Source organism: Celerinatantimonas diazotrophica, assembly GCF_004339545.1.
GTDB classification, from domain to species: Bacteria; Pseudomonadota; Gammaproteobacteria; order Enterobacterales; family Celerinatantimonadaceae; genus Celerinatantimonas; species Celerinatantimonas diazotrophica.
The window spans coordinates 1-92,400 of record NZ_SMGD01000004.1 but is presented as its reverse complement, the minus strand read 5'-3'; the positions used below and the strand labels follow the sequence as shown (position 1 = coordinate 92,400).

General features: G+C 43.7%; 85 protein-coding genes, 5 tRNA genes, 5 pseudogenes and 1 riboswitch. Of the genes and pseudogenes, 41 read left to right on the top strand and 54 right to left on the bottom strand.

The annotated features are described in order from the left end of the window. On the top strand, positions 1–132 hold a 132-nt coding region (locus EV690_RS02245), incomplete at its 5' end, for a transposase (RefSeq protein WP_165872632.1). 31 nt (positions 133–163) lie between these two features. Here EV690_RS02245 and EV690_RS02240 read toward each other — a convergent pair. Further along, complete coding sequence (locus tag EV690_RS02240; protein ID WP_131911318.1) at positions 164–1,495, bottom strand: glutamine synthetase family protein; 1,332 nt, start codon at positions 1,493–1,495, stop codon at positions 164–166. Positions 1,496–1,696: 201 nt separating this feature from the next. On the opposite strand from EV690_RS02240, the gene EV690_RS02235 reads away from it, so the two are divergent. The 9 genes and pseudogenes from EV690_RS02235 (at position 1,697) to EV690_RS02195 (ending at position 6,912) form a co-directional block, all read left to right on the top strand. After that, positions 1,697–2,977, top strand: a complete 1,281-nt coding sequence (locus EV690_RS02235) for an NAD(P)/FAD-dependent oxidoreductase (RefSeq protein ID WP_131911317.1) — start codon at positions 1,697–1,699, stop codon at positions 2,975–2,977. Positions 2,978–3,082: 105 nt separating this feature from the next. Then, positions 3,083–3,961: a DMT family transporter gene (locus EV690_RS02230; protein ID WP_131911316.1), complete on the top strand. Its 879-nt coding sequence runs from the start codon at positions 3,083–3,085 to the stop codon at positions 3,959–3,961. A 129-nt stretch (positions 3,962–4,090) separates the two neighbouring features. Next, positions 4,091–5,053 (top strand): aldo/keto reductase, encoded by a 963-nt coding sequence (locus EV690_RS02225; protein ID WP_131911315.1) that lies wholly within the window; start codon positions 4,091–4,093, stop codon positions 5,051–5,053. A gap of 144 nt (positions 5,054–5,197) precedes the next feature. Beyond that, positions 5,198–5,274, top strand: a tRNA-Arg gene (locus tag EV690_RS02220). Positions 5,275–5,314: 40 nt separating this feature from the next. After that, positions 5,315–5,390 (top strand) — tRNA-His (locus EV690_RS02215). Positions 5,391–5,392: 2 nt separating this feature from the next. Next, a tRNA-Leu gene (locus EV690_RS02210) sits at positions 5,393–5,479 on the top strand. 42 nt (positions 5,480–5,521) lie between these two features. Continuing rightward, a tRNA-Pro gene (locus EV690_RS02205) sits at positions 5,522–5,598 on the top strand. Between the two features lie 158 nt (positions 5,599–5,756). Beyond that, a tRNA-Pro gene (locus tag EV690_RS02200) sits at positions 5,757–5,833 on the top strand. Between the two features lie 593 nt (positions 5,834–6,426). Then, positions 6,427–6,912: pseudogene (locus EV690_RS02195) on the top strand (GNAT family N-acetyltransferase). 22 nt (positions 6,913–6,934) lie between these two features. Here the strand turns inward: EV690_RS02195 and EV690_RS18355 are convergent. Then, positions 6,935–7,081 (bottom strand): annotated as a pseudogene (locus tag EV690_RS18355) (IS110 family transposase); the annotation flags it as partial. A 318-nt stretch (positions 7,082–7,399) separates the two neighbouring features. Between EV690_RS18355 and EV690_RS02185 the strand changes: the two are divergent. Together EV690_RS02185 and EV690_RS02180 are read left to right on the top strand one after the other, a co-directional pair. Then, positions 7,400–7,786 (top strand): hypothetical protein, encoded by a 387-nt coding sequence (locus EV690_RS02185; RefSeq protein ID WP_131911314.1) that lies wholly within the window; start codon positions 7,400–7,402, stop codon positions 7,784–7,786. A gap of 116 nt (positions 7,787–7,902) precedes the next feature. Then, positions 7,903–9,117 carry a hypothetical protein gene (locus EV690_RS02180; protein ID WP_131911313.1) on the top strand — a complete coding sequence of 405 codons (1,215 nt, stop codon included), beginning with the start codon at positions 7,903–7,905 and terminating at the stop codon, positions 9,115–9,117. A 22-nt stretch (positions 9,118–9,139) separates the two neighbouring features. On the opposite strand, the pseudogene EV690_RS02175 reads toward EV690_RS02180, so the two are convergent. Then, positions 9,140–10,061 (bottom strand): annotated as a pseudogene (locus EV690_RS02175) (IS110 family RNA-guided transposase). A gap of 340 nt (positions 10,062–10,401) precedes the next feature. On the opposite strand from EV690_RS02175, the gene EV690_RS02165 reads away from it, so the two are divergent. The 3 genes from EV690_RS02165 (at position 10,402) to EV690_RS02155 (ending at position 11,837) form a co-directional block, all read left to right on the top strand. Continuing rightward, positions 10,402–10,896 carry a gamma-glutamylcyclotransferase family protein gene (locus EV690_RS02165; protein WP_131911312.1) on the top strand — a complete coding sequence of 165 codons (495 nt, stop codon included), beginning with the start codon at positions 10,402–10,404 and terminating at the stop codon, positions 10,894–10,896. A gap of 111 nt (positions 10,897–11,007) precedes the next feature. Beyond that, positions 11,008–11,496 carry a hypothetical protein gene (locus EV690_RS02160; protein ID WP_224054947.1) on the top strand — a complete coding sequence of 163 codons (489 nt, stop codon included), beginning with the start codon at positions 11,008–11,010 and terminating at the stop codon, positions 11,494–11,496. Then, positions 11,496–11,837 (top strand): TIR domain-containing protein, encoded by a 342-nt coding sequence (locus tag EV690_RS02155; RefSeq protein WP_131911311.1) that lies wholly within the window; start codon positions 11,496–11,498, stop codon positions 11,835–11,837. Before EV690_RS02160 ends, EV690_RS02155 begins: the two co-directional genes overlap by 1 nt. A 22-nt stretch (positions 11,838–11,859) precedes the next feature. On the opposite strand, the pseudogene EV690_RS02150 reads toward EV690_RS02155, so the two are convergent. Continuing rightward, positions 11,860–12,064: pseudogene (locus EV690_RS02150) on the bottom strand (IS110 family transposase); the annotation flags it as partial. A gap of 183 nt (positions 12,065–12,247) precedes the next feature. Here EV690_RS02150 and EV690_RS02145 point away from each other — a divergent pair. Together EV690_RS02145 and EV690_RS02140 are read left to right on the top strand one after the other, a co-directional pair. Then, entirely contained in the window at positions 12,248–13,018 is a 771-nt protein-coding gene (locus EV690_RS02145; RefSeq protein WP_131911310.1) for a GNAT family N-acetyltransferase, read from the top strand. 465 nt (positions 13,019–13,483) lie between these two features. Then, on the top strand, positions 13,484–14,212 hold the full coding sequence (locus EV690_RS02140; RefSeq protein WP_131911309.1) for an SDR family oxidoreductase: 729 nt from the start codon (positions 13,484–13,486) through the stop codon (positions 14,210–14,212). Between the two features lie 261 nt (positions 14,213–14,473). On the opposite strand, the gene EV690_RS02135 is transcribed toward EV690_RS02140, so the two are convergent. The 8 genes from EV690_RS02135 to fruB all read right to left on the bottom strand — a co-directional run bounded on the left by EV690_RS02135 (position 14,474) and on the right by fruB (position 24,609). After that, positions 14,474–15,325, bottom strand: coding sequence for a PRD domain-containing protein (locus tag EV690_RS02135; protein WP_131911308.1), 852 nt, complete (start codon positions 15,323–15,325; stop codon positions 14,474–14,476). A 21-nt stretch (positions 15,326–15,346) separates the two neighbouring features. Next, entirely contained in the window at positions 15,347–16,807 is a 1,461-nt protein-coding gene (locus EV690_RS02130) for a glycoside hydrolase family 1 protein (RefSeq protein ID WP_131911307.1), read from the bottom strand. Continuing rightward, complete coding sequence (locus EV690_RS02125) at positions 16,807–18,657, bottom strand: beta-glucoside-specific PTS transporter subunit IIABC (protein WP_131911306.1); 1,851 nt, start codon at positions 18,655–18,657, stop codon at positions 16,807–16,809. Before EV690_RS02125 ends, EV690_RS02130 begins: the two co-directional genes overlap by 1 nt. A 583-nt stretch (positions 18,658–19,240) precedes the next feature. Continuing rightward, positions 19,241–19,669, bottom strand: a complete 429-nt coding sequence (locus EV690_RS02120) for an organic hydroperoxide resistance protein (RefSeq protein ID WP_131911305.1) — start codon at positions 19,667–19,669, stop codon at positions 19,241–19,243. 450 nt (positions 19,670–20,119) lie between these two features. Next, the gene (locus EV690_RS02115) at positions 20,120–20,638 is read right to left on the bottom strand and encodes a heme NO-binding domain-containing protein (RefSeq protein WP_131911304.1); all 519 of its coding nucleotides are present in this window, start codon (positions 20,636–20,638) and stop codon (positions 20,120–20,122) included. 118 nt (positions 20,639–20,756) lie between these two features. Continuing rightward, entirely contained in the window at positions 20,757–22,505 is a 1,749-nt protein-coding gene (locus EV690_RS02110) for a PTS fructose-like transporter subunit IIB (protein ID WP_131911303.1), read from the bottom strand. 11 nt (positions 22,506–22,516) lie between these two features. Beyond that, positions 22,517–23,455, bottom strand: coding sequence for a 1-phosphofructokinase (gene pfkB, locus EV690_RS02105; RefSeq protein WP_131911302.1), 939 nt, complete (start codon positions 23,453–23,455; stop codon positions 22,517–22,519). Beyond that, a complete protein-coding gene (gene fruB, locus EV690_RS02100; RefSeq protein ID WP_131911301.1) occupies positions 23,452–24,609 on the bottom strand; it encodes a fused PTS fructose transporter subunit IIA/HPr protein in 1,158 nt (385 codons plus the stop codon). The genes pfkB and fruB overlap by 4 nt, the downstream gene beginning before the upstream one ends. Before the next feature lie 252 nt (positions 24,610–24,861). Here fruB and cra point away from each other — a divergent pair, with 252 nt between their 5' ends. Together cra and EV690_RS02090 are read left to right on the top strand one after the other, a co-directional pair. Continuing rightward, the gene (cra, locus tag EV690_RS02095; protein ID WP_131911300.1) at positions 24,862–25,881 is read left to right on the top strand and encodes a catabolite repressor/activator; all 1,020 of its coding nucleotides are present in this window, start codon (positions 24,862–24,864) and stop codon (positions 25,879–25,881) included. Then, positions 25,865–26,776, top strand: a complete 912-nt coding sequence (locus EV690_RS02090; RefSeq protein ID WP_131911299.1) for an exo-alpha-sialidase — start codon at positions 25,865–25,867, stop codon at positions 26,774–26,776. The genes cra and EV690_RS02090 overlap by 17 nt, the downstream gene beginning before the upstream one ends. A gap of 19 nt (positions 26,777–26,795) precedes the next feature. On the opposite strand, the gene pyrI is transcribed toward EV690_RS02090, so the two are convergent. Together pyrI and pyrB are read right to left on the bottom strand one after the other, a co-directional pair. After that, complete coding sequence (pyrI, locus tag EV690_RS02085; protein ID WP_131911298.1) at positions 26,796–27,263, bottom strand: aspartate carbamoyltransferase regulatory subunit; 468 nt, start codon at positions 27,261–27,263, stop codon at positions 26,796–26,798. A 2-nt stretch (positions 27,264–27,265) separates the two neighbouring features. After that, positions 27,266–28,195, bottom strand: a complete 930-nt coding sequence (gene pyrB, locus EV690_RS02080; RefSeq protein ID WP_131911297.1) for an aspartate carbamoyltransferase — start codon at positions 28,193–28,195, stop codon at positions 27,266–27,268. Between the two features lie 508 nt (positions 28,196–28,703). On the opposite strand from pyrB, the gene EV690_RS02075 reads away from it, so the two are divergent. After that, complete coding sequence (locus tag EV690_RS02075) at positions 28,704–30,161, top strand: alanine/glycine:cation symporter family protein (protein WP_131911296.1); 1,458 nt, start codon at positions 28,704–28,706, stop codon at positions 30,159–30,161. A gap of 52 nt (positions 30,162–30,213) precedes the next feature. Here EV690_RS02075 and pckA read toward each other — a convergent pair whose 3' ends face one another. The 3 genes from pckA to hslR all read right to left on the bottom strand — a co-directional run bounded on the left by pckA (position 30,214) and on the right by hslR (position 33,302). Continuing rightward, positions 30,214–31,836: a phosphoenolpyruvate carboxykinase (ATP) gene (gene pckA / locus EV690_RS02070; RefSeq protein ID WP_131911295.1), complete on the bottom strand. Its 1,623-nt coding sequence runs from the start codon at positions 31,834–31,836 to the stop codon at positions 30,214–30,216. Between the two features lie 182 nt (positions 31,837–32,018). Next, positions 32,019–32,903, bottom strand: a complete 885-nt coding sequence (gene hslO / locus EV690_RS02065; RefSeq protein WP_131911294.1) for an Hsp33 family molecular chaperone HslO — start codon at positions 32,901–32,903, stop codon at positions 32,019–32,021. A 3-nt stretch (positions 32,904–32,906) separates the two neighbouring features. Then, positions 32,907–33,302, bottom strand: a complete 396-nt coding sequence (gene hslR, locus EV690_RS02060) for a ribosome-associated heat shock protein Hsp15 (RefSeq protein WP_131911293.1) — start codon at positions 33,300–33,302, stop codon at positions 32,907–32,909. Positions 33,303–33,649: 347 nt separating this feature from the next. Between hslR and gspC the strand changes: the two genes are divergently transcribed. From gspC to cysQ, 14 genes are all read left to right on the top strand, one after another. Continuing rightward, on the top strand, positions 33,650–34,501 hold the full coding sequence (gene gspC, locus EV690_RS02055; protein WP_131911292.1) for a type II secretion system protein GspC: 852 nt from the start codon (positions 33,650–33,652) through the stop codon (positions 34,499–34,501). A 25-nt stretch (positions 34,502–34,526) separates the two neighbouring features. Further along, positions 34,527–36,590, top strand: coding sequence for a type II secretion system secretin GspD (gspD, locus tag EV690_RS02050; protein ID WP_131911291.1), 2,064 nt, complete (start codon positions 34,527–34,529; stop codon positions 36,588–36,590). Further along, positions 36,583–38,076 carry a type II secretion system ATPase GspE gene (gspE, locus tag EV690_RS02045; protein ID WP_131911290.1) on the top strand — a complete coding sequence of 498 codons (1,494 nt, stop codon included), beginning with the start codon at positions 36,583–36,585 and terminating at the stop codon, positions 38,074–38,076. Before gspD ends, gspE begins: the two co-directional genes overlap by 8 nt. Then, on the top strand, positions 38,076–39,293 hold the full coding sequence (gene gspF / locus EV690_RS02040; RefSeq protein WP_131911289.1) for a type II secretion system inner membrane protein GspF: 1,218 nt from the start codon (positions 38,076–38,078) through the stop codon (positions 39,291–39,293). The genes gspE and gspF overlap by 1 nt, the downstream gene beginning before the upstream one ends. 19 nt (positions 39,294–39,312) lie before the next feature. Beyond that, entirely contained in the window at positions 39,313–39,750 is a 438-nt protein-coding gene (gene gspG, locus EV690_RS02035; protein WP_131911320.1) for a type II secretion system major pseudopilin GspG, read from the top strand. Next, on the top strand, positions 39,750–40,310 hold the full coding sequence (locus EV690_RS02030) for a GspH/FimT family pseudopilin (protein ID WP_131911288.1): 561 nt from the start codon (positions 39,750–39,752) through the stop codon (positions 40,308–40,310). The genes gspG and EV690_RS02030 overlap by 1 nt, the downstream gene beginning before the upstream one ends. Further along, positions 40,307–40,672, top strand: coding sequence for a type II secretion system minor pseudopilin GspI (gspI, locus tag EV690_RS02025; RefSeq protein WP_131911287.1), 366 nt, complete (start codon positions 40,307–40,309; stop codon positions 40,670–40,672). The genes EV690_RS02030 and gspI overlap by 4 nt, the downstream gene beginning before the upstream one ends. Then, the gene (gene gspJ / locus EV690_RS02020) at positions 40,672–41,313 is read left to right on the top strand and encodes a type II secretion system minor pseudopilin GspJ (RefSeq protein ID WP_131911286.1); all 642 of its coding nucleotides are present in this window, start codon (positions 40,672–40,674) and stop codon (positions 41,311–41,313) included. Before gspI ends, gspJ begins: the two co-directional genes overlap by 1 nt. Next, positions 41,306–42,271: a type II secretion system minor pseudopilin GspK gene (gene gspK / locus EV690_RS02015; protein WP_165872630.1), complete on the top strand. Its 966-nt coding sequence runs from the start codon at positions 41,306–41,308 to the stop codon at positions 42,269–42,271. Before gspJ ends, gspK begins: the two co-directional genes overlap by 8 nt. After that, a complete protein-coding gene (gene gspL / locus EV690_RS02010) occupies positions 42,268–43,455 on the top strand; it encodes a type II secretion system protein GspL (RefSeq protein ID WP_165872629.1) in 1,188 nt (395 codons plus the stop codon). Before gspK ends, gspL begins: the two co-directional genes overlap by 4 nt. Beyond that, positions 43,452–43,916 (top strand): type II secretion system protein GspM, encoded by a 465-nt coding sequence (gene gspM, locus EV690_RS02005; protein WP_131911283.1) that lies wholly within the window; start codon positions 43,452–43,454, stop codon positions 43,914–43,916. Before gspL ends, gspM begins: the two co-directional genes overlap by 4 nt. Before the next feature lie 5 nt (positions 43,917–43,921). After that, positions 43,922–44,662, top strand: coding sequence for a type II secretion system protein N (locus EV690_RS02000; protein ID WP_131911282.1), 741 nt, complete (start codon positions 43,922–43,924; stop codon positions 44,660–44,662). A 94-nt stretch (positions 44,663–44,756) separates the two neighbouring features. Further along, entirely contained in the window at positions 44,757–45,311 is a 555-nt protein-coding gene (gene nudE, locus EV690_RS01995) for an ADP compounds hydrolase NudE (protein ID WP_131911281.1), read from the top strand. 198 nt (positions 45,312–45,509) lie between these two features. Continuing rightward, on the top strand, positions 45,510–46,367 hold the full coding sequence (gene cysQ, locus EV690_RS01990; protein ID WP_131911280.1) for a 3'(2'),5'-bisphosphate nucleotidase CysQ: 858 nt from the start codon (positions 45,510–45,512) through the stop codon (positions 46,365–46,367). Between the two features lie 203 nt (positions 46,368–46,570). Here the strand turns inward: cysQ and crcB are convergent, their stop codons facing one another. The 8 genes from crcB to EV690_RS01950 form a co-directional block, all read right to left on the bottom strand. Further along, a complete protein-coding gene (gene crcB / locus EV690_RS01985; protein ID WP_131911279.1) occupies positions 46,571–46,954 on the bottom strand; it encodes a fluoride efflux transporter CrcB in 384 nt (127 codons plus the stop codon). A gap of 68 nt (positions 46,955–47,022) precedes the next feature. After that, a riboswitch (Fluoride riboswitch) is annotated at positions 47,023–47,085 on the bottom strand. A 44-nt stretch (positions 47,086–47,129) separates the two neighbouring features. Continuing rightward, positions 47,130–49,145 carry a DNA helicase Rep gene (rep, locus tag EV690_RS01980; protein ID WP_131911278.1) on the bottom strand — a complete coding sequence of 672 codons (2,016 nt, stop codon included), beginning with the start codon at positions 49,143–49,145 and terminating at the stop codon, positions 47,130–47,132. Positions 49,146–49,287: 142 nt separating this feature from the next. Then, on the bottom strand, positions 49,288–51,135 hold the full coding sequence (locus tag EV690_RS01975; protein ID WP_131911277.1) for a methyl-accepting chemotaxis protein: 1,848 nt from the start codon (positions 51,133–51,135) through the stop codon (positions 49,288–49,290). Positions 51,136–51,397: 262 nt separating this feature from the next. Then, positions 51,398–52,333: a ribosome biogenesis GTPase YlqF gene (ylqF, locus tag EV690_RS01970; RefSeq protein ID WP_131911276.1), complete on the bottom strand. Its 936-nt coding sequence runs from the start codon at positions 52,331–52,333 to the stop codon at positions 51,398–51,400. A gap of 18 nt (positions 52,334–52,351) precedes the next feature. Continuing rightward, positions 52,352–52,717 carry a DUF2750 domain-containing protein gene (locus EV690_RS01965; RefSeq protein WP_131911275.1) on the bottom strand — a complete coding sequence of 122 codons (366 nt, stop codon included), beginning with the start codon at positions 52,715–52,717 and terminating at the stop codon, positions 52,352–52,354. 127 nt (positions 52,718–52,844) lie between these two features. Then, entirely contained in the window at positions 52,845–53,816 is a 972-nt protein-coding gene (locus EV690_RS01960; RefSeq protein ID WP_131911274.1) for a nickel/cobalt transporter, read from the bottom strand. Further along, positions 53,813–54,439 carry a DUF1007 family protein gene (locus EV690_RS01955; RefSeq protein ID WP_224054946.1) on the bottom strand — a complete coding sequence of 209 codons (627 nt, stop codon included), beginning with the start codon at positions 54,437–54,439 and terminating at the stop codon, positions 53,813–53,815. Before EV690_RS01955 ends, EV690_RS01960 begins: the two co-directional genes overlap by 4 nt. A 63-nt stretch (positions 54,440–54,502) precedes the next feature. Further along, positions 54,503–55,129, bottom strand: a complete 627-nt coding sequence (locus tag EV690_RS01950; RefSeq protein ID WP_131911273.1) for a LysE/ArgO family amino acid transporter — start codon at positions 55,127–55,129, stop codon at positions 54,503–54,505. A gap of 98 nt (positions 55,130–55,227) precedes the next feature. Here EV690_RS01950 and EV690_RS01945 point away from each other — a divergent pair, with 98 nt between their 5' ends. Together EV690_RS01945 and EV690_RS01940 are read left to right on the top strand one after the other, a co-directional pair. Further along, positions 55,228–56,118, top strand: coding sequence for a LysR family transcriptional regulator ArgP (locus EV690_RS01945; RefSeq protein ID WP_224054945.1), 891 nt, complete (start codon positions 55,228–55,230; stop codon positions 56,116–56,118). A 510-nt stretch (positions 56,119–56,628) separates the two neighbouring features. Continuing rightward, positions 56,629–57,765, top strand: coding sequence for a glycerate kinase (locus EV690_RS01940; RefSeq protein ID WP_131911271.1), 1,137 nt, complete (start codon positions 56,629–56,631; stop codon positions 57,763–57,765). A 13-nt stretch (positions 57,766–57,778) separates the two neighbouring features. Here EV690_RS01940 and EV690_RS01935 read toward each other — a convergent pair whose 3' ends face one another. Further along, positions 57,779–58,348, bottom strand: coding sequence for a GNAT family N-acetyltransferase (locus tag EV690_RS01935; protein ID WP_131911270.1), 570 nt, complete (start codon positions 58,346–58,348; stop codon positions 57,779–57,781). A gap of 116 nt (positions 58,349–58,464) precedes the next feature. Beyond that, positions 58,465–58,989: a hypothetical protein gene (locus EV690_RS01930; protein WP_131911269.1), complete on the bottom strand. Its 525-nt coding sequence runs from the start codon at positions 58,987–58,989 to the stop codon at positions 58,465–58,467. Positions 58,990–59,229: 240 nt separating this feature from the next. Here EV690_RS01930 and EV690_RS01925 point away from each other — a divergent pair, with 240 nt between their 5' ends. Further along, the gene (locus EV690_RS01925) at positions 59,230–59,496 is read left to right on the top strand and encodes a hypothetical protein (RefSeq protein ID WP_131911268.1); all 267 of its coding nucleotides are present in this window, start codon (positions 59,230–59,232) and stop codon (positions 59,494–59,496) included. 76 nt (positions 59,497–59,572) lie between these two features. Here the strand turns inward: EV690_RS01925 and EV690_RS01920 are convergent, their stop codons facing one another. Then, entirely contained in the window at positions 59,573–60,541 is a 969-nt protein-coding gene (locus EV690_RS01920) for a DMT family transporter (protein WP_131911267.1), read from the bottom strand. 375 nt (positions 60,542–60,916) lie between these two features. Between EV690_RS01920 and EV690_RS01915 the strand changes: the two genes are divergently transcribed. After that, entirely contained in the window at positions 60,917–61,195 is a 279-nt protein-coding gene (locus EV690_RS01915) for a hypothetical protein (RefSeq protein ID WP_131911266.1), read from the top strand. Here EV690_RS01915 and EV690_RS01910 read toward each other — a convergent pair. From EV690_RS01910 to ilvG, 6 genes are all read right to left on the bottom strand, one after another. Then, positions 61,192–61,509 (bottom strand): hypothetical protein, encoded by a 318-nt coding sequence (locus EV690_RS01910; RefSeq protein WP_131911265.1) that lies wholly within the window; start codon positions 61,507–61,509, stop codon positions 61,192–61,194. The genes EV690_RS01915 and EV690_RS01910 overlap by 4 nt on opposite strands. Before the next feature lie 77 nt (positions 61,510–61,586). Continuing rightward, positions 61,587–63,113 carry a threonine ammonia-lyase, biosynthetic gene (gene ilvA / locus EV690_RS01905; protein ID WP_131911264.1) on the bottom strand — a complete coding sequence of 509 codons (1,527 nt, stop codon included), beginning with the start codon at positions 63,111–63,113 and terminating at the stop codon, positions 61,587–61,589. Positions 63,114–63,162: 49 nt separating this feature from the next. Beyond that, a complete protein-coding gene (gene ilvD / locus EV690_RS01900) occupies positions 63,163–65,001 on the bottom strand; it encodes a dihydroxy-acid dehydratase (protein ID WP_131911263.1) in 1,839 nt (612 codons plus the stop codon). A gap of 67 nt (positions 65,002–65,068) precedes the next feature. After that, complete coding sequence (locus tag EV690_RS01895; RefSeq protein ID WP_131911262.1) at positions 65,069–65,995, bottom strand: branched-chain amino acid transaminase; 927 nt, start codon at positions 65,993–65,995, stop codon at positions 65,069–65,071. An 11-nt stretch (positions 65,996–66,006) separates the two neighbouring features. Next, positions 66,007–66,264 carry an acetolactate synthase 2 small subunit gene (ilvM, locus tag EV690_RS01890; RefSeq protein ID WP_131911261.1) on the bottom strand — a complete coding sequence of 86 codons (258 nt, stop codon included), beginning with the start codon at positions 66,262–66,264 and terminating at the stop codon, positions 66,007–66,009. Next, a complete protein-coding gene (gene ilvG / locus EV690_RS01885) occupies positions 66,261–67,913 on the bottom strand; it encodes an acetolactate synthase 2 catalytic subunit (protein WP_131911260.1) in 1,653 nt (550 codons plus the stop codon). The genes ilvM and ilvG overlap by 4 nt, the downstream gene beginning before the upstream one ends. Positions 67,914–68,753: 840 nt before the next feature. Between ilvG and EV690_RS01880 the strand changes: the two genes are divergently transcribed. Then, the gene (locus tag EV690_RS01880; protein ID WP_131911259.1) at positions 68,754–69,446 is read left to right on the top strand and encodes a GntR family transcriptional regulator; all 693 of its coding nucleotides are present in this window, start codon (positions 68,754–68,756) and stop codon (positions 69,444–69,446) included. Here the strand turns inward: EV690_RS01880 and EV690_RS01875 are convergent, their stop codons facing one another. Then, positions 69,447–70,970, bottom strand: a complete 1,524-nt coding sequence (locus EV690_RS01875; protein ID WP_131911258.1) for a YifB family Mg chelatase-like AAA ATPase — start codon at positions 70,968–70,970, stop codon at positions 69,447–69,449. Between the two features lie 418 nt (positions 70,971–71,388). Then, the gene (locus EV690_RS01870) at positions 71,389–72,372 is read right to left on the bottom strand and encodes an SEL1-like repeat protein (RefSeq protein WP_131911257.1); all 984 of its coding nucleotides are present in this window, start codon (positions 72,370–72,372) and stop codon (positions 71,389–71,391) included. A gap of 304 nt (positions 72,373–72,676) precedes the next feature. Here EV690_RS01870 and EV690_RS01865 point away from each other — a divergent pair, with 304 nt between their 5' ends. Beyond that, entirely contained in the window at positions 72,677–73,708 is a 1,032-nt protein-coding gene (locus EV690_RS01865; RefSeq protein ID WP_131911256.1) for a formylglycine-generating enzyme family protein, read from the top strand. Between the two features lie 216 nt (positions 73,709–73,924). On the opposite strand, the gene EV690_RS01860 is transcribed toward EV690_RS01865, so the two are convergent. From EV690_RS01860 to EV690_RS01825, 8 genes are all read right to left on the bottom strand, one after another. After that, positions 73,925–74,854 carry a sel1 repeat family protein gene (locus EV690_RS01860; protein WP_207907500.1) on the bottom strand — a complete coding sequence of 310 codons (930 nt, stop codon included), beginning with the start codon at positions 74,852–74,854 and terminating at the stop codon, positions 73,925–73,927. 96 nt (positions 74,855–74,950) lie between these two features. Then, complete coding sequence (locus EV690_RS01855; protein ID WP_131911254.1) at positions 74,951–75,259, bottom strand: hypothetical protein; 309 nt, start codon at positions 75,257–75,259, stop codon at positions 74,951–74,953. Between the two features lie 17 nt (positions 75,260–75,276). After that, entirely contained in the window at positions 75,277–75,882 is a 606-nt protein-coding gene (locus EV690_RS01850) for an SEL1-like repeat protein (RefSeq protein ID WP_131911253.1), read from the bottom strand. A 91-nt stretch (positions 75,883–75,973) separates the two neighbouring features. Further along, positions 75,974–76,891, bottom strand: coding sequence for an SEL1-like repeat protein (locus EV690_RS01845; RefSeq protein WP_131911252.1), 918 nt, complete (start codon positions 76,889–76,891; stop codon positions 75,974–75,976). 91 nt (positions 76,892–76,982) lie between these two features. Next, positions 76,983–77,915, bottom strand: coding sequence for an SEL1-like repeat protein (locus EV690_RS01840; protein ID WP_131911251.1), 933 nt, complete (start codon positions 77,913–77,915; stop codon positions 76,983–76,985). A 157-nt stretch (positions 77,916–78,072) separates the two neighbouring features. Continuing rightward, positions 78,073–79,005 (bottom strand): SEL1-like repeat protein, encoded by a 933-nt coding sequence (locus tag EV690_RS01835; RefSeq protein WP_131911250.1) that lies wholly within the window; start codon positions 79,003–79,005, stop codon positions 78,073–78,075. Between the two features lie 566 nt (positions 79,006–79,571). Continuing rightward, positions 79,572–80,084, bottom strand: a complete 513-nt coding sequence (locus EV690_RS01830) for an SEL1-like repeat protein (protein ID WP_207907499.1) — start codon at positions 80,082–80,084, stop codon at positions 79,572–79,574. A 96-nt stretch (positions 80,085–80,180) separates the two neighbouring features. Continuing rightward, positions 80,181–80,990 carry an SEL1-like repeat protein gene (locus EV690_RS01825; RefSeq protein ID WP_165872627.1) on the bottom strand — a complete coding sequence of 270 codons (810 nt, stop codon included), beginning with the start codon at positions 80,988–80,990 and terminating at the stop codon, positions 80,181–80,183. Between the two features lie 3 nt (positions 80,991–80,993). On the opposite strand from EV690_RS01825, the gene EV690_RS18525 reads away from it, so the two are divergent. Then, entirely contained in the window at positions 80,994–81,125 is a 132-nt protein-coding gene (locus tag EV690_RS18525) for a hypothetical protein (protein ID WP_263433839.1), read from the top strand. A gap of 90 nt (positions 81,126–81,215) precedes the next feature. On the opposite strand, the gene EV690_RS01820 is transcribed toward EV690_RS18525, so the two are convergent. The 10 genes and pseudogenes from EV690_RS01820 to EV690_RS18680 all read right to left on the bottom strand — a co-directional run. Continuing rightward, positions 81,216–82,148: an SEL1-like repeat protein gene (locus EV690_RS01820; RefSeq protein ID WP_131911247.1), complete on the bottom strand. Its 933-nt coding sequence runs from the start codon at positions 82,146–82,148 to the stop codon at positions 81,216–81,218. A gap of 104 nt (positions 82,149–82,252) precedes the next feature. Next, on the bottom strand, positions 82,253–83,227 hold the full coding sequence (locus tag EV690_RS01815; RefSeq protein ID WP_131911246.1) for an SEL1-like repeat protein: 975 nt from the start codon (positions 83,225–83,227) through the stop codon (positions 82,253–82,255). Positions 83,228–83,278: 51 nt separating this feature from the next. Further along, positions 83,279–84,256: an SEL1-like repeat protein gene (locus tag EV690_RS01810; protein WP_131911245.1), complete on the bottom strand. Its 978-nt coding sequence runs from the start codon at positions 84,254–84,256 to the stop codon at positions 83,279–83,281. Between the two features lie 52 nt (positions 84,257–84,308). Beyond that, a complete protein-coding gene (locus tag EV690_RS01805) occupies positions 84,309–85,286 on the bottom strand; it encodes a tetratricopeptide repeat protein (RefSeq protein WP_131911244.1) in 978 nt (325 codons plus the stop codon). Between the two features lie 51 nt (positions 85,287–85,337). Then, positions 85,338–86,267 (bottom strand): SEL1-like repeat protein, encoded by a 930-nt coding sequence (locus EV690_RS01800; RefSeq protein WP_131911243.1) that lies wholly within the window; start codon positions 86,265–86,267, stop codon positions 85,338–85,340. A 102-nt stretch (positions 86,268–86,369) separates the two neighbouring features. Next, a complete protein-coding gene (locus EV690_RS01795; RefSeq protein ID WP_131911242.1) occupies positions 86,370–87,338 on the bottom strand; it encodes an SEL1-like repeat protein in 969 nt (322 codons plus the stop codon). Continuing rightward, complete coding sequence (locus EV690_RS01790; protein ID WP_131911241.1) at positions 87,328–91,224, bottom strand: LysM peptidoglycan-binding domain-containing protein; 3,897 nt, start codon at positions 91,222–91,224, stop codon at positions 87,328–87,330. Before EV690_RS01790 ends, EV690_RS01795 begins: the two co-directional genes overlap by 11 nt. Beyond that, a complete protein-coding gene (locus tag EV690_RS01785) occupies positions 91,221–91,733 on the bottom strand; it encodes a DUF4123 domain-containing protein (protein WP_131911240.1) in 513 nt (170 codons plus the stop codon). The genes EV690_RS01790 and EV690_RS01785 overlap by 4 nt, the downstream gene beginning before the upstream one ends. A 7-nt stretch (positions 91,734–91,740) precedes the next feature. After that, complete coding sequence (locus EV690_RS01780; RefSeq protein ID WP_131911239.1) at positions 91,741–92,139, bottom strand: type VI secretion protein VgrG; 399 nt, start codon at positions 92,137–92,139, stop codon at positions 91,741–91,743. Positions 92,140–92,154: 15 nt separating this feature from the next. After that, positions 92,155–92,337, bottom strand: a pseudogene (locus tag EV690_RS18680) (bacteriophage T4 gp5 trimerisation domain-containing protein); the annotation flags it as partial. Between the last annotated feature and the right edge of the window lie 63 nt (positions 92,338–92,400).

Below are 92,400 nucleotides of genomic sequence, written 5' to 3'. Positions count from 1 at the left end.
CTGGTTGAGAATGCTTTCGCAAGGATTAAGCACTTTCGTTCTATATCAACGAGATATGACAAGTTAGCAAGGAATTACGCCAGTATGGTATCACTGGCATTTACGATAATGTGGCTACCGATGTATTGCTGAATGAAATATGTACAGCAAAGATCAACACGCCCTAGACATTAAGGAGCAAAAACTCCCTTTCCCATGAGCTGATAACCTGAAAGAAAGTTTGATACTCTTTGCGCTTTAAGGCTACATAAGCACTCACAAATCGATCCCCTAAAATGTTGCGCATGTCATCGCTTTGCTCGAGTAGCTCTAATGAATCTTCAACGGTGCGTGGCAGTGAATAAGGCGCTTGAGTTGCATCCCCGACATACATGGGCGTTGGGGTCAGTTTTTGGGTCATGCCTAGATAGCCACATGCTAGCGATACCGCCATGGCCAGATATGGATTCGCATCAGAGCCTGCATAGCGGTTTTCAACGCGTCGTGCGGCGGGTTCCGAGTAGGGAACCCGCAGCCCTACCGTGCGGTTATCGACTCCCCATTCGACATTGGTGGGGGCGGCATCACCGAGCATTAAGCGGCGGTAAGAGTTCACGTTAGGCGCAAAAAAGGCCAGCCCGGCCGGTGTGTATTTCTGCATGCCAGCAATGTAGTTGAGAAACAGTGGGCTATTGGTCCCATCTTCTAGGCTAAATAAATTACGCCCATGTTCATCGGTCAGGCTTTGATGAATATGCATGGCACTGCCTGGTTCTTGCTCCATGGGTTTCGCCATAAAGGTGGCATAGACATCGTGGCGGTGAGCTGTTTCGCGCATGGTTCGTTTAAATAAGAAGACCTGATCGGCTCGCGAGAGTGGGTCACCGTGTAAGAAATTGATCTCCATTTGAGACGCCCCAGACTCATGGATTAAGGTCTCCACATCTAACTGCTGAGCCTCACAATAGTCGTACATATCTTCGAATATCGGGTCGAACTCATTGACGGCATCGATGCTAAATGACTGCCGGGCCGTTTCGGGACGGCCGTTGCGCCCAACTGGTGGCTCAAGTGGATAATCCCAGTCGAGATTGCGTTGGACTAAAAAGAATTCGACTTCGGGTGCTACGTGTGCGAACCAACCTTGTTCAGCATAGAGTTTGAGCACTCGTTTAAGTACCGAGCGCGGGGCAATATCGACCAACTGATTATGGTGGTTATAGCAGTCGTGAATGACTTGAGCGGTGGGTTCTTTGGTCCATGGCACCAGCCGAATAGTTGCTGGGTCGGGTTCTAGCTGCATATCCCGCTCGGTGGGGTCGACCATGCTGTCATCATCGGGCCACTCACCAGTTACTGTTTGGAAAAATATTGATTCGGGCAGCCGTAGACCTTGTTCATGTAAATATTTACGGGCCGGAATGATTTTACCGCGGGCATTACCAGTCATATCTGGAATAAGACATTCCACCTCAGTGATTTTGTGATCGGTAATCCACTTTCTTATGTGATCCATAGTTCCTCGATAAGATGAACGTTGATGAATGCGCTAATTTATCTATCAAACTTGCTCTTAATATCTACACTGCTTATGACAAATGGTCGGTAAGTTAAAAAATTTTCACAATCATTTGTTTATCATCAGTTTAGATAAGTAGCTGTGAACTGGTGAATATTTTTAAGGCGTTTAAAACACATCAACACGCAAGGAGAGCTTATGCAATCGCTTCATGATTTGCCATCTTATTATCAGGCTAGCGCTCATAAAGCCCCTGAGAGTGCGCCATTGCAAACAACGACGCGTGTGGATGTCTGTGTGATCGGCGCCGGGATAACCGGCCTGGTGAGTGCGCTGAAGTTAGCCGAGAAGGGATATCGGGTTGCAGTTGTCGAAGCCAATGAGATTGGTCATGGAGCTTCGGGGCGAAGCGGTGGACAAGCTATTTTTGGCTGGGCGGTTGAACAGCGTAAATTAGAGCAATGGGTTGGTTACGATGATGCGCATCATTTTTGGCAGATTGCACTGGAAGGTCTCGAGAAAACAAAGCAGCGCATTCGTGATTATGGCATTGATTGCGATTGGCGCGATGGCATGGTGCATTTAGCGACGAAACCTGCTCAAGATCGCGCACTACAAAATGAATATCATCAGCTGGTTGAGCACTACGGATATACCAGTTTAGAATTTTGGGACCGGGACCGAGTTCGTGAGCAAATCGCCAGCTCTCGTTATACCAGCGGTATGTACGACAGCAATAGTGGTCACTTACATCCGTTAAACTATACCTTGGGACTCGCCCGGGCCGCTGTAAGCGCTGGCGCTGCTATTTATACTCATTCCCCCGTCATTCAGCTGAGCCCTGGAGCGCTCAATCGTGTCACCACTTTGCAGGGGGCTGTCGATGCGAACCATGTGATCATTGCGGGCAATGGCTATCTAGATGGCGTTTCAGAACAGCTCAATCGCTATATTATGCCGGTTGGTACCTTTATTGGCGCAACTGAGCCACTCACTGCAGCGCGTTGTGAATCGTTAATCAAACAGCAAATCGCGGCTTGTGATATTAATCTGGCGCTTGATTACTATCGGTTCAGTCGCGATCACCGGTTATTGTTCGGCGGACGGGTCAGTTATAGCCGCCGTGTGCCGCGGAATCTAAAAGAGTCGATGCGGTTAAAAATGCTGAGAGTTTTCCCACAGCTTAGTGATGTTGCTATGGAATATGCATGGGGCGGATGGCTTGGGGTGACCTTAAACAGAGCCCCCCATTTTGGTCGATTATACCCGTCCGTCTATTTTGCGCAGGGCTATAGTGGTCATGGGATGGTGGTGGGGGCGATGGCCGGAGAATTGATGGCCGAGGCCGTAGCTACCAATGCCGAGCGCTTTGATATTTTTAGCAAAATACCGCATCGACCATTCCCTGGTGGGCGAATGCTTCGTACGCCCGCATTAGTGTTAGCAATGACTTACTATCGTATTCGTGACGCTCTCTAAGCATTTTTATGGCTGCTTGATTGTTGGTCGGTGATTTCTCCAAATTAGCAAATTGGGTTGGGTGACAGCGCCAATAGCGCTAGACTTCCGCACAAAGGAGAAATTATGAAGAAATATCTGTATTTGACCTTGATTGGTCTTTTGTGGGGGGCTCAGTTCGTTTTTATGCGTCAGGCCGTCGCGGAAATCAGCGATGTTTGGGTGGCCGCTGGGCGTGCAATTACCGGAGCTTTGACGCTCTGGATCTTATGCGCTGTGTTTCGTTTTAAGAGTAAAGCGCGATTCTGGCCAATTTATCTGCTTATTGCCCTTGTTGATGCGACACTCCCTTTTTTGCTGCTTGCTTGGGCGCAAAAGCAGGTTGATAGCTCTGTATCAGCGGTCATTATGGGGATGATCCCTCTTTTAACACTCCTTTTTGCTCCTATTGTTATTGCGGAACGATTGCGGCCTATTGCACTGGTTAGCGTATTACTTGGGTTTGCTGGGATTTGGGTTTTATTTGCGCCCCAACTGCAAGGCGCGGGGAATAGCTTGACCCGTTTTTGGCCGTTGTTAGCGATCTTAGCCAGTGCCGGTTGTTATGCTCTCGGTATGTTACTAGTGAAACGATTTGCGCGTGAATCGCCGCTATTGGTGGCACGCAATATTTTAAGCTGCGCGGCAATTGAACTGGTTGTTGTTGCGCTCATTAAAGCCCCTGCTATAGCGTCTCCCTCGACCCATTCGCTGGTATCGCTTTTGATGTTAGGTGTGTTATCAACGGGATTTGGTTATTTTGTCTTCATGGCTTTGATTGCGCTCAGCGGCCCCACTTTTGCATCGATGAGCAATTATCTGGTGCCGGTGATCGGCTTTTTACTGGGCGGCTGGCTACTCAATGAACGTCCGCCGCATACAACGGCTTGGGCATTGCTATTAATTTTACTAGCGATCGCATTGAATCAGTGGGGACGACGGGTTAAGCGACCTATATCTGTTTAGTTCAAAGCAGTAATTTCGAAGATCGTGAAGTGAGTATAAATTCGCGTAAATATTGTTCGCAATAAGTGATCATTTGATGCTATCTCGTTAAGCTAGAAACGAAAATCTATAACAGTGAGGAAGATATCAATGCGAAACTTAGCATTAACAACGACGCTTGCTGATGTCAGCCCTATTGCTTTTGGCTGTATGGGACTAGGTGGCGATAAAAATTCTGCAACTTTCAGCAATAGTGATCGTTCTCTTGCCCGGCAATGCATTGAGGTTGCGCTGGAGGAGGGGATTAATTTTTTTGATCATGCTGATATCTATTGTAATGGGCGTGCTGAACAAATTTTTGGTGACGTTTTAAAAGAACAGCCAGATTTGCGCGAGCAGATTTATATACAATCTAAATGTGGTATCTATCTGCGCGATGATATTGGGCCGCAGCGTTATGATCTAAGTTATGAACATATTATAGAAAGTGTTGAAGGCTCTTTAGCAAGATTGCAATGCGATTATCTGGATATATTACTCCTGCACCGTCCTGACCCGTTGATGGAACCAGAAGAAATTGCTCGGGCGTTTAGGTTATTAAAAGAACAAGGCAAAGTTAAACACTTCGGTGTCTCTAACATGCATGCCGGACAGATCAGTTTATTGCAAGAGTTCATTGACGAGCCATTGGTGGTCAATCAGCTCGAACTGAATTTAGCCCATCGCGATTTTATTGAAACCGCGGTGACAGTGAATGACTGTCAAGGCAAGAACAGCTACTTTAATGAAGGATTGTTAGAGTATTGTCAGCGTAATAAGATTCAGGTGCAAGCGTGGAGTCCGTTGGCACAGGGACTGTTTGCCAGAGAACCACGAAATGCTGAGATTGCCGCCGCTCAAGAGCGCCTCGATGCGTATGCTTTAGAATATAATGGTACCCGGGAAAGCATCTTGTTAGCTTGGTTGATGCGCCATCCAGCCGGTATTCAGCCTGTGATTGGAACGACCCATGCGAAGCGTATTCGCGCTTGTGCCAAAGCAGCTGATATTGAGTTAACTCGACTTCAGTGGTATTTATTACTCACAGATGTTCGCGGGCATCCAATTCCATAAAAAGTAGAATAAAATTCTGGTGGGGCACATTTGACAATAAAAATTGGCCAAATGGTGTAAAAATCGCACAATTGATAAATTTTTTTGAAAAAGGTCTAGACATAGCCCCTTCAAGTGCATAATATACGCCTCCGCCAGCGTTGAGCACCCGTAGCTCAGCTGGATAGAGCGTTGGCCTCCGGAGCCAAAGGTCAGAGGTTCGAATCCTCTCGGGTGCGCCAGGCAACGCTAGCTACTTTAAGTAGCAAAAGAAAGACAATGGTGGGTGTAGCTCAGTTGGTAGAGTCCCGGATTGTGATTCCGGTTGTCGTGGGTTCGAACCCCATCACTCACCCCATTGCGAAGGTGGTGAAATTGGTAGACACGCTAGCTTCAGGTGCTAGTGGCCTTACGGCTGTGGGGGTTCAAGTCCCCCCCTTCGCACCATTTTATGAGCAATCATAAAATGAGTTTAAGAAGTCTATATGTCGGTGAATAGCGCAGTTTGGTAGCGCATCTGGTTTGGGACCAGAGGGTCGGGGGTTCGAATCCCTCTTCACCGACCACTTCTTCTGTATTGATGTAAGAATTTCTAAGCTTAAATATACGTTTAAGTTCCATCTTAAGGGTGGTGAAATTGGTAGACACGTTAACCACAGTTATGGCGATTTAAGTCTCCTTTCTCGCACCATGTTTATGGATGGATAGCAAGTTATCTATATGTCGGTGAATAGCGCAGTTTGGTAGCGCATCTGGTTTGGGACCAGAGGGTCGGGGGTTCGAATCCCTCTTCACCGACCACTTCGAATTTTCTTCTTATCACTATTTCCTATCATTCCTATTTTATTCGATTGATCTGTTTCTCTTTGTCGCACTTATCCCTTATTTCGCTTTAGCATTCACTAGGCAATGACATCTAACGTTATTCAGCATGACCGTCTGCAATGGCTTCATCTTCCGCAAATGATCGCAATGATTGGCTGTTATTCTATGTTATTGAAATAACTTACCAAAAACCTCGTTACTTTCTAGAGTGATCGATGATTACTGTGATGATGGAGCGAATGAAAGCCCTAAGCCAATAGAGACTGCTATTTTCAGTACAAATGCTGTATCAATCATCCGTATGATCCTTGGGGACCAAGAATATCGGGCACATTCTGTCTTTTTTGCCGCATACTTTGTTTTATAAATATGATTGAAATAACGATAAATCATCATGCTATGAAATATTGTAGAGGAGTTATTGTGCACGCACACTTTGTGACAGAGGTGTATCTGAGCAACAGCATGTATTTATCTAATAATGATCACTATAGGGATCTAGAATAAAAGTGTGCAGGCAGTTTTTGAGTGTGCACAATATAAAAATGTTATGTTCTAGGAGGAAATTCATGATTAGGGAAATCACAAAAGCCGATTTTGAGTCGTTTTGGCCAACATTTTCAGCGGTCATTCAAGCCCAAGAAACTTATGCCTTTGATCCAAATATGACGCTAGAACAAGCATTCGCTTTATGGTGTGAATCTCCCCTGAAAGCTTTTGTTTTCGTAGAAAATGACGTTGTACTGGGTTCTTACTACATCAAGCCAAATGCAATGGGGCCAAGTAGCCATATATGTAATTGTGGATACATGGTGTCTAGCGAGGCTAGAGGCAAGGGCATTGCACGCCTGATGTGTGAACATTCTCAGGAAACTGCCTTAGGGCTTGGCTTTGATGCTATGTAATTTAATAGCGTGGTTTCTACCAATGAAGTTGCGGTGAAGCTGTGGGAAAAGCTAGGATTTCAAATCATAGGTACGATTCCCAAGGCATATAAGCATGCTCACTTAGGGTTAGTTGATAGCTATGTTATGTACAAATGGCTACAAACATAACAAGAGACTATGGCGTCAATAGTTAATTTCTGGCGCTATTGTTATCCCACATTACACCGCCTGTGAGCCTCGATTTTAAGATCATAACCATCTTTCTCATATAGGCAGCTATCACTACTTTTTTGGGTTTTCCTGCCGCAAGCAATCGTTCATAAGTAGCCTTTAGAAGTAAAATGGACACACAGTAACGATTGATTTTCGCAAATTGAATGCCTGTTTTTATGACTTAAGCATTGGTTTAATTGCGCGGTTTGTTATAAAAGTATTAATGAAAGTGTTTTAAGATTAATAATTAATCGGTGTCGCAGCCAGAATAACGTGCGTAGGGAAATGATATAACGCGCATGCTAGAATTTGTGTGTTGAGTGGCAACGGGTTAAGCTTTAAAAGAGGCAGAAAACAGAGTGTTAGAGGTGATTGTTTGAGCTCTTTAGCACCGTGTAAACGCGCATTTGCATTATTAAAATGTTATGTTTAAGGAGAAATAATGTCACCATGGACGTCAGGGATTTTAAGTGGAATATTAGGTATTTTAATCGGTGCTTTTATAAATCATAGGTTTGCAATTGGAAGAGAAAGAGCAAAAGAGTGTAGGGCTGTAATTATTCCATTAAAACAAAAAATCTATGAACATATTAATAATTTTGATTCAAACCCAACACATAAGAGGATAATTCGTTCAGATATTGAAACTATTCGTGTGTATATTTCAGAATATCGATATAAGCGGATTATCAGAAAGTGGAAAGAATATGATGAGTTAATGTGTAAATCTAGCTCTACTGATAATTATGGTCAAGAACAATGGTGTTCTGATTTTGAAAGTAATATAAAGAAAAAATTAATGGAACTGAATTCAGCGATAAAAAAATAAACATAACAAAACGTTCCAATTGACCTCCTACTGTCACGAATTTTGGTTTCCAAAATTAGCGCCAGTAGTCGGCAATTGAACTACACGTCATGAATATTAATATGGACATGTATTCGATGTTTGAAAATGAATCGAAAATGCAAGAGTGGTTGGTCAGTGAGTTGGAAGGTTTGGATGGGTTAAATGATCTAATATCCAATTCTGACTATTTAGATAGCTATGAAGCTGATAGTGAGGAAGCTAGCAAGGTTATTAGTTCATTCTCTAAGTGTGCTAAGTCTCTGAATATATTGGATCTAATATCAGAGGATGAGAACATTTCCATTGAAAGACCTGACTCTCTGAGACCTGACTTTCTTTTCTATTCTGCTGAATCACAGGGAGTTGTGATTGTCGAACTGAAAAATATATCAGGACCGACAAGAGAAGTCGGTACAGAATTATCCGCTTACTCTTGCGAAGTGAGGAGCTATATTCCTTATTTGTCTGAAGGGGACCTATTTCACGTTATAATATCTAACCATTGGCCTACTTTAATGAGGCACTATATATTTCATGATATCTTTTGGGATCAAAAAAATATTATATGTCTCCAACCCCAAAATACTGATGATGGCATTAAGTTAGAAATTATAAGTATTGATTCAATATTGGAAGCAAATGTTGGGTTTAGTATTTCTGAAAGGCACTTGGCGGGTTATCAACTTTGCTTATACGATAATAATCTATATGATCGAAGTGCCGATCGAAGTCGATTAGATAATCATATTGAACAGATGAAAACTGCAATACAGGTGATGTCTTCTGAAGGTCATAGACAAAGATCAAGTGGTTTTGCATTTCTTTGGAAAGACCATTTGGAAATTAGTTTGGCTCCCTACAGCATATCTATTTTCAACATGGCTCCATTCAAATCTATCGAACGTTTTCTTCATGAAGTTAGTAGCTTAGATGATTTAACGGAAATGCAAATGCGATTCTTAAAGCTGACGCAATGGCATGCTCCAACTGGTCAAGGAGATGCTTTACAGAACATTTCAGATTCTGGTAAACCTTTTTTAAGAAAGTTCTGCTCACCGCGTCTAGAAGGATTTCACGAGTGGATAGACTATAAACCTATGATGTTAGATCGAGCAGAGCTTTTGTCTTTTCATTGTTGGGGTATTTTTGAAGAGATGAGAAATATCGTTTTAAAGGAGGAATACGATAGGGGAAATTTATGCTTAAAAGTGGATGACCCTCAGCTGGGGTTGGAAGTGATTAATCGCATAATAAATGATGAGTATGAATTTATAGAAGTAGGCTATCTCGACCTAGAACCATATTCATAACAAACGAGTATGGTGTCAATAATTAATTTTTCGCCATATTTGCGTGCCACATAGTTCCATCTCTGAGCATCGAGTTTAGGATCACAACCATCTTTCTAACGCAGGCAATGATCGCCACTTTCTTTAGTTTCCCAGCCTCAAGCAATCGTTGATATGTGGATTTGAAAACAGGGTTAGATAGCATAGCGGACATCATTGCCATATACAAAACGGTTCGAACTTGAGCACGACCACCTTGGATGATTCGTTTACCTTTGTAGCGGCCACTTTCTCGATTCATGGGAGCGACACCGATTAGAGAAGCTGCTTGTTTATTGGTGATATAACCAAGTTCAGGAACGTTACTGATAATGGCTGCCGCACTCACTTTACCTATGCCAGGAACACTTTGCAGAATGGTATTTTTGCTCTGATAGGTGGGGACTGTTTCAATAAGCTTGATGATTAGGATTTCTATTTTTTCTATCTGTTTTTTGAATAGTGTGATGATTGGATTAATGGTCGAGTGAAGCGATTTGGGAAGTTGTTGTAAACGATTTTTCTCCATGGTTTGCATCGTTAATATTTGATGTCGTCTTGCGACTAAGTCACTCATTAAGCGCATTATTTCTGGTTTTAACTGAGTGAGTTTAGGCTGAATCACTTCGCTATAATGAGCTATTAATTGTGCGTCGAGCTTGTCCGTTTTAGCTCTACGTCCAATTGCCCCAGCAAAGCGTTTAATGTGAATGGGATTAGCAATCACAAAGGGCATTTCAAGGCGACCAGTTGCTTCAATCACAATGCGTTCAGGCTGGTGTTTCTTGATGATTTTGATTGCGTCTTTAATGCCTTTATCATCATTGGGTACAGTGAAAAAAATCTAGCGGTCGGATGTAGATATCAAGATTTGCTTTGCCAGTATCAATACCGACATGAATGTTTTGAAGTGCGTTTGTATTCATAATAAGCTAACTCATGCTTGCGTCATGCGGGTTCGAGACCCGGTCGAGTATTCGAGTTTGATGCTTGGAGTTCTATGTCGCGTTCATGTTTGTTATCGGTCTCTCGATAGAGGAGCCAGAATTCAATCGAACTACAACATAGAGAGCTTTAGTTGCAGCTAAAGCTTGGGTCTCACTTTACCCTAATTTGAGTAGTTATTATCCATACAAACTGTTCAAGAGGGATTCGCAACGCATGGCATTTTTACTATGCGTTGGTTCAAGTGTTTAAGGTGGTATGCGGCGGCTTTGGTATTGCGTTGCTCACCCCTTAACAGGGCGTTAACTGTTCAGGAGAGTCATGCACTACTTCGCTTACGGATCTAATATGTCACTTTCTCGACTAAGGGAAAGAGTTCCAAGTGCCGAGACTATAGGTTACTTTACTCTTAGTCATCATGACTTGAGGTTTCACAAGTCGAGCAAAGACGGTTCGGGGAAATGTGATGCATTTTTCACCGCTGATTCGGAAAGTGTCATGTATGGTGTATTGTTCAAAATTGATCCTGCTCAGAAACCTGCATTAGATAGGGCTGAAGGCCTTGGATATGGATACGAAGAAAAAGAAGTAACGGTAACAGCCGATGATGGAACTCCAATAACTGCTATAACTTACGTTGCCACCAAAATCGATGAAACATTAAAACCTTATTCTTGGTATGTAAATCACGTTCTGATAGGTGCACATGAGGCATCGCTTCCACAGGATTACATTGATATAAAAATCAGATCGGTTGAAGTGATCGAGGATAGTGATAAAGAAAGGGATGCAAAGCAGCGAGCCATATACAGTTAACAAGGCTAGCAACAGAAACGGCTTTTTCGTTGCGGCTTCGCCTTCACTACAAAGCCGCACGTGCTGGCTGCGTTAGCTTTCTCTCCGTAAGCAATCAGATATTATGTGGCTATGAGTGAGGTTGGAGATTTAATTTCAATGAACAGTGAACTAGAACAGCAAGAGTACAAACGCAATGCAACTGACGAGATCGATTGGATTGAGATCACGCAACTTCATGAAGCGACTTTGAAAATTAGTCAAAACTGTTTTGAGTTCAAAAAATTGTGTGTAGCTCTAATTGGCGTTGCGGCTGTGGCACTAGGTAAACTTACATCCAACAATCTTGACCCATCATACTTCATTGTACCTTTGTTGATTTCCTTTGGTTTTTGGATCGCAGACTTTACAGCTTATTATTTTCAGCGTGTAACACGACGTCGAATGAATACTCGATTGCAGGCAATTGCAAACAGAAATGAAGTTACTGATACTGACATTCGTCCAGTTGAAGCTAGCTGGATTAGTTCCATGTTTAACTTATCAATGACACTCTACTTCGTTTTAATGACTCTGTCTGTCTTGGGCTTAGTGCTATTGTTGAAAGGTGTTATATCGTAATGAATATATTTATTAGTTATACACTTATAGACGAAGAGGTCACCTTTGATTACCTCAAGGCAGTCTCAAATATTGTATCAGAGTATGGGCAACCATTTGTTGATGTCTTTGATAACCAAGCTACTGATAAACAAAAGTTTGTTATGGATGCTCTAGATTGCTCAGATCTAGTAGTGTTGATTTCCACAAATTCAATAACTAAATCACAATGGGTTCAGACAGAAATCGATAGAGCTAAAAAAAATAAAACTCCTATTATTCGGGTCTCTTTAACTTCTAGTTACGATAATAGTTTGAAAAATTTAAGAAATGAGCTTGAGGCTGTTGTTCCAAAAACATAACAAACGAGTATGGCGTCAATAGTTAATTTTTCGCCATATTTGCGTTCCACATAGTCCCATCTCTGAGCATCGAATTTAGGACCACAACCATTTTTCTAACACAGGTAATGATGGCCACTTTCTCGATTCATGGGAGCCACACCGATTAGAGCAGCTGCTTGCTTATTGGTGATATGGCCAAGCTCAGGAACATTGTTAATCAGCAACGCCGCTACGATTTTCCCCATGTGAATAGGATGGGTGTCCTGTTATTAGTTATTATCCATACAATAAATTTAAGAGTGATTCACAACGCTTGGCGCTTTCACTCCAAGTTAGTTGAGTATTTATGGCACAATGGTTTAAGTAAGGTGGTCGCGTTGTTCGCCCCTTAATTTGGCGTTTATATTTCATTCAATATTGAGGATACGATGCAAGATAAAAGAGTCAAAGACGTATATAGCTCTTACTTCCAGTTTAATAATAAGCGAACCCTTTCAACTGATTTGGCAAGTGAACTCTCTTTGGTTGAAACGGAAGAATGCTCTGTTTTTGTGGATAAAACACGCAAGTATGATAATCAGATGATCATCCATGGCGCTTGTAGCGCAGAAAACTTAGAGCATCATCTGAAATTGTTTAAAGATAGCTTTTCACCTGAGGTTTCGATTGAGCCAAAGGCCATGACAAACGATCTGAAAGCATGGTTATCAAGCCATAAGTTTGTACCAGCTTATGAGCATGAGTTTCTTGAACTACGGGTATCAGACTACGCAGTGTCCAAAGCGGTTTCAGATCGCGTATCAGTTGAACGATGGGCTCAAGACAATGTTGATGAATTTTTGGCTTTGCTCAAAACGTCAGGATTAGAGTGTACGGACGAAATCTGGGAGAAGAAGCGCTCGCTATATTGTACTGATACTTTTCGTTGCTATGTTGCAAAAATAAATGGTAAGCCATGTGCTTGGGCAACGAGTTTTATCGAGAATGAATATGCAATATTAGCTAATGCCTACACACAAGAGAGCTATCGTTCAAATGGATGTCAAACGGCATTACTGAGAGCTCGAATTGAAGATGCCATATCTTTAGGTCTCAAGGTGGTTTTAACCGATGTAATGCCCAACAGCACGAGTAGTAAGAACTGTAAATCAGTAGGATTTAGTAGCGTTGGTGTACGAAGCGTTTGGTGTAAAGACTAGCAATATAGCAAATCATTCAACCGTGACTCGCAACGCGTGGTAATTTTGGTTTGCGGTGAGTTTTGTGTTTATAGCGCAATGCTGCAGCTTTTGTATTGCGTTGTTTACTACTTAATTGGGCCGAAGAAGGCAGGATAATTACTTAACGAAGTAAAATTTGGCGAAGGTTTATGACCGTTTGGGCAAATAGTTACACGCTCATAACCCTTGGCGCCCAAACCAGTAAATCCTGAATCTCGCCAGTGATCTTGCGGGAATCATGCAAAAAACCGAGACACTGCTTCGCTTGCTCGCGAGGTTCATTTGGACTTCGGATCTCGAAGGTGTCTGGATTTTTGAGGTACACCCGAACGGAGAACAGCTAGTTATTATTTCGGCAGCAGCGGGCAGTTCTTTTGCAATCAATCAAAGCTAACCAGGCCATTCACCGGATGGTAAGCATTAGACATAGCGGAGCATTAATATATGAACTCTAAACGGATCGCACTTATCACCGGAGCAAACAAGGGCATTGGCCTGCAAGTATCACGAGAACTTGCGCTGATGGGGTATACTGTCCTGATTGGCGCTCGCTCCAAGCCTCATGGGACTGAAGTCGAAAAAAAATTCACCGAAGAGGGGTTAAGCGCTGTATTTGTTCCGATTGATGTCACCGATCACAAGACGATCGAGGCAGCAGCGAGTCTGATTGGCGAACGTTTTGGCAGGCTCGATGTTTTGATCAACAATGCAGGTATTGCCTTAGACGGCGGAGTGCCGCCAAGCCAAGTAAGCATGGAATTACTTCGGAAGACCTTCGAAACCAATGTGTTTGGTGCTTTCGCGGTTATACAAGCCATGCTGCCATTACTTCGCAAATCTGAAGCAGGACGAATCGTCAATATGTCATCTGGACTTGGGTCGTTGACACAAAACAGTGATCCAAATTACGAGTTTGCACATGTGAAACCGCTCGCCTATAACTCATCCAAAACTACGATCAACGCATTTACAGTTCAGTTAGCCTATGAGTTAAAAAACACGGCCATTAAAATCAACTCGGCGGATCCCGGCTTTACCGCGACTGATCTCAATAATCACAATGGCACACGCAGCGTGGAGCAGGCCGCACAGATCGTCGTGAAACTCGCATCTTTGCCAGAATCTGGTCCAACAGGTGGATTTTTTGATGAAAATGGACCGGTGCCATGGTGACAATGTCCCACTAGGGTTTGCGGAGGGTGGCCAAGACGGCCACTCCCGGTGAAGCCGGTCGATAGGAATAACTGCGAAAAAAGACGATTTAGTTGCGTTTGGCAATAGAACTGGTACCCCTTGGCTGGATAACAATGTGTCCAGGGGCGTCGTTATTATGATTTTTCGCGAAACCATGATAACAGCCCCATTAGCTGTTTACTTTTCATACCACACAGAGCAACTCGCTCTATCTCTATATTGGTAAAGCCTTACCAACCTTCAATTATGTTTTGGAGCAATCACGTTGATGAGTCGATTAATATGAACTGCAAGATATGTAATTTCTTCGTTCGATATATTTTCTTTGTAAGTCTCAGAAATGTAATCACGGATTTTAAAAGCACCATTCATCGCTTTTGGATATTTAAATTGTAGATGCTCAAACAAAAGGGTTTCATTATCTTGCAGCATTTTTCCAGTGAAGAATCGTTCGACAAAAAATTTAACGTGCGTAATAAATCTTGTGTAGTGAATATCTTCTAGGGATATATCACCTCCTACAGTGTATCGAACAATATTTACAATTTTCCCTACCAGATGCGCATATTTAGTACCATTAGCATCTGTACTATCGCCATTTTGCGCATTGATAATATGGAACGCGACATTCGCTGCTTCATGTTCTGGCAGTTCAAGATTGAGACGTTGATTGAGTAGTGAGACGGCATATTTACCGATTAAAAACTCTCTACTGTAGAAAGTTTTTATCTCCCAAAACACTCGGTTGGTGATCGCGATTTTATTGTGAAAACGTTCAACCGCAAAGTTAAGGTGATCCGTCAAACTGAAATAAATAGCATTATTTAACTTTTGACCTATCACCTTTTCTGCGTAAGTTACTATCTCTTGGGTTAATTCGAAGTAAACCGCAGGGATCGAATCTATGCTATCAAGCATTTGCTTGACATAAAGGTTGTCCACCGGCATAAAAACTTGGCTGACATCATCATACTTGATTTGTGACCCTTCTTTTTTACCGTAGCCAATCCCTTTACCCAGCAAAATCATCGGTTGACCATTCTGTTCAACCAAAACCACGCTTGAATTGAGCGTCTTCTTTATGGTTAGCATAGGTTCCCTGTTGATGCTCACTTACAGTGATGAGCCATTTGTTTTGATAACATCTTTATACCAATAAAATGAATCCTTTTTAAGACGTTGTAAGGTCCCATTACCGTCATCATCTTGATCGACATAGATAAAACCATAGCGCTTAGACATTTGTGAAGTACCGGCACTGATTAAGTCAATGACTCCCCAACTGGTATAGCCAATCAGATCCACTCCCAACTCAATGGCCGCTTTCATTTGTTCAAAGTGTGCTTGGAAATAAGCAATGCGATAGGGGTCATGGATTTTTCCATCCACCACTTCATCTTTGGCGCCCATCCCATTCTCCACAATCATAAGCGGTTTTTTATAACGGTCATACATTTCAAGCAATGAGATTTTAAGACCAATCGGGTCTATCTGCCATCCCCACTCGGTCGATTCTAAGTAGGGGTTTTTCACGCCCAGAATGGTATTGCCGGCGGTTGTTTCTAAATCATCACGAGCAGATTCAGTTAACGACATATAGTAGCTAAATGACACATAGTCGACGGTATGCTGTTTAATAATGTCGAGGTCCTGTGGTTGCATGTCGATATGGATGCCTTCCAATGCCCAAAGGCGTGTGGTCAGAGATGGGTACTCACCAAAGACCTGAACATCAGCATAAGATAGGTTTTCTAGGTTTTTAAGCAGCGTCTTTTCGACATCTTGCGGATGACAAGTATTGGGATAAGTCGTCAGCTTGGTCAGCATACATCCCATCTGACTTTCCGGAATCATCTCATGGCACGCTTTGGTGGCCAGAGCCGAAGCCACAAACTGATGGTGCAAAGCCTGATAAATCACTTCTCGCTCTTTGCCTGCCGGGCACTGATCTGCAATGATACCGGCTGTCGTAAATGGATGACGGAAAATACTGTCGATCTCATTAAATGTCAGCCAGTACTTCACGTACGGTTTAAACGCTTCAAAACACGCTTTACTAAAACGCACAAAGTGATCAATGACTGCGCGATCATACCAGCCGTTATTTTTGACCGCTAAGGCGAGCGGCATCTCATAGTGAGAAAGCGTCACAATGGGTTCAATGTTATTCTTTTTTAATTCTTCAAATACATTGATGTAAAACTGCACGCCTTCCATATTTGGCGTTTCTTCTTCACCGGTAGGAAACAGGCGTGTCCACGCAATTGAAAGGCGTAATGCTTTCAGTCCCATTTCACCAAACAGGGCGATATCTTCTACATAATGGTTATAGAAGTCGATTCCCCGACGCTTCGGATACATTTGATCTGTCTCATCTTGCATGGCTTTGGCAATGAAGTCCGAGGAAATCACCATGTGGCTGTCATAATCCTTTACATCAACATTTTTCTTGTAAGTGGCCATATCAGCGACGGAGAGCCCTTTCCCCCCTTGATTCCATCCGCCTTCGACTTGGTTCGCTGCAACAGCACCGCCCCATAAAAACCCCTCAGGAAAACTATTCATGTTACTCATTACGCTAACTCCTCTACCATCATAATGACATCTTGATTTTTTACTTGATTATTATTCATAACTGGTTGAATTTTATATTCATTTGAGTTGGTGATTACACAAACTACCACCGTGTCATAACCACTTTGTTCGATGTTCTCTCTCTGGAATTTAACCAGTGGCTGGCCGGATTTGACTCTTTCACCTGACCGAACCATCGGTTCAAAAAACTTACCTTCTAGCTGAACGGTATCGAGACCAATATGGAAAATAATCTCGGCACCGTTATCAGCGATGAAATTAACCGCATGACCTGTTGCATAGATACTTGTCACAACACCGTCAACGGGCGCATACAATACGTTGTCATCTGGGATAATGGCGATACCATCCCCAATCAATTTCGCGGAAAAAACATCATCATTCACCTGCTCGATAGGAATGACTTCTCCTGATATGGGTGACTTAAAAGGAAATGCTTTAGCTGCCTTTTCAGCGGTTGCTACCGGTTCAGCATCGTCTTGTTGCTTGGTTCCATCGTCTGCATGCCACAAAATCAAGGTCGAAAGGAAAGCAGCAAAGAACGATATAGGGACTGAGATAAGCGCATAAATAAGGTTCATTGAGTTATCTGGCGAAGTAAACATCGAGATACTCGCAAGCCCTGGGCCGACAAGGGCGAACGCTTCAATCCCAAACAGTCCCATCACCGCCCCACCGATAGCTCCCCCGATCATGACACTATACAGAACCCGTTTGTGCAGTAAGGTAACACCATAAATAGCCGGCTCTGTAATACCGAACAATGCTGAGATCCCCGCTGAAATTGCCGTAGAACGTAAGCCGACATCCTTTGATTTGAGAGCAACGGCAAAGCTTGCCCCCGCTTCTGCAATATTGTGAGCCAGAGATGCAGGAAGGTATAACACCTCTTTGCCGAATTGGCTCATAGCGTTAACAGCGTAAGGGATCATCGCCTTATGCATTCCTGTCGCTATCATAAAAGGTAGAATGGCAGCCAATAAGGCAACCGCAACAAATCCCAGCGTATGAAAAATAGCAAGAATGACAGTAGACATACCTGTCCCGACGGTATATCCCAAGGGGCCTAGCAGCAATAAGGTAACCGGAACGGTCACCGCTAAACAGACGAGTGGCACGAAAAAGACCCGTATTGATTTAGGTGCGTAACGCGTCACCAGACGTTCCATTTGAGAATAAAATAACACGGTTAAAATCGCAGGAAACACCTGATATGCATACGGAACATTCTGAAGTGATATTTCAAAAACCACCGCGCCAGAGGCAAGCAGCTTCGTCATACTCGGGATAAGCAAAGCGCCAACTGCAGATACCGCTACGATAACATTGACTTTGAGCTTCATCGCCGTTGTGATGGCAACTAAAATTGGCAGAAAATAGAGCGGCGCACTCCCGATAGCATCGAGTATGGCATAGGCCGTTGACCCTTTCTCCATCCATCCAACGCTAACCAAAAGAAGCAGTAATGATTTTAATACGCCACCACCGGCCATGGCGGGAATGAGCGGTTGGAAGATACTAATGACGAAATCGAGCACTACGGCTGACCATTTCTTATTTTCTTGAGCACCTTGCGAGCCAGTGGTATCGCCGACAAGCTCTCTAAGCGCGTCATAGACCTCGATCACTTCATTACCGATAATGATCTGACACTGCCCGGTATTTCTCACGCCAATCACCCCTGGAACAGATTCCAGTGCTTTATAATCGGCTAAAGAATCATCAACAAGGGTCAGCCTAACTCTTGTCGAGCAGTGAGTCAGGTGAGAAATATTCTCTTTCCCTCCAATCTGTTGGAGTATTCCCTCTGCAGTTTTTATGTAATCCATAACACATCGCCTTTGCGTTTTATTTAAGCAAAAAAAAGACCCAAACGAGTGAACACTAGTGTCTGTTCACTCGTCTGGGTCCTGCCTGCTTTACCAGTTACATGCCCGAAGCAATTTGTCCCGTAAGTTAATGTTAAGTAGAAATTTTATTCAATTTACAAAAATGAAATACCAGATGAACCTCAAACAATTTAGCGATATTCATTAGATTAATATGATGGTAATCACATTTTATGATTTACTAAGCTGGTGTTTTTTCAAGCGAGTTCAAAACACCGCTAACCAAAAATCGCAGTGGACACAGATAACACCTGATATTCCTGGTTTTGAGTCTTTACTGGTGGTGATGGGTAGGCGCGATGGCATCAGACAATGATGAGATAGAATGCTCAAGCTATCAATTGCTATGGTTTCGTTGTGTTTTAGCTGTGAAGCGTGGGCTTAAAGTAAGTTAAGATGGCTTCTATGCTTAATAACAGCGGTTACAGAAGCCATGTAAGTCGTGACAATGAATGACAGTATTCATTCAGGCTTTGGAGCCTGTAAACTGTTAACGAACCACCTATAAAAAAGTCCCTAGGTTTTATTCCGCAACCGTCAGTGTTACGTCAATATTACCGCGAGTTGCATTTGAATAAGGGCAGATCTCATGGGCTTTATCGATGATATTTTGTGCAATACTGTGTTCGACTCCTGGGATATCGACTACTAATTCAACCTCGATACCAAACCCTTCACCGATAGAGCCGATCCCCACCTTACCTGTCACTTTAGTCTGGGCGGGGAGTGCTACTTTTGCGCGAGATGCGGTCAACTGCATCGCACTTAAAAAGCAGGCTGAATAACCAGCTGCGAATAGTTGTTCAGGGTTTGTGCCGTTACCCCCTTTACCACCGAGTTCTTTAGGCGTTGCAAGATTTAAATCTAATGCGCCGTCTTCTGAGCTGGAGTGCCCTTCGCGGCCGCCGGTGGTGGTTACGCTGGTCTGGTAAAGTACTTTTTCAATGGTCATCGTTTATTCTCCTGAATATATAGGATATAACTCTGTTTTAAATGTTCTACCTAAAATCAGCTTCTTTCGCTGGGTTTAAGCATGGTGTTAATAAATGAACTCTTTGCGCCGCTTAGCAAGCTTTGGCCGCTCACATTGATTGGCCTAAGCATCGGTCATCTGTATCCGAAAATGCCGTGCCTTGGTGATTAAGTGCTCAAATCATTGCCTTCCCAATGTTGAAAGGGCTTACTCATGACTCAATACTTATCTCTTTATTAGAGCCCATGGTTTAAGCGCACACGAAATCTACTTGTGAGGCAATATCAAGCACCTTCAATTGACTCTGTAAATCGTGCTGATACATCGCATCGTTCATGTTGTGATATCTAGTAATTATAAAGATAGCACACAATTTAATTGTTCACTATCTTTATGGCGAATATTATATGATTCATTCAGAGTCATGCGTTAATTAGGTGCTCCCATCGTAAAACGGGCATGGTTTAAAGCACCATCAATCAATTGTTGGTGAATGGCGATTGGTTCGGCAAAGTAGTTGCTACAGGCTTTTAGAAAACCATGGCAAACATGAGCAAAAGGTAACGAGGATTGATAATCGAACACTAATAATGTTGGGGGTTGCCATTGAACCACTGTGAAGCGGGGCGGGGGATTGTCAGCATAAATATGACCGATTTCAAGTTGTAAGGGGGTATCAGGGTGACTGAAAAGCTCGAAGCAGTCTTTGGCGTTATCGAGCAGATCAGGGTGTTGTTCAAGCAGATACTGAAATAATACACGGCCAAATTGGCGTTGCAGTGCGTTACTATCGAGTTTGAGTTGGTGAGCAAGCTCATCCAATACCTGAACCGGATGTTGATAGTGGCTGGCTAATTGTTCGAGGTCATAGCTTAGTAAGTCAGATTGACCATGATATTGTCGCAAATCAATGCGTAGCATCTGCTCAAGCGGATCCATCATCACCATGAAAAAACTCCATTAAGGTAATAACCTTAACTTTAATCATGAATTAATTGGTGGACTTTGTACAGATTTAAGGTGGAAACAATAGCCTGAGCGTGAGCTCAGGCTATTAAAGCGAAGGTTAAATAATTGACCCGCTTGCAGGTTTGGCAATTGAAGTGGTATCTGGTTTGCGGAAGAAGGCATAAATAATACCTGTTACTGCAGCACCGACTACAATTGAGATTAAATAAAGCAGGACGTGATTGATTGCATGTGGAATCGCTAGAACGAAGATACCACCATGCGGAGCCATCAGTTTACATCCAAAGTACATTGATAGCGCGCCTGTAATTGCGCCCCCAATCATGTTGGCTGGTATTACGCGTAATGGATCTCGTGCAGCAAATGGAATTGAGCCTTCAGTGATAAAGCACAGTCCTAGCACAAATGCGGCTTTACCAGCTTCGGTTTCTGCTTTGCTGAACTTCCGGCGGGCAATCACGGTAGCGATAGCCATACCCAGAGGAGGAACCATACCTGAAGCCATAATTGCAGCCATTGGCGCATAAGTCTGAGAGGCTAACAAGCCAACACCAAAGGTATAGGCCGCTTTGTTAATTGGGCCACCCAAGTCAAAGCACATCATCAATCCTACAACGATCCCCAACAAAATTGCGTTTGCTGAGCCCATGTTTTTCAGGAAGTGAGTCATGCTTTCCATCAGAGCCGCAGTAGGTTTGCCCACGACGTAGATCATGACAAGGCCGGTAACTGCGCTGGCAAGCAGAGGAATAATCAAAATTGGTTTCAGTGATTCAACACTTTCTGGCAATTTAATGGCTGTAGCAAAAAACTTAGCCGTGTAACCTGCGAGGAAACCAGCAATGATACCACCGATAAACCCGGCACCGAGAGTGCTTGCGAGTAAACCACCAATCATACCAGGGGTTAAGCCAGGACGGTCAGCAATTGAGTAAGCAATATAACCGGCGAGCACTGGGATCATCAGTTTAAAGGCTGTTCCGCCACCAATATCCATTAATGCTGCAGCTAGAGTGCCTTTTTGTTCAAACGCATGGATCCCAAAGATAAATGAAATCGCAATCAGCAAACCACCGGCAACGACCATTGGCAGCATGAATGACACACCTGTTAACAAGTGTTTGTAAGGCCCTGATTTTTCTTTTTTACCGCTACCACCGCTCGTTGCGGCACCAGAGGATGAGCCAGACTGAACAGTAGCATTTGCGACTGCGTCATCCAGTACCTGTTGAGTTTTCTTCAATGCTGAGCCAGTTGAACAGTGATAAACTTTTTTACCGGCAAATGGTGATCGGTCTACTTCAATATCGGTTGCCAGAATCACTAAGTCTGCGTTGGCAATTTCATCATCTGTAAGTTGATTTTTGGCGCCAACACTGCCGCGAGTTTCAACTTTAATTGTCCAGCCACGACGTTGCCCAGCTTGTTCGAGGGCTTCGGCAGCCATGAAGGTATGCGCAACACCTGTTGGACAGGCTGTTACGGCAACCACATTAAGATGATCCGAACTTTGTGCTGGTGCGACCTGTTGCGGTGCTTCAAATGATTTTGCATCACTATCAAGTACTGCCTGAGGGTCAGCTAAAATTGTATCAATACTGCTTAAAACAACATTTAGCCCGTTTAATCGGGATAAATCCACATTGTGATTTTGCGGAACAGCTAGAATCACCTTATCGCACTGAGCGAGCTGTTCGGCGGTTAATAACTGAACGGGTTCAACATTAGAATGACACTCAACTAATGTTTCAATACCTTGTTTTTTCGCCTTTTCTTCTAAGCGTCTTGCTGCCATAAAGCTTGTGGCGACACCCGCAGGGCAGGCGGTAATAATGGCTATTTTCATCCTTTGGCTCCTCACGTATTAGGCAATTCACTAAGTTGTATTTGCTCAATTAACGACTCGAGTTTGCTTTGATCGCCGATGCCGACGCTAACCTGTGTTACAGCCAATGCTGAAACTGCTGTGGCATAAGTGACGCTCTTGGTTACATCCCAGCCCTGAGTGAGAGCATGGGTCATTGCTGCAACCATAGAATCTCCTGCTCCAACGGTACTGACAACATTCATTTTAGGTGGCTTAGCTTTAACAACTTGTTGCTCCGTTACCCAAATAACGCCATCACTGCCGCGCGAGACCAACACATGGGTAATTCCCTTGTTGATGAGCTGGCGTGCCGCTTTAATGATTTCATTCTCATCGTTAAGTTCATGGCCAATCCATTGAGCAAGTTCATGCTCGTTTGGCTTAACCAAATAAGGTGCAGCCTCAAGTCCATAATTGAGTGCATCTGCGCTGCTATCAAATATGACACGAGCACCTTGCTTGTTGAGTAACTCAATCCAACGCTGATAAAGAGTTGGGCTCACGCCGCGAGGGAGGCTTCCTGCGAGCACGAACCACTGGTGATCAGCGACTAACTCGGTGAGTTTCTTCTCCATCTGTTGAACAGCCTGATGGTCGATGGCCATGCCGGGGAAATTAATATCGGTCACGCGGCCATTGATTTCGGCTAATTTTACATTTGTTCGCGTTGTTCCTCTTTGTCGCAAAAATTCGTCTCTGGCATCAATTTGCTCAAACAGATGAACAAATGGGTCTTGGTTTTCATCGCCTAACCAACCGCTGACCGTTGATTTAGTGCCCAGATCGCTGAGTACTCGGGCCACATTAATCCCTTTCCCTCCAGGCGTCAGGCTGGCCTGATCGATAAGATTCACGCTATCAACTGTCAACGTGTTGAGCTGGCCTGTAAGGTCTAAAGCTGGATTTAGGGTTATCGTTGCGACCCTCATAGCTTCTCTCCTAAACCAGCATTGATGGCTTCTTTGATATGATCCAGAGCTTGGCGGGCGTTTTCACCTTCAGCGGTAAAGCGCAGTTCATGGTTGTATTGGGCTCCTAGGCCGATGACCTTCATCAGGCTGCGACCATTCACGGGACCGGTCCCTTCGGTGAGGTTTTCAACAGTAATTTTTACATCATATTCTTTGATCGCTTTGACCAGAACCGCGCCAGGACGAGCATGTAAGCCATGAGGGTTTTTCAGTTTAACCACCTCTTGCTCTGCCCCTTCTGGGAGATCCTGAGCTGGTGCGTCAGAGGCTTGAGCAGGTGCTGTATTATCGCTTAACAGCGACAGTAACTCATTGTTGTCTTTGGCTTCGTTAAGTTTAGATAGCTGATTGTTATTGAGCAGTTCAACCAATTTTTCTAGTACCGGTTTCGCTTTGTCATCTTTAGTAGCAACGCTGATGAGTGTCTGCACTTTGAGCCCATCATGATCAAATGGTTGCTGAGCACGGATGATACTAATGCCACTGGTTTGCACATCTTGACTGGATGAGCTGAGTAATACGCCATCATTCAGTGGTGTAGGTGTAGCACTCATCAATTCAGTGATGCCTTGATCGCCAATAATTCCGGTCTGTTTGAGCTGTCCGGCTCCCACCGCCTGTAACTGTATTAAGTTAGAAACTGGGAAATCAAGAACGATGCAATCAGTGTCAAATTTCAGCGATGCGTTGCCACTGAGCAAATCAACAATGACCTGAGGATCAGTGACATCTTTAAGCTTTTTATCGAGGTTATCTTGGTCGAGTACCCGAGTTAACTGGCGCAAAATCGTCAAATGTTCATCCGATTGGGCAGCAATCCCGATGGCGAGATAAACGATATTGCCTTCGCCCCAGTCAACGCCCTGTGGAAATTGCACGAGTTGCAGGCCAGTCTGTTCAACTTGGTCGCGGGTATCGGTTGTACCATGAGGAATCGCGATTGCATTTCCCAGATAGGTACTTGACTGTTGTTCTCGAGCTAACATGCCATCAACGTAACCGCTCTTGACAAAACCAGCATCGCTCAGTTTGTTTGCAATTAGGCGAATCGCTGCCGTTTTATCTGCTGCGCTAGCACCTAGTGAGATATTGTCAGTATGAATTTTCAGCATACTCGATTCCTTTTGCTCGTTGTCGCTGTTTGACTTTAGCTTAGCTAAAACGATTCAGCCGTTGGGTAAAAAAGAGAAAGTGTGACTTAGTTCTATATTTTGAAAAAACCCACACTATCAAAAGTTTTTTTAGCCCCAATCTGTTTGGGACAAAATAATTATGAGGTATGCTGAATCGTGTCAGCATTTGATGCAATAGCTATTTTTGTTTTTTTTTCTAGGTTGTGAGCCGGATCAAATTGAGGTGTGTCCATGAAACTTGCTCAAATTGCGTTGTTAGCCGGAGTCTCGCGAACGACTGCCAGTGCTGTTATCAATGGCAAAGCTCAGCAATATCGCATTAGTGACAAGACTGTCGCACGGGTAATGGCGGTGGTTGAGCAGTATAAATATCAACCTAATCAAAGTGCCGCACAACTGCGCTCTGGCAGTAGCCGCTCACTGGGGTGCATTGTGCCCGATCTGGAAAACCCCAGCTATGCTAAGTTGGCCAAGCATCTGGAGCAAAGTGCTCGAGAGCGTGGTTATCAGCTGATTATCTGTTGTAGTGATGATTTACCCGAGGTCGAGATCCATCTGGTACAAAGTCTGGTTGCCCGAGGGGTTGATGCACTGTTGGTTGCCAGTAGTTTACCTCCTGATAATGATTTTTATCCGAAGTTATTAAATTCTGGTAAACCGATCGTCGCTCTGGACCGGTGGCTTGATCCACAGCTATTCGCCAACATTACCAGCGAAAACCGCAAGGGAGCGGCGGCGTTAATGCAATCGAGCCTGAATGAGTCCATGCATCGAGTGGCGATTATTGGCGCGCTGCCGCAACTGCAAGTCTCCAGTGAGCGTGAAGCTGGAGCCTGTCAGGCGCTTAAAGAAAATCTTCCCCATGCCGATTATGAGTTTTTCTATGGTCATCATTTTAGCCAAGAACAGGGGGCGGTGATGATGAATAGGGCTTTGGAGTTTAAACCCGACCTTATTTTAACGACCGCCTATGTGCTGCTTGATGGGGGGCTTTCGCAGTTAGTTCAGCGCCCCGAATGGCTTAACAAGCTGACGTTGGCTACATTTGGGAATAATCGCTTATTAGATTTACTGACTCATCCGGTAAACAGCTTGACACAGCAGATGCCGATTATTGCTGAAAAAGCGATTAACATCGTCTTAAAAGCATTGGATGGCGATTATCAAAGTGGGCTGGAAGTGGTTCCGAGGCGTTTAATTATTCGCAATAAACACAATAAAAGCATCTTAATGAATGAATATCACGCTTAAACAGCTGGATTGCATTGCTAAAGATCCCGCACTTCATCTGGCATTTACTGATTTAGTCTATTTTGCAGGGCGACTTTGGCTGGCTTATCGAAGCGCCTCCAGTCATCACCGTCAAGATGGAGTGATTATCGTGATGGTGCAAACCCAAGATGGCTGGTGTGAAAATGCAGTGATTCGAGCCGCTGGGGATTTAAGAGATCCAAAGTTTTCTGTTTCGGTCGGTGGTGCGTTATTGCTCAATTGTGCGCGGGTTGAAGGCAAGCAGTTGTACTCCGTTTTATATCAGTTTGAGCAAAATCACTGGCAGCAAGTGGCGTTGCTAGCTGAACCAGACCAGTGGTTGTGGCGGCTGCAGGGCTGCACTGAGCGGAGTTATGGATTTGCTTATCAGCATCCAAATACACTTAAATTTTATCAGATCCAGCAGGATTTTAGTTCTCAATTATTGTTAGATAACCCATTGAATGAAAATCAGATTGTCGATGGTTATCCGAATGAAACGGGGTTGTGCTTGTCGCCACAACAGCGCATGTATTGTTTGTTGCGTCGTGATGGGAAAGATCCGCGCGCAATGCTGGGACAGAGCGAGCCGCCATATCTGCATTGGCAGTGGCAAATACTGGATACCCGGATTGGCGGGCCGGTGTTAACTTATTATCGCCCGGATCAACCGCTGTTGGCGGTCGTGCGATTGTTTGAGCCGTTTCGTACGAGTATTTGTCGGATTGATATTGAACGCGGTGAAATCATTGAAGTTTTAGCGCTGCCATCCGCTGGAGATACCAGTTACGCTGGACTCGCGTGGCTTGATGGAAGCCAATTGCGGGTCAGTTATTACTCCTCTCATGAAGGGCCAAGCGCAATTTACTTGGCCCAACTTGTCGTCAGTCAGTAGTCACTAATTTGCACTCTAACTAACCGTTTTTGAGTTCATTAAATAGACTCGTTGCAAAGCTTTTCTCGCAGTAATGACACTTCAATTTTACCTGGTCGGTGTTGCTGGCCTGTACTAGAAAATGGCTCGGAACCATTTCTGTGTGGGTGATGCAGTTGCTGTTTGGGCATTGAAATACCCCTCGGATTGATTTGGGTTGAGTGACCTGAAACTTATCCACAACCGTATAATTTTCAATCACGTTAATGGTTGCCGTCGGAGCAAACAATGCCAGCTGGTTGGCCTGTTCGGCGGTTAAGATGGTCTCTGCAACTTTGATGAGGTCTTTGGCCTGATCATTATGAGTTGGCAGGTTTAGACCAATCGTTAAGCGGCGATTTGCATCCGCTAACTGCAAGAAGCGTAAAATTTTGATCCCCTGACCGGCTGGAATGTGGTCAATCACTGTCCCATGTTCAATGGCTTCAACTTGTAATTTTTTTTCCATTGTTACGCTCCAAAGTGGTTAGTCAGAACCAAAGCTAAGAGTGCCTGACGGGCAAACACGCCATTACGGGCCTGCTCAAAATAGTAGGCATATGGGGTTTGATCGACATTGACATTAATTTCATCGACTCGCGGCAATGGATGTAGGATCTTTAAGTTTTCTTTTACCGACTTGAGCATGCTGGCTTCCAGCACAAATGCCGAGCGAATATATTGATATTCGGTTTCATCGAAACGCTCTTTTTGTACTCGGGTCATATACAGAATGTCTAAATCATCAATCACGTTTTCAATATTCTGATGGAAATGACAATCGATGCCCTTTTCGGTGAGCTCATCAATTAGGTAGTCGGGCATTGCGAGCGCAGGAGGTGCGATAAAGTGCAGTTCGCAGCCAAACACAGAGAGCGCTTGTGCCAGTGAATGAACTGTCCGACCATATTTTAAATCGCCCACAAAGGCGACTTTCAGCCCTTCTAATGTCCCTTGTGTTTCATAAATGCTAAAGAGGTCTAACAGGGTTTGGGTCGGATGTTGGTTAGAGCCATCGCCACCGTTGATGACTGGCACGCTGGAAAATTCACTCGCTAGCCGCGCGGCGCCTTCGCGGGGATGGCGCATAAAGAACGCATCGCTATATGAAGAGATGATTCTGACTGAGTCTGCCAGTGTTTCACCTTTTTTATCCATCGATGTGTTACTGCCATCAGGGAAGCCAATAACACTGCCCCCTAAACGATGGACTGCGGTCTCAAATGATAAACGGGTTCGGGTTGAAGCTTCGAAAAAGCAGCTAGCTACGACTTTATTTTTTAACAATTCTGGTTGGGGAGAGGCTTTGAGTCGACTTGCAGTGTCGATGATCAATTCCAGCTCCGCGCGAGTTAAATCGGTAATTGAAATAATATGCCGATGAAAAAGCGGGTTGGTCATGATGTGATCCTAAGGTCCGATGGGGGAATCGGAAGCGTATTATAGCAGTGCCGGCGTATAATAAATAGTAGTGATGCTCGCTGTTATATAATCTTGTGAGGTAAAGTATGACAACTGAGTTATCTGTAAGAGAAATCTCACAAATGTAAAAATAGAGCTTTTATCTATAAATATCGCTAAAACAGCTAAAAGTTTTAATTAGTTTTGAACTGTAGCGTAAATTAATGAATCATCAGTGATTTGCAGTTATTGTTCGCTATGTCAAATGGTCATATCATGCAAAAGACCTACGATTTTTACATATATCGTGTAAACTGCCCCGCCTAAGTTAGGCGAAAAAATATAAACCTCAATGTAAGCTGAATTTTTTGAGCCTTTTTTGGGCTCTGGTTTAGTCTCTTGTGTCTATGTTTATGGGACATAAGGTCAGCTTGCGCTAATAAAAATATCATAAAAACCTGACGGCTGATTCAGTTGTCAACAGGTCATTTTTTGGAGAGCAAAAACTATGGATTTTAACCAGATCGAGAACGCTATTCACTGGTTTATGGACCCGATAAGTCACTTTATCTGGACCTATATTCTCGTGTATCTACTGTTAGGGGCGGGGATCTTATTTACGTTGTTTACCCGCTTTATGCAGTTTCGCCTGTTGGGACATATGATGAAAATCACCTTCCAGCGACGAGCGGCTGGAGAAACAGGGATTAGTGCATTTCAGGCCTTTGCGACATCTTTGGCCTCTCGTGTGGGTACCGGGAATTTAGCGGGCGTTGCGATTGCATTGTGGGCCGGTGGCCCAGGGGCCATTTTTTGGATGTGGATGACTGCGTTGGTGGGATTAGCAACAGCCTTTATTGAATCCACCTTGGCCCAGGTTTATAAAGAACCGCACCGGGATGGTTCGTTCCGTGGGGGACCCGCTTATTATATTGAGCGCGGATTGGGGCATCGATGGATGAGTATTGTGTTCGCCGTGTTCTTGCTGATTGCTTATGGTATTGCCTTTAATGGAGCGCAAGCCAATACCATAGCCCAAGGAATGACAGGTGCATTCGCTATTCCAACCTATGTCACTGGAATTGTCTTGGCTGGGTTAACCGCCTTGATCATTATTGGCGGGGTGCGTTCTGTGGCGAGAACCGCTGAGAAAATTGTGCCAGTGATGGCCACGCTATATTTGTTGGTAGCCGTTTATATTCTGCTCGCGAATATTGGTCAAGTTCCTGCGATGTTAGCGCTTATCTTTAAAAGTGCCTTTGGCTACGGACCTATGGTCAGTGGCGCCGTTGGTTATTCGGTGAAAATCGCTATGGAAAATGGTATTCGTCGGGGGCTATTTTCTAACGAAGCGGGGATGGGCTCGGCGCCTAACATGGCCGCTACCGCAACGGTGAGCCATCCGGCATCACAAGGGTTGGTGCAAGCTTTTGGGGTCTTTATCGATACGCTGGTGATCTGTAGCTGTACTGCGGTAGTGATTCTTCTCTCTGGGGTGTATGACAAATTGCTAAGTGGTGGTTTGGGGCAGAAGATTGAAGGGATCCAACTCACTCAGCAGGCAATGACGGAACATCTCGGTGTATTCGGAACCTATTTTGTGGCGATCGCGATCTTCTTGTTTGCCTTTACCTCGATTATTGGCAACTATGCTTATGGCGAGATCAACATCGGCTATTTGTTTAAAGGTCATCCTAAAGTGGCAATCTGGACGTTACGAATTGCCGTGATCGCGATGGTGTATATTGGTTCTGTAGCTGATCTTAAATTTGTTTGGAATCTGGCGGATTTTGCCATGGGATTGATGGCAACAACCAACTTAATTGCCATTATTTTCTTAGCTCCGGTGGCATTTTTTGTGCTTGAGGATTACGAGCGACAGCGAAAAGAGGGCATAAAACGTCCTGAGTTTGACCCGACGCTACTTGAAAATGTGGCGGGCCAATACAAAAAAGATATTTGGTAACGCAGTCTGAGGAAAAACCAACTGGGAGGATTCCCAGTTGGTGTGTCACTATTTAGTCAAGTTTTGGGCCGGCTTTTACCAGATCTTTGCCCGCTTGTTCATCGGTGTACTGATGGAAATTATCGACGAACAGTTTAGCTAGATCGCTCGCTTTTTCTTGCCATTGAGCTGGGTCGTCGTAGGTACAACGAGGGTCAAGAATGTTAGCATCGACACCATTGAGATGGGTGGGGATGGCTAACTCAAAGATTGGCAGAGTTTGTGTTTCAGCGTCATCTAGCTCTCCTGCCAAGATGGCATCGATGATGGCTCGTGTATCTGCAATTGAGATCCGTTTCCCAGTGCCATTCCAACCTGTATTGACCAGATAGGCTGTTGCACCGCTAGCTTTCATGCGTTTGACCAGAACTTCAGCATACTGAGTGGGATGCAGGGTTAAAAAGGCCGCGCCAAAACAGGCTGAAAATGTTGGGGTCGGTTTATCAATCCCGCGTTCAGTACCCGCCAGTTTGGCTGTAAATCCAGATAAGAAGTGATATTGAGTTTGCTCATCGTTTAGTTTGGCAACCGGAGGGAGTACGCCAAAGGCATCGGCTGTTAAGAAAATGACTTTCTGCGCATGACCTGCTTTTGAAACGGGTTTAACGATGTTATCAATATGATAGATAGGGTATGAAACGCGAGTATTCTCCGTTTTTGAGCTATCGTCAAAATCAATATTTCCTTGATCATCCACCACTACATTTTCCAACAACGCATCCCGGTGAATCGCGTGGTAGATATCTGGCTCGGCTTGCTCGCTTAAATGAATCGTTTTGGCGTAGCACCCACCTTCAAAGTTAAATACGCCATCATCGTCCCAACCATGCTCATCATCACCAATCAGTGCGCGTTTAGGATCGGTCGACAAGGTAGTTTTCCCTGTCCCTGACAAACCGAAAAATACGGCTACATCGCCAGATTGGCCGCGGTTAGCACTACAGTGCATGGCTGCAATACCGTTTAGCGGGAGATAATAGTTCATCATGGAAAAAATCCCTTTTTTCATCTCGCCGCCATACCAAGTTCCACCGATGAGTTGCATCCGTTCGGTGAGATTAAAGACAGTGTAGTTTTCTGAGTGTAAATTTTGTCTTTGCCAGTTCGGATTGGTTGTTTTCGAAGCATTGAGGACCACAAAATCAGGTTTATAAGTCGCTAACTCTGAGTCATCGGGGCGGATAAACATGTTTTTGACGAAGTGGGCTTGCCAGGCGACTTCGGTGACAAAACGAACACATAGGCGTGAGTCTTCATTAGCTCCGCAATAGGTATCTACGACAAACAGTCGTTTAGCACTTAGTGCATCAACTGTCAGCTCTTTAAGCTCATCCCAAACGTCTGGACTAATGGGTTTATTATCATTTTTAGAGTGTGGGTTGTTCCACCATACAGTGTCCCGAGTGACATCATCGTCAACAATGTATTTATCTTTTGGTGAACGGCCAGTAAATATGCCAGTATCAACGGCTACGGCCCCCAGATTGGTTTCTTTACCACGTTCATAGCCAGCCAAGTCAGGCTTAGTTTCTTCATCGAACAATTGTTCGTAACTAGGATTATAGACAATTTCGGTTATATTTTTGATGCCATAATGTTGCAAATCTTGTTTAAGCCGATCATGGTGTTCGTTCATAATTAAAGCTCCATGTAGGGGAGGTTTTAGTGACCATAACTATTGTTATATAGTTATAGCTGAAAGCAACTTGTTTATTTGCAAGGCTTCGTAGTAATGAGGATTATTGCGAAATGCTTCAAATAAACGCGTCGTTATAACAATATAAAAAGGCAGCAAATGCTGCCTTGATGTTAAAAAAATTAATGAGTTTTTGGTTGGTTAGCTGCTCCGTGGAAGAGTTCGGTAATAGCATTTTTATCAAAGCGATACTCGCTGCCACAAAATTCGCAGTGCATGGCAATTGCACCTTGCTCTTCACAGATACTTAGAAGTTCATCTTCATGCATTGAAAAGAGTGCTGCCTGACAACGTTCTTTTGAGCAAGTACAAGCAAATTCAACCGGTTGAGGATCAAATAAACGTACTTTTTCTTGGTGATAGAGTCGATAAAGCATTTGTTCGGCAGGTAAGGTAAAAATTTCCTGTGCGGTAGCCGTTCGGGTTAACTCATAAATATGCTGATAATCGTTCGATAATTCATGGGCTTTCACTGGCAGTTGCTGAATCAGTAACCCAGCACAGCAAGGTGATTTTTTATCATCTTGAAAGAACAACCATAAATGGGTGGGGAGCTGTTCAGACTGAGCAAAGTAGTTTTCAATGGAAGCTGCTACGCCTTCTTCGGCTAAAGCCACAATGCCTTGATAACGCTCGCCATTGGCCGGAGCAATGGTGATCACCAATCGAGCATTGTCACCGACCAGCTCTGATAACACGTCGCTATCTTGGTAGCTGGTTTCATCCCAACGGGCGACACCGCGCATTTGTTGCTGGTTATTGCCATTGATCGCAACATAATGCAGTGTTCCAGTGCCTTGCAACTGAACGGTGATGTCCCCTTCAAATTTCAGTGTTGCGGTCAATAAGCTAGTTGCCGCTAGCAGCTCAGCAAGAATGGTGCGGATCGCGGGTGGATAATCTCGCTGAGACAAAATCGTTTGTAGTGTTTCATTAAGTTGCACCAGCTCAGCACGGACCTGGTAATCTTCAAAAATATAGCGGTATAAGGTATCGCTTTGAGCCATGATTTACTCACCTGTGTGTTGGTGTTTAAACTGAATAATTTGCCGGCGTTGTTTTTTATCGGGGCGCCGCTGTGGTGCCAGTGGTTTGGGGGACAGTTTACGTTGCTCCTGATGCAATTGCCGTTTGGCAATACTCTGCTCAGTCTCTTCATAGAGCGTTTGCGCAATCGTTGCATTGGCACGCTTTTCACTGAGTGCTTTGACAATTACTTCTCGTTGCTCATTGGCCTGCCATAGGCTAATTGTGGCCCCTATTTCAACAATGCGACTAGGTTTGCAGCGCTGGCCATTATAGTGCACTTTTCCACCTTGGATGACATCCGTTGCCAATGAACGGGTTTTATAAAATCGGGCCGCCCAGAGCCATTTGTCCAAGCGAATTTTACTGGATTGTGTCATCGGACAAACTCGCATTGTTAAAACGCCATTATAACAGGTTTGTGAGCACCCTCGCAGCTGGATTTAAGATGTTCTGGGCCACTTTTACCGTATTTTACTATTAAACCATTTGGATGTTTGCTGCATAATAATGAATTGGATGTTTTCTGTATAATAATGAAACTATTTGCAGTCTATGATTAAGGTTTAACAATCCATAGATATACCTTGACTGAGCTTTGAACATTGGGCAACCTGCGCATAATAAGAGTATCTGCGTAATTAATTTACATTTCTGAGTGTAAGTTGCGCTGAACTTAAGCGCTTTAAGACAGTCATAGCTTGCACGAGATAAAAGTATTAAGAAGATGAATCAGTTGAATCAAATAGCATTGTGGTTTAGCAAGGAGCAGGTACGTGCCAAAGCTTTTGCCGTATTTAGTTGCTGTTTGATCATTCTGGGATGCTATCAGCTCGCCTTGCTCAGTTGGAAGTTGTGGCCACAAGATAGTGCTTCGTCACTTTCATTAAATAGTTCGATAGGTGCCCACTCAGCAGATATACCGCCATTTAATGATCTTTTGGCTATTCATTTGTTTGGTCAAGCGTCAGGGGTTAGTCGTCCCGGGGCTTTACCTAACACGCAGTTACCGATCACCTTAGTTGGTGTGCTTTATAGCAACGACCCATCTCAGGCGTTGGCGGTCATAGCTCGGTCGGGCCAACAGCATGTGTATGGACAAGGTGAGAGAATTGAAGGGACTCAAGCCACACTAAAACGGGTGTATCCAGACCATGTTGTGATTACTCGTAAGGGGCATGATGAACAGCTCTATTTGCCTGATAGCGAGCACAGCGCTCAAATGTCTGCGCCGGTGAAATCAAATGCGTTGCCGTCAAGTGAAAAAGCTGTAGCGATCCCGTCACTCGCTGACATTTTTCAAAATCCGGCCAAGCTCAATCGCTATATCAGTATTAAACCGACTTATCAGGGACAAAAATTACTCGGTTATGAGCTCTTTCCCGGACCTGACCCAAAACTGTTTAATCAGTTAGGGCTGCAAAGTGGCGATCTGGCGGTATCGATGAATGGACAAGCTTTAAATGAGCCCCGAGGCGTCATTAAAATGTTTCGACAGCTCAATAATGCAACCGAATGCCAGGTGATTGTGATTCGCCATGGAATGCGCAGAACCATTACGATTCATTTTCCCACCTAATTAGATGTAGGAGATTCAGTTTTAGATGAAAAAGGGAACAAAGGCACTTTGTCAGGCTCTGTTCATTGGCGTTTGGCTGCTGGTGTCGATTCCAGTGATGGCCGCAGACTATTCAGCCAATTTTAAACAAACTGATATCACTGAATTTATTAATACGGTGGGACGAAATCTTCATAAAACGATTATTATCGATCCATCCATTCACGGCAAAGTAAACGTTCGTAGTTACAATATGCTCAGCGAAAAACAGTATTATCAGTTTTTCCTGAACGTATTACAGGTCTATGGGTTAGCGACTGTGGATATGCCGGATGGCGTGATTAAAGTAGTGCCTGCGCAAACGGCTAAATCTGCAGCGATTCCGTTAGCATCAGCGAAGCATCCGGGGCAAGGGGATGAGATGGTTACCCGAATTGTGCCGGTGAGTAATGTTTCGGTCAAAGAACTGACACCGATTCTTCGCCAGTTAAGTGATGCCAGCGGCAGTAGTAATGTGATCCACTATGCGCCATCAAATGTCATGATGATTACCGGCCGAGCGGCGGTTGTTAACCGCATGGTTGAGATTATCCATCAGGTCGATCAGTCAGATGATCAACATGTGGATGTGGTTCGGTTAAAATATGCCGCAGCCAGTGAAATCGTTCGCGTCGTTGATTCGGTGCTAAGTAAAACGGACACTCGTGATCAGCCAAGTTCACTGGTGCCCTCTGTCGTGGCCGATGAGCGCACTAACAGCGTATTAATTTCAGGCAATCCCAAAGCACGTGCTCGTATCGCGCATCTGATTAATCAGCTGGATAGCGAGCTGCAATCCTATGGCAATACCCGGGTGTTTTATCTTAAATACGCCCATGCTAAAGATCTCGTTAAAGTGCTAAAAGGTGTTAGTCAAACCATTAATGAACAGCAGAACAAAGCCAAAGGCGGTAAAAGTGCTAGCACGAGCGGCAGTGATAGCAATTTTTCTATTGAAGCGTTTGATGACACTAACTCATTGGTGATTACCGCCAAACCGCAAACGATGCGCTCGCTGAGTAAAGTTATTAACCAACTCGATATTCGTCGGGCACAGGTGCATGTGGAAGCGATGATCGTTGAAGTGGCTGATACCTCAGGTGCCAATTTAGGCGTGCAGTGGGTGACTCCTGGGGGCGGGACTCAGTTTAGCAATGGCTCGAGTGTTCCGGTGAGTTCTGTGGCGCAAGGGATTTTTAATGCCCGTAGCACAACCGCGACCACTTATAACTCTAATGGTACCAGTACCTCGACCTCATCCTCTGGGGATGTCAGTGATTTGGCCTCGGCTTTATCAGGGGTACAAGGGGCAATTGTTGGGTTTTATAAAGGCGGTTGGGGCGCTCTGATTCAGGCTTCAAAAACCGATTCGAGAACCAATGTCTTAGCAACACCTTCGATTACCACATTGGATAATCAACAAGCATCTTTTTTAGTGGGTGAAGAAGTGCCGATTAAAACCGGTTCAACGACTGGTTCTGATAATAGCAACCCATTTACGACCGTTGAACGTAAAGAGGTTGGGATTAAGCTAACGGTGACGCCTCAGATTAACGACGGTAATGCCGTTCAGTTAAAGATTAAGCAGGAAGTCTCCAAGGTGAATGGTCAGACCGCGGTGGATGTAACTTTCTCCAAACGCGAGCTTAATACGACTGTGCTGGTGAACAACAATCAGACCCTGGTGTTAAGCGGCTTGATTGATAATGAAGTCGAACAAAGTGTGAGTAAGGTCCCGCTGCTGGGGGATATTCCGTATCTGGGCGCGTTGTTCCGTTCTAAATCGAGTGAGCAGGTCAAACGCAACCTGATGATTTTTATCCGGCCAACTATTGTCAGTGACAGCCAGACAGCAGGTAGCCTGAGTGCTCGTAAATACACGGCTATTCGAGCGCTGGAATTGTATCGTAAAGATCAAGGCATTATGTTATTGCCCGGTCATGAACAGCCCGTTTTACCGACATTTGGAACCCAAGAACAAGTGCCACAAGCTGTTCAGAAGTATATGAATAAAATGAAAAAATCAACAGGCGCAGGGCATTCTTTGGCACCGGGATTAACGCATGAGTGAGTTGAGTCCTCAGCCAGTGGTGGTGCGTTTACCTTATGGTTTTGCTAAGAAAAACTTAGTGCTGCTTGATTCTGCAACGCATATTCTTTACTGCGCCGGAGAGCTCTCTGCTGGTGTTGTGCTGGAAGTACGGCGGATTGCTAGTCGTGCTTTTGTGATTGAAAAAGTCAGTGAACAACAGTTTGAAAAACTACTCAGTGACTATTATCAGCGCGATTCATCACAGGCCCGTGAGCTGATGGAAAATCTGGGCAGCGAGATGGACTTTTATACCCTCGCGGGTGAGTTTTCCGATGATGAAGACTTGCTTGAATCGGATGATGATGCGCCGATTATTCGGCTGATGAATGCGATGCTTTCAGAGGCCATTAAGGAGCAGGCGAGTGATATTCATATCGAAACTTTTGAAAAGACCTTGTCGATTCGGTTTCGTATCGATGGCGTTTTGCGAGAAATTCTTCGTCCGAAACGTCAGTTAGCGGCGCTGTTAATCGCCCGTGTGAAAGTTATGGCTAAGCTTGATATTGCCGAAAAACGTCTGCCTCAGGATGGCCGAATTTCACTGCGCATTGGTGGCCGAGCGGTCGATTTACGAGTCTCAACTATGCCGTCGAGCTTTGGTGAACGAGTGGTTTTGCGACTGCTCGATAAACAAAGTTCTGGCATGAGTTTGGCCAACTTAGGAATGAGCGACAAACAGCACGATAAGCTTAAAGAATTGCTCGCTAAGCCGCATGGAATATTGTTGGTCACTGGCCCGACCGGGTCAGGGAAAAGTACCACCTTGTATGCTGGGATTAATGTTATTAACAGCCCTGAGCGCAATATTCTGACCGTTGAAGATCCCATCGAATACAATATCGAAGGCGTGGGCCAGACGCAGGTCAATAGCAAAGTCGATATGACCTTTGCGCGCGGGTTGCGCGCGATTCTGCGGCAAGATCCTGATGTGGTTATGATTGGTGAAATTCGTGATTTAGAAACGGCTGAAATTGCCATTCAGGCCAGCTTGACCGGCCACTTAGTATTATCAACCTTGCATACTAATACAGCCATTGGTGCGGTGACTCGATTGCGTGATATGGGTATCGAGCCCTTTTTATTATCATCGTCATTGCTCGGCGTCTTGGCGCAGCGTTTAGTGCGGGTTTTATGTCCACATTGCCGTAAAGCCCATCAGCTCAGCAAAAAAGAGTGCCGATTATTCAATCTGGATGTTGCCAAGTACCATCATCACGAAGTCTACGAGCCTGTAGGATGCACCCACTGTAATCAAACGGGGTATCGGGGCCGCACCGGGATCTATGAGCTGATTGTTACCAATGATAAGCTGCGTGCGATGATCCATGAAGGTGCTAGCGAACAAAAAATGCTTGAAGAAGCTCGAAAACATACACAAGGGATCCTCGCCGATGGTGCGAGCAAAGTATTATCTGGACAAACGAGTATTGCTGAAGTCTTGCGTGTGACAATTGAGGAGCATTGATGGCTGCTTATCAGTATCAGGCTCTTGATGAAAAAGGGCGGACTAAAAAAGGCGTCATTGATGGTGATTCAGCGCGCTTAGTTCGCCAGCAACTACGCCTGCAGGGGCTCACACCGCTTGCCATTGAAGCAACCTCTGAGCCTGCGCAGCGCGATGTCCGTGTTGTGCGGCGTAAAGTACGTACCATTAAGTATGCCGATCTGGCATTGTTAACCCGCCAACTCGCTACGTTAATTGCCGCTTCGTTGCCGGTTGAAGAATCTCTGCGAGCAGTAGCCCATCAAAGTAATAAGAATCAAATTAAAGCATTGGTTTTTGAGTTGCGCAGCCAAGTTGCTCAAGGGTTCTCTCTGAGTGAAAGCATGGCGGGATTTCCCCGTATTTTTGATGACCTTTATCGAGCGATGGTCGCAGCTGGCGAGCGTACTGGGCATCTTGATTTGGTCTTGAATCGGCTGGCCGATTATATCGAGCAACGCCAACAGATCCGTATGAAAACGCTCCAAGCACTTATTTATCCGGCAATTCTAGTGGTTGTCTCGATTTCAGTGATCTTCATTTTGTTGACTGCTGTGGTGCCGAAAATTGTGGCGCAGTTTGTCTATATGGGTCAGCAGTTACCGTTTTCCACTCGCGTACTCATGGGGTTAAGCCATGCTCTGGCGCAGAATTGGTGGTGGCTACTTCTAGTTATTGCCGCTGCGATTTTGGCGGCTAAAATGGCGTTGAAAAAACCCGAGATACGAAAGCAATTTCACCGGTACAGTTTGCGTCTGCCCCTGATTGGCAAAGTGGCTCTGGAACAGCAAACCGCGCGATTTGCCAGGACGCTGAGTATCTTAACTGCCAGTGCGGTGCCACTGGTTGAAGCGATGCAAATTGCCTCGCAGGTATTATCTAATATGCATGCCAGAGAGCAACTTACGCTCGCTAGCGAGTCGGTTCGCAACGGGAATCCGTTGTTGGATACGTTAAGCCAGACTCAACTTTTTTCTCCCATGTTGCTGCAGATGATCGCTAGTGGTGAGCAAACCGGTGAACTGGAGCAGATGCTGCTTCGCGCAGCTGATTTTCAGGATCGCGAATTTAGTTATCGGGTCTCGATTGCATTAACGATTTTTGAGCCTGTGCTCATCATTACCATGGCTGCAATCGTGTTATTTATCGTAATGGCCATTATTCAGCCTATTTTGGCACTGAATAATATGGTCGGTTAATCATATCCAGGAGAAAATGATGGTTCAGCCATATCCCAAACGACGTCACACGCAGGGCTTTACTTTGTTAGAAGTGATGGTTGTAATGGTGATTATCGCTTTGATGGCGACTTTGATCGTGCCTAATCTATTAGGAAACAAAGAAAAAGCTGACCAGAAAAAAGCGCAGGCCGATGTGGTTGCACTCGAAAATGCTCTGCAAATGTACAAGTTGGATAATGGTCGGTATCCAACCACTGAACAGGGGTTAAAAGCACTGGTGCAGAAACCGCAGAGTGCTCCTATTCCGCGTGATTATCGCCATGGTGGGTATATTCGTCGGTTGCCCAATGATCCGTGGGGAAATCCCTATCAAATGCGCTCGCCAGGTGAACATGGTGATATTGACGTGTTCTCAGATGGTCCCGATGGACAGCCAGGAACGAAGGACGATATTGGTAACTGGAATATTCAGTAATGCGCAAATACGGCTTCTCCCTTTTGGAAATGTTGCTGGTTATTATGTTGATCGGCTTAGGGGCAAGCGCAGTCGTATTATCGCTGGGGGAGGGTCCGTCCGCGAGTGAGCTTAAAAAGCAGGTGACGTTAATTCGAGCTCAGCTGGAATATGCCCGTGATAAAGCAGTGCTCGATCAGCGCCCAATTGGTGTGAAGTTAACGCCTCATTCGTATCAGTTTTATCTGTATCAAAAACCCGGTGATTGGCGGTTATTGGCGGGGCGCTTTAAACCGTTAAAGACCCCATTGAATTATCAATTAAGTATCGATGATAAAGCGGTGGATTTAACCTCAAACGAATCGGCGAATAAAGCCGCTACTTGGCAACAGCCGTTGTCATTGCCAGACGATGCCCCAAAGGCTCAATCGGTATCACCACATTTTGCACTGATTCTGACCGGTGACGGCATTTGGCCCAACTTTGTCCTCACGGTGAACCACCACCATCGCAGTTGGCAATTGCAGCCAGCATCGGCTGGAGATGGCTTTGAACTGGCAATGGGTAAAGCGTCATCATGAAGACGCGTGGATTTACCCTACTGGAAGTGATTGTTGCACTGGCGGTGTTAGCGATTGCTGGGATTGCCTTGCTGCGAGTGGGAAATGATCGGATGCATAACCTCGAGCATCTGCAGATCAATATGGTGGCGAACTGGGTTGCTGATAATAAACTCGCTGAGCTACGTTTAACCCAAAGCCCTCCCCATGCCAGCCAAGGACAGGTGAAAATGGCTGGGCGAGTCTGGTATTGGAAAGTTGTGGTTGGCCAGGCGAACCGTTACTTAGTGCCTTATCAAGTGCAAGTTCGTTTAAAACCGAGTGGCGATCCAGTGCTGACGCGCAGCTCTTATGTTGCTAGCGCATTTGGAGGGGAAAACTAATGCGCAAACTGGCCGGTTTTACGCTTTTAGAAATGTTAGTGGCGTTGGCTGTCTTTGCGATGCTCAGTCTCGGTGGCTATCAAATGTTACATGGCTTGTCGCTTAGCACTTCGGTTAGCTCTAAGCGTAGCCAGCAGATGGCCGCGCTAGAGCGCACGTTTGCGTTGATGGGCGCCGATTTTCGCCAAGCGGTTTTTACTAAATTACGTGGCGTTAAAGGAGAAGGTGTCGCAGGGGGCGCCCACTGGTTGGGCAGTGCGCAAGGCGGCGTATCACTGGCACGTATTGGTTGGCGTAATATCGATGCCAAAGAGCAGCGTTCAGAGGTTCTACGAGTTGGCTATCTGGTTGATAACAAAGGTTATTTAATTCGCCAGTTTTATCGACATTTAAATCCGTCTGCGCAGCAGCAACCCATTCGTCAGAAATTGCTGGCGAAAGTTCGGCATTTAAGTTTTCGGTTTTATTTAAAAGGTCGGGGTTGGCAGACGAGCTGGCATCGTAATGACCAGTTGCCTATGGCCATCGAAGTTGAGTTTAAACTATCGTCTTTGGGGTGGCTTCGACGGATATTTTTGCTCCCACCTGGACCACAAAATGAGCAGCTGGTGCAGCGAGCGCAGGAAGATCTCAATGATTAAACATCATCGGCAACAAGGTGTTGCATTGTTGATTGTGCTGTTGATTATCACCATTATGGTCGTTCTGGCCAGTAAAATGGCGCTGACTGGGCGTATGGATATCGCTCGTTTAAACGATGTCAAAACGCAGTCTGATAACTGGCAGCGGTTACTGAGCGCTGAGCAGTTAGCCTTAAGTGTGCTGCGTGATTCGATGCGCGATTCTACGCGATTGAGTCTCAATCAAAAATGGGCAAAACAGGTCACACTGCCAGTCGATGGCGGCTCAATTCGGGGGCAGATCGTTGATGCATCACGCTGCTTTAATTTAAATGCCTTGGGACAGCCGAATGATGCATCGGGTCAATCTATGGTGCAGACATTATTTTACCGTTTGCTCGTAATTGAAAAAGTACCTGCGCAAAAAGCGCAGATGATAGCGGCTGCAACCCGTGATTGGGTTGATAGTCATTCTCATGCGCTCGCCGGTGGTGGTGAAGATGAGGTCTATCAGGATGCCGGCTATAAAGCGCCGAATACGATGCTGGTGGATGTTTCGCAGTGGCGAGAAGTCCGCGGTGTGGATGAGCAAATTTATCGGCGGCTTAGTCCGTTGTTGTGTGCCTTACCGACCCAACGGCTACGGATCGATATCAATACATTGCAAAGCGCTCAGGCGCCGCTGTTAGAGATGCTCTTTTATGGCTATTTAACCCGAGAAAAAGCGCTAAAAGTGATTGCTCAAAGGCCATCAAGAGGCTTTCAAACTGTCGATCAGATCTTTACCTTGCCCGAATTGGCGAAGGTTAAACTTATGCACGGTGTCCATAGTGTACTCGCCGTGACCAGTTATTATTTTGTGGCTAAAATGCAGGCTCGTTCTGACGATGGCACGCAACAGGTTTTGTATTCATTCATTGAGCGTCAGGGAAGTGATAAATTTAATGTGAGGCGCCGGATGTTAGGAGATTGGCATTGAGAGAAAGATTACTCATTCATCTGGGAAGTGATGAGCATCAGCCAATAGACTGGTTATGTTGGACAGACGATGAACAACAAGTGGTTGCCAGTGGTGTATTGAAAAATGCTGAGGAATTGGTTCAGTTACAACCATTGGCACAGACGCGCCAAGTCATCGTGTTATTACCGGGCAGTGAAATTGCGCTTCAGCAGTTAGCATTAAATCGTGCGCAATATAACAAGGTCCAGAATAGCTTGGGTTTTTTGTTCGAAGAGCAATTGGCGGCTGATCCGCAAACGCTACATATCTGCAGTGTTGATTATAGCGATGGCCTGCTTACGGTCGCCGTGGTGGATAAATCGCTCATGCAGCGCTGGCAGCAGTGGTTAACCGATGCTGAGCTTGAAACGACGCAGTGGATCCCCGATTTTTTGCTATTGCCCAATCCGCAGCCTGAGCAGCTCGTTTTATTGCATTGTCGAGGTGGATACCTACTTCGTGGTGGCAAAATGGGGGGCGGGTGGCTCGATGAGAGTTGGCTCAGCGATGGCCTCGATCTGTTTGACCCGGAGCGGCAATATCGTGTTTTGGGCGATGTCAGCAGCGAAGTTGCGGGTGGGCGAGAGGTGGACGAGCTCAATGTTGAACTGCCATTGATGGTATTGGCTGAACAAGTGAAGTTTTGTCCGGTGAATATGTTGCAGGGCGATTATCGGGTTCGCCAGAGTGGTCGCTTCAAACAGGCGCGTTACCTGATAGGTGCAGCAATCTTTTGTCTGAGCGTAACCGCCGCGAACTATTTTGCGCAAGCTTGGCAGGTCAATCATCAGCTTGACCAAACTCAACAGCAGTTGGCGAAGATCTATCAGCAAACATTTCATCAAAATGTACCCAATGAGCCGTATTTGGTACGTCGTGCGTTTTATCAGCTGGGTGCTAAGAATAATCAGCAAACCCGTGGTGATTTGTTGACTATGCTGCGGTCATTGACCCCCGTATTTAAGCAATTTCCAACCATGCAATATCAGAGCCTGAGTTATGAGCAAAGCTCTGGCAAACTTGTTTTTCAGGTCAGTGCGCCTGACTTTGCAACCTTTGAAGCTTTTCGTAAAGCGGTAAAATCGTTTGCTGTGCAAACCGGGGCGCTCTCCCGTCATGATCATCAGGTGGTCGGGACTTTAACCATTAAGGAACGTTCATGAAGCAATGGTGGTATAACCTGCAAAGCCGGGAACGAGTGATGGTGTCAGTTGGCGCCGTGATTGTGGTGTTAATTCTACTGTATCAGTTTGGGTGGGTGAGCTATCAAAATGCCCTTGTTCGCTCCAGAGCCCAACTGGCCCAAGATCAGCAAACGTTAAACTGGGTATTAGCGCATCGTAATAAGCTCAAAAATCCGGAGCAGGCCCGTTCGACGATCAAAAGTGTGCCCTTTTCACAAGCGGCCAATCAGCTGGCGGGGGCGTTAAATATCTCGATCACGCGTATGCAACAAAGCGATAATCATTATGTGCTGAATATTGCACCGTTACCTTTTAATACGTTACTTGAATATATCCATCGAATGCAGAATCAATATGGCTATCAGGTGATTGTCTTGAATTTGCAAGCCGGTGAGGATGGCCAAGTCCAAGTTTCACAGTTGCAATTTAAACAAGGTTGAAAGCTGTGCCCAAAAAGTCGCTATGTTTGCTCATCGTTGTAGCACTATTAGTTTATGTTGCGACGCTTTTTTTTAATATGCCTGGTGCTGTCGTTGTTCGGCAACTTAAGTTACCGGGTGTACAATTACTTGGCGTCCAAGGTTCGCTCTATCAAGGACAGATCGCACAGGTCATGTGGCGTGGTCAGTCGCTAGGAAAGCTGCATTGGCAGTTAGCGCCGTGGGCTTTGTTAAAAGGACGAGTTAACGAACAAGTGAGCGTTGATGGCAGGCTCTCCGGCTCGTTGGATCTCTACCAGTCGATGTTTTCCAAGGGCGTTAACAATTTGCATCTGACTTTTTCTGGGCAGAGTCTGTCAGAGCTTACGTCACTGCCAGTTAAGATTCAGGGCCAGTTTAAAGTGACCGTCTCGAAGTGGGCGCTGTCGGGCCGCCGCTGTCAGAGATTAAATGGCCAGATTCACTGGCTCCAACCGCAATTGAGCACTTTGTTGGGGCGCTTAAATTTATCACCGATTCAGCTAGAGATGAGTTGCTCGAAGGGACATTATGTTGCTAAAGTCAATCATCAGGGGGCGATGTTAGTGTTGCAGGGCAACGCTCAGTTAAGTGGTGCAAGATGGCAAGTTGATCTACAGGCCCGGCCGACAGAGCATTTTCCAAAGCGCCTTCGAGTGTTACTTGATCCTCTGGGGGCACCGTCTCCGGATGGCTTTTATTCATTCAGGACGACAGGCGTTTTCTAAAGCTGTCTTTAAATTATGCGATTGCACATAAAACTCACAAGTCTGTGGATAGTGACAGCGTTATGGTTTGCAACCGCACAATAAGAGAGGAACAATGCCAAAGAAGAAACCGAAAATTCTTGAGCAACATATTGCTGCACAGAGTCATTTCTTTCAGATCGAATCGTTGCATCTGGAGTTTAGTAATGGCGAGCGAAGAGTCTATGAAAGATTAGTCGGTGGCCAGCGAGGCGCGGTGATGATTGTGCCAGTGACCGCCGATAGAGAGCTGTTGCTGGTGCGCGAATATGCTGTTGCAACCGATCGCTACGAGCTGAGTTTTCCTAAAGGTGCAATAGACGCGGGAGAAGAACCACAACAGGCGGCGAATCGTGAATTACAAGAAGAAATTGGCTTTGCGGCACAAAAATGGCATATGCTTAAGGAAGTGACTGCTGCTCCAAGTTATTTTGGTGGAGCGATGCAAATTTTTGTCGCTGATGAGTTATATCCATCGCGTTTGTTAGGAGATGAACCTGAGCCATTGGTGATTGAAACGATTGCGATAGATGAGTGTCTGTCGCTTCTTGAACGTAAAGAATTTAGTGAAGCGCGCACCATTGCTGCTTTATTTATGTTTAAGCAGTGGTGGCAGAAAACGTGTAAGTAATTGCATGGATTGACTCATTGTTGTCATTTTAGCGATCATAATTGAGTCGTTTTCAAACGGTGATATATCCGTTGGCCTGCTCATAGCACCGCATAGCTCAGTCATTCCCATTGAGTCATAGCTGCTTATTATGTCACAGAGCTAAATTCTGAAAGCAAGCTTATCAGGGTAGGTTTTATTTGCGAAAAGAGGTCAGGCATGCCACAACCATTAACTGATTTGCTCCCCGCAGTTGAGCGGATTGCCCGTAAAGCGGGACATGAGATTCTAAAACTGTATCAAAATGGGCATTACAAAACTGAGCAGAAATCTGACCATACACCGGTGACGAGTGCTGATATTGCCGCGCACAATATTTTGTGTGAAGAGCTTCGCAAATTAACGCCAGATTGGCCCGTGCTTTCTGAAGAGGATGCCAGTATTGCGTTATCCGAGCGTAGGCAGTGGCATTATTATTGGTTAGTTGATCCGATGGATGGCACGCAGGAGTTTGTCTCTCAAACCGGTGACTTTTCCACAATGATTGCCTTGATCTACTCAGGTGAGCCCGTTCTCGGCTTGGTTTACGCCCCCGTCACGGATACCTGCTATTATGCCATTAAAGGTTCCGGTGCATATAAAATTCAGGGAAATCAAGGACCGCAAAGTATTCAATGTCGCCACTATCAGCTTTCACCTGAGACCATTCGGATTGCGGTCAGTCGAGTGCAAAATTCCGATAAACTGCGAAAAGTGCTCAGTGATCATTTTAATTATGAATTGTTGCCATTAGGCAGTGCTAGCTTAAAAAGTTGTTTGGTCGCTGAAGGCGCAGCTGATTGTTATATTCGACTGGGGCCAACAGGCGAATGGGATGTGGGTGCACCACTGGTTATTTTACGTGAAGCTGGTGGAACATTGCTGGATCTGAATTTTCAAGCCATGAGTTTTAATTGTCGAGAAAGTCTGATTAATCCTGACTTTATCGGTATTGGCGATCGCAATTTGCCTTGGGAGAAGATAATTGTACATGTTCCGAGCAATGATCGCTCAAGAGATCGCCAAGAACGTAAATAAAACACCAAAAAATCGGGTTTAAATCACGAAATTAACTATAAAACTATCGTATTATAGGGACAGTCAAACATCGAATGATGAATGGCTGTCATAACAGGTAGAGATTGGTTTCTAACTATCTGTATTGATTTGGCTCTGTAAGCATTAATTGCTTAAGCGCCGTGTTCAGTTGAACGCGGCGTTTTTTTATTGCTGTCGCTCAGTTATTTGGCTGTTAGCCAAGACATGAGTGCAAATGCGATGGCCGCCATCGCCATCGATCCGGCTAGGTTCAGAGCCATATTGCTAATAGCTGTGGTGTATTTGCCTAACTGGAACAACGTCAAGGTTTCCGCGGTAAACGTGGAAAAGGTGGTTAAGCCGCCACAAAATCCGGTTGTGAGCATCAGCTTCCAGGCTGGATCAAGGCTTGGCATTTTGGTAAAAATGGTCATCCCTACTGCGATAATAAACGCCCCCAGCATGTTCACTGCTAAAGTTCCCAGTGGGAGTGATGCCCCAGTACTATTGAGTTTTAAACTAATAAACCAACGCAGCATACTGCCGCAACCGCCCCCAATAAAGACGGCTATCAATGTTGCTAACATAAATCCTCTTTTATTCGAATGATTTAAAGCGTTTTAATTTGCTTATGAAGATCGTGTGACGATCCAACTTGTCATCAGGCATCATCAGCCAATGGGGCGGTTAGAGGAGGAATGCCATCTCCTTAACATGGATTTTACACACTTTTGTGCTAAAACGCAGCTTGCAAGTGGCGAGCTATTTTTTATCGGCAAGCATTTGGCGAAGCGCGGCAACGCCCGCTAACCCTTTTTGTTGGCGCTGCTCAGGGGATTGCTCGACGCGGCGGTTGTTCCATTGGAGGTCGTCCTGTGGCAATTCCATTAAGAAGCGACTCGGTTCAGGGCGCAGCAGTTCGCCAAATTGGCGGCGTTCTCGAGTGAGGGTAAAGGTTAGCTCCCGTTGGGCTCGAGTGATGCCGACATAAGCAAGTCGGCGCTCTTCATCGATCTGATCTTCATCGATAGAGCTTTGATGGGGGAGCAATCCTTCTTCCATTCCGATGAGATAGACATATGGAAATTCCAGACCCTTAGAGGCATGGAGTGTCATGAGCTGGACTTGGTCGGCATCTTCATCATCTTCAGAGCGTTCCATCATATCGCGTAAAATCAGCCGATTAACGACTTCAGTTAAACTCATCGCCGGATTATCTTCATCCCCTTCCAGCATATCGCTGACCCAGCGGAACAAAGTGGAAACGTTTTGCATGCGCATTTCCGCTGCTCGAGCGCTGGGACTGGTTTCATATAGCCAGTCTTCATAATGGATATCTCGTACGAGATCGCGTACCGCTTCAACCGTGTTTCTCCGCTTGGCGCGGTCAGACAGTTCAACTACCCAACGGAAAAAAAATTCCACAGCTGAGCGTGAGCGAGCCGGTAACGCTGTTTGCAGCATTGGCTCACAAGCCGCTGCGAATAGACTTATGTGTTGTTCGTTGGCAAATCGGCCGATTTTTTCAAGTGTCGTTGGACCAATCTCGCGGCGTGGTACATTGATAATTCGCAATAGTGCACTGTCATCATCAGGGTTGACCATTAATCGTAGATAGGCCATTAAGTCTTTGATTTCACTGCGCGAGAAGAATGATTGTCCGCCACTAATTTTATAGGGAATACGGTTAGTCATCAGCGCCTTTTCAAGTAGCCGGCTCTGATGATTACCGCGATATAAAATCGCATAATCATTGTATTGGGTGCGATTGATAAAGCGATGTCCCATCAGCTCGGCGATTACTCGCTCAGCCTCTTGTTCCTCATTTTTGGCCATAATGACTTTGATCGGTTCGCCGTAATTGAGCTCGGAGAACAGTCGTTTATCAAATAGATGGTCGTTGTTTTCAATGAGAATATTGGCACATTTTAAGATGCGTTGAGTCGAGCGATAGTTTTGCTCTAGTTTGACCACTCGCAGCGCCGGAAAATCGGTTTTTAGTTGTGACAGGTTCTCTGGGTTTGCCCCGCGCCAAGAGTAGATAGATTGGTCATCATCGCCGACCACCGTGAAAAAAGCGCGCTCGCCAACTAGCAGTTTAATTAATTGATATTGACTGGTGTTCGTATCTTGGTATTCATCGACCAGCAAATAGCGTAATTTTTTTTGCCAACGGGCGCGAACCTGTTCATTGGTTTTTAAAAGCAGGGTAGGCATCAAGATCAGATCGTCAAAATCTAATGCATTGTAGGCGTGCATTTGCTTTTGATAACGTTGGTAAAGCTGAGCAAATAGCTGTATTTTGGCATCATTGGGAACCTGAACATGTCCCGGCAGTAGAAGGTCGTTTTTCCAACGGCCAATCTGATGTTGCAGCTGGCGCAGCAGATCTTTATCACCATTGAGCTCGGTTTCACTGAGATCTTTTAATAGAGCGAGCTGATCTTGGTCGTCAAACAGTGAAAAATTTGCTTTAAGCGACAGAGCTTGATGTTCACGGCGAATGATATCCAACCCTAAGGTATGAAAGGTAGAGATGGTTAGGCCGCGGGTTTTCTCCCGACCAATGGTATGGCGTACGCGCTCGGCCATTTCGCGCGCCGCTTTGTTCGTAAAGGTCACGGCTGCAATATGGCGAGCATGGTAGCCACAACGCTCGATTAAATAGGCGATCTTATTGGTAATGACGCGTGTTTTACCGCTACCCGCACCCGCCAGAACAAGGCATGGGCCAGTAGTGTATTCGACGGCTTGCTGCTGGGCACTGTTGAGTTTCACGAAAAGCCTCCTACCATTGGGTGAGGCATTTTACCAAGAGCTCTGAACAATACCAATGACGATTACACCAAGGGGAGCGGCATACCACATAGCCTTGGGATTTAAGCCTAAATTGGTTACTGCGATGTCTAACCATCTCTGGCTACAGAATAAATTGTGCCACCTCGGCATTGAGTCGTTTGGTGATCCGATGTAAGTCCTTGGCTTGATGTTCGTTATTATCGGCATCTGTTTGCAGTTTTTGGCAGGTTTGTTCGAGCCGTTGGCTGTTGTCTCGCACGTTTTGAGTCGCTTGGTGCTGCTGTTCGGCTGCGCTACTGATCTGGTTAGCCATATCTAAGATGGTTTCAATGGTTTGATTGATTTCATCAAGAGCGGCGGTTGCTGCATTCGCTTGTTCAACATTGCTCTGGGCTTGTTCACGACTTTGTTGCATGGCATTAACAGCTTGATTGGTATGCTGTTGCAACTCGTTTAAGACAATTTGGATCTGCTCTGTTGATTCATGTGTTCGTTTAGAAAGGTTGCGTACTTCATCGGCTACAACGGCAAAGCCGCGGCCATGTTCGCCGGCTCGGGCTGCTTCAATCGCAGCATTCAATGCCAATAGATTGGTCTGCTCTGCAATGCCTTGAATGATACTGAGGATATCGGTAATTTTTTGATTACTCTGCTTTAATGCACTCATACTGCTAGCGTTTGCTTCGAGTTGTTCGACCAGCTGCAAAATTTGTTGCTGGTTTTGCCGGATCACTTCTTTACCCGATTCACAGCTGAGCTGTGATTGTTGGACACTGGTATTGGTATGCTCAGCATTATCAGCGACATGTCGAGCACTTTCGGTAATTTCATTAAACGAGTCGGCCATGGCACTAATTTGTTGACGTTGATGAATGACCGATTGCGTTGATTGGTTAGCATAATGCGTCACCTTTTCAACATGCTGGGCGAGTGCCCCTGAGTCGTTTTTGACTCCCAGCAAAAGCTGATGGAGCCGTTCTAAGAAGACATCAACACAATCTCCAAGCTTACCTATTTCGTCGCGACGTTTAAGATTCAAACGTTGGGTCAGGTCGGCATCTCCTTGCCCTAAATTATGAATTGCTGCTTCGAGTTGTTTCAGTGGCCGGAATGAAATCGAAATCAAACTGTAGATCACTAAGGCGACCACGATAAACATAATGGCCGTGTTTTGAATACTGCTTATCAGCTGCTCGTGAACTTGCGCAAATTCTTTATTCTTATCAAAACTCAGTGCAATCAACCAATGGGTGTGGGGAATGTGCGTGAAATTAAGCAGCACAGGTCGTTTATTAATGGTGGCATTAATCAGCTTATGCTGTTCTTTAATTTGTTTTGCGGTGAGAGTTTTATCGAGTTCGCTAATATTATGCTCTAACAATTTATTGTCTGGATAGACCAGTAATGTGCCGTCATCGGCAATGATAAAGGCCTGAACTTCAGAATTACTGAGCGCTTTCATTTGCGTGCCCATCACTTTCAGCGGTAGGTCGGCTGCATAAACACCCGTGGGCGATTTAATTGCAATCGTCATTACCATGTTGCCATCGGTCCCGGTATAAGGCTGAGAGAAGTAAGGACTATGTTGCTGTGCGCCCATATACCAAAGGCGGACGCGCGGGTCATAGCCATAGGGGATTTCATAGTTTGGATCACCCGCGATCATTTGCCCTTTTTCATTGCCATAATAAACACTGGAGAATCCGGCCGCTTTTTGTGCTTGATACAGCTCTAACTGAAATTCTTTATTGGCTGGGGTTTTATCAGTGACCGATTGAAGCGCTCTGAGTTTATCACTGAGCCAGGCCGAAAGTTCTGTCGCTGCGGTTGTGGAAAGTTGCTTGGCCTGATGTTGGATATTGGCGGTGACATTATGTTGCATACTTTGCAGTTGTTGCCATTCTTGCGTAATAGAGAGTAGGGCTAAAATGAGAGTAACTGCGATAACGAGCTTGTGTTTGATAGACATAGCGACAATTTCCGTGCAAAAAGCTTCCACTGCAATGAGCTGTGCTTAAATGTGCTTATGTTCACTGCAAAATAACCCGCTCAGAGTAGCGAGCGGTCATGACAGCTTTATGACAAATGTCGGGTGTGAATTGATCTGGAATAACTTTGGACTAGGTTCTTAAATCAACTGATTTTTTTAGTGAGTTATACAGAGAAAAGGAAGATCAAAAATAAGGTGAAACATCGCAATATAGGTGGATGTATCTTGCGATGTATCGGTTTTACCGCCGGCGTTTTTTCGCGTTTGCTCGGCGCTGCTTATTATGTTGCTTTTTTTGTTCTTCTTTTTCTTGGCGCAATTGAGCAAAGTGCGCTTCTTCGGCTTCAATCTGCTCCGGATGTTCCAATGTAATGGGGCCCAATGTCCCTTCGCGGAGCTCACTTAATAAGATCGTAGCGACTTTAGTGAAATCCACATGCCCACCACGGACCAGACAGCCTCTTTGGCGGCCGAGTGTTTCCAGCAAATCAATTTCATCGCTTGGTAGGGTTTGCCAACCATAGCGTTCTTTGAGACGTTGCGGATAATACGCCAGTAGATATTCACCGGCAAAGGCAGCGACATCATCGTGGCTGATGGCGGTATCTTTAATGGCACCACTGGCGGCTAGACGATAGCCGCTGTTTTCGTTATCGAACTTCGGCCATAAGATCCCCGGAGTATCGAGTAGCGTAATATAGCCGTCGAGCCGAATTTTCTGTTGTGCTTTGGTGACCGCGGGTTCATTGCCTGTTTTAGCAATTATTCGACCCGCTAATGCATTAATGAGCGTTGATTTGCCGACATTAGGGATCCCACAAATCAGTGCCGTAATGGGCTTATCAGCACTGCCTTTATTGGGAACCATCTGCCGAATCAAGGTGAGAATAGATTGGACCTGCGTTTGCTTTTGCTGATCCAGTGCGACTGCCCGGACATTATGTGTCTGCTGGAGATAATCAATCCATTGCTGGGTTGATTGCGGATCGGCTAAGTCACTCTTATTGAGAATTTTCAAACAAGGGGTACCACCACGCAACTCAAAGACCAGCGGATTATTACTGCTATAGGGGAGGCGAGCATCAAGGACTTCAATCACAAGATCGACATTGGGCATTACTTCACGGATCTGCTTTTGTGCCTTGTGCATATGCCCAGGGTACCACTGAATAGCCATTGAAGGGGCTCCTGTGAATTATTTGCTTTGGGTGATGGCATCGGCTAAATCTTGCGGATGTTCGACTAGACTCTCCGCTTCTAGGCTTGGCCCAACGGCTAAAAAATAGCCATCTTCAATCATGCCGATGACCCAGCGCTCGAGAAATGCATCTAACTCAATGGCTAACGGTTCGCAATGGGCATGTTCCTGTGTGGCCCAAGCTTTGGCTGTCGCCTCATCTGGCCAGATGGGTAAACACTGTTCTTCATCGCTGGAAACCATAATACAGCCTTGCTCATCTTTGAGCGTCCAGAGCTTCTGATTGCGGCGGATGGCGGCTAAGGTCAGTTGGTAGCGAACTTCGCTGGATTGGTCATAGAAACTGTGCACGGTGTCATTCATAGTGTTTATCCTGGCAGAGCCATTAAAAGAGGCAAATTGTAGCAGATAGCCATAGAAGGTGCTGCTGGAATTACCTATTTTAGTTGCTACCTGCCAGCTCTGTAGTGTATCGCGTATTGATATGCTGCTAGTGGGTTAAAAATCCTGGCATTCCGGCCAGTGGCGGCATTTGATACAAAGTGACACCTAATATAATCAGCAATAGCGCGCCAAATGCAGCGGGTAGTGCTAATAGATAGGGTGAAACCTCTTTGTTGCCATAAACCCGAATCATCAATCCTCGAGCGGTAACGGTGATAAATGCCAATGCCGAGGTGGTTGAACCGGTCCCCAGTGCCATCACAATCGCACTGATGACGCCAATCCAGTAAACCCCCATGAGGGCACTGACGGTTAAGACCAACAGTGCGCCGCTGCAGGGCCGGGCACCAATACTGATAATCAGTGCCAGATAATCCCGCCAATTGTGCGCATCTGCTAGTTGTTCTGCACTGACACTATGGTGGTGACCACAGCCGCACTGAGGCGGGTGGTTTTGCACTGAGCGTAAAACTGCCGATGAGACATGATTTGCCGGGTATGAAAATTGTTGATAGTGAATTTTAGGTTTTTTGGGAAAGCATTTTTTAAGTGCCGAAAAGGCAAGCCAAATACCTAGAGCAATGACCAACAAGCTGTTCATGTGAATAATGTTCATGGCATTGTTGTTGACTTGATGGGCTGTTTGCGTGAGAACAAAGCGCAATACTGTGACTAAAGCGATAGCCACCAGAGCCTGCATCATCGCGGCCGCCATGGTGAGACAGATACTAGTCTTCAGTTTTTGTCGATGGGTCGAAAGATAACTTGCCATCACCACTTTACCATGGCCAGGACCAACAGCATGGAAGACGCCATAGATGAGGCTGAGTGCCATTAGCATCCAAGCGTTTTGCCACTGATGCTCACTCAGTGCAATTAACAGATTGTCAAAATGAGAATAGATCAGTTGCTGCATTTGCATGCTTTGTAACAAGATGATCGGCCAGAAATGCCAACAGGCACCGATTAATAAAATAACTAGGACGCAGGCTGTTAGACGCGAACTGATGACTTTCATGGTGAACACCTAAATATTAATTTTTGGGTGAAAATCTGCCCTAGCTTATAGTCTGGATCAGCATTGGGCGGAAGCGACATGGCATAACTGACGTCCTTGGCGGTTGGATGCGGTTTTTCAATATGAAATTTGCAGTGTCCTTGCAAATCAGGAGAGAATTTAATCGAATGGATATTATCCCAATACATATCGACGTAATAAGATGGATCAAAAATTAACAATTTCAGTTGATGATTATCCAATGCTAATGGTTTTGCTAAGGGAATGGTGAAATAGAGGATCATTTTGTGTTTGGGCATGGTCACATGATATTGATGAACCATCCTAAAACGCACTGGCTTTGAGTCGCGATAAAAATAGGTGAAAAAATGATCTGGCATCATATGCGCAATGATACTCGCCCCAACCTTTTGTAAGGTGACATGTCGGTGTGCTTTGGACATATCTTCGCCGTCAAGAGTGTAAGCCGTGGTGATAGCGTCAAAACTCCAGACCATTTTTAGTGCTGTAATGTGGTTATCCTTGCCCTCAATGGTCGTGTACTGTTCAACCCATGAGTGGGGATGAGCGAGGCTTAGACCGGGAATGAGCAGCAGAGCAAAAAAAACGAAAATGCGCATCATAGTGAAATAAAACAGGATAAAATATCGCTATAAAGTAGCATTTTGTCTGCGTCAATTGAATGCTCATTGGCTAAATAATGATAGATAAAGATGATGGAGCAATTGACTGGCAAGGATTACAACTACTATTGCAATCGCTAAATCTAAGATGCGCTGGGCTTTGGGACGCATTAGCCACTTAGCTAAATAGCTACCCATAGCGGCCAATAAAAAAAACCAGCACAAAGATGCTGAGACGCCACCGGCGACTAACCATGGTTTATTTTCTGCTGCAACAGAGAGCGAATAACTTCCCCAAATTAATACCGTGTCGAGATAAACATGGGGGTTAAGTAAAGTGATTGCTAGCGTGGTTAACATCACTTGGTGAAATTGGCGAGACTTAAGGCGGCTACTTTGCGTGTGGTAGTTGTTTTGCCAGACGCGTTTTAAGCAGCTGTACGCGTAGTAGTATAAAAATATGCTACCAAAAGTGAGTAAAACATGCTCTAGGATGACGGCTTGATTGAGCAGTTGCCCGAGCCCATAAACCGACAGACTCACCAAAATCAGATCAGCTAGCGTGCAAATAGTCGCAACCCAGTAGTGATAGCGACGAATGATCCCCTGATTGAGTACGAAAGCATTTTGCATCCCGATCGGCATAATTAGCCCTAACATTAATAAGTAACCCTGAATAAACGTTGCCATGTCTCGTTTTATCTTATCTGTTGTTTATTTGGAATTAGCTTATAAAAAGATCTAAATGAAGTATAATTAATAATAATTAACTATCATTAAAAATTCTTATGATGCGGATCGATTACAATCTATTAAAAGCGCTGCACGCTGTGGTTAATTTGCAAAGTTTTGAACGGGCCGCTCAAAACTTAGCGGTCAGTCAATCGGCTGTATCCCAACGAATCCGGCATTTAGAACAGCTCATGGGAGAGCCCGTATTGGTGCGCTCACAGCCACCACGATGTACTGCGATGGGCCAACAGTTACTGAGCCACTATCAACAGGTACAACAGCTGGAGCAACAACTTGCCCAGCGACTTGATGTCCAACAAGGTTGTCCGGTATTACCTCTGGCGGTGAATGCTGACAGCCTGGCAACGTGGTTTCTACCTGCGCTTGACCCTTGGTTACGCAATGCTCAAATCCAATTGCAACTTTATGTTGAGAACGAATCGCAAACGTGGCGTCGACTGATCTCAGGAGAGGCACTCGGCGCAGTGACCAAGCAAAGTAAAGCGGTGAATGGTGCCTTCAGTGAACCGCTTGGGGCTTTAACATACTTATGTGTCTGCTCAGCTGAATTCCAATCGCGATATTTTGCTGGTGCCAAACCCACCAAAGAGCAGCTCAAGCAGGCCCCCGCGATTGCATTTGATCCTCATGATGACATGCATTTTAACTATATTAAGGACCATTTCGACTTATCGGCAGGAGATTATCCGTGTCATATCGTGCGTTCATCAGAAGCGTTTGTCGCGATGGCCTGTTCTGGCTATGCTTATTGTTTAATTGCCAGGCAACAGGTGCAACCACTGCTCGATAACGGGACATTGATCAACTTGTTACCAGAGCTTTCGCTAAAAGTGCCGCTGTATTGGCATTGTTGGCAATTTAGCACACACTTAATGCAAGCGGTGAGTGAGTCACTCATTACCAATGCCAGAGGTTGTTTAGACTAGGGACTGTTGACCTTTGGTGGTTGAATTTTGTTCAAAATGCGTTTAAATGAACCCCAAGGGCAGTATCTGAGAGGAATTTATCCAGCGTTAAACGTTCTTGGTGGCCAATAACTACACGGCACAACGTTTGCCTTGCCTAAATCCCTCTCAGATTTCTGCAAAACTAATCACAAAAGGTCAATAGTCCCTAAGAATAACCAGTTAGCTTTTTGGCAAAAAATTAGCCAAACTTACATAGAGTGTGTTGATCTTTGGTGGTTCAGTTCACATTGAACGTGGTGCAGTCTGTGAAGCTTAATGAAAGCCAAGCAGGGCAACAAAGTTCAAGAGGCTAAATGAACCCAAAAGCAGCATCTGAGGTGGACTTAGCCAGCGTTAAACGTTCTTGGTGGCCAATGACTACACGATAAAACGTTTGTCCTGTTTAAATCAGCCCAGATTGTTGTAAAAATAATCACAAAAGGTCAACCGTCCCTAGGCTATCTTATTCATTTTTCGGAGAGCACTACCATGAAAATTGTCGTTGCGCCTGATTCTTTTAAAGAGAGCCTATCTGCTCCTCATGCGGCTGAAGCTATTATCAACGGATTTAGCGAGATATTTCCCAGTGCCGATTATCATCCAATTCCTTTAGCCGATGGTGGTGAAGGGACCGTGGCGGCGTTGGTTGCTGCTAGTGGTGGACGAGTGGTGCGAACGAAAGTTCATGGGGCCCGGATGACGGATGTTGATAGCTTTTTTGGGATACTCAGCAATGAGCAAACTGCGGTGATTGAAGTTGCTGCAGCTTGTGGTTTAGAACAACTGACGCCTTCGTTGCGTAATCCGAAACTCACCACCAGTTATGGTGTTGGAGAACTCATTATTGCTGCGCTTGATCAAGGTGTCAGCCATATTTTGGTCGGGCTGGGAGGCACTGCAAGTAATGATGCCGGCAGTGGTATGTTGCAAGCATTGGGAGCTAAATTCCTGGATGCGCAAGGTCATGAACTCCCTGCTGGTGGTGCGGCTCTCGGTCAATTGGTGACCATTGATTTTAGCTCTCTCGATCCGCGTCTTAAAAAGGCTAAGATTGACGTTGCCTATGATGTGGATAATGTCTTGTGTGGCCCAAACGGTGCTAGTTTTATATTTGGCGCACAAAAAGGCGCAGATCACAAAGCGATCATTGAGTTGGATAATGCGTTGAATCACTTTGCTAAACGTTGTTATGAGCAATATGGCATGGACCTGCTCAGTATTGAAGGCGGTGGGGCTGCAGGCGGGCTGGGAGCTGCGTTTGCCGGGATTCTAAATGCGGTGCTGTCTCCTGGGGTTGAGCTGTTAATGGATGCATTGCAAATTGATGAAGCATTACAAGGAGCCGATTTGGTGATCACTGGCGAGGGGCGCATTGATGGCCAATCTTTGTCAGGAAAAACACCGTTTGGTGTGGCTCAGCGTGCTAAAAAATACGGCGTCCCAGTGATCGCTATTGGCGGTTCACTCGGGGATAATTACGAAAAACTCTATGAGCATGGGATTACCGCTATTTTTAGCTGTGTGAACAGGGTCGATCAGCTGAGTGAAATTTTAGCCAGTGCAGAAACCGATCTGATTAGTAGTGCTCGGAATATTGCCGCACTATGGAAGTTAGCCGCTAAATAGCCAGTCCTAACCCCTAGAGAAAATGGTTGTCGTGCAAAGGGTTAATCAGCGAAGCTAAGTTGTGATCCTGCCAGTGGCCATTTAGTTTGAGATATGAGCGAGCAAACCCTTCTTGCTCAAACCCTAAATGTTTTAGCAGATTATGCGCGCGTTTATTGCGGGGTGGATAGCAGCAGCAGACCCGGTGCAAGTCTAACTCACAGAACACAAAGTTTAAGCTATGACTGAGAACTTCCTGCATCAATCCCTGTCCTTGATTGGCTTCATCAAGGGCAAAATGTAACTGACAGCCTTTAAACGCTCCCTCTTGAATAGCGGTGAAATTGGCAACCGCCAAGACTTCTTTTTCATCAAGGCTTAATGCGCAAAAATAAATAGCTTCATCATTTAAAAACGCTTTGTAAATCTGATCCAGCCGCTCACGCCAGTAATCAGCACTAAAATAATAATTGGGTCGGGAGGGAAACCAAGGCTTAAAAAATGTTTGATTTCGGGCATAAAAATTAGCCAATAAGGGCGACTGTTCGCTTCTTAAAATGGTGGTGATGGCTCTTTCACTCACTAATCTTGGTATGTTTAGCATAACCCATCATCTCGCTTATTAAATTGACTGCTCAAGCAAGCATAGACTCTGACGTCCAGATTTTCTCTTGGTTTGGTGTCAAATTACGCGATAGATCTATTATTTTTGTATGGCTATCAGACAGATGATAAATGATAACCTTTAAAATATTGATACCAGTGTTGCGGTAAGTCCCTGCGGGCCTTAAGCAATGAGTCATAATCAATCAGACACATTGGCAACAAGCTCATTGTCAACTGATACTGTCCATGTAGAACCGCCAGACTGGCCAATCGTTGTCTCAGATAAGATAGCCTTGAACTCGGGGCTTGGGGGTGTTTCAACACCCTGGCAATTCCACTGCATGTCCGCTGGCTGAGTGCCGGTGTGAAATGACTAATCAGTAATCGTTTTGAACTTCTGGCCATATGTAACCCCGCTTGCCAGCAACCATTACGATCACTGCGTTTGTTGAGATTGACAATTCGCAGGTCCGGATATGATTGCTCAGGGACATTGTTATGTTCTGCTAACCAAATGAGTTCTGATTCGATTCCAGTTTGTCTGATCGTTTGCCAAGTATCGATTAATAAGCTCATCTGCCGGGGAGGACACGTACTGATGATACTTAATTGAATGGTTCGATTGGTTTGTTTATCCATATGCTTTACCACGATACTCTAATGGGGCTGAACGTCCTGTATGGTTAAAGTTTAGTCGTTAGATATGAATGGTGTGTGACAGTTTAAAATTAAATCCATCAATATCTTGGTTTTCCGATATAAAAATCAATTAAGTCGATATTGTTGAGTTTTTACAGGATTGCTTAAATAGGCGCCGTAGCACCAAAGCTCACAATGACGGTGTATAACCATAACGACAAATGAAGTTCGGAGATAACTATGAACATCAAAAAACTAGCCTTCCCTTTAGTCATTCTTGTTGGTGCGCTGTCTTTAGCCGCTTGTAATGATGATAGCGCGGATCAACCTCAGGGCTCGACTCAGTCAAGTTCGCAGATGCAATCGTCTGATAATAGCGCAACGCACTCTGATGCAGCAACTGCTGACGGTTCGGCAGCTAGTGATAATACCCAAAGTAGTGGTATGAGTACGACTGCACCTAAAACAAACAATAATGGTGATACGGCCGTAAACAGTAGCAACTAATAGTTACCTTTTGGATCGTTAACTTTATGAACCACAGGCACTGTGCGAGCAGTGCCTGTGTTGTTTGTTTGAGAGGTTATTGGTATTGATGAGAGTGGGTATGATGTTGATGATATTGCTGAAATCCTGGCACAATAAACGTTAGGCAGGAACCGATTACAATAAATGTAATTCCAACGACCGTATTCTCATGCAGCGCATCACCTAAAATAAAGGCCGCCATAATAGGTGCAAGTGCCGGTTTAATAAAAAATGTAATGGAGGCCGTTGAAGCGGATGTTTCATCCATGGCTATAAAATACAAACTGTAGCCTAACCCGGTCACAAATACGCCCAGATAAATCAATGATGGGATACTATTCCACGTTACCCCTTTCACAAAAGGAATGTTCGCAAAATCAGTCAACCCCATTTGTGTGATAGCGTCTGCAATGGCGGGGACATGGCTCAGCAGCATTAGCATGAACATTTCAACACAGCCGACGACAAAGCTAAAGAATGTTAAAACTAATCCATTAAAACCATAGCGACGTCGCCCAATCTGACCAAGAATGCCATATAGTGCGAAGGTGATGGCAGCCAGTAGTGAGAAACATACGCCTAATACGTTCGGAATATGTTCTGGGTTAACGATAAAATACATTCCGATCAAGCTTAAAAATAGCGAACTGACACTGATTAATGTCATTTTTTCTTTTAAAAACAGATGAGCCAATGGAATCACAAAAACAGCATTGCAGCTAAATAAAATAGCAACCAGTGATGCCTGTGCATAAACAATCGCCAGTTGGAAAAAGGTCATACTGACAATGACACATAAAAATCCTGTGATGGCGAAAAATGGCAAATGAAAATAGTGCAGTTTTAAATTAGCCGCTTTGAGGCTTCGAAGCGCCATTGGCCAAAGTACCATTGAACCAATAACAAAGCGTATGAAATTAATTTGGATAGGATTAAATTGATTTACAACTAACTTCAGGGCTATCTCCATAGAACTAAAAAAGAAAGTTGCCAGAAGAATATATAAATAACCTTTGTTGTGCATGAATACTACTCTCTAAGAAGAGAGACCTCTTTTAATCAGATAAAAGAACAGTACTCCTGTGTTTTGGACAGGATATTGACCGGCAGTTAGGATAACGCTGGGGAGATTGCCTCTTTTGTTGCGAAATCAATTTTCTGTTAGAAAATCATCGAAAAAAACGTCAAAAATTAAGCGCGGCGGAGGATGAGGGGAAACTGTACTTCGATTTTTTTGAAATTAATTTGATTAAGAATCATAAAGATAACTCCAAGACTGAATCAGTTTGTGGCAGTATTTTAACTTTGGCAAAATATTTGCTTCTATTCACTTAACCGACAAGGTAAGGTGAGTTCCTAAGTTAAACAGCAGTATTGATTGAGTTAAGAGGAGAAATGCATGTTTTCTATGAATCATACAATGTATTTGTTTCCCCTGAGGATTTTAAAGCAGTTATTTAATGACGATGGTTATGACAATGCAGGTGATCAGATCCTACAATGCTTAAATGGAGTTTGTCGGAATAATACTAAGGTGAGTACCCGATTTCATTTTGATACGTCCCACACCAATCAGTGGTTCCATTATTTGGGACTTTCTGTCAGCGGATTAAATAGCAAGCAACAAAAATGTTTTGAGAAAGCGTTGAATAAAGCTGGATTTATCTATTCCAATTAGCGTGATTCTCGATCACGGCGGTGGCTGAATGCATAAATCAGCGCAATGATTAACAACACCGGGACCCAAACGGGCAGGGTAAAGGCACTTAAGCAGATGATGCCAATGCTGCCGAACAGTAGTACAAGTCCAAATCCGATAAAGAATAAGACCATAAAAAGAGCTGCGATTAAAATGGTACTGATGACTGGCAAAATAGGCCATCCCATCGCAGAGGTCTGGTTGTAACCGATAAAATTCGGGTAGACGTGGGCTAAATTCCATCCTAAAAAGACTGAGCCGATGATTACTACCACCATCAGTAATGCTTTCATGGGTGTTCACCTGAGTTATTCACTCACTCTAGCCTAACTCAAGCAGAGAGTGAGTGAAAGTGAAAGAGTGACTTAGGTTATAAGAAGAACTGACAGGCTGGGTTGTCCGTTTCGCAGCGATAACTAAAACCAATTTGGTCAAAATAACCTGTCAAAGTCGAAATCGCTTCTCCATTATCCTCAAAGCCAACTAAGACCTGTCCGTAAGCTGCCCCATGGTTACGGTAGTGGAACAAAGTGATATTCCATTTTTGCCCGAGAGTTTGTAAAAAGCGCAGCAGAGCTCTGGGTTGTTCAGTAAATTCAAAGCTGAATATATGCTCTTTTAACGGTTTACCGGCTTTTCCTCCAACCATATGACGCACATGTAATTTAGCGATTTCATCATCGCTTAAATCAACCACTTGATAATCTGCTTGATGCAACGTGTCGATAATTTGTGGCAACTCCAGTTCGCGATCGGCAACTTTTATCCCAACATAGATATTGGCTCGCTCACTATTGCCATAACGGTAGTTAAATTCAGTAATCGCACGGCCACCAAGGTACTCGACAAACTCAAGGTAAGCGCCAACTCGCTCGGGAATTGTCACCGCTAAAATGGCTTCTTTTTTCTCACCTAGTTCACTGCGTTCACTGACATAACGAAGATTATGAAAGTTAATATTTGCGCCCGAGAGGATAAAGGCAAAGCGTTTGTCTCGAAGCTGATGATCACTGATATAGCGTTTTAAACCGGCTAATGCCAATGCGCCAGAGGGTTCAGCAACCGCACGCGTGTCATCGAAAATATCCTGCACTGCGGCGCAGATCTCATCGCTAGAAACAGTTAAGACTTCATCGATATATTGCTGGCATAGGCGAAATGTTTCGCTACCAATACGGCGCACGGCCACACCATCGGCAAATAATCCCACTTTGTCGAGTGTGGTAGGTTCTTGGGCTTGCATCGCTGCCTTTAGACATGCACTTTCATGAGGTTCAACAGCGATAACCTTGATATGCGGTAATAGCTGTTTGATGTATACCGCGATCCCGGCCGCTAATCCACCGCCGCCCACAGGAATAAAAATCGCATCTAAATGACTGTCTTGGTCGATCAGCTCTTTTCCGATGGTTCCCTGTCCGGCGATTACATCTGGGTCATCAAACGGGGGGATCATCGTATAGCCATATTGAGCCGTTAATTGCTGGCAGTGTCGGCTCGCTTCGTCAAAATTATCCCCGTGTAACACAACCTGAGCCCCGTGTGACCGAACGGCACTGACTTTTATATCTGGGGTTGTGACAGGCATTACGATAATAGCTGTAATGCCGAGGCGTTTAGCCGACAATGCGACCCCCTGAGCGTGGTTCCCAGCGGAGGCGGCGATAACGCCTTTACTTTTTTGCTCATCACTAAGCTGCGCAATTTTATTGTAGGCGCCACGTAGCTTAAATGAATGTACGGGCTGAGTATCTTCACGTTTTGTGAAGATGGCATTGCCAAGGCGTGAGCTCAGGCGATTCATTGCTTGCAGCGGCGTGAATTGAGCCACTTCGTAAACAGGTGATAATAAGATTCGGCGTAAATAATCGTTCGCCGACACAACAGATTCTGGCATAACAATACTCAATAGCTAGGACTCTGGCAGCGCACTGCCAGAGCGACGATTAGTCTAATTTACTTTTGTCACGCACGGCGCCTTTATCGGCACTCGTGGCGAAGTGGGCATACATTTTTAATGCGGTTGAGACTTGGCGATCTCGATTCAGCGGTTTCCAGCCACTGGCATCTTTTGCTTGGCGACGGGCCGCAAGGGTTGCATCATCCACTTGCAACTGAATACTGCGGTTGGGAATATCGATCGCAATGCGATCGCCGTTTTCTACTAGACCGATCGTTCCGCCACTGGCAGCCTCTGGTGAAACGTGACCAATAGATAGACCTGAAGTGCCACCAGAGAAGCGACCATCAGTAATCAGTGCACAGGCTTTACCTAAGCCAACCGATTTCAGATAACTGGTGGGATAGAGCATCTCTTGCATCCCCGGGCCACCTTTAGGGCCTTCGTAGCGAATGACAACAACATCCCCGGCTTTTACTTGGCCATTTAAGATGCCATCAACGGCTTCTTCTTGGCTTTCAAAGACAACGGCTGGGCCTTGAAATTTGAAGATAGACTCATCAACGCCGGCAGTTTTAACCACGCTACCATCAGCGGCCAAGTTGCCGTTTAAGACGGCCAAACCGCCTTCACGGCTATAGGCATGTTCGAGATCACGGATACAACCGGTTTGACGGTCAGTATCGAGCTCATCCCAGCGACATTCTTGACTAAATGCTTTGGTCGTTCGGATGCCCGCTGGTCCGGCTCGATAGAAAGTTTTAACCTGTTCGTCATCGGTACTGATCACGTCCCATTTAGCCAGTGTATCGGCGAGTGTTTCGCCCAGAACATTGGTCACGGAGGTATCGAGAAGTCCGGCGCGATTGAGCTCTGCTAACAGACCCATAATGCCACCCGCGCGATGAACATCTTCCATGTGATAGGTTTGCAGCGATGGTGCAACCTTACATAGGTGCGGCACTTTGCGCGACAGGGCATCCATATCTTTCATGGTAAAGTCAACGCCCGCTTCTTGGGCCACGGCTAATAAGTGCAGCACGGTATTGGTGGATCCACCCATGGCGATATCAAGCGACATAGCGTTCGCGAAAGCCGCATGTGAGGCAATATTGCGTGGCAAGACGGAGACGTCATCATTTTTATAGTAACGGTTGGCTAGCTCGACAATCTGTTTGCCCGCATTGATAAATAGATTACGCCGGTCAGCATGGGTAGCCACGAGAGAACCATTGCCCGGTTGAGATAAGCCGAGGGCTTCGGTTAAACAATTCATGGAGTTGGCCGTGAACATCCCAGAGCAACTGCCACAGGTGGGGCACGCGCTGCGTTCTACTTGTTCACTCTGCTCATCGGTAATGTTTTTATCGGCGGCCATGACCATCGCATCCACCAAATCCAACTTGATAATCTGATCAGACAGTTTAGTTTTGCCGGCTTCCATTGGGCCGCCAGAAACAAAAATAACGGGAATATTGATCCGCATTGCGGCCATTAACATTCCAGGGGTGATTTTATCGCAGTTAGAGATACAGACCATGGCATCAGCACAGTGCGCATTGACCATATATTCAACCGAATCGGCGATCAGATCGCGAGATGGCAGTGAATAGAGCATACCACCATGACCCATCGCAATGCCGTCATCGACCGCGATGGTATTAAATTCTTTGGCGATCCCTCCGGCCTGGTAGATCGCATCGCTTACTAGTGTTCCTAAATCTTTGAGATGGACATGACCCGGCACAAACTCAGTATATGAGTTGACAACAGCGATAATCGGTTTACCAAAGTCTTCATCTTTGGTTCCGGTGGCACGCCATAACGCTCTTGCTCCGGCCATATTGCGTCCTTCGGTGGTTGTGGCACTACGCAATTTTGGCATAATCTGATCCTTTTGCTCTTTTGTTATTTTAAAAGAAGCCGGAAAACGAGGTTTCCGGCGATAAATCTTAGTTGATGTAGTCTAACCAACCTTCTGTATCTTCGGTTTCACCATTAAACAGACCAAAGAAAGCCTGTTGCAGTTGTTTGGTGACTGGGCCACATTTGCCAATCCCAACTTGCTGGCCATCAACGCTGCGAACGGGAGTAAGTTCAGCGGCTGTTCCACACATAAATACTTCATCAGCCAAGTACAGGGCTTCACGAGCAATATTTTGTTCAACGATTTCGATACCCAGACGATTTGCCAGGTTAACGATGGTGTCACGAGTAATGCCAGGCAGAATACATGCACTCAATGGGGGCGTATAAAGCTTGCCTTTTTTCACCAAGAAGACGTTTTCACCCGAACCTTCACTCAACAGACCATTGACATCCAACGCCAGACCTTCGGCGTAACCGTGGCGGTGCGACTCTTCATTAATCAGTTGTGATGACAGGTAGTTCCCGCCTGCTTTAGCTCCTGTGGGCAGGGTATTGGGGGCAACGCGAGTCCAAGAGCTGACGCAAACATCAATCCCTTGTTCGAGTGCTTCTTCGCCTAGGTAGGCACCCCACTGCATAGATGCAACGACCACTTCACAATTTTTTCCTTGCGCTGAGCCTACGCCCAGACCAACATTGCCAGCAAAAATGAGCGGGCGAATATAAGCACTATCAAACCCATTGACGCGCACGTTATCACGAATCGCTTCTTCTACTTGTTCTTGAGTGTATGGTTGTTGCAGGCGATAAATTTTGGCTGAATCGAACAACCGTTGCACATGATCCTGCAAGCGGAAGATGGCGGTGCCTTTGTTTGTGTTATATGCACGAATCCCTTCAAAGACCGAAGTGCCATAATGCAACCCGTGGCTTAAGACGCTAACGGTTGCTTTCTCTTCAGGAACGTTTTCGCCATTAAACCAGATAAGAGAAGATTTTGAGTCTGACATATGTATTTCCTTTAGGCCCACTTTTGTTGTTGATCGTTGCAAAGCTCATTGATTTGGGCAACATCAATCAGTTTGTTTAATTGGTTAAAAAGTAGTGATATTGACCGTTCACTACAAACGGTAAAACGGATTCGAATCGCTTGCTCGCTTCCCAGTTCATCCATTTGCATCGATTTGACTGTAAACCCACGATGTCGAGTGACGCGCAAGATCCGTTCTAATACTTCCGGTGCTGACCGGGTTTGCATTTCAAAGGTGTGCTGATTCATGCCTGATCCTCCAGCATTTGATGGTTAGCCGCACCGGGTGGAACCAAGGGCCAGACATTTTCTTTTTCGTCGATAGCCACATGTAACAGATAAGGACCGTCACATTTAAGCATGCGATCCAGTGCCTGAGCAATCTGCTCTTTCTCGGTGATCGATTCGCCTGGAATATCAAAGGCGCTAGCTAAGGTTATAAAATCGGGATTATCATCCAGAATGGTTTCGCTTTGGCGACCATCAAAGAACAAGTCTTGCCATTGGCGAACCATTCCTAATCGGTGGTTGTCAATTAAAACTATTTTTATCGCCAACTGAGCGCGCTTAATGGTGCCAAGCTCCTGAACATTCATCATAAATGAGCCGTCGCCGCTGATGGCTATCACGGTTTCATCAGGGCGCGCAAATTTTGCGCCGATAGCCGCTGGTAAGCCATAGCCCATCGTGCCAAATCCAGAGCTGGAGATATGATCGTAGGGATGGGTAAATTGCATATGCTGAGCGACCCACATTTGGTGCTGGCCCACATCACAAGCGATAACATGGCGACCGGGCAATTGATCACTGAGCTGTTTCAGCAGCGCGGGTGCATAAATGCCTTTACCCGGATGGTTATACCGCCAGCGGTGTTTTTCGATCAATTCGCTGGTGTGTTGTCGCCACTCGTTAATATTTAATGGCATCTGTAAAGCGTGCAACACTTCGCTTAAATCATCGCTTATCGCAACATCTGCGGCACGCAGTTTGCCGATTTCAGCCGCATCAATATCGATATGAATGACTTTTGCATGAGGTGCGAAGGTATCGAGTTTGCCAGTGACGCGATCATCAAAGCGGGCGCCCGCCACAATCAGCAGATCGCTTTGCTGAACAGCGAGGTTCGCCGCAGGATTGCCATGCATGCCTAACATTCCCATAAAACAAGGGGTGTCAGGTAATGCGGTGCCAATCCCTTTGAGGGTCGTAACCGATGGAATCTGCGTGACGTTGATAAACTCGCGAGCCGCGGTAACGGCATTCGCCATACCAATGCCTCCGCCCATATAAAGAACGGGTTTTTGAGCACTATGCAGCAGTGCGCGAGCTTGCTCTATGCGCTCTTGATCTAGCCGCTCTGGTGAGTCGTTAATTGGACTAAGTTTGGGACTGCTGGTGGCGATTGTAGCGAGTTGAACGTCTTTAGGAATGTCGATGATAACTGGACCCGGACGACCCGATTGAGCAATAAAGAACGCTTCATCCAAGGCCGCCGCTAATTGCTCTGGCTCATTGACTAAAAAACTGTGCTTACAACAGGCTAACGATAATCCCAAAACATCCACTTCTTGAAAAGCGTCGGTGCCAATCACTGGATTACTAACTTGGCCGGTAATGGCAACTACTGGAATCGAATCCATCATGGCATCCGCTAACCCTGTGATAAGGTTCGTGGCGCCTGGGCCTGATGTGGCGATACAAACCCCAACTTTGCCACTAGCGCGCGCATAGCCAATTGCGGCAATGGCAGCCCCCTGTTCATGGCGAGTTAGCTGATGAGCTAAGCCACCATCGTACAAAGCATCATATAACGGCATTATGGCCCCGCCCGGATAACCAAAAACCTGGTTAACCTGATTCGCTTTGAGCGTGTTTACGATAAGCTGCGCCCCATTCATGGTGTATCCCTTTTGCTTTTATGTAAAAAAAAACCCCCGGACCTTGCGGTGCGGGGGTTTAGATATCGCCTGTCTTATGCTTGTTGCAATGACAAACGCCCCGCAGGCGAGTGAATAATCACCACCTGGACGACGACGTTTAGAATTAAAGCAACAAGTTTCATTATATTTTAAATCTTCTTTAGCGATGAGTGTCTGCATTTGATGTATTTAGAATTACCATACCCAGCTGTCGTGTGCAAGACTAATTTAATAGAAAATTTGTGTGGCTATTGCAGTTTCAAAAAGAAAATTAGTTAGAATCACTAATTTTTAAGATAATAGGGAAATGTTTCACTTTAATTGAAGCTTCTGGATAAGTAATATTCTTAGATATTGCCCATTTAGTAAAAGCGATTTTTTTCTGAATTTTGCGCCGATCGATGGAGATTTTATGAGAAAACATTTAACAATGAAGCCATATTGGCTCCAAAAGTAGCAAAGCCGGTCATTGTCGATGCTGCGCATCGGTTATTATAGATGACTGTGTTATTTTTGAACAAATTCATCCAAACTTAACCACATGGCAACAACGATGGCGCACTGCAACACTCGGCTATGAATCATGGGTAGGTTATATGCTTACCATTCGCCTGATATGGCTTTTCATGATCCCCGTCAGCTCTCATCTCGGTGAATAAACAGATTAAATCGAGCATATAGCCTTGGTTGCTGACTCTAGTTAGGATAGAGTAAAAGTACATAAATTATAAGATGCTTAGGATAATGCTATCTAAGCAGGTATTTGAAGGTGAACGTTGTTGTTTTTAAATGCCCCAATAAAAGATATATGCTTAGATTATGAGTGAATTCTCTGATTTTACTATTGCGGACCGTCCAGCGGTCAGTTTACAAATATACCAGTACCTTAAACAGGCAATTATTAGCTGTAAATTGGAACCCGGACGCGCTATTTCTGAAAAAGAGATCGCATCTTCGATGGATGTCTCTCGACAGCCTGTGCGTGAAGCTTTTATTCAGCTTGCCAAGTGTTCGTTGGTTCGTGTGTATCCGCAACGTGGCACTTATGTGACACAGATTTCGATTAAAAGTGTTCTCGATGGGCAATTGATTCGATCAAGTATCGAATGTGCACTGATGGAGCGATTAACTGCCTTGATTAGTGCTGAGCAGCTCGAAAATTTAACTTATTTGTTAAGTCAGCAACAACATGCCATTGACACTCAGAATTATCAGCTATTTCTGCACCAAGATGATGCGTTTCATCAGCAGTTTGCGTTGATCGCTGATTGTCCGCTTGCGTGGGAAACCATTGAAACGGTGAAAGCCGTCATGGATCGGGTGCGGTATTTAGATCTCACTCGTGAATCAACAATGGAGCAAGTGCTAAGCGAACATCGCGCGATCATCGATGCTTTAGCTAATCGAGATGTGCATCAGGCCAAAATATTGTTGAAACAACACTTAAGTGATTTTCCGCAGGTGATTAAGTCGATTCAAGAGCGCTACCCAACTTGGTTTGCTGAGCAGTAGTTACACCGTTTGTGTGAGGCGATTCAGTAACCGATCCATGGCTCGATAGCCGAGCGCCTCGACAAGTTGAGCATGCTCAAGTGGTTGTTGGTTTAGATCACTGATCGTTAATGCAACTTTCCAGATCCGATGATAAGCACGGATCGATAATCCAAGTTTTTCGATGGCCTGCTCTAAAAAGCTTGCTTCGGTATTATTTAATGGCGCAATTTCTCGTAGCATCGCACCACTGAGTTCGCTATTTAAACACCCCTGACGTTTGAGTTGCCGTTCTCTGGCTTGGATCACCTGTTCTCGCAGCTCTTCAGTGCTGAGCCCTTTAGGCTCTTGATTGAGGCTACCGCGGGGCAAGCTGGTAACCTCAACACTTAAATCAAATCGATCTAAAAAAGGTCCCGAGAGACGGCTAAGATAGCGCAAGATTTGGTCGACATTACTGCGTGCTTGATGTCCTTGATAGTAACCGCTGGGACTAGGGTTGAGAGCACCAATGAGTTGAAAGTCGGCCGGAAAGGTGACCTGTTGCATGGCTCTGGAAATATGCACCATCCCTGACTCAAGCGGTTGGCGCAGGGCATCGAGCACTGCACGTGGAAACTCGGCCATTTCATCTAAGAACAAGACACCATGATGGGCGAGCGAGATTTCACCCGGACGGGGTTTGCTGCCACCACCGACTAATGCCACCGCCGAGGCACTGTGATGAGGGCTGCGAAACGGCGGTGTATACCAGTGACTTAATGCTCGCTCATTCCCTCCAAGTGATTCGATGGCCGCTACATCAATAGCTTGATGAGTATTTAGGGGCGGTAAAATACCTGGTAAACGGCTTGCAAGCATGGTTTTTCCAGTTCCCGGAGGGCCAAGCATTAACAGATTATGCCGAGCGGCAGCGGCAATTAACAACGCGCGTTTTGCGCTGTTTTGACCGATGACATCACGAAAGTCACCTGTACTGGGTACCTGTGTGGGTTGGGGAAGTTCATCTGCTTTTGTCAGAGCTAATGATTGTTGACCATTAAGCCAAGCGACCAATTCGCCAAGACTGGCCGGAGCATAAATTTGCGCTTGTTCAACACGTGCAGCAGAGCCCGCATCCGCTGGCGGTAAAATCAATTTGTGCTGAGCTTTCACCGCGGCCATTGATGCACTAATGGCCCCGGGAATATGGCGAATTTCCCCCGATAGTGCCAATTCACCGAGTAATTCAAGCTGCTGTAGTGGGGCTTCCGGCAATTGAGCTGACGCAACCAAAATGCCAATCGCGATCGCCAGATCAAAACGACCACCTTCTTTAGGCAGATCTGCTGGAGCTAGATTGACGGTGATTCGGGCAGCCGGGAATTCAAAGCCGCTGGTGAGCAGGGCGCTGCGAACCCGTTCTCGTGCTTCGCGTACCGATGCTTCAGGCAGCCCAACCAAGGTAAAAGCTGGAATGCCATTGGCCAGATGCGTCTCTACCGTTACCAGTGGTGCATCGAGGCCAATGGATGCCCGAGAATAAACCACAGCTAGTTTTTCCATTGTGACTTTCTTTTATTGATTTTTATATCAATTATGCCAGAGCGATAAGCAAAAGTCCTGTGGTATCATTGTGTTAATGTTAATCATTCGGATTCTACTAAGCTGCATCTGGAAAACATTAGGCTAATTCGGTCGGTCACTCAGTCAAAGCGGAGCATGCGCGAATATTGTTTATCCAATGAGATATCGTCGAGAATTAAGGCCATTGTGGATGGCAGGCATTGCCCGGAGTGGGAAGCTCATGGCAATGCATAATAAGATAGCTATAGATAAGTATCGAAATTGCATTAGATATTTAAAATTAGATGAAATGTTTCATAGATAGCGATCCTTTCCATGAATGTCGCACTTATCATATGAAATCGGGAGTAATCTTATATAAAGATATTTTATCGTTAAACCAAACTTAAATTTTTTATTAGAAATTCATTAATCCAAATGGCTGATGAAATTCATCATAATAGTAGTAAGGTGGGTGGGTATTAACAAACTCTTTTGCCTTTTTTGAGAGGAGATTTTTTTTTGCACTGCTTATTTTTGTGTTTAATCTATATTTTTGAGAGCCGTTCTTCTTAAAGAAAATAGATAAATCTTCACCGTAGAGTGAAATAATCGAACCATAATAATAGGCTTTATCAATATTTTTGTCATATTCACCCCATCCTCGAATATAAGATACAAAAAGATATTTTATAAAATCTCTATCACCTGACTGAACAGCGAGTTTTTTATATTTATTCATTAACTTCACGTTTTTTCTAGACTCATAATATGTAGATAAAAGACTATATGCTGGAATAAAACCATTATTAGCTGATTGTGTTAGATACTTCAGTTTTTTAGACTTGTCATTTTTAAATAGATAAACAGCTGAACCTTGATAGCCTTGATTAAATGATCTTATTGCTATTTTATTTAATTTTTCTTGGCCCATACCAGGTAACCACTTAGTAAGTCGATACCAATAGCTATCTTCTTTGTGAAGCAATAAAGCAAATGTTGCTTTACCATTGCCTTGCTTTGATAATTTTTCCCAACCTTCTACGGCTTTACTTTTCCACTTGGAACTGCAAGGCCAAATGGAACAAAAAGAAAGCCCGTTATCTGGTGTCAACCGATACATTGCCCAAGGATCACCCATTTGGGCAGCCCTGAGCAGAATTCTCCCGGCATCCAGCCGTTTCATACCACCTTCCAGCTGATAGGTATTGCCCAGCCAGTACATGGCGTGGGCATTACCTTGTTCGGCGAGCTGACTAAAGACTTGTTCTGCCTCGTTATATTGATGATGCCACAGGGCATCAAGCCCATTGTGGATGGCAGGCATTGCCCGGAGCGGTGCTGAAACACAGATAAGAAGTAGAGTAATAAAATATTGGTTTTTCGAATGCGATACTTTCATAGATAAAATGTATTTTATAACCTAATTACTGTGCCCAATAGTATAAAAGAGTATTGGCATTGGTTCAGGCAAATCACCGATGTTCTTTTGGATTGACCGACTGGCGCGCAATGGAATATGAGCTTCTAGTCAAGCATCATTATATGTCATCAGCCATTATTATTCGTTATCTCAATGATGATTTATCCCACCTTTTGATGGTCTGACGTTTACCGTGAGCGATATCAGGTGGAGGCGTATTATTTTTAGTGAGTTTGTTGTAAATTACAAAAATCATTCAGAATTGTCGAGGTTTTTCTTGTTTGTGCCATGGTCGAAATGGGGATTGAGTACCTGTGTCCTGATGATATTAAGTGGTTGTCAGCCCTGGTATCAGGGGGTTGATAGCAAGACATTGTCAGAACAAAAAGTGCAGGCGATGGCTCAGCGAATAGACCAGCTTTACCCTAATCTGGATGGGGATGAAAAACAGCAAATTTTAGGCGTTGCGCTTCGGGCGATGGACAATATGCTGCGGGTTAAAGGTGGCAGTTTTGAAATGGGGGACTTTGGTATGAAATGCCGGGTTGCTGATACCAATCGCCTGAATTGGGACCCGAACGACCATCCGTGTTTAACTTCCCCCTCCTCACAACCCCACGGGGCGATGTATGTGCATCCGGTCACGCTCACCACCTATTACTTATCCAAGTATAAGACCACCTTTCGGGATTTTGAAATATTGCGCAAGGCGCATGATAAGCCACTCGCTCTAGGCAAAGGTTATCATGTGAAACGAAATACCTATGACTATAAAGGTTTTATGTCGAGGCATGGCAAAAATGCTGCGTATACCAAAACCTGGCAAAGTACCAAGGATTATTGGCATTGGCTCGGGCACATCACGGATGAGCCGTTTGATTTGCCAACCGAAGCGCAATGGGAATATGCGGCCCGCAGCCGGGGGAAACACTATTATTTCGCTACCAATAATAATTACTTGCAGTATGCTAATGATCATTATCGCAATCCCAAGACGGGGCGGTGGGTTACTTTTGACGAATCATCCGCGAACACATCATCAAATCCATCCAATGTGGACCGGTATCCACCCAATCCTTTTGGGTTTTATGATATGCAGAGTGTTGTGGCGGAATGGGTGAATGACTGGTATGCCAAAGATTATTACAAAGTGTCGCCAGTTAAAAATCCCACTGGTCCGAGCCATGGCCAATATAAAGTCACCCGAGGAGGCGGAAACATGCCGACCTTCGGGCGTTCACCTGAAAAGCTCACGCTTCCTTTTTATTCCGAGCTTAATAGCTTTCGCTGTGCCATCCAGTCTAGCCAGCTTTAAGAGGGCCTATACCTGCAATGACTATGGGGATGTTCCTTCCCCAGCACTTTGAATACTTACTCATCTGTTTGAATGCACTGTAATCGGAGTTATTGCCTGAAGCTGGAAACTCATGGCAGTGCATAACAAGGTGGCTATGGATAGGTATCGATATCGCATGGTTTATTTAAACTAGGCAAACCTTCTCTAGAATTTAATATAAAGCATTATCACCCACTAGAATCTCATTGCATAAATTGGAAAAGAAAATTCATCATAGTAGTGATATGGGGGGTGGGTGCGAACAAATTCTTTTGCTTTTTGGGTGAGTACAATCTGCTTATCTTTTGCGACCTTTGCGGATAATCTAAATTCTTTAGGAGCATTTTCCCCAAAGAATTCGGATACATCATCTCCATATAAAGTGGTTATTTTTCCATAGTAATAGGCTTTGTCAAAATCCTTTTTATAACTAAATATACCTTGTATATACACATCGAACAAAAATTTTATAAATCCCGTATCCCCTGATTGAATAGCTATATTCTTATATTTATTCATAAAATTAATATTGTTTTTTCCTTTATAGTATATAGCTAGTTTCGCATAAGCTGGGATGAAATTATTTTTGGCTGCCTGTGTCAAATATTTTAAGTTGGCTGATTTATTATGATTAAATAAATAAACAGCTGCACCTTGATACCCTTGATGAAAGGCTTTGAGTGCCATTTGATTCAGTTGCTCTTGTCCCATACCCGGAAGCCATTTTGTAACATTATACCAATATGTTCTTTCCTTGCGTAAAACGAGGGCAAATGTCGCTTTACCATTCCCCTCTTTTGATTGTTTCTCCCAGATTTCTGCAGCCTTACTGTCCCATTTTGAGCTACATGGCCAAACGGTGCAAAGTGAATACGGATTTTTGGTGTAAAGACGATACATCGCCCATGGGTCGCCCATATTAGCGGCCTTTAGAAAAATCTCCCCGGCATCCAGTCGTTTCATACCGCCTTCCAGTTGATAGGTATTGCCTAACCAATACATGGCATGGGCATCCCCTTGTTCACCAAGCTCTTGAAAGACCTTTTCGGCTTTTTGGTAGTGGTGATGCCACAGGGCATCAAGCCCATTGTGGATGCCAGGCATTGCCTGGAGCGGGAAGCTCACGACAATGTATAATAAGGTGACTATGGATAAGTATCGAGATTGCATGAATATTTTTAATAAGCAGATAGGAAATATGTATCCCCTGACTACTACCAATTAAAAGTCCATCCCATCAAATGGGAAAGAATATTCATCATAGTAGTGATATGGAGGGTGGGTGCGCACAAATTCTTTTGCTTTTTGGGTTAATACAATCTGCTTATTTTTTGCGACCTTTGTCGATAAACTAAAGTCTTTAGAGCTCTTATCTGCTCTAAAAAATCCTGATACATCATCTCCATATAATGAAGTTATTTTGCCATAGTAATAGGCTTTTTCAAGATTTTTATTATATCCAGGTACCCCTTGTAGATACGCAAAGAATAAAAAACTTATATATTTTTCATCACCAGATTGAATTGCCATTTTATTATATTTATTCATTAAAGTAATGTTTTTTTGTCATTATAATATATGGCTAATTTACCATAAGCTGGGATGAAATTATTTTTGGCTGCCTGTATCAAATATTTTAAGTTGGCTGATTTATTATGATTAAATAAATAAACAGCTGCACCTTGATACCCTTGATGAAAGGATTTGAGCGCCATTTTATTAAGTTTTTCTTGTCCCATGCCCGGAAGCCACTTTGTAACATTATACCAAAAGGTTCTTGCTTTACGTAATGCGAGGGCAAATGTTGCCTTTCCATTGCCTTGTTTGGATTGTCGCTCCCAAATTTCAACAGCCTTGCTATCCCATTTTGAGCTACAGGGCCATACGGTGCAAAGTGAATAGGGATTTTTAGTATAAAGACGATACATCGCCCAGGGGTCCCCCATATTTGCGGCCTTTAGAAAAATCTCCCCGGCGTCCAGCCTTTTCATACCGCCTTCCAGTTGATAGGTGTTGCCTAACCAATACATGGCATGGGCATCTCCTTGTTCCGCTAGCTGGCTAAAGACTTGTTCTGCCTTTTGGTAGTGGTGATGCGACAGGGCATCAAGCCCATTGTGGATGGCTGGCATTGCCCGAATCGGGAAGCTCATGGCAATGCATAATAAGATAACTATGGATAAGTATCGAGATTGCATTAGATATTTTAAATCAGATGAAATGTTTCATAGATAGCTATATCATCTACTTGAATTTCATTACATCAAATGGGAAAGAAAACTCATCATAGTAGTGATAAGGGGGGTGGCTGCGGACAAATTCCTTCGCTTTTTGGGTCAATATGATTTGTTTGTCTTTTGTTAGCTTTGACGACAAGTTAAAACCTTTGAAAAAATCAGATATATCATCTCCATATAGAGAAGTTATTTTTCCATAGTAATAGGCTTTTTCAAAATCTTTATTATACCCAACTACACCTTGCATATATGCAAAAAATAAAAACCGTATAAAACTTTTATCTCCTGACTGGACTGCCATTTTTTCAAATTTATTCATTAGCTTAACAATGCCTTTATTTTTGTAATATATGGCTAGCCTATTATAGGCTGGAATAAAATTGCTCTTAGCAGCTTGAGTCAGATATTTTGTATTATCGGTGTTATCATGATTGAATAAATAAACCGCTGCCCCTAGATACCCTTGGTGAAAGGCTTTGAGAGCGATCTTGTTAAGCTTCTCTTGTCCCATGCCCGGGAGCCATTTTGTGACATTATACCAAAAAGTTCTTTCCTTGCGTAAAACGAGGGCAAATGTTGCCTTTCCATTGCCTTGTTTGGATTGTCTCTCCCAAATTGCTGCAGCCTTGCTATCCCATTTTGAGCTACAAGGCCAAACGGTGCAAAGTGAATAGGGGTTTTTGGTGTAAAGACGATACATCGCCCAGGGGTCGCCCATATTGGCGGCCTTTAGAAAAATCTCCCCGGCGTCCAGCCGTTTCATACCACCTTCCAGCTGGTAGGTATTGCCTAGCCAGTACATGGCATGGGCATTCCCTTGTTCACTAAGCGTTTGAAACACCTGTTCGGCTTTTTGGTAGTGGTGATGCCACAGGGCATCAAGCCCATTGTGGATGGTAGGCATTGCCTGAAGTGGGAAGCTCATGGCAATGCATAATAAGATAGCTATGGATAAGTATCGAGATTGCATTGGATATTTTAAATTAGATGAAATGTTTCATAGACAGCGATATTATTTACTGGAATCTCATTACGTAGAATGGGAAAGAAAACTCATCATAGTAGTGATATGGGGGATGAGTGCGAACAAATTCTTTTGCCTTTTTTGACAATAATTCTTTTCGTTCATTTGAAATTTTTTCATCTAATCTATACTTATTAAGCCCATGCTTGTCATAGTATATAGATAAATCTTCACCATAGAGAGTAGAAATTTTGCCATAGTAATATGCTCTATCCAAATTTTTCTCATAGCCACCCCAACCATGTAAGTATGATATAAACAGATATCTTATAAATTTCATATCACCTAAGTGAACAGAAATATGCTTATATTTATTCATTGATTTAATGTCTTTTTTGGACTCGTAATATGTTGACAATATATTATAAGCGGGTTTAAAACCATTTTCTGAAGATTGTATGATATATTTTATATATTTCGACTTGTCATGATTAAATAAATAAACTGCTGCACCTTGATATCCTTGGTGAAAAGCTTTAAGCGCCATTTTATTAAGTTTTTCTTGTCCCATACCAGGGATCCATATTGTGACATTATACCAAAAGGTTCTTGCTTTACGTAATGCAAGGGCAAATGTTGCCTTTCCATTGCCTTGTTTGGATTGTCTCTCCCAAATTGCTGCAGCCTTGCTATCCCATTTTGAGCTACAAGGCCAAACGGTGCAAAGTGAATAGGGATTTTTGGTGTAAAGACGATACATCGCCCAGGGGTCGCCCATATTGGCGGCTTTTAGAAAAATCTCCCCGGCATCCAATCTTTTCATGCCGCCTTCCAGCTGATAGGTGTTGCCCAGCCAGTACATAGCATGGGCATTGCCTTGTTCACCAAGCGTTTGAAACACCTGTTCGGCTTTTTGGTAGTGGTGATGCCTCAGAGCATCAAGCCCATTGTGGATGGTAGGCATTGCCTGAAGTGGGAAGCTCATGGCAATGCACATCAAGGTGGCTATAGATAGGTATCGATATCGCATGGTTTATTTAAACTAGGCAAACCTTCTCTAGAATTTTATATAAAACGACGGTATTACTGCTAGAATCTCATTACATCAAATCAGCATTAAGTATAATACTCTATTATATTACTTAATATCGAAAGAGTCCCCATGGTTGGCTAAATTCATCATAGTAATGATAGGGACGATGATTTTTAACATAAATTTGTGCTTTAATTATCAATTCTCTTTGTTTAGGAACTGGTATTCTAGAATTTAATCGATATTCCTTTGGTCCTGTATTCTGAAAAAAAGGACTCATATCCTTGCCATATAATGCAAGGATTTTCCCGTAGTAATAAGCTTTGTTATAATCTTTCGTATAAATCCAACCATTTGAATAACATGTAAACAATACATTTAGTATTTTTAGATCACCTATTTTTACCGATTTACCCAAGTATTTATTTGCTAAATTATTATTTTTATTGGAATAATATGAGGCTAATATTTTATATGATGGTTTGAATTTGTTCTCTGCAGCGTTTATAATAGTTTCTAATTTTTTATTTACTGGTTTATTAATATTATTAAACAAATAAATAGAAGCTCCTTGGTAACCTTGATTATAGGCTTTAATAGCCATTTCATTTAATTTTTCTTGCCCCATTCCTGGTAACCATTTCGTAAATCGATACCAATAGGTATTTTCTTTGTGAAGTAATAAGGCAAATGTGGCTTTGCCATTGCCTTGTTTTGACAATTTCTTCCAACCTTCTAATGCTTTATCTCGCCATTTAGAATTACAGGGCCAGAATGAGCAAAAAGAAAAAGCATTCTCTGGATCTAATCGATCCATTGCCCATGGATCTCCCATCTTTGCTGCTTTCAATAATATTCTTCCCGCATCTAGCCGTTTCATGCCGCCTTCCAGCTGATAAGTATTGCCCAGCCAGTACATGGCATGGGCATCCCCTTGTTCGGCGAGCTGGCTAAAGACTTGCTCAGCCTTTTTATATTGATGATGCCACAGGGCATCAAGCCCATTGTGGATGGCAGGCATTGCCTGAAGTGGGAAGCTCATGGCAATGCATAATAAAGTGGCTATGGATAAGTATCGAAATTGCATGGTTTATTTAAAGTAGACAAAACTTCTCTAGAAGTTTATATAAAGCATTATCACACACTAGAATCTAATTACATTAGCATTAAGAATAAGTACAAAACTCTATTATATTACTTAATATCGAAAGAGTCCCCATGGCTGGCTATACTCATAATAATAATAATAAGGTTTATGTTCTTTAACAAATTTTCGGGCTAAAGAATCTAATAATTCCTCCTTATTTTTAGATAACTTTGTATCTAATTGGTAGTCTTTTGAGCCACTTTTTTTAAAATAGACTGATAAATCTTCTCCATAAAGCCATACTATTTTTCCATAATAGTACGCCTTTTCAAAGTTTTTTTCTCTATTGCCCCAACCATGGAGGTAACTTAAAAATAAATATCTGATAAAGCTTACATCACCTTCTTGAATTGATTTGTTCTCATATTTATCTCTGAGTATTAAGTTTTTAGAATTATAAAAAGTAGAAAGTAAACTATATGCAGGGATGAAACCACTAACGGCTGCTCGACTTAGATATTCTACCTTATTATAATTTCTATTATTAAATAAATAGAGGCCCCTTGATAACCTTGTTGGTAGGACTTTATAGCCATTTTATTTAACTTTTGTTGGCCCATACCAGGTAACCACTTCGTAAATCGATACCAATAGCTATCTTCTTTTTGAAGCAATAAAGCAAATGTTGCTTTGCCATTACCTTCTTTCGACAATTTCTTCCAACCTTCTAATGCTTTATCTCGCCATTTAGAATTACAGGGCCAGAATGAGCAAAAAGAAAAAGCATTATCTGGATCTAATCGATCCATTGCCCATGGATCTCCCATCCTTGCTGCTTTCAATAATATTCTTCCCGCATCTAGTCGTTTCATCCCGCCTTCCAACTGGTAGGTATTGCCTAACCAATACATGGCATGGGCATCCCCTTGTTCACCAAGCTCTTGAAAGACCTTTTCGGCTTTTTGGTAGTGGTGATGCCACAGGGCATCAAGCCCATTGTGGATGCCAGGCATTGCCTGGAGCGGGAAGCTCACGACAATGTATAATAAGGTGACTATGGATAAGTATCGAGATTGCATGAATATTTTTAATAAGCAGATAGGAAATATGTATCCCCTGACTACTACCAATTAAAAGTCCATCCCATCAAATGGGAAAGAATATTCATCATAGTAGTGATATGGAGGGTGGGTGCGCACAAATTCTTTTGCTTTTTGGGTTAATACAATCTGCTTATCTTTTGCGACCTTTGCGGATAATCTAAATTCTTTAGGGGCATTTTCCCCAAAGGCTTCAGATATGTTATTATCTCCATATAAAATAGTTATTTTTCCATAATAATAAGCTTTGTCAAAATCTTTTTTATATACCAAATCACCTTGTATATACACATAGAATAAAAACTTTATAAATCCCGTATCACCTGACTGAATCGCTATATTCTTATATTTATTCATCAAGTTAACATTATTTTTTTCTTTATAGTATATGGCTAGTTTCGCATAAGCTGGAATGAAATTATTTTTGGCTGCCTGTATTAGATATTGTAAGTTAGCTGATTTATTATGGTTAAATAAATAAACCGCTGCACCTTGATATCCTTGGTGGAAGGCTTTGAGCGCCATCTGATTCAGTTTCTCTTGCCCCATACCAGGGAGCCATTTTGTGACATTATACCAAAAGGTTCTGTCTTTACGTAATGCAAGGGCAAATGTTGCCTTTCCGTTGCCTTGTTTGGATTGTTTTTCCCAGATTTCTACAGCTTTACTGTCCCATTTAGAATCACATGGCCAAACGGTGCAAAGTGAATACGGATTTTTGGTGTAAAGACGATACATCGCCCATGGGTCCCCCATGTTGGCGGCTTTTAGAAAAATTCTCCCGGCATCCAGCCGTTTCATGCCTCCTTCCAGCTGATAGGTATTGCCGAGCCAGTACATGGCATGAGCATTGCCTTGTTCGGCGAGCTGGCTAAAGACCTGCTCTGCCTTTTGGTAGTGGTGATGCCACAGGGCATCGATCCCATTGTGGATGGCAGGCATTGCCTGGAGCGGGAAGCTCATGGCAATGCATAATAAAGTGGCTATGGATAAGTATCGAAATTGCATGGTTTATTTAAAGTAGACAAAACTTCTCTAGAATTTTATATAAAGCATTAGCACACACTAGAATCTCATTGCATAAATTGGAAAAGAAAATTCATCATAGTAGTGATATGGAGGGTGGGTGCGAACAAATTCTTTTGCTTTTTGGGTTAATACAATCTGCTTATCTTTTGCGACCTTTGTCGATAAACTAAATTCTTTAGAACTTTTATCTGCTCTAAAAAATCCAGATACATCTTCACCATAGAATGATGATATTTTGCCATAGTAATAGGCTTTTTCAGGATTTTTACTATATCCCAGAGCACCTTGCATATGCGCGTGGAATAATAAGCTTATAAAGTCAGTCTCACCTGATTGCAGTGCTTTTTTCTGATATTTTTCAGCTAATTGAATGTTATTTGTTTTTTTGTAGTGTACCGTCAATACTCGGTAAGCAGGGATAAAACCAGCACTTGCAGCCTGTATGATATATTTGAAATCATGAGGTGTAGAATGATTTGCTATATAATAGGATGCTCCCAAGTACCCTTGGTGAAAGGCTTTAAGTGCCATTTTATTCAACTTCTCTTGTCCCATACCCGGAAGCCACTTTGTAACATTATACCAAAAGGTTCTTGCTTTACGTAATGCGAGGGCAAATGTTGCCTTTCCGTTGCCCCCATTGGATTGTCTTTCCCAAATTGCTACAGCCTTACTATCCCATTTTGAACTACAGGGCCAAACGGTGCAAAGAGAATACGGGTTTTTGGTATAAAGACGATACATCGCCCAAGGGTCGCTCATTTCGGCCGCCCTGAGCAGAATTCTCCCAGCATCCAGCCGTTTCATGCCGCCTTCCAACTGGTAGGTATTACCCAGCCAGTACATAGCATGGGCATTCCCTTGTTCACCAAGCGTTTGAAACACCTGTTCGGCTTTTTGGTAGTGGTGATGCCACAGGGCATCAAGCCCATTGTGGATGGTAGGCATTGCCTGAAGTGGGAAGCTCATGGCAATGCATAATAAGATAGCTATAGATAAGTATCGAGATTGCATTGGATATTTAAAGTAGATAAACCTTCTATAAAATTTTATATAAAACAACGGTATTACTGCTAGAATCTCATTACACCAAATGGGAAAGAAAACTCATCATAGTAGTGATATGGGGGGTGGGTACGAACAAATTCTTTTGCTTTCTGAGCTAATACAAGTTGCTTATCTTTTGCCACCTTTGCAGATAATCTAAATTCTTTAGGACCATCTATTCTAAAGAATCCAGATACATCTTCGCCATAGAATGATGAAATTTTACCATAGTAATAAGCTTTATTAATATTTCTATCGTAACTATCCCTCCCATTTAAGTATGTGTGAAATAATACGCTTATAAAAGTGGTTTCTCCTGATTGCAAGGATTTTTTCTGATACATTTCTGATGATTTAATATCATTGACTTTTCTGTAATATACAGATAATACCCGATAAGCAGGAATAAATCCCTTTTTGGCAGCTTGTATAATATATTTGAAGTCATGGGTTTTAGAATACCTAACTAAATAAAACGATGCACCTAGATACCCTTGATGAAATGCTTTAAGTGCCATTTTATTAAGTCTTTCTTGCCCCATACCCGGAAGCCACTTTGTAAATCGATACCAATAGCTATTGTCTTTATGGAACATTAAGGCAAATGTCGCTTTACCATTCCCTTCTTTTGATTGCCGCTTCCAGATCGCTATGGCTTTACTTTTCCACTTGGAACTGCAAGGCCAAATGGTACAAAGAGAAAGTCCATTATCTGGATCCAAACGATTCATCGCCCAAGGATCACCCATTTGGGCGGCTTTGAGAAGAATTCTCCCGGCATCCAATCGTTTCATACCACCTTCCAGCTGATAGGTGTTACCCAACCAATACATGGCATGGGCATTGCCTTGTTCCGCTAGCTGGTTAAAGACTTGTTCTGCCTTTTGGTAGTGGTGATGCCACAGGGCATCAAGCCCATGATGGATAGCGAGCTTGGCTTGTAGTGAGAAACTCATAGCAAAGCATAATAAAACAGCTATTTTTAAACATTGGGATTGCATGAATATTTTTAATAAGCAGATAGAAAATTTGTATGCCCTAGTTACTACCGATTAAAAGTCCATCACATCAAATGGGAAAGAAAACTCATCATAGTAGTGATAAGGGGGATGAGTGCGCACGAATTCTTTCGCTTTTTGGGTGAATACAATCTGCTTATCTTTAGCGACCTTTGTCGATAAGCTAAATTCTTTAGGAGCATTTTTCCCAAAGGCTTCGGATATATTATTATCTCCATATAAAGTGGTTATTTTGCCATAGTAATAAGCTTTGTTAAAATCCTTATTATATCCTAAATTACCTTGTATATACACATAGAATAAAAACTTTATAAATCCCATATCTCCTGATTGAATAGCTATATTCTTATATTTATTCATCAAGTTAACATTGTTTTTTTCTTTATAGTATATAGCTAGTTTCGCATAAGCTGGGATGAAATTATTTTTGGCTGCTTGTATTAGATATTGTAAGTTAGCTGATTTATTATGATTAAATAAATAAACAGCTGCACCTTGATAGCCTTGATGAAAGGCTTTGAGCGCGATCTTGTTGAGTTTCTCTTGCCCCATACCAGGGATCCATCTGGTAAACCGATACCAATAAGTGTCTTCTTTATGAAACATTAAGGAAAATGTGGCCTTACCATTGCCTTGCCTTGATAGTTTCTCCCAACCTTCTACAGCTTTACTTTTCCACTTGGAACTGCAAGGCCAAATGGTACAAAAAGAAAGCCCATTATCTGGCGTCAACCGATACATCGCCCAAGGATCGCCCATTTGGGCTGCCCTGAGCAGAATTCTCCCGGCATCCAGCCGTTTCATACCACCTTCCAGTTGATAGGTGTTGCCTAACCAATACATAGCATGGGCATTCCCTTGTTCACCAAGCGTTTGAAACACCTGTTCGGCTTTTTGGTAGTGGTGATGCCACAGGGCATCAAGCCCATTGTGGATAGCGAACTTTGCTTGTAGTGGGAAACTAATAGTAAAGCACAATAGAGCGGTTATTTTTAAGTATTGAGATTGCATCAGTATTTTTAATAAGCAGATAGGACATTTATATACCCTACCCATCTATTTATTAAAACTTCATTACATCAAATGGAAAAGAAAATTCATCATAGTAGTGATATGGAGGGTGGGTGCGAACAAATTCTTTTGCTTTTTGGGTGAATACAATTTGCTTATCTTTTGCGACCCTTGTCGATAAACTAAAGTCTTTAGAAGTCTTATCTGCTCTAAAGAATCCAGATACATCTTCGCCATAGAAAGATGATATTTTGCCGTAATAATAAGCCTTATCAATATTTCTATCGTAACCATTCCCCCCATTTAAATATGTATGAAATAATACGCTTATAAAGGTAGTCTCTCCTGATTGCAACGCCTTTTTCTGAAACATTTCTGATAGTTTTATATTATCAGTTTTCCTGTAATATACAGATAACACCCGATAAGCAGGAACAAAGCCCTTTTTGGCAGCTTGTATGATATATTTGAAGTCATGGGTTTTAGAATACCTAGCTAAATAAAATGATGCACCTAGATACCCTTGATGAAATGCTTTGAGCGCCATCTGATTCAACTTCTCTTGTCCCATACCCGGGATCCATCTGGTAAATTGATACCAATAAGTGTCTTCTTTATGAAACATTAAGGAAAATGTGGCCTTACCATTGCCTTGCCTTGATAGTTTCTCCCAACCTTCTACAGCTTTACTTTTCCACTTGGAACTGCAAGGCCAAATGGTACAAAAAGAAAGCCCATTATCTGGCGTCAACCGATACATCGCCCAAGGATCGCCCATTTGGGCTGCCCTGAGCAGAATTCTCCCGGCATCCAGCCGTTTCATACCACCTTCCAGTTGATAGGTATTGCCTAACCAATACATAGCATGGGCATTCCCTTGTTCGGCGAGCTGGCTAAAGACTTGTTCTGCCTTTTTATATTGATGATGCCACAGGGCATCAAGCCCATTGTGGATAGCGAGCTTGGCTTGTAGTGGGAAACTAATAGTAAAGCATAATAAAACAGCTATTTTTAAACATTTGGATTGCATGAATGTTTTTAATAAGCAGATAGAAAATTTGTATGCCCTAGTTACTACCAATTAAAAGTCCATCACATTAAATGGGATGGAAAACTCATCATAGTAGTGATATGGGGGGTGCGTGCGAACAAATTCTTTTGCTTCTTGGGTTAATACAACTTGATTATCTTTAGCGACTTTTGTCGATAAACTAAATTCTTCAGGAGCATTTTTCCCAAAGACTTCGGACACATCATCCCCATATAAAGTAGTTATTTTTCCATAGTAATAGGCTTTGTCAAAATCCTTTTTATATCTAAATATACCTTGTATATATACATGGAATAAAAGCTTTATAAATCTCATATCACCCGACTGAATAGCTATATTCTTATATTTATTCATCAAGTTAACATTATTTTTTTCTTTATAGTATATGGCTAATTTCGCATAAGCTGGAATGAAATTATTTTTGGCTGCCTGTATCAAATATTTTAAGTTAGCTGATTTATTATGGTTAAATAAATAAACCGCTGCACCTTGATATCCTTGGTGGAAGGCTTTGAGCGCCATCTGATTCAGTTTCTCTTGCCCCATACCTGGGATCCATCTGGTAAACCGATACCAATAAGTGTTTTCTTTATGGAACATTAAGGAAAATGTGGCCTTACCATCGCCTTGCTTTGATAATTTCTCCCAGCCTTCTACAGCTCTACTTTTCCATTTGGAATTACAAGGCCAAACGGTGCAAAGCGAGAGCCCATTATCGGGATCTAAACGCTCCATAGCCCATGGGTCTCCCATCTCTGCGGCTTTCAATAGTATTCTTCCCGCATCTAGCCGTTTCATGCCGCCTTCTAGCTGATAAGTATTGCCCAGCCAGTACATGGCATGAGCGTTCCCTCGTTCGGCCAGCTGGCTAAAGACTTGTTCTGCCTTTTTATATTGATGATGCCACAGGGCATCGATCCCATTGTGGATGGCAGGCATTGCCTGGAGCGGGAAGCTCATGGCAATGCATAATAAAGTGGCTATGGATAAGTATCGAAATTGCATGGTTTATTTAAAGTAGACAAAACTTCTCTAGAATTTTATATAAAGCATTATCACACACTAGAATCTCATTACATCAAATGGGAAAGAAAACTCATCATAGTAGTGATATGGAGGGTGGGTGCGCACGAATTCTTTCGCTTTTTGGGTTAATAAAATTTGCTTATCTTTAGCGACTTTTGTCGATAAACTAAATTCTTTAGGAGCATTTTCCCCAAAGTCTTCAGATATGTTATTATCTCCATATAAAATGGTTATTTTCCCATAGTAATATGCTTTGTCAAAATCCTTTTTGTATCCAAATATACCTTGTATATATACATCGAATAAAAACTTTATAAATCCCGTATCACCTGACTGAATAGCTATATTCTTATATTTATTCATCAAGTTAACATTATTTTTTTCTTTATAGTATATGGCTAATTTCGCATAAGCCGGGATGAAATTATTTTTGGCTGCCTGTATCAAATATTTTAAATTAGCTGATTTATTATGGTTAAATAAATAAACAGCTGCGCCTTGATAACCTTGGTGAAAGGCTTTGAGCGCCATCTTGTTGAGCTTCTCTTGCCCCATACCTGGGATCCATCTGGTCAACCAATACCAAAAGGTGTATTCTTCATGAAAAAACATTAAGGCGAATGTGGCCTTACCATTGCCTTGCTTTGATAATTTTTCCCAACCTTCTACGGCTTTACTTTTCCACTTGGAACTGCAAGGCCAAATGGAACAAAAAGAAAGCCCGTTATCTGGTGTTAACCGATACATCGCCCAAGGGTCGCCCATTTGGGCCGCCCTGAGCAGAATTCTCCCAGCATCCAGCCGTTTCATGCCGCCTTCTAGCTGATAGGTATTGCCCAGCCAGTACATGGCATGGGCATTGCCTCGTTCGGCGAGCTGATTAAAGACCTGTTCCGCTTTTTGATATTGATGATGTTGTAAAAAATTTAACCCCTTACTTATATTTGCTAAACAGTTAGCGGATAGAAGAATACCAAATAAAGCGATTAATATTCTATTCATCATGTTGGCCCAGTCTGTAATTATTCAAATTAAGCAATTGGAATGTACTGTTTATTGATACATCTATTTTTTTACTTAAGTTTTTATCCTTAATAATTGTTACGCATGAATTATTATCGTTAATATCCAATATAGGCCTAGATGGTGTGGAAAGTGAATTAGGGGAATAATAAAATATTTTATTGGAAATCAGGTTTGAACAAATATTTATTAAGCTATTGTGATTGTGCAGAGCATCTGCAGATATATTTGTTACCTCCTGTTGAATTAATTTTGAAACTACTCTATATGAAAAGCTTATAATACAAATAAAATATCGACCAAATCGTTCCCATTGTTTAGATTTATCTAGCACTTCATTTTTACTTAAACCTATTCGTTGAATGCTTTCAATCAGGAGGCGTTTGTTTTTACTGTTTCCTTGTGGATTGATCCAGTTGAATATATTATAAATTGCTTCCTGTTGCTGTACATTTTTAGTTCTTATGAGTAGGCTCTCTCTTTCATGGTTAAAGAAGCTATCTTCATGGTACTGAAGCAATGAAGTCAAAATAGGGGCTAGAACCTCGGGCGGTGCTTTTCTATAAAAATCGATGTTCGCTTGTTTTAGATCTTTATCGGTGATTGAGTCTGCGATTAAGTATGAGCTTTCTTTCGTTAGTAATTGCGTGTGAATTGAGTCAATCAGCTTAAACGGTAAACATAAAACCTCACCTGCCGTTAACCCCATCATCAGCATGACTGAGAGCACTTTGTTAAAGGCCGCAAAGGAGGATGTTCCATCGGGATCATTCTCATCTTCATGGAAAAATTCAATATATCGGTAGTTGGCTTGATTCATGATATTTAAAATGGTTTTAAAGAAGTTATCGGCCTGTAGAGGATTAATTTCAAGGCCGATACTGCCTCCAGCACCCATCCCAAACGTTGCTGAGGCCGAGACCACAATGATAAAGCAGTCATTTTTAAATGCCAACTGGCATTGACCATTCACTCCGGCTCCTGCGCTTAATGACACTGAAGAGGAAACTTTGGCGAGCATTTGAAAGTGACGTTCTTGTTTCGCTTGGCCTGTCGTCAAATGCGATGGTGTTGCGTTTTTAGGAGGACACCAGTCAAACTCACAGTCGACATTGCCACCAAATTGCATGCCCGCAAAGGCTGAAGCACTGCCATTCATGCCCGTTGTAATCCCTTTGGTATAAGCATCGGGGTTTTGAGATATCGGTTCATTGCTTGACTCTAACGCGCCTGCATCGTTTTTAAATTCGCCTCTAACTCCAAATTCACCAGCTGAATTATATCCTAATTCCATTTGCTCTGAGAGGGCAATACTGGCTCCTAGGAATCCTTGCACGCTGCCATTCACATGGATTTTATATTCCCCCGCCGTATAGGAGGCATGTTTACGTTGACCATCTTCATGGTAAATATAAGGAATATCGAATTTTTTGCCGGTTCCATCTTTGGGGTATTTAAAATCGAAGTTCCATGAGGCCTGGGCTAAGACGGCTTTCCCGGTAAATGAACTATTTTGTCCGAGCACTTTGGGGTCAGTGGTGAGGCCTGAGTTCGCCTCATGAATAAATCTAAAGAATTGTGCTTGCGAGCCGCTTTCCCATCGTCCTTTTACGCCAAATAAATCAGTTTCTCTTACAAACCACGGTGTTAATTTCTTATCGCTGATTTCTGCAATAGATTGTGCTTGTGCTTGTGCTTGTGCTTGTTCTCCTGTTGGACTATACAAAGCCAGCGATGTTGATAATTTGGCAGATTTAGAGTCTTTATCTTCGCCTTGCTCTTTGTTTTCTTTTGCGCCTCTTTGCTGTTCTTGCGCGATGTTTGTTACTTTTCTCTTAAATTCTTTTGCTAAAAATTTACGAGTGAACTTAGCCTGAGTGGCATCACCAATACTGATTGCTGGCAAATCGACCGTAAAGCTATTTTCATCAGAGAATTTTTGGAATATCCCCAAATTGGAACGGACATATCCGATCACAGTTTGCTCTTGTGATTCTGAAGCCAGAGAACATTCGACTAGGAATATTTCATTTTTCCCTGAGTCGTTATAGATCAGATTGGTTCTATCTTTTGGAACCCACTCATTTTCATTCCAGATGATATGAGGAATCGGGTTGTCATCCGCATATATGATATTTTCCGAAGTCTGAATATATGTATCAGCTATGATGATGTCCTTGATTGACTTGGCTCTTCGACATTTTATTTTAATATTGTTCTCTATTTCGCGGTATCGATTCAGAACGGAAGAGGTAATGGTGACGAGCTTTCTCAGTTCTTGCTGATATGGTGATTTTCTCGCACCTGTTAGCTTAATGAAGTCATTTAATCTTTTTGTTGATATTTCAGTTAATTTTAAATATAACGCATAGCAACACTGATATCCCATTTCTTTAATCGGTATTGATAGTGATTTTACTTTATCTAATATATCATTAACACGATCATTCTCATCGAAAGATAGGGCATCGACTTCACTGAGTCCATGATATAACTCTTTCTCTGTCATAACCTGTTCTTTAATGAGGATCCCCGAGAGGTTTAATTGGTAGATAGATTTAACCCAATCCTTTATATCTTTGTCTATGCCAGCGTTAGTGTCATCTATACTATAATAAGAATCTATATACCTAGTAAAATCAAGAGAGGTTTTTATTTTAGAGCCTATTTCTTTTATACATTCTTTCCAGCGAACATAGTATAGGTGTGAGCGAGTTAAGTAAGGTATTTTTGTATTGATATCAACATCCTGAATCATTAATTCATCAGGAAAGCCGACTGATTTTCTAATAGATTTTAATGCCTTTAGTTTTTTATATATTTCTACTTCATTATTGGAAGTGTAATACTGTTTGTTCGCTCCTACAAAAAAACGATAGGTATGCTTTTTTCCGTCGGCTGAGGTGAAATGTTTCTTTAGCGCATTTTGTTTTGCTTTATGTTCATATTTTTTAACGGCATGGTCAGATAATGATTCGATTGCGTTTTTTATGATATACCGAAGTGCTGAGTTAACTTTCTTTTTGTGGTTTGTTTTATATGCAACAATATCTTGTTTTGTATCATTCCACATCTCATATGCTTTGATTTTAGATTCTTCCGTATAGAATCTACTGGAACTCATTTTGTCATATCTTAATTTATAATTGTCTCTTTGCTGATAAAGCATATTTAGTTGTGTTTCTTTTTGTTTATCTAACTCACTTAATTTTTTTATTATCTGTGATTTGTAATCATCAAAGCCTATTTTTTCATCTCCACCAGGAAATGATATCTGTTCTTGCTTGCCATTTGAATACAGATCATTATAAGTAAGATACTCTTTATTAAGAAGAATATTTTTTACCCAAAGCAAGAGGTTTAATGCCGTTCGATAATTTAATTTATCATCTTTATCTAAAAATTTTTCATGCGCATGTGTATTAATACCATCTAAAATTCCTAGCTTAGATAGCCCTTTCATAATGCCAATATTATCTTTTCCTTTGACGGCACTCATGCAGCTATTCATTTCTTCTTTGACAGCCTTTTGAGCTTCTTTTGTCAATAAAATAACTTTGTTGCCATTTGAGTTTGGCAATTTAGGAACATAGAGCGCATCGACATAGATCTTTGGCTTGCAAGCTTTACTCGAAAGATTCTGAGTGGAGAATTTATAACAAGGCTCGATATTTGGAAAAAATAAATCTGTTGCCTTTTCTGGAATTTTCACCTTATCTGGAATTTTTATGACATCATTGGCATATATAACATTAATATCTTTGATTTGATCAGCATTGAGCTCTTGCAGTTTAGTGGTGCTGGTGTCATATAATTTTGCAAGTTCTGATAATGTTTCACCAGGTTTGATCGTATGTTCCATGGTCACGCGATTAGCCCCTCTATTATGGTATCTGAAACACTGAGTTGATTGAATGTAGTCACAGGGTCGTTAAGTTGAATCAACGGGTGATTATCATGTAAAAGTGATGGCGATAGGTAGATTGCGTCGGCACATCCACTTAATGTTTGCAACTGCTCTTGAGTGAGAGATTTTGACAGTGACATCCAAACGTTAGGCGAGTAAAACCGACAAAGCCAGAGTTTGCCACTCTGAGATTTTATCGTGATGTTTTTACGTAATTGCTCTTGTAATGTTTCAGCTAAGTTTTCGTCTTCTAGCTGGTAGATAATGGCGCTACTGGCCCAATTTGGGTCCTCTTCCCACCTTTTCCAAAGGATGTCTGATTGCTCTAATGTGATAAAAAAAGGCGAATTTTTAATTTGAAATGACCACTCAGTATTTAAATAAAAAGGGGTGATCTCATAATTGTTAGAGCGTAGCCATTGTTCGCAGTTATTTATTCGGAGTTGATCTAATAGCATTATATATTGCATAAAACAGTCACTTTAAGCATGGGCAGTCGTCCAGGGGACATGTGTTATCGGTCATTCGCTGACATACTTCCATGACTGCGACGTCAAGATTCGCTAACGCTGGCAGTCGACTAGTCATGATTGGCGTGGTTGGTGCAACCAGTTGTGGTTTAAGCTCTGTTGCAGCCTCAACATCGCCCGGCAGTTTGGCGATTTGTCCGGCATAGCCGCTGCCTGAGCCGGCACTGCCACCGGAGTTGAGGTTAATCGCCGGGCCGACGATGGAAACCCCCGACGCATCGATTTTCACGAAACTTCCCCCAGCGGAGAGGGTGATTTCTGAGCTACTTTCGAGCACCATTTTGCTGCCCGCTTTGAGGTGGATCTCATGCCCTGCTTCTACCAATAAAGAACGGCCCTGCTTCATATGCAGGGTCTGGTCCACCGCCTGAGTCTGGTCGCCCTGGACATGCACCCGGTGTTCCCCGTCCACGGTCTGATGGGCATCGCCTTTGACCCGCTGAAACTGATTGCGGGTCACACTCAGGTGGTCGTCTTCACCTATCTCAGCCTTGCGGTCATGCTCGATGTGACTGTTGAAGTCTTTCTGCGCATGAATAAAGATTTCTTCCTTCTCCGCCTGGTCCTCAAAGCGCAGCTCATTGTAGCCCTGCCCCTGATGGGTCTC

Coding starts and splice junctions, on each gene's coding strand:
- EV690_RS02240 (WP_131911318.1), bottom strand. CDS start 1,495: ATGGATCACATAAGAAAGTGGATTACCGATCACAAAATCACTGAGGTG.
- EV690_RS02235 (WP_131911317.1), top strand. CDS start 1,697: ATGCAATCGCTTCATGATTTGCCATCTTATTATCAGGCTAGCGCTCAT.
- EV690_RS02230 (WP_131911316.1), top strand. CDS start 3,083: ATGAAGAAATATCTGTATTTGACCTTGATTGGTCTTTTGTGGGGGGCT.
- EV690_RS02225 (WP_131911315.1), top strand. CDS start 4,091: ATGCGAAACTTAGCATTAACAACGACGCTTGCTGATGTCAGCCCTATT.
- EV690_RS02185 (WP_131911314.1), top strand. CDS start 7,400: ATGTCACCATGGACGTCAGGGATTTTAAGTGGAATATTAGGTATTTTA.
- EV690_RS02180 (WP_131911313.1), top strand. CDS start 7,903: ATGTTTGAAAATGAATCGAAAATGCAAGAGTGGTTGGTCAGTGAGTTG.
- EV690_RS02165 (WP_131911312.1), top strand. CDS start 10,402: ATGCACTACTTCGCTTACGGATCTAATATGTCACTTTCTCGACTAAGG.
- EV690_RS02160 (WP_224054947.1), top strand. CDS start 11,008: ATGAGTGAGGTTGGAGATTTAATTTCAATGAACAGTGAACTAGAACAG.
- EV690_RS02155 (WP_131911311.1), top strand. CDS start 11,496: ATGAATATATTTATTAGTTATACACTTATAGACGAAGAGGTCACCTTT.
- EV690_RS02145 (WP_131911310.1), top strand. CDS start 12,248: ATGCAAGATAAAAGAGTCAAAGACGTATATAGCTCTTACTTCCAGTTT.
- EV690_RS02140 (WP_131911309.1), top strand. CDS start 13,484: ATGAACTCTAAACGGATCGCACTTATCACCGGAGCAAACAAGGGCATT.
- EV690_RS02135 (WP_131911308.1), bottom strand. CDS start 15,325: ATGCTAACCATAAAGAAGACGCTCAATTCAAGCGTGGTTTTGGTTGAA.
- EV690_RS02130 (WP_131911307.1), bottom strand. CDS start 16,807: ATGAGTAACATGAATAGTTTTCCTGAGGGGTTTTTATGGGGCGGTGCT.
- EV690_RS02125 (WP_131911306.1), bottom strand. CDS start 18,657: ATGGATTACATAAAAACTGCAGAGGGAATACTCCAACAGATTGGAGGG.
- EV690_RS02120 (WP_131911305.1), bottom strand. CDS start 19,669: ATGACCATTGAAAAAGTACTTTACCAGACCAGCGTAACCACCACCGGC.
- EV690_RS02115 (WP_131911304.1), bottom strand. CDS start 20,638: ATGGTGATGATGGATCCGCTTGAGCAGATGCTACGCATTGATTTGCGA.
- EV690_RS02110 (WP_131911303.1), bottom strand. CDS start 22,505: ATGAAAATAGCCATTATTACCGCCTGCCCTGCGGGTGTCGCCACAAGC.
- pfkB (WP_131911302.1), bottom strand. CDS start 23,455: ATGAGGGTCGCAACGATAACCCTAAATCCAGCTTTAGACCTTACAGGC.
- fruB (WP_131911301.1), bottom strand. CDS start 24,609: ATGCTGAAAATTCATACTGACAATATCTCACTAGGTGCTAGCGCAGCA.
- cra (WP_131911300.1), top strand. CDS start 24,862: ATGAAACTTGCTCAAATTGCGTTGTTAGCCGGAGTCTCGCGAACGACT.
- EV690_RS02090 (WP_131911299.1), top strand. CDS start 25,865: ATGAATATCACGCTTAAACAGCTGGATTGCATTGCTAAAGATCCCGCA.
- pyrI (WP_131911298.1), bottom strand. CDS start 27,263: ATGGAAAAAAAATTACAAGTTGAAGCCATTGAACATGGGACAGTGATT.
- pyrB (WP_131911297.1), bottom strand. CDS start 28,195: ATGACCAACCCGCTTTTTCATCGGCATATTATTTCAATTACCGATTTA.
- EV690_RS02075 (WP_131911296.1), top strand. CDS start 28,704: ATGGATTTTAACCAGATCGAGAACGCTATTCACTGGTTTATGGACCCG.
- pckA (WP_131911295.1), bottom strand. CDS start 31,836: ATGAACGAACACCATGATCGGCTTAAACAAGATTTGCAACATTATGGC.
- hslO (WP_131911294.1), bottom strand. CDS start 32,903: ATGGCTCAAAGCGATACCTTATACCGCTATATTTTTGAAGATTACCAG.
- hslR (WP_131911293.1), bottom strand. CDS start 33,302: ATGACACAATCCAGTAAAATTCGCTTGGACAAATGGCTCTGGGCGGCC.
- gspC (WP_131911292.1), top strand. CDS start 33,650: ATGAATCAGTTGAATCAAATAGCATTGTGGTTTAGCAAGGAGCAGGTA.
- gspD (WP_131911291.1), top strand. CDS start 34,527: ATGAAAAAGGGAACAAAGGCACTTTGTCAGGCTCTGTTCATTGGCGTT.
- gspE (WP_131911290.1), top strand. CDS start 36,583: ATGAGTGAGTTGAGTCCTCAGCCAGTGGTGGTGCGTTTACCTTATGGT.
- gspF (WP_131911289.1), top strand. CDS start 38,076: ATGGCTGCTTATCAGTATCAGGCTCTTGATGAAAAAGGGCGGACTAAA.
- gspG (WP_131911320.1), top strand. CDS start 39,313: ATGGTTCAGCCATATCCCAAACGACGTCACACGCAGGGCTTTACTTTG.
- EV690_RS02030 (WP_131911288.1), top strand. CDS start 39,750: ATGCGCAAATACGGCTTCTCCCTTTTGGAAATGTTGCTGGTTATTATG.
- gspI (WP_131911287.1), top strand. CDS start 40,307: ATGAAGACGCGTGGATTTACCCTACTGGAAGTGATTGTTGCACTGGCG.
- gspJ (WP_131911286.1), top strand. CDS start 40,672: ATGCGCAAACTGGCCGGTTTTACGCTTTTAGAAATGTTAGTGGCGTTG.
- gspK (WP_165872630.1), top strand. CDS start 41,306: ATGATTAAACATCATCGGCAACAAGGTGTTGCATTGTTGATTGTGCTG.
- gspM (WP_131911283.1), top strand. CDS start 43,452: ATGAAGCAATGGTGGTATAACCTGCAAAGCCGGGAACGAGTGATGGTG.
- nudE (WP_131911281.1), top strand. CDS start 44,757: ATGCCAAAGAAGAAACCGAAAATTCTTGAGCAACATATTGCTGCACAG.
- cysQ (WP_131911280.1), top strand. CDS start 45,510: ATGCCACAACCATTAACTGATTTGCTCCCCGCAGTTGAGCGGATTGCC.
- crcB (WP_131911279.1), bottom strand. CDS start 46,954: ATGTTAGCAACATTGATAGCCGTCTTTATTGGGGGCGGTTGCGGCAGT.
- EV690_RS01975 (WP_131911277.1), bottom strand. CDS start 51,135: ATGTCTATCAAACACAAGCTCGTTATCGCAGTTACTCTCATTTTAGCC.
- ylqF (WP_131911276.1), bottom strand. CDS start 52,333: ATGGCTATTCAGTGGTACCCTGGGCATATGCACAAGGCACAAAAGCAG.
- EV690_RS01965 (WP_131911275.1), bottom strand. CDS start 52,717: ATGAATGACACCGTGCACAGTTTCTATGACCAATCCAGCGAAGTTCGC.
- EV690_RS01960 (WP_131911274.1), bottom strand. CDS start 53,816: ATGAAAGTCATCAGTTCGCGTCTAACAGCCTGCGTCCTAGTTATTTTA.
- EV690_RS01955 (WP_224054946.1), bottom strand. CDS start 54,439: ATGATGCGCATTTTCGTTTTTTTTGCTCTGCTGCTCATTCCCGGTCTA.
- EV690_RS01950 (WP_131911273.1), bottom strand. CDS start 55,129: ATGGCAACGTTTATTCAGGGTTACTTATTAATGTTAGGGCTAATTATG.
- EV690_RS01945 (WP_224054945.1), top strand. CDS start 55,228: ATGATGCGGATCGATTACAATCTATTAAAAGCGCTGCACGCTGTGGTT.
- EV690_RS01940 (WP_131911271.1), top strand. CDS start 56,629: ATGAAAATTGTCGTTGCGCCTGATTCTTTTAAAGAGAGCCTATCTGCT.
- EV690_RS01935 (WP_131911270.1), bottom strand. CDS start 58,348: ATGCTAAACATACCAAGATTAGTGAGTGAAAGAGCCATCACCACCATT.
- EV690_RS01930 (WP_131911269.1), bottom strand. CDS start 58,989: ATGGATAAACAAACCAATCGAACCATTCAATTAAGTATCATCAGTACG.
- EV690_RS01925 (WP_131911268.1), top strand. CDS start 59,230: ATGAACATCAAAAAACTAGCCTTCCCTTTAGTCATTCTTGTTGGTGCG.
- EV690_RS01920 (WP_131911267.1), bottom strand. CDS start 60,541: ATGCACAACAAAGGTTATTTATATATTCTTCTGGCAACTTTCTTTTTT.
- EV690_RS01915 (WP_131911266.1), top strand. CDS start 60,917: ATGTTTTCTATGAATCATACAATGTATTTGTTTCCCCTGAGGATTTTA.
- EV690_RS01910 (WP_131911265.1), bottom strand. CDS start 61,509: ATGAAAGCATTACTGATGGTGGTAGTAATCATCGGCTCAGTCTTTTTA.
- ilvA (WP_131911264.1), bottom strand. CDS start 63,113: ATGCCAGAATCTGTTGTGTCGGCGAACGATTATTTACGCCGAATCTTA.
- ilvD (WP_131911263.1), bottom strand. CDS start 65,001: ATGCCAAAATTGCGTAGTGCCACAACCACCGAAGGACGCAATATGGCC.
- EV690_RS01895 (WP_131911262.1), bottom strand. CDS start 65,995: ATGTCAGACTCAAAATCTTCTCTTATCTGGTTTAATGGCGAAAACGTT.
- ilvM (WP_131911261.1), bottom strand. CDS start 66,264: ATGAATCAGCACACCTTTGAAATGCAAACCCGGTCAGCACCGGAAGTA.
- ilvG (WP_131911260.1), bottom strand. CDS start 67,913: ATGAATGGGGCGCAGCTTATCGTAAACACGCTCAAAGCGAATCAGGTT.
- EV690_RS01880 (WP_131911259.1), top strand. CDS start 68,754: ATGAGTGAATTCTCTGATTTTACTATTGCGGACCGTCCAGCGGTCAGT.
- EV690_RS01875 (WP_131911258.1), bottom strand. CDS start 70,970: ATGGAAAAACTAGCTGTGGTTTATTCTCGGGCATCCATTGGCCTCGAT.
- EV690_RS01870 (WP_131911257.1), bottom strand. CDS start 72,372: ATGAAAGTATCGCATTCGAAAAACCAATATTTTATTACTCTACTTCTT.
- EV690_RS01855 (WP_131911254.1), bottom strand. CDS start 75,259: ATGGCAATTCAATCTGGTGATGAAAAATATATAAGTTTTTTATTCTTT.
- EV690_RS01850 (WP_131911253.1), bottom strand. CDS start 75,882: ATGAGCTTCCCGATTCGGGCAATGCCAGCCATCCACAATGGGCTTGAT.
- EV690_RS01845 (WP_131911252.1), bottom strand. CDS start 76,891: ATGAGCTTCCCACTTCAGGCAATGCCTACCATCCACAATGGGCTTGAT.
- EV690_RS01840 (WP_131911251.1), bottom strand. CDS start 77,915: ATGAGCTTCCCACTTCAGGCAATGCCTACCATCCACAATGGGCTTGAT.
- EV690_RS01835 (WP_131911250.1), bottom strand. CDS start 79,005: ATGAGCTTCCCACTTCAGGCAATGCCTGCCATCCACAATGGGCTTGAT.
- EV690_RS01825 (WP_165872627.1), bottom strand. CDS start 80,990: ATGTACTGGCTCGGCAATACCTATCAGCTGGAAGGAGGCATGAAACGG.
- EV690_RS18525 (WP_263433839.1), top strand. CDS start 80,994: ATGAGCATTGCCTTGTTCGGCGAGCTGGCTAAAGACCTGCTCTGCCTT.
- EV690_RS01820 (WP_131911247.1), bottom strand. CDS start 82,148: ATGAGCTTCCCACTTCAGGCAATGCCTACCATCCACAATGGGCTTGAT.
- EV690_RS01815 (WP_131911246.1), bottom strand. CDS start 83,227: ATGCAATCCCAATGTTTAAAAATAGCTGTTTTATTATGCTTTGCTATG.
- EV690_RS01810 (WP_131911245.1), bottom strand. CDS start 84,256: ATGCAATCTCAATACTTAAAAATAACCGCTCTATTGTGCTTTACTATT.
- EV690_RS01805 (WP_131911244.1), bottom strand. CDS start 85,286: ATGCAATCCAAATGTTTAAAAATAGCTGTTTTATTATGCTTTACTATT.
- EV690_RS01800 (WP_131911243.1), bottom strand. CDS start 86,267: ATGAGCTTCCCGCTCCAGGCAATGCCTGCCATCCACAATGGGATCGAT.
- EV690_RS01795 (WP_131911242.1), bottom strand. CDS start 87,338: ATGATGAATAGAATATTAATCGCTTTATTTGGTATTCTTCTATCCGCT.
- EV690_RS01785 (WP_131911240.1), bottom strand. CDS start 91,733: ATGCAATATATAATGCTATTAGATCAACTCCGAATAAATAACTGCGAA.
- EV690_RS01780 (WP_131911239.1), bottom strand. CDS start 92,139: ATGAAGCAGGGCCGTTCTTTATTGGTAGAAGCAGGGCATGAGATCCAC.